Genomic DNA, 115,343 nt, shown 5'->3' with positions numbered 1-115,343 from the left:
TCTCCTTATAGGTGACCTAAAGTTCCTAAACCACCAAGGAATCATAAATAAAAGTAATGCTTCCCACAGATTTTTAGAAAAACCGAGCAATGAAATAATTATTATGAGGCCATTTCCTAAAACTGCCATCTTTTTTCTGCCAAATTTATCTCCCATTATTCCTCCAATTAATCCCATTAAACTTCCTATACCATAATTTAATGCTTCTGCAATTCCATAAAGCCATATAGGGGCTTTTAATATTATAACAAATATTAAAGGAAACATAACTACAGCCGTTTGATAGCCCAAATCTGCAAAAAACGCTGAAAAAGATAATTTATAAACCTCCTTTTTTATCATTTTCTTCTCCTTCTAACTTCATCTTCATCCTAAATTAAAAATATTCCTTTAATAATTTTATGTTTACATTTATCAAATGAAAGAAGTCTTAAGGGATTCTTAATAAGGTTCACAATTACATAATAGATCATTATCATAAGCACATGTTATATGTATGGGCAAACTGGGGGAATTACTTCGTTTCTTTTCCATACTTAACTAGTAAATAGAAGTATAGCTAATGAACAAATTTTGTTAAGACAATATCTTTATCCTCTTTTGCTTGAATTCTATCCTATTTTGAATAATATCATATTATACATAATAATACTGACCTAAATACATTTTCATATTAAATACCAAAATAAAAAGCTTAACATGTTTATTTTCACTGCTAGATATTTTTGATTTTAAATTACTTATTAATACATTTCATATATAATGAATAAAGAAAACCCAAACATTATGCTCATCTCAAATAGAAGGAATTTCATTACTGTAAAAATTCATATATTAAAGTAATTTGCAATATATAAAAATTTAAGTTTGAGATATTATTAAATTATTAGGGTATTAATGTCACAAACAAATAATTTTACATTTGGCATAGAAGAGCTTGATAACTTATTAAACAATATAGAACAAGGAAATGTTATACTTATTGCTGGAAATCCAGGTGCAGGAAAAACTACATTTGCATCTAAGATAGCATATGAAAATATGAAAAAATATAATTCAAAAACAATATATATAAGTTTTATTGAAGGGAAGAATGAATTTTTTAGAAACATGAAAAGTTTAGGTCTTGATTTTAATGAGTTTGAGAATAAAGGGTTGTTTAATTTTTTAGAAGAAATAACGTTTACAAACAAAGAAATGATTCCAGATCTCTTAAATCAATTTATTGATATTATTGATAAAATAAATGCAAAAATATTAATTATTGATAGCATTACATCTCTAATTCAATTAAGTCATAGTATCATACATTTAAGAGAGATCTTGCATAATTTTCTCTACAGAATTTCTAAAACAAAAGGTATTACTTCGATTCTCATTGAAGAAATTCCATATGGAAGTGAAAAAATAGGTATTGGAATAGAAGAATTTTTGGTTGATACAATAATATTACTGAAAGCTATAAATTTAAAAGGAAAGATTGTTAGAGTTGCAGAAATAAGGAAAGCTAGAAGATCAAATATTTCATTAACTACAATTCCATTTATAATAAAATATGATAAGGCAATTTCATTATTGTATCCTAAAAAGTTTAATAGAGTAGCAAAACATAAAATAATAAAAATTGTATTAGATAATAATGATTTTTATATTGATACTGGAAGCCAAAATCTAATCATAGTACATCCAAAGATAAACCCATTTTCATTAGCTTCACTAATCATACTTGGTACATTAATAGGAACTCCTTCCTTATTAGAAAATATTAGAAGAAAACTATCATAAGGTTAAGAAGTTGTGTTGCTAACAAATTTTATTCGCAGTTAAAACATTGCATAACAAATACTGGAATAAAAAACAATAAAATTGAAGAATTATTAAAATACTATGTAATTGATGGCATAGATCCGACCAAGTATAATCTAATTGATTACTTTGATCATGTTAAAGAAATTGAAGAAAAAGAAAAGCCTGCGTTTGTTTTAAATATTGGATTAGATGAATTAATTAGTTTAATTGCAGATGATAAAATATATCCAATATTACAATTAGAAGCATTTGCTAGGAGAATAAACAATAATATAACTACTCTGTATACATTTAATGGGACTATAAAAGACTATTATAAAATACCGTTAAGTGAATTATATGATAATATTTGGTATTATTATCCATCAAAAGACAATAAACTTATATTAAGACCATTTAGGATTAAAATGAAAATATTTTCAAATGTAACATATGCGATAAATATAAAGAATACACCTTGCACCTTCTAAGCGATAAAAGAAATATCCAGCTTCTACTTTTAGGGCATAGATTGAATTAAATTTACATTCTTTATTATATCAATTCTTGCATAATATTACTAGTAGTTTTAATTTATACAATAAAAGAATCTAAGTATGTAAACTTTGTATTGAATTTGATTAATGCTGATTGTTATCGGTGCAAAAGCAGTTCGGGTTTGTTTACGTTCAATTCTGACAAATATTCAAGATGATTTGAAATTTTAATAATTGTTTTATTACTTTTAATTTATTTACCTATTAGTTACCATAATAATTTATCTTTTTAATAAAAAAGTTTAATTAAAAATAACATGATAAATCTTTTTAACTAATATTAATTATTTTTAAATCTAAACCTATATAGACCTTTTATTACTCTTTGAAAATCTATCAATGAATACACTATATATTATTGCAAATATTATCAGAATAAAAATAAGTCTTCCTATTATTTGAGAAATAAAGCTAGCTGCAAAACTAATTAAAAACAAAAGACCCATAGAAGATCTTATATTGATTTGATGTCTTAATGAAACTAATGATTGTTGATCAATTGTATTAGCGTATTCTCTTATTATTCTTCTTAGCATTAGGGCCCAAAGAAATGCTAATGCTGCTAAAGTTCCAGTTAAATAAAATATATCTTGAGTCCTCAATATTTCTGGTAAAAGAGAAATAATAATTAATAAAAGAACATCATATAATGGAAAGTTATTTGTTTTTATAGGGTACTTAAATCTATCACTTATATACCTCCACCAAAACCATATTACTAATACATTAACTATAATATAATCTATAATTGCTGGAAGACTAATTGTATAATAATTTAATGATTGCGAATTAAAAGCTAACGCTATTGCGACTATCATAGTTGAAAGCTCTAATATTAATACATTTGTTGTAAGCTTTTCCTCACTCAATTATATTCCCAGTTATATTTTTATTAGCCTCATTAAAAAATCTATTTTGAATTCAAAACTAAAATTATCTTTGATTTATTCAAAGTTATTTTTATAGAGTATGTTTCCATCGATTATTGTCATTACAACGTTATTTAAATAACTATTTAAGGGATCTTTACTTAATATAACTATATCCCCCTTCTTTCCTAATTCAATACTTCCTAAATCTTGTCTATAAATAGCTGTTGCACTTTTTTGAGTATAAGAAGCATACGCCTCTTGAAGATTTAAAGATTCATGCATTGTATATTTGCTTAATTCTATGTTTTGATTTGATCCACGATTAACTGCTGCATCTATCGATAAGAAGGGATCAATGGGTTCAACAGGAGCATCTGTAGAAAATGCAATGTCTAATCCATGATTTATTAACGATTTAAATGGATAAACCCATTTTGCTCTATTTATACCCAATCTTTTTATGACCCAAAAGTCTGATATTATGAAATGGGGTTGAACAACTATTATAGGGTTTATTTTTGATAATTTCATAAATTGATCTTCTCTAACCAAAGAAGCATGTTCAATTCTATTCCTTTCCCCGCATTTTTCATAAACATCTAATACATTATCTAAAGCAGCATCACCAATAACGTGAGTTGCTGTCTTTAAATTCAATTCCTTTGCTTTTAAACAATTTTCTAAAAGCTGATCTTTTTCCATAGCTATAAATCCTTTATTTTCTGGATCATCTTCATAAGGATAGCTTAAATATGCAGTCCTTGATCCTAAGGAACCATCTGAAAATAATTTTATGCCTTTTATTTGAAATAAATCATCATTTTTAATTTGTTTTGATTTATACATAATATTACCATTCAAAAAAGCTGAAATCCTTATTTTAAGCTTATTTTCAGATCTCAATTCTAAAATTGCTGATAAGCTTTTTTCATCTACGCTCATGAATCCAACTGAAGTTATTCCTTTTGAAATCAATTCATTTTGAGCTAATTCTATTAATTCCTTTTGTTCCTCAATATCTCTGTTTTCCCTCATTAGTTTCCTAATTTCATCAAATGCAGTTTCTTTAATTATACCAGTAGGTTCATTATTAGGAAATTTATCAATGCCATAGACCTCTTTATCAAAGCTATAGAGAAATTTTATTGCTTTTTCGTTTATTAAAGCTGAATGTAAATCAATTCTAGAGAAAATTGCTGGTTTATTTTTAGTACAATTATCTATATCATAATGATTTGGCCACCTATTTTCTAAAAATTTTTCTTGGTCCCATCCATGCCCGTAGATCCAATTTTTAAATTTATCTTTTTTATTTTTTATAGATTCACATAAATCCTTAACTGATTTTACATCCCTTAAATCTATTCCATTGATATATTCGCCCAGTTCGTCAATATGTATATGAGCATCAATAAATCCTGGAATTGCATAATATTTATTTTTTAAATCTAAGATTTCTATTTTTTCTTTTTTTGCATAATCTAATATCTTATCTTTATTACCAATAATTTCGATCTTACCATCATTAATTAATAAGGAATTTATTATTTGCAAAGGATAAAACGATGCATATATAAATCCATTAATAATAGCTAGTGATCCCATGGATTTCACCAAAACTTAATTCAAATTTATATACTAATTCTACCATTATTAAGCTTTATCAATAATAAATAATCTAAAAATACCAATAATAACTTAGCATATTATAGGTTCTTAGTTTAAATATAAATTCAGAATAATTTTTCTTTATAATTTTGAGTTAAACCTTTTTTAAATATTTATCATATTAACTATGAAACATTTGTTAGAAATTTGCCAAAATTATGGCAACCTTCCCCCTTTTATTTTTTTCTCCTCTCAAAATGTTAGGTTTGTTGTCTCCTTTATCATAGTACTCTATATAAGATACCAGTAGTTCATTCCTAGTTTTAATTGAGATGCCTTGTTTCCCTAAACAATTAATGTTCTATAAGTTCATAATTATTTTATAACAATTTCATCAAAAACTTTTTAAAACAATACCCATGTTATAAATTTTATCTTAGACTTTTATTAGTTAAGTCAAATAGATTTATTTTTGGTACATCATTTGAATTTTACTTAGTCGAGTAAAAATTTCAAAAGACATACCGTTATGCTTAAAAGATATTCAACTTTAAATAGAAATTGTGATCAACATGGCTAACCTAGTTAAATTATTGGCAATAATATTTTTGGTTTTAGCCTTGATAGGCTTTGGATTATTTGCTTACGAATATAATATTAAGAATACCCCTCAAACAAATAAATCAAATAATTCATTCTTATTTAATACTCCCATGATAGGTATAGTAACTCCAATGGCAATGGAACAAGCACCAATTTTAGCTCAAATGAAAAACGTCACTGAAATAAATATTAGCGGTTATACATTTTACGTTGGAAAAATAGGCAATCAATGGGTAGTTAATGTAAGAAGCGGAGAAAAGGAATATGCAGCAGAAATGGCAACTTACATCATGGATACTCATTTTCATATAATAGCTAATATTTTAAGTGGTACTGCTGGATCAAGGAATCCCTATATTTTACCAGGAGATGTAGTTATAGGAGCTTATGTAGTTGATAAATCTTCAATTCATTATCATAACAGAGGTTTCCAAAGTGACTATACTGGGGTAGAAATGGTTGTAAACAATAAAAGCCTGATTCAAAATGCTGTAATAGGTGGTTATGGAGAAATAGGACCAACATTGCAAAATGCTTCCTATTATGGTTATGGGCCTGGAACTAATGATTTGAGCTATGTTTATGTTGCTGCTCTTCCAGCATCACTAGGATTAGTTCAAATTGCCGAAAATGCCCCAATAGGTTATATATCTATTGCAAATGCTACTGGTAATAGTTCTTTATCTGGTATTGTAAAGTCGCAAATTATTGTTGGTGTTATAGGATCAGCAAACCAATGGACAGAACCATTAACATGGATGGAGGATCAAAATGCCTTATATCAATCTGATGCAGGTGAAAATGAAGGAATGGGATTTGCTTATGTAAATGCCGAGTTAGGCATACCTTGGATAATTGTTAGAGGGATTTCTGATTCTCCTTGGTTCCCTAATGCATATATAGGAGTAATAGCAGCACAAAGAGCTGCTAATGTTACTATATTTATTGTTGAACATTTCTCTCAAAACAATTTATATAAAACAGTAAACATGAGCGTACTATCAAACATATCCAATGCGGTGCTAAATGGTTATTTGATAGCTTTAAGGGCCTACTATTCTGTTGGAAATGTAACTATGATAAAATATCAATTACAAAATGGAACAATAATTACAGTTGTTAATCCCAATGAGGTAGAATATACTTATGGATTTGGTTATAAAATATTAGAAGCAAGAAATCAATCTTGATTTTTTTTTTTTTAAAAATGATTTTTTTATAGTAAAAGGTAATGGATAAATTTATCATTAGTTTTATATTATTTTAGTATCTATTAAACCTATAAATTATGATAATATTAAAACAAGTTTATAACTTTTTAAAACACAACAAATTTTTAAAATATAGATATATCTAAAATTCTTATGAATCTAGTTATGATTATAGATACAATTATTATAATAAGAATTAAAATCCTAGCACTAAATGGTCCAGCCCATAATTGTCTAAGCTCATCCCATTTTTTATTCACGTCTTCAATTTTGAGCAAAGGACGCGTCAGTTTTAATGTATTTGGAATGAATATTAAAGAAATTAAGGCAATCAAAGGTATGAAATCAAACAATGAAGATAGAATTATGGAAAGATACAATAAACCTATTGCAGAATAAACTACATATCTTATTTTATTTCCCATTACTATTATAATGTTTTTCTTATTCAACTTTTTATAGGTCTCAGCCTTTAATGAGCTAGACCCTAATAATATTAAAAAAGTAAAGGAACCGTTTATAATACCAACTAACAATGGATATAATGTCGATAGATTTCCAGTTTGTACAATATATGAACCCCATACAACTAAAGGACCCATAACTATTGCTGCAATTATCTCTCCATATCCCCTATATTTAAGATTAAAAGGTGGTTCACTATATATAACCCCTAAAAATAATCCAATTATACCTATAACAATTACTGGTATTCCGACTCTTAGCGCTAAATAAATGCCTGATAACAAAGCTATGAAGATCATGGAATAGCCGACTGATCTAACAATTTTAGGGTTTAAATTCAAATCAACAATAGCATTATTTCTATGGAATAATCCAGTTTTTCTATATAATAAATCTATATTTGTTTTATAATCAATATAATCGTTAATTAAATTTACTCCAGCTTGGGCTAAAATTAAGGCAATAAGAGTTATAAAATAAAAAGCCCAAATAATCTTACCAGTTTTGTACCAAGCAATAGCTGTACCTAAGGTAACTGAAGAAAATGCACTCAATAATGTTACAGGGCTTAATGCTTTAAACCATTTTTTAATCAATTTTATCCCCTTTAATAGAAAATCTGGGGATTAAAAAAGAAATCAATGCCCCATATATAGGGGGAAATGCTAATGCTAGTATTGAATATCTAAAACTTATCAGTGATCCTATTGTTAAAACTATTAAAGCACCCCATATATGAAAGCTTGATCCTATAAATGCAAATTCCCAAGTTCCTTTCGCTACCATATTTTCTTTATATATTTCTCTAGGAATTGAATAAATAAATGGTACAGCTATTGCTTCAATCATAATTAAGATAATTGTTAGAGCCAAATATATTCCAACTGGTTCAAATAAATATAAAATTAAAAATCCTATAAAAGAAATTATGTATGAAATTCCTATAACAATTGAAGTTATTTTTAATGATTTAGTTAGATATGCTATAAAACCTCCAGCTATAGTTAAAATTGCTCCAGAATAACCAAACGTTTCCATAGCTATTGGGACGTCTTTTACCGAATATGAGGATACAAATGGCTGTAATAATATAGCTAAAACTAAATTAAACCCAGCTATTGTAGCCCAATAAAAACCCATTATCCAAGTTATCTTTAATTTATATGTAGTGCCCTTATACTCATTTTTTAATTCTTTTATAGTATTTTCAAAATTTAATGTTGAAAAAGCAAATATTAATCCAACTATAAAAGATATTATTGAAAATATGGAATAAACCAAGATTGGACTTTGAGTTTCTAGAATGTATGCTGATGTTCCGATAGCAACTCCACCTGGAATTCCTGATATTGAAATTGCAGATGCTAAATTTCTTGACTTAAAATCGCTAAACAAAAAAGAATACACATTTGAAAATATTTCCATATAAAATGTTACTGTTCCTTGAATAATTCTCAAAATAATTAATTCAGAAAATGAAGAAATAAAAGGCATTAATGCTATAGAAATTGATATTAAACCGGTTAATCCAATAATAGATTTTGTTAATCTTTTATAAAATTTTAAAAACCTTCCAATAATTTTACCTATCGGCATTCCAATAAAATAAGCTAGGTTGCCCCATAATATTAATTCTTGTATGTTTACTCCTATTTTCTCTGAAAAATAAGGCATAAAAAGAACATAAATTGATAATGCTGATGTTAATAATGATGCTATAACAAAACCTAATAATGAGTAAGCCCATTTTCTTGTTTTATTCATTGTAACCACTCACAGGTGATTAATAATTATTAAACTATTATTAAAGTTTTTATTGATGAATTATATAGAATTTTTATTAAATAATTTTATATACCAGTAATATATTAAATAAAAATAATACGTATTAATTTATCTTTTTAACTTTTGTATTTCTATTTTATATAGGTGATAAAAATTGAATAGTTTAAATATTAATAAAGAGAAAAACAGAATTAATAGAGAGATAGTTCCTTTGAATGAAACAGATATAATAATGTATGCTCATAAGAGTTGTGGATTTATATGATGCAATGACCCATTTTATTAATTCTTAATAATTTTTAACTTTTTTAAGGTAAATAAACTATATAACACAATTTTAATTATTATACATAACCTACTCATTTTTAACTTATCTATATCATTATTACTAAATTTTTATTATTTCTAAATTAGCAATATTAAGCCGGTGCACGAGTGAATATTCTCTTAATTTTGGCCTTTCTCTATTTATTATGATTGACAAATTAGTATTGATAAGTAAAACACAATTATTAATAATAAAATAACTAATAATGAAAAATCCCCTCTCTTTTATTTTACATCTAATATGTTTTATTCCTAAAATTATTTGTGAAATTATTTTTAAATATTTATGTAATATTAAAGCAAGATTTTAAGCATTTTGTTATGTTTAAATTTATAGTTAAAATTTATAGGATATTTTTAATTCAATAAAAACAAAAGTAGATATAGGTGGAAATTTTGGATCCATTAAAAGATATGAGAGAATACATTCAATGGCTAGAAAAAAATAATATACTAATTAAAGTTAATGATGAACTTTCACCAATATTAGAAATACCAGCATTTTTAAGGAAAGTTATGTATTCAAAAGGTCCTGCTGTATTGTTTGAGAAAATAAAAGGGTTTGAGAACTGGAAAATAGCGGGTAACTTATTTCCAAACTTAGATTTAATTAAATCTACTTTATCAGTAAATAATCTTGAAGAAATAGGAAATAGGATGATAGAACCAATAACTTCTCCAATTCCATTTGGTTTACTTGACAAAGTTAAAGCGTTAGGGGAAGTATCTAAATTATCATCATATTTTCCTAAGAAAACAAGTAAAGCAGCTTTCACAGAAAACATAATAGATGGTAAGGATAATCCATTAGAAAAAATACCTTTTTTCAAAACATGGCCTAATGATGGAGGAAGATACGCAACATATCCTATGGTAATTACAATGGATCAAGATAAGAAAATAATTAATATGGGAGTATATAGGATGATGATAATTGATGGAAATAAAGCAGTTATCCATTGGCAAATTCATAAAAGAGGAGCATTAATGCATATGAAGGCAATTGAATCTTCTAAAGAGGAAATTCCAATAGCAGTTGCTATAGGAAGCGATCCTGGAACAATGCTTGCCTCAGTTTCACCAGTCCCTTATCCTATAGATAAATCCTTATTTGCCGGTATCATTAGGGGTAAAGGCATAGAGCTATATGAGCTTGATAATGGTATTATGGTTCCATCAAATGCTGAAATAATATTAGAAGGGAGGGTTTTAACTAATAAGCTGGTTGAAGAAGGACCATTTGGTGATCATTGGGGGTATTATGATAAGCCTATAGAAAAATATCCTCTATTCATAGTTGATAAGGCCTATATTAGAAATGATCCAATTTACTTTGGTAGTGTAGTTGGATTACCTCCTTTAGAAGATGCTGTTCTAGGAAAAGCAATAGAGAGAATGTTTAAACCAATTATGCAAGTTCTTTTACCTGAAATTATTGAAATTAATTATCCAGTAGAGGGAGTATTTCAAGGAATGCTAATTGTGTCAATAAAGAAAAGATATCCTGGACAAGCAAAAAAGGTTATGAGTGCTCTATGGGGTATTGGGCAATCATCTCTAACAAAGATTATAATAGTTGTTGATAACGATGTCGACCCCCATGATTTAGGAAAGGTTATATGGTCTATTTCCTGCAATGTTAATCCAGAAAGAGATGTTTTAATTTTAAGTAATTCTCATAGTGATGCATTAGATCCATCCAATTTATATCCATCGTTTGGGAGTAAGCTTGGAATTGATGCAACAAGAAAAATGCCAGAGGAAAATTGGGGAAAACCCTGGCCAAAAATTGTAGAAGAAGATGAAGAAATTCTAAGAAAAATAGAACCTTTGGTTAATAACTATTTAAAAAAAGTTCAAAATAATCCTAATTACTATTAATTATTGTTTCTATTATTTTTATATTTAAAAATACTATATAGCAGAGAAGTAAACACTCCCTCCCTTAAAAAAGGGACTCTCTTTCTTATCCCCCAACAAGTTAAAGGATATAATTTCATAGAAACAAAAACAAGGAAGCTGCAACAGACCTTGATATTGCAGTGTATAAAAACAAACTTCTTAATATATGATATCCATACTTTTGATCTAAATAATCATAGGTAAATCCACCTATTTCTCCACCAGCAAGAGCTGATATTCCCATTATAACACTATAAGTACCTATTGCTGCTCTTTTATCTTTTGAGTTATCAACTAAATATGCAAAGTACCCTACATTATTTATTGAATTAGAAACTCCACCTAATATATTAGCTAAATAAATTCCATTAACATTTGGAGAAATTGCATAGGCAAGGGCAAAAAACGTGTTTGTTAGCCTTCCAATAAATAAGGAAAGCTTTGTATGCTTTGCTATGAAATATCCAAAAAATCTTTGCAAAAGTATAGTAGAAGATGTTGCTATAATATTAATTATTCCTACTTGAAAGGTTGTCATATGAAAAACATACAATTGGGCTAATGGGAAAAGCGGCCATGCAAATGACCAAGTTATCATATATATTAAATTAAAAATGAAAAACTTCTTAAGTTTATTAAAGTCTTCATTATTTATCCAGGCACTGTTTTTACTTCTATAATCTTCTTTATAATCTAATCCTATTACTATAAAAGTTGAAATTGATGTAACAATTGATGCGATTAGAAAAACATATTTGACCAAAATTGTATTTACTTCTAGATATAAGCCTCCTAATGCTATAACGGGCAATGAGCCTAGAGATGAGTAAAAATAAATTCTAGAGAGAGTAACGCTTCTACTAGCTCTGCTGTAAAACTCGGTTAATAATGAAAAGCCAAAGCTAGAAATTCCTGAACCAATCATTATTATGGAAATAAGTATTGTATATAAAGGTCCTTGCGAAGTTAAAAAGAACAAAGCAAATAATGAGAGGCTTTTTATTAAATTCCCATAAAATATTAAGCTTTTAGGTGATTTTTTTGTTAAAGAAGAGAAATATTGAGATAAATTTGTGAAAAAAGTTCCTGATGTAGAAACCAAACCTAGCAAATAACCAGGTAATCCTAATGTTGCCCCGATAAATGATAAAAAAGGAGAATATGCATTAGATGTCATGCTATTTATAAGATTGTAAATTGATATTTTAGATATTGCTTTTTTGTTATTTATTTCCAATTTTATTATTTCACCGCAAAATTAAATGTAAGATATAAGTTTAAAAAAATTAAATGGAAGTGTAACTAATATACTTTTTATTTTATTATATTATAATTAATTTATTTTCATCTAAATGTTATATTTAAAATGAATCATATTTCCAAAAATGTTTATATTAATTTCATTTTTTCTTTTGCGCCTTTCAAATTTTCTATTCATACTATGATTTATTAAAAAGTAAAAATTTTTTACTATTGATTGAGAAGAATTTTTAATTATGAATTTTTAAATTGTTTAACTTATAATGGATTAGGAAAAAATTTTGCTTGGTTTATATTATCCTTATAATATAATATTATGTTGTAGAAAACTTAATAGGACATATTTTTAATGACATCCCATTTATATATGTTTAGGTAGTTAATTAACTTTTCTAGAAAATTTCCTGAGATCATAAAAACCTTGCCATCTTTTAGCTCAAATATTAATATATTATTAACTTTGCCTGATATCAAGAGAAAGGCTTTTTTCCCATTCGTCAATCTAAACCATCCAAATTGAGTTCCTGGGAAATTATAGCCAGTTATTCTAAAAGAAACTAAATACCCTGGGTCCAAATTATTTGTAAATACTATTTTTTCAATATCATCTCTATTTATTTTTTCATGATATATATAAGAATGGATTTCTATTTTATCATTAGAAATTGTAAAATACGAATTAAACAAAGTTAAAAATGCTAATAAAAGGATAACGAAAGGTATTAATAAAATAAAGACTAGATATTCTTCACCTCTTTGAATTAAATTATGGTATTTAGCTAAAACAAGATAAGAATCCAAGGCTATAATAAAGGCTATTAAAAATGCAAATATTGCTATTGTATTTCTTTGAAATGATACTCTTATTTTCTGACTCAATTTTCTTCCTATTAAAATTTGTTTTATTAAGGTTTTAATTTTAATTGTTAACCCCCCGGTTAACAATTACATTATAGCTATTGTTTTTTATAATAAAACGTTTTATATGATTTCATAAAAATATTAATATCATATATTTGATTTACATCAACCTTAAAAGTTAAGGCTTTCATTTGATCTAATTATTTATCGATTTAATAAATTTAATTCTTCTCATATAAGAATCCGCTCTAACAGGAAGGAGGTTTATCTCGTAAAAATCAATTCAAATAATAAATTCATTATTTTGGACTACCCTTCAAAATTAAATCTCTCAACCTTTTTCCAATTTTTTCTTCTAGGCTATTATCTACTTCATTAAGATTGCTCTTAACCGTTTTCATACCTCTTTGATATTCCTCAATCCATTCATTAGCGAATTCTCCATTTTGGATTCTAGTTAATGCTTTTTCCATTCTCTTTCTTACTTCTTCATCTATAATATCTTTTCCAACAGTAATTCCTCCATATTTAGCAGTATCTGAAACAGCCCTTAGCATACCGCTTAAACCTTTTTCATAGATCAAATCAACTATCATTTTCATTTCATTGATTGTCTCAAAATATGCCACTTCAGGTTGATATCCTTTTGATACAAGAGTTGCAAAGGAGTTTTTCATTAATTCTGAGATACCGCCAACTAAAATAACCTGTTCTCCAAACAGATCTGTTTCTGTCTCTTCTTTGAATGTTGTCTCAATAACACCAGGTCTAGTTGCTCCGATACCTTTTGCTATGGCTAATGCTTTATTTAATGCATTACCGCTTATGTCTTGGTGAACAGCAATTAAAGCAGGTACCCCACCACCCTTTTCAAAATACTCTCTTACCTTATTTCCAGGACCTTTAGGTGCAATCATATATACGTCTGAAGTTTTAGGAGGTAAAATTAATTTGTAATGTATATTAAATCCATGAGCAAATACCATATCAGCACCTTCTTTCATATTTTTCATAATGCTCTTTTCCCAAACTTCTCTTTGTACCATATCTGGCAAAAGAAAGATTAATATATCTGCATCCTTAACTGCATCATTTATATACTTTGGTTCAAATCCGTCTTTTTCAGCTAATATCCATGAATTACCCTTCCTCTCTAATCCAACAATAACATTTAAACCAGAATCTCTTAGATTGAGAGCCCAAGCTCTTCCCTGGTTGCCATAACCTAACACAACTATCTTTTTACCTTTAACAAAATCTAAAGAAGATTCCTCATCATTATATATCTTACCCATCTAATTCACCTCTATAAATTAAATTTAAAAAATTTTTATTAAAATTATTTTCTAAAAAGTATTTAAAATAAGAATCATTATTTAAATCAAATTTAATTTCCCCCAATACATCAACATATTCGATCCCAACAGATTCCTTTAAATTGATTATAGCTCTATTCAGATTTTGATTTTCATTTACTATCAAATAAATCTCATAAAGGCCTTTATCGTTAGTGAGCATTCCATTTATGTAATATACGTCTATTAATAATTTTCTAAAATTAGACAAAACTCTTTCTATTAAGCTTGTATCTCTATAATAACCTGTTACCTTAATAAGCCTTCCTTGGATCACTTAATATCACCTCACTTAATTTTCCTCCAGGAGGTAATGTTGGTAATGCAAGTTCCTCCCTATTTATTGGTACTCTAATAACTGATGGAACTTCTAATCTCATGGCTTCTCTTAAATAATGAGAAAGATCTTGATATGAATTTGCCTCAAATCCTTCTGCTCCAAATGATTTTGCATATTTTACAAAATCTGGAGATGCTTTGAAATCGACTCCTACTATTCTTTTGTTGAAAAATAAATCTTGAACTTGTCTTACTAATCCAAGTGTACTATTATCAAAAATTATAGAAATAATGGGTATTTTTTCCTCTACAGCTGTTGCTAAATTATTTCCAGTCATTAAAAAAGAACCATCACCATCCAAATCTACTACGACTCTATCTGGCATTGCAACCTTTGCTCCAATGGCAGCTGGCAGACCAAATCCCATAGTTCCCATACCGCCAGATGTGAAAAATGTATTAGGCTCTAATGATTCCCAAAAAACTTCAGCAAACATCTGATGTTCTCCAACACCGGTTGTAATTATTGAATTTCTTGGTATTTCATTTCTTATTGTTTTAAGTATTTTCCATGGCTTCATATAGTTTCTTTCCTCAATATAATAAAACTTTGAATAATATTCTGCATATTCCTTTACCTTATTTAACCATGAACTGTTTTTCTTAGGCAATTTAACAAAGTTTTTAATTATATGCGTTAAAATGATCTTAGCATCACCATTTAAAGAAACGCTGTTTAATCCTGACCTCATTGATTCGCCTGGATCTAGATTTATTATAATCAAGTTCTTATCCCTAATTTCATCTAATGAAGTAAATGTCCTATCACTGAGCCTAGACCCTATTATTATCAATAAATCTGACTCCAAAACTGCTCTATTAGCTTCTGTTTTTCCATAATAACCCATTACTCCAATATACAATGGATTATCGTTAGGCACTGCTGACTTGGCTGGAAGAGTTGAAACTATTGGAGACATTAATAATTCTGCAAGATCTAAAACTTCTTTTGTTGCCTTGGAATGTAAAACACCAGTACCAACAACTATTACAGGTCTTTCGGATCTTATCATGAGTTCAATTGCTCTTTTAATTTTTTCAAGATTTATTTCTGTTTTAAATTCTTTATATCCTAAGACAAATGGTTTATCAGGAAACTCGATTTCATTAACATTCTCATTTAAAATATCCCTAGGTATATCAACAACAACAGGTCCTTTCCTTCCTGTGTTTGATATGTAAAAAGCGTTTTTTATCCAAAGAGGTATTTCATTTATCGAATTTATTCTGACTGCAAACTTTGTAATGTTTTCCATAACGCCTAATGTATCTGCTTCCTGAAATGCTAATTTACCCATAGAATTTCTTGGGACCTGACCAGTTATTGCTACTACTGGACTGGAATCCCAGAAGGCTGTTATTAAACCCGTTACTAGATTCATAGCCCCTGGGCCTGAGGTTGCTGTACAAACACCAGGTACTCCTAATGCTCTTGCATATCCATCTGCTGCATGGGCTGCTGCCTGCTCATGCTTCATCAAAATGTGCCTTATTTCTCCAGAATTAACTTCATCATAGAATTCATTATAGATAGACATATTTGATAAACCTGGTATTCCAAATATTACTTTAACGCCTTCTCTTTTTAGAGATTCAACTACCAATCTTGATCCATTAACCATTGTTGATCACCTTTGAACAAGAACTAGCAATTTCTGAACAGGAACTAACAATTTCCAAAGAAGAAATTTGTTTTAATATCAAATTTGGCTTCGCATTCCACCCACCTATGTTACACTTAAGTTAAGAAATTTCTTTTTAAGCTTTTCTACTTGAGATACCATATAAAATTTAATAATAAATCATTAATAATAACTAAACAAAAATTTTTAGGGCTATATTAAATTTGATATATTTAAATTATACATTATCAGAAAATAAGCTTTTTTTTCTTGATATTAAAATTATAAAGTATTTATTAAATATTCAATTCAAACACTATAAATCCTTCAGAATTTTCTTTTCTAATATTTGAATTATGCTTAAATTCTACATTTCCGTTATAAATCAAAAATGGAGGGCTCGTTTCAAGCAATATCATGTCATTATTTACATAAAATTCTCCATTGTATTTTTCAAATGGAAACCAGACCCATTCGTGAATAAACCCTTTTATTTTTATATCAATTTTATCTACCTGTTTTAATTGATATTTTTTAATGATTTCATTTATTTCCATTGTTTTTCCATCATTAAAATAAACTCTATCAATCTCTTTAAAATTCATTGATTTTACTAAAGATAAAGAAGCATCATTTTTTTCATTAACTATTAACCTAAATGTCTTCTTGTTACTTAATTCAATTGCTTTTTCTGTTAATTTTCTCCCAATTCCTTTTCTTCTTAAATCTTTGCTAACTCTTATGCCCTCTAACCAAGCAAAATCGTCAAATAACTTGACATGAATTATTCCTAATAAATTGTTATTTTCATCTATTGCTTTAATAAAAATACCTTCTTTTACCCATGTGTCAAAAACATTTGAAATATAATCTCCCCAATCCCAAGTATTCCTTGTAGTTGTTCAACAGAAGATTTATCAGAAGGTGAAATTAATGCAAATTTTATTTCTTGACTCATTCTCTCTACCAAGTTGTTTTTGAATTTACATGCTTAAAATTTTAATGAGTTTTTATAATATGATTAATTCTAATTTTAAAAAATTATGAAGTGTTTCAAAGGAATGCATTTATTAATTTATTCTAGTTACAATATTTATAGTGGGGATGTAAATGCCCATTAGGTTAGCGAGCTCAACTAGATATAAAGGTATATATAATTCACCTCATAGGGCTTTTTTAAGATCGATTGGTTTAAATGATGAAGACATAAATAAACCACTTGTTGCAATAGCAACTGCATGGAGCGAAGCCGGTCCTTGTAATTATCATACATTAGCTTTAGCTGGGGTTGCAAAAGAAGGTGCAAGAGATTCAGATTTAACACCATTAGCATTTCCAACTATGGTAGTTAATGATAATATAGGGATGGGTTCTGAAGGAATGAAATATAGTTTGATAAGTAGAGAATTAATAGCAGATATGATTGAGGCTCAATTTAATGCCCATGCATTTGATGGTTTAATAGGTATAGGAGGTTGTGATAAAACTACCCCAGGAATATTAATGGCAATGAGCAGGCTTAATGTACCATCAATATATGTTTATGGTGGTTCATCGGAGCCCGGTTATTACAATGGGAAAAAATTAACCATTGAAGATGTCCATGAAGCTATAGGATCTTATTTAGCGAATAAAATAAGTGAATCTGAATTATATGAAATTGAAAGGAGAGCTCATCCAACAATAGGCACATGTGCAGGCTTATTTACAGCTAATACAATGGCTTCATTGAGCGAAGCATTAGGTATTTCATTGCCTGGTAGTGCTTCTCCAACAGCAACCTCATCCAGAAGGATCATGTATGTAAGAGAAACAGGTAAGGCTTTGAAAAAACTAATTGAAAATGATATAAAAGCTAGAGATATATTAACATTTGAAGCATTTGAAAATGCAATCGTAACATTAATGGCAATGGGCGGTTCAACTAATGCTGTATTGCATCTATTAGCAATAGCATATGAATCAGGAGTTAAATTAACGTTAGATGATTTCAACAGAATATCTAAAAGAACGCCTTACATTGCAAGTATGAGACCAGGAGGAGATTATGTTATGGCTGATTTAGACGAAATAGGAGGTGTTCCTATTATTTTGAAGAAATTATTAGATGCAGGCCTATTGCATGGTGAAGCATTAACTGTTACTGGAAAGACGTTAAAAGAAAACTTAGATGAATATAAATACCCTAATGTATCTAGTCATATTATTAGGGATGTTAAAAATCCCATTAAGCCTAGAGGAGGGATAATAGTTTTAAAGGGATCATTGGCGCCAGATGGTGCAGTTATAAAAGTTGCTGCAACAAATCTAACAAGATTTGAAGGTAAGGCTATAGTTTATAATTCAGAAAATGAAGCATTTAATGGAATTCAAAATAACGAAGTAAAAGAAGGTAGTGTTGTTATTATAAGATATGAAGGACCTAAGGGTTCGCCTGGTATGCCTGAAATGCTTAGAGTAACTGCTGCAATCATGGGAGCTGGATTGAGCAATGTTGCTTTAGTAACTGATGGTAGATTTTCAGGAGCAACGAGGGGTCCAATGATAGGTCATGTATCTCCAGAAGCAATGGTAGGGGGTCCAATAGCAGTTGTAGAAGATGGAGATCATGTAATTATAGATGTAGAAAAAGAAAGATTGGATTTAGATTTAACGGAAGAAGAAATCAAAAATAGATTAAAGAAATGGAGTCCTCCAGAACCAAGATATAAATCAGGTTTATTAGCAAAATATGCATCATTGGTTTCACAGGCCTCCATGGGTGCTGTAACAAGACCTTTATTAGGATAACTATTAATATTTCATTTCATCATTATATATAAACAATGGATCTTCCTAAAATTGAATTAATGCCATAATAAGATAATAAAAATGGATAATCATTATTAATAAGAGATGTTATGAGAAACTATTGATAAAATTATTAAGATAGTAATATTATGTATATAAAATTATGGAATTATTATATACCTATTTAATTAAAATGATTAATATCAAAAAGTAATATATAATTAATAATTAAAAATTTATTTAACATTAAACTGATTGATATATTTTCATAATCCCAAATTCTTGATGACCTAATATTTCTGACTTTGTTAACTTTCCATTTAATACATCAACTAATAATGAAAAGAGCTTTTCTCCCAAATTTTCTATTGTATCTTCCCCTTTTATTATAGGAGAAGCATCAAAATCTATGTTATCCCCCATTTTTTTAAATGTTTCAGGGTTTGCAGTAATTTTTATAACAGGTGATATCGGATTTCCTGTTGGAGTTCCTCTTCCTGTTGTAAATAAAACTGCTTGAGATCCCCCTGCAACCATACCTACAACAGATTGAACATCATATCCTGGTGTATCCATAAAAATTAAGCCATTCTTTTTTGGTATCAGATCTGCATATTCTATGGCATCAACTAGCTTAGACTTTCTACCCCCTTTTTCAATAGCACCTAATGATTTTTCTTCCAATGTGGTAATACCACCTTTGATGTTTCCAGGTGAAGGATTTGAACCTCTTATATCTTCTCCAGTGCTTAATGAAAGGTTTTCAACCCTTTTCACTATTTTTAAAAACTTTTCTCTAACTTCATCATTTATTGCTCTCCTTGCTAAAATATGTTCTGCACCAATTGCTTCTGTAGTTTCTGATATAACCGTTGTTCCACCAAGCTCAACAACTTTATCCATAACATATCCAACAACAGGATTCGAAGCTATACCAGATGTAAAATCTGACCCTCCACATTCAGCAGATAATATTAATGAGTTCCAATCAACCCTCTCTCTGTTTTTATTATTTTTCTCAACCATTTCCTTAGCTATCCTAACCCCTTTTTCAATTGCATCTATTGTACTACCAACTTCTTGTATGACTAATAATTCAACCCATTTGTTGGTTTCTGCAATTTTGTCAGCAATTTTTTCATAATCTGCGCTTTCGCATCCCAAACTAACTAATAAAACTGAAGAAACGTTAGGGTTTTTGGCAAAATTTATTAAGGTTTTTTCGGTTAATTCTAAATCTGGTTTTAATTGACCACAGCCATATTGATTATCAACATAAGCGGTACCGTTAACTAGTTGATGTATTCTAAATGCAGCTAAAGAAGAACATGAAACTGTAGGCATTATTAGGACTTTATTTCTGAATCCAACATCACCATTTTCCCTTACATAGCCAAATAGTTCTTTCATCATTTTTCACCTGCTCTTAATCCTTTAACATTATGTACATGTACATGAGCTCCCTTTGGTATATCAGATGTTGCAATGCCTATTATTTCACCATATTTTATGATATAATCACCCTTTTTTATATTAAATAAAGAAAATTTGTGGCCATACGGTATTTTATCAATAATTTCAACTTCGATTTTTTCATTTCCCCTAATAACTAAAGCCTTTTCATTTTTGTTTAATTCTCTAAGAGAAACTGCAACATTATCATTTTCATTTAAAGCAAGAGCATCTGCTTTTCTTAACATAAGACCACCATTTAAATATTGCTAAAAAGATATTAAAATTCTTATTCAGTCAAAAAATGAAAATGATTAGATTTTTAATCACTTAATAATTCATATTAATATGTTATATACGTAAAAAATAGTAAACATATCAAAGCTAATAGGTTATTCTTCTCCTTACATTAAATGGAATCTTATATCTATTACAGTAAAATTTAATTCAATTTTTGTACCTTATAATCTTATAAATTCAGAAAATATTTTAGTAATAAGGTTTAAGAAAATTTTGTTATTAATATAAACTTTTAAATATAAATTAAAAATAATAATTCGGGTTAAGAATGAAATTTTTGCTTGTAAGTGATATACATAAATCAAATAAAATGTTTAAAGGAATAAATGAATATTTTGCAATAGAATGGTTATTAAATTTAATTGATGATATAAAACCTGATGTATTGATATCAGCAGGAGATTGGGATGAAGGTATGTCAGAAAATGATTTTATAGAAATTGAAAGAAAGGTTACATTAATAACTATATATGGCAATCATGAAAATTTTCCTTTAATTATTCCTCGTTCTATTCAAAATGGAAAAATTTATGATTTTGAAGGTTTAAAGATTTCTGGTTTAAATGGGTTGATTGAAGTAGGAAGAACAAAGAAAAATAATGAATCGCATTATTTAACAACAGATGATGCTATAAATATAGCAAGAAAAATAAATAGAAAATTAAAAGGCTCAAAGCTAAACATATTTATTTCACATCAACCACCTTATTTACCAGATCTATATCCAAATATGAGAAAAAGTGAATCTAGCATTGTTATGCTTAAACTCGTTGAAATGTTAAGGCCTTCATTATTTTTTAATGGACATATGACAGGTGGTTGCTATTCATATTACGAATTTCCCAATGGAACTAAGTATTTGAGGGTAGACTCGTCTCAACAATTTAAATGTTATGCAATATTAACAGATTTAACAATAGATGTATATGAAGAAAAAAGAAAAATATTTTCTTTTAACATATCTTAACTTATTTATTTAAGACTTTATATGAAATATAATTATGCTTGTTTTGTTATACTAGAAAAGAGCGATTGATTATTAGTTTTCAAATTGTTATTAATTTTTTTAAAAATTATTAATCCTAATTAGTTTAAAAAATAATGAGCATTATCATAAAATATTTAGAATAAAAGATCCTTTGGGAAAAATAAAAATGTTAAGTCTTAACTATTAACATAGTTAAAGACGCTTAGTTATAATAGAAGGTAAAGTATTAATTTAATAAAGTTGAATGCTTAAATCTTATCTTTATATAATTTTTAATGGGGAGGTATTTGAAAAAAAGTTTAATAATATTCATAACCTCATCATCATTCTTTTTGAGCTATTTCTCAAGAATAGCTTGGAGTATAGTTTCTTCTTATTCCTCATTAAAGCCAAATACAATACAAGATAGCCTTATTTATTCTCTTTTCTTTATTGGCTATGTTATAGTTCAAATACCTGCCGGATTAGTTTCTGATCAAATAAAACCTAGCAACATAGCTTTAATATCATTAATTGGCTTATCCATAACTTCTTTCATTTCTGGTTTTTCAAATTCAATATTTATAGAATATATAGCAAGCTTTGCAATGGGCTTATCTGCAGGATGGATTTATCCTGTTACAATAAAGATCTTAACATTAAAATTTAATGATAAAGAAAGAGCAGTAGCAATAGGTTATTATAGTTTAGCTTGGCCTTTATCAATAGTATTAGCTGGATTGATTCTTCCCTTTATAAGCATTAGGTTTGGATGGAGATATTCTTATTATATGATCTCCTTGTTATCATTTATATTTTCTTTATCTTATTTATTTTTAGATGTTAAACAGGGTGGTAATAAAGCAAAATTTGAAATTATAAAAGATAAGAATGTATTGATTATAAGCTTATCAGGCTTTTTGTTTTTCTTAGCTTATTGGAACATAACACTTTATGCATATAAATACTTTTTATACATAGGTATCAATAGCTATTTATCTGGATTGCTTTACTCACTTTTGGCATTAGCCGGAATACCAGCTACTATTATAGCAGGATATATTATAAGGAACATTGGTGTGAAAAGCTCATTAGTTATATTTGAATTATTATATGGTGTTTTAACTCTCATGCTTAGTATATTTTTTAGGCCTGATCTATTAGCATTAATTTCATCGTTGATGGGCTTTGTTAGATTTATTATTACACCTGCTAATTCGACTGCTGTCTCATTTATTGGAAAAGAAAAAGCAGGCAGCGTTACAGGGTTTGCAAACTTCTTTTGGCAAAGTAGTGGCATAGTTTCCCCATTGGTTTCATCAACTATAATATTGAGGATTAATTATTATTCTCTTTGGTTAATTTCAGGTTTAATGATTATTGTTTCCTCATTAATTTATTATATGTTTCTAAAAATTTAAAACATGATATTAAAGAAAATCTTAAATTAAATAAAGCAAATAATAATAGTATAGTTTAATACTCCAAAATTTTAAAAATTTAATATATTTTAGTAAAAGTAATTTTTACGAAATATTTCATTTCAAATATAAATATAAGACCTCAACTATATTAAAATAAAAAGATGATATAATGGAAAACAAGTTTATTAAAACAAAAATTGCTGAAAATTTATACTTGCTTAGAGTTTCAGATAATGATACAAAATATTTTGAAGCATTATGGGAAATACCAGAAGGTATAATGTATAACGCATATCTTATAAAAACAAAAGAAGGCAATGTGCTTATTGATGGATGGAAGAAACCCTATTCAGAAAAACTTTTAGAATTATTAAAGGAAGATCTTAAAGACTTAAAGATAATTATTGTTAATCATACAGAACCTGATCATAGCGGTTCAATAAAGGATATATTAGAATATACAAAAAATAAACCTCTTGTGTTAGGTACTAAAATGGCTGGAGATTTACTTAAAAGTTTTTATAAAATTGATATAAATTTTAAACAAGTCGAAGATGGAGAAGAAATAAAAGTTGGAGAATATACATTAAAGTTTTTTACAACTCCATGGCTTCATTGGCCTGATACCATGGTTACATATGTTAAAGAATTGAAATTTATGTTCACATGTGATATATTTGGTTCATATGGTATTTTTGATTCCGTATATGCTGATGAGATCAATTTTGATAATTATGAGCCATTTATAAGAAAATATACATCAACTGTAATAGGGGCATATAAGAATTACATTGTAAAAAATATTGATAAAATAAAGAATTTAGGTTTAGAAATAAAAATGATCCTTCCAGGTCATGGATTATTATGGAGAGATCCTGAAAAAATTATTGACTATTTTTATAAAATTGGTAATGAATCGATAAGAAGCAAGAAGGTAACAATAATTTATAATAGCATGTATGGTTTAATAGATCCTGCTATATTATTTACTAAAGAGTTTATTGAGAAAAATGGTTATGAAACAAGAGTATTTAAATGCACAGATAAAGAAAGGCCTTATATATCAGATATTATATCAGAAACAACAGATTCTTCATTAATAATATATGGTATCTCTACCTATGAAAATGATGTTTTTCCAATAGCAAAATATATATTAAGTATGCTCTCAAATAAGGTTAATAATAAGATACCAATTATAATAATAACATCATATGGTTGGGGACCTGTTGTTAAGCAAAAGGTAGCAAACATTATTAAAGGGACAAAATTCATAATAGTTGATAGCATTGAATTTAGGGGAACTAATAGTAAAGATGATGAAAAAAAGATAGAAGAAGCTCTTGCTAAATTATTATAATTAGATTATGTTTATGTATACGTTATTAATACTTTTTATAATCAAAAACATTAATAAAATTTTATTATAAACTTTATGTTTATTTCTGTTTTTAATTTTTAAAATTTTTTGATTTTATTTATTATCTTTTACATTTAAAAACATTTATCCTTGAGTTGAAACTCTTACTCCCTAAATTTATTTAAACATAATTAAGTTTCTCCTGCTAAGCGAATTATATACATTATTCAATAGTTTAAACAATATGAATAGTTAATTCTAATCTATCAAAATAATATAAAAATTTCAATATAATTAATTTTCTTATTAATTTAAAATTGATATTCAGAGTTTTACTAATTATAATGAAAGATTTTTATTTTTTGATTAATAAAATAAACTTTAAGGAAAAACTTAAATAAATAAAATATCAAATTACTATTAGGTAAAATTATGATTCAATTTGAAATAGGCAAATATTTAGAACAACATAAAGTAAAATATAATTTATCTAATAGTGGGATGTCAGATGTAATTGATATTTCAAAATATTTTAAAGGAGTTAGTATAATCTCTGAAGAAGACTTGAAAAAAGAAATAGCTGAGGTAAATGGTGACAAGGCTGAAAATGTGGTAATAACTCATGGTGCCACAGAAGCTTTCTTTTTAACAGCTTATTACTTATATAACAAAGGTCTTAAGAAAGCCAAATTCCCATTACCAGAATATGAGTTAATAAGAAAAATACCTGAAGCTCTTGGTATGGAAATTGGAGAAGGTGATATCTATATGCTAAGCAATCCTAATAATCCAACAGGTCAGATTATGGAATTAGAGCCTGATTATAAGGCCTATATTGTCGATGAAACTTTTATGGAATTTTACAGGAATTTGGACAAATCTTCATATCCAGAAAATACATTCAGGATAAATACCTTTACAAAATTTTATGGTGGTGATGAGCTAAGAGTTGGGTATATAATTACCCCTAGTAAAGAGGATGCAGAAAAAATTGATAATTTTAGAGGTATATTAACTGATAGGGTTTCCAGATATAATATGTCTGTAGCATATAAAATTTTAAAAGACAGAGAAAATATTAGAAAAACTGTAAGAGAAATACAAAAAATAAAACTTGATATATTATTAAATAAAAGAGATAAATTGGAGTTTTTTAAAGGAAGAATACCAGTATTGGGGACCATATCATTTATGGATTATTCAAATTACACTAAAATTGACTCAAAAGAGCTTACAGAAAAACTAATAGATAAATCAATACTTGTTGTTCCATCAAGCTATTTTGGGATTAATGGACCATATATGAGGGTTTGTTATTCATCAAAAAACTTTGAAGAAGGCTATGGAAAGCTTAAAGAAGCATTAAATGAATTTATTTATTAAAAATATTTTGTTGGATAAATAAAAACATATAGAAATAAAGAACGACATTAACTTGAATTATATATTAAAAGGAATTTATCATGAGATTCAAATTTATTGAAGCAAATAAATCTAAAATATTTTATTAATTCTATTAATCTTTATCTATTCTTTTTCTGTAAGATTTACATTTCTAATATTCAATCTTAAATGCTAAAATTATATCAATAAAATTATATTACCATATGTAGAAAAATTATGAATTAATTAATTAGAGAAAATTGATTTAAAAGAAAAAGAATCCTATTATAGAGGCAAATTTAATTGCTGTATTATGCCGTTATGTAAGTGGCAAAGCTAATATGAGAACCATAAGAAAAAATTATAGTTATTTGGCTTCCCGTCTATGCTACTTTATTCAAGATTTATAATCATTATTGTTTCCAACTTTATTTTTTCTGTTAAGGAATTGATTGACTAGGTTTAAATCAATGCCTTTGTTATCAATTGATTTCTTGCCCATTAAGGCCTCAATCATAAGTTTATCTTCAAGTTTGTTCCCTATGCCCATATAAACTGCTTTACGGTCATTTCTTAAAGTTTCTTGAGGAAATGACGATATAGTTTCGGCAAGTTCAAGCGCTTTTTCAAGACTTTTTCCTCTTGGCACGATATAGTTTACTATTCCTATTTTATATGCTTCTTCGGCATCTATTGTTTTTCCAGTAAGTATAAGATCAAGGGCTCGTCCAAGACCAACTATTAATGGTAATCTTTGAGTACCTCCATCTATTAATGGAACTCCAAATCGTCTTTCAAGAAAACCAAATATAGCATTTTCTTCAGCAATCCTTATATCAGTCCAAAGAGCTAATTCAAAACCTCCTGCTACACAATACCCAGAAATAGCAGAAATAGTTGGTTTTGAAAGGTTAATTCTCGTAATTCCAAGGGGACCATTTTCTGAAAGGACTCTTTTTGATAACCTTTTAATATCTGATAAATCAGCCCCTGAACTAAAAGCGTCAAATCCTCCTGTTAAAATTAGCACATAAGCGTCTTTATCATTTTCCAATTATAATACAGCTTTTTCGAGCTCCATGGCTGTATCATAATCAATTGCATTTCTTTTCTCAGGCCTGTTTAAGTATATTATAGTAATTTTTCCTTTCTTTTCTACATTTATATTTTTCATGTTTATCACGCTAAATATAATCTTTTTTCATTTTAAAACCTATTCTTTAAATCCTTTCTTACTATGCAACTTTTTTTGATGTAATCATGCATATCCTTTGTTCCAGGAGGCAGTACATTAACTCTTAATTTATACTTTTCTGTTCTTCCTAGTGGCGTCTTAGGTAGACTTTGAACAAATATAATATATGATGGAATCCAGAATGATGGCATCCTTTCTATACAGTAATCAATTATGCTCTCTGCAGTTACGTTATCAGAATTTGGGACTATATATGCCATGACTTCTTCATCTCCAGATTCATGTCTGAAGGGAATTACGCAGCATCTTTAACATCAGGATCTGATAGGAGAATTTGTTCAACCTCATAGGATAATATTTAAAAATGAAAATTATTTATTTAATTTAGATCTAATAAATGATGAAATTGTTTGTAAAGTAACTTCAGCCGATGGAACAATTCCTAATAAGTTGATGAAACCATGCGTAACTCCTCCAAATCTTATTTGAATTGTTTCAACGCCAGATCTATTTAATATAGATGCATATGTTTCTCCTTGATCTCTTAAAGGATCATATTCGGCTGTTATAATTAATGTAGGTGGTAAATTTTTATGGGATTCCGCTAATATTGGTGAAAATCTTATATCATAGATATCAGTAGGCGATTTTAAATACATTAATCCAAAAAAGTTCATAGCCTCTCTAGTTAGAAATATGTTAGAATATTCTCTCATCGATTTTGATGTAGCATCATAACCCACGGTAGGATATATCAAGACTGAAGCCTTTAATTTAATTCCTTCATCCCTTGCTAATATACTAGAAACTGCTGATAAGTTTCCACCAGCGCTATCCCCTGCTATAGCAACGCTCTTTTCTTTTTCATAAAAATACTTAACTGAATCAAATGAATCAATAACTGCAGCTGGAAACTTATGTTCAGGTGCTAATCTATAATCAATTGATGCTACCTTGCATTTACATTCATTTGCTAAATATCTCAATACATGATCATAGGAATCGGAAGATCCCCAAACAAAGCCTCCACCATGTAAATAAATTAGAATTCCTTGTGTTTCAACAATTTTTGGAATATAAATGCGAACAGGTATTTTAGATTCTCTACCATTTATGAACTCATTTCTTATTTCCTTCATTTCTATTTTAGGAGCAAACTGCTTTATTATATTTGATCCCTCATCCATATATTTTCTAAATTCTTCAACGTTTCTTGGTGTAAATACTTCCTTAGGAAGCTGACTAAGCCATTTCTCTAAATTTATATCTATGGGCATAATCTCTACCAAATTAATATATAACGAGTATGTATAAAAAATTTTATATACATTTATATAAAGAAACAATGAGATATAATTTAACATGGGATATAATCATTACCTACTTTGATATCTGATATTCAGATAAGGGATACCGTGTTAAATTTAATGAAATTTAATGTGTAACTTTTTGAACTTAACCAAAAATCATTCTTTCATACTACTTTAGGCTTCTCCACAATTCTTAAATATTTTCCTTAATAAATCTTATATCGGAGAATATCTATGGAATACATAAACCTTGGGTGGTCAGGTACTAAAGTATCTAAGATATGTCTTGGTACAATGTCCTTCGGAGATCCAAGCCTCCAACTCTATGGAAAAGGTGGATGGATTGTTGGTAGAGAACAGGCATTGAAAATACTTGAAAAAGCATGGGATCTTGGCATAAATTTCTTCGACACAGCTAACGTGTACTCAAAGGGAAGTTCTGAGAAGATCCTAGGCGAGTTCTTGTTTGGTAGGAGGGATGATGCAGTAATAGCAACAAAAGTGTATTTTCCAATGAGCGATAAGCCTAATGATAGAGGGCTTTCGAGGAAACATGTAATGAAGCAAGTAAAAGATTCCCTCTTAAGGCTTAAGACTGATTACATAGATCTTTACCAGATGCATAGGTGGGACTATGAGACGCCGATAGAGGAAACTCTTTCTACTTTTAATAACCTTGTTAGTGAAGGGTTTATCAGATACTATGGTTTATCTGCAGTCTTTGGATGGCAATTGGCCATGGTCTACTACTTAGCCATGGCTAAGGGATGGGAAAGACCCGTAAGCATCCAAAGTCTGTATAACTTACTCTACCGTGAGGATGAAAGAGAAGTATTACCATTTGCAAAGATGCATAGGCTAACATATTTAGCTTATAGCCCAACAGCTGTAGGTATCCTAACTGGAAAGTATTTCATAGGTGGGAAAATAGTTATTCCAGAAGATAAAGAGTCAACGCCGGAGAGATTATGGTCTAATAGTAACTATTATGCTAAATCTATTTATGTTGGTCCTCCCGATAACGATGAAATAATGAAAAGACTGATAGAGCTGGCTCAAGAAAAGGGAGTTAAGCCTTCGCAGATCGCTATAGCATGGCTATTGCACAAAGGGGTTATACCAATTATTGGGACAAGTAAGGTTGAGCATCTAGAGGAATTAGTTGAAGCCATTATGATAAAGTTGACAGACAAAGAAATAGATGACCTTGAGAAACCATATAAGCCGAAGCCGTTTGTGCATGCAATACCGCCACCTATGTAAAGATCTCGAGAGAATTTCTTTTTAACCATAGTTCTAGTCCTATGTGTTGATGCAAATGTCAATTTTAATATCTAATTATTAGTAGTAGTATTTAGATGCTGGATTTTTGACGATATCTTGTTTGTTATTGAAAAAATGTTCATAATATGCTTTAAAAATATTTTTATCAACAGTTATTACAATAGGTTCTGTTCTTCTTTTAACAAGTCAATATTTTAAACATTATAAAATGTTTTACATTTTAATCAACCAAAGATGACATAATTCTATTAGGTCTGCAGATAAGAAATATATTCACTATTTAGATAAAATAGGTTTATGAGATGTTAATATTAATAGGAGAGAATCTTAAAAATTGGAAAAACGATTGGAGCTTCAAAAACACTTTATGAATAGTATGATAAAACAGAGAATGAAAACATTCTACTCTAGCTAATTGGGCACTATACGGTATTTTAACTAAAAATCTTTAAAAACACATGGTATTTCAAAGAATTCTGTTTATTTATTAAACAAATTAAAAAGTAATCCAAATGCTGAAAATTTTGTTTTAGAAAGGATAAATGCAGCAGAACAAAATGACTATGATACTGTTGGTTCGATTACAATTGATAAGTATGGTTTCCTTTCGTGGGGAATTATACCAGAGGGGATAACTTTAATTTCAATATTTTAATTAATTAAAAAATAAATACATAATAATATAAAATGAAATATTGATAAATTAACAAATTAGTTTCTGTATGTGTTTTTTACCTCTCATTAATTTATATAAGTGTGTTTTTAGTACAAATTAATTAGTGGGGTGGGAGAATATTGAGTAGGAAAGATAGATCCTTGTCTAAAGGCGCATTATATGGAATAATAATCGTAATTATCGTGGTAATTATTGTTGGAGGAGTAGCAGCATATTATGCAACTAAAAAGCCTATAACAACCACAACTACAACAACCTCAACAACTACTAGTACCCCAGTAATCACAACATCAACCACAACTACAACAACGCTTTCAACATTAAAACCAGTTGCAACATCAACATATGCATCAGTAGCAGGAACACCAATTAACTTTGTATTATCATCATTTACCCCATCAAGCAATAGATATGCATTATTCTATGCAGGTAATGGGAAAATAATAAACACAACATCACAATACGTTAATGTAACCTATAATTATCCAGGTCATTATTTAGTTTATTATAATGTATATCAAAGCGGTTCATTAATAGGATCTTCTCAATCAAACATGATTGAAATAACAGTAGCACCAAATGTACCATCAAGTCTATCAGATTTAGTTACAGTTCCAACAATTACATTTAACATAACAAGAAATCCAACAGCACCAATTTTCTCAACAGGTGAAACAGTTTATTTATCAGGAGGATTTTTGCAACCACCATCTGGTCAAAACATGACTATATATGAATATGTATGGAACTTTGGTAATGGTCAAACTATGACTGTTATGGCAAACCAAACAACATTATTACCTGAAGAAAACCCAGTTAATGTAACTTATTCTTCACCAGGATTATATGCTGTATCATTAACAATAATAACTAAAAACGTTTCATCTGGGAAAACATATAACTATACAACATATCAAAGCGTTGCAGTATCATCATCTACTTCACCATTTGCAATATATTCATCAAACCTGCAAGTACCTAACCCAGGTACTATAATTGTTGCAGAAAATGTTCCAGGAGGTCCATATAGCTTTGATCCAGATATAGACTGGGAAACTGTTGGTTGGGAGGTAATTGCAAACATATTTTCCACATTAGTTATATTTAATGGTTCATCAACAACATCTTTCTTACCAATGGCAGCCCAATATATACCAACTGTTGGTAATTGGTCTCAAAGAAATCTTTATGGGGGTATTGCACCAAATTACTCTGTTTATACCTTTAAGATAAGACCAAATCTAAAGTTTAGTAATGGTGATAATTTAACAGCATATGATGTATGGTATAGTGTAATAAGAGGTATGCTTTGTGCTGGTGGAGTACCATCAACTGGAGGATGGTTGATAACACAATATTTAATACCAAACTATACCCCATATACATCTGTTGTAACTTCAAATAATGAGCAACAAGCTTTTAATGAAATAATGAATGCAGTAACCTATGACAATCAAACAAATACTGTTACATTTCATCTAATAGAACCTGTTGCTCCACAACTATTCTTTGCAGCTTTGGCTCACACATTAGGAGGAACTGCAATATTAGATGCTAAATGGCTTAATCAAGTTGGTGCTGGAATTAATTTCACTCCAGAAGGGTTTTATTCATATGAAAGCGAATGTAATTTAGGTAATTATAATACACAAGTTCAATGGAATCCGGTTTCATCTGGGCCTTACATGATTAAATCATATACAAGTGGACAAAGTGTTGTTTTATCACCAAATCCATATTGGCCCACAAATATACCAAACATACCTAAGCCAAATGATACTGTTATAATATATTGGGTTAAAGATCCAAACACTGCATATGAAATGTTTGCCTCTGGTCAAGCTGATATTGTAGTTGGACTACCTAGCAATTATATTCCATCAATAGAATCATTAGAATCTCAAGGACAAGCTTTATTATATGAATTTCCAACAAACGTAGAAATGTTCTTTGTATTTAATGCAAATATAAGCGAAAGCATGCTTAAGCAAATGAATCCATCATATAGTATACCTTCTTATTACTTTGCAAATCCATTAGTAAGAAAGGCATTTGCATATGCGTTTAATTATACTGAATACATAAATGATATCTTGGGAAATAAAAAATATCACTTCACTTTTGCAGAACCCTATTGCGGAGCTATCATACCAGGCTTACCTTATTATATACCACCATCAGAGTTAACTGGTTGTCCAACACTCAATTTAACATATGCAAAGCAATTAATGGAAGAATCTGGATTTTATAACATATCCGTGTACTTCCCAATAATTGTTACTGCTGGAGACACTGTTGATTTTACAGCAGCAGAGATGTGGGCGTCATTATTGCATGAAATGGATCCAAATATTAATGCACAGCCTTTATATTTACCATTCTCAACGGAAATAGCTGATATGATTCCGGGAGCAAATCCAATGCCAATATATTATCTTGGTTGGATTTCTGGTTATCCAGTAACTTCATTTGCAGTTGATTCAATCTATGGTGCATCTGGAGCATATCCATCTCCAGATGGTATATCCTCAGAATATTTCGAGAACTTAAGTAAATATTTTGCTTCACATAATAATACCTATTTAGCACAATTATTCGAAAACGAATCTAATGAATATCTAGAGCTTAACAATCTGATAACACTAGCAGATAAAGCTGCATTAGAAAACAATGTTACAGCTGCAAAAATGTATTATAAACAAATGGAACAATTAGCTATAAACCTGTATCTTTATGTTTACACTGAAAATACATATGAGTATTGGGTCATAAAGCCATATATGCATGCATATAATAATCAAATAACCTATCAAGAAAATCCATCATTTAGCGGTTCAGGTGATTCATGGTATTTCTGGTGGATAAAGGGATGAAAAAGGTACTCCTAACAGGATTTGAACCTTTTTTAGAATTCAATTATAATCCAAGCGGTGAAATTGCGAAAAAACTAAATAATTATGAAAATGAAAAATATAAAATCTATGGTTTAGAATTACCTGTTGTTCATAAAGAAGCTATAAAAATTTTGGAGAATAATTTTTATAAAATAGACCCTGATTTATTGTTAGGAATGGGCTTAGCCCCAGGTGCTACTGGAATAAGAATAGAAAGAATTGCAATAAATTCCTATTATTTCAATGATGGTAATGAAATCGAAGATAATATTGAAAATGGCCCAGAAGCATTATACACAAATTTACCTGTGGATAGTATTAGGAAAAAGCTTTGGTCTAAAGGGATACCAGCTTACTATTCTTTTCATGCTGGAACATATCTATGTAATGAAGTTTTTTACAAGATTATGAGACTTGCATATAATAAAGGTATAAAAGGTGGTTTCATACATATACCTCTTACACATAAACAAGTAATAGCTATGAAAAAATTCAACTATCCCTCGATGGATGAAAATATTTTAATAGATGCAATTAAATTAATAATAGAGGAAAGTATTTAATTTTAATTTTTTAATTACTTCTTTCAATTCCATTTTATTGATACCAATCCTTTTTATTATTGTTACATATCACATCCATATGAAGATTCTTAAGTATACCTAATTACATCAAATTTACTCTATATTAGATTTATATTCCTCGTGTAAAATATAATAAACAATAGCTTATATACTTATTACGAAATTTTATATATTCCCATCTAGCCAAGGGGAATTTCAATTCAGGAATTTTTATTTATTCCCACTAAAAATTTTTCATGTCATTCTTTTAAATCACTTTACTTTTATACATTCTATCATCTTGACTTTTTGGAAAAAGAGAATCCATTATATTAACTTTTATAAATAATGTTTCCATAGCTCTTATAATAGATCCAGAATCTTACTACTAAAAACAAATCTATATAACTTACAATTGATTTTATCTTTAATTTAATAGTCTTTCATGTTAAATGACTCTTTGTTAACCAGATAGTTGTCTAAGCAAAAAACTTAACTTCTTTTTCATCTTTTCTTTTTTTTCTTTTTTTTTTTTATATAAACTAATAATCTGAACTCCACTTTTTTTTCTTTTTTATATCTCTTATTATTGTATTTATCCCTTCATATTCCTCTTAAATTTTTATATCATCAACAATCGAGATTATATATTTGAATTTTTATATGAAGTTTATTGCACCAATATTGCATTAAAAAAAGTAAAAGTTTTAATGCCTGAACATTTATATAATATATTTGATCCTAATGGGATTTGTAATTCTTATGTTATATCATCCCACCAATACGATAAGTTCATAAATACGCTAATTCTCATATCTTCATTATGTATTAAGAAAATAAGCTATCACATATCTAGTTATTATGTTAAATCTTTTTATTAGTTTAATTAAATTTTCTTCACTAATCCAGAAAAAATCCGTTAGTTCTTTACTATTTTTCAACTATAATAATATCTATTCATAAATGTATTCTAAATATAAAAGTTCATATAAAATGTTAATTTTATAAATAATAAATTGAAAATTTATTTATGTTAAATTTTTATATCTATTCATCAAATTTTCAAGAGGCAATAATTGAAATGGGAGCAGCAATGAATACAATGATATTAACTTGGATATTTTGGATAATAGGCGATGCAATAAGTACTATATTTGGTGCTTATATTGTAAAGAAATATAGAAATAACTATGGATTGCCTACATTAATTGTTTTATATTCTATTTATTCTGTAGGAGCAAATATTTTAGCATCGAGGATTACAATATATAATATAGTAATTCCATTCGTTGTCTCAGGTGGTACATTAATTTTTCCATTTGTAAGCCAGCTTGATGATATGATAAATGAAGTATATGGTAGAAAAAGAGCTTATGCAACTATAGCAGTTGCCTTAATTGCAAATATACTAATGGCCACATTTATTTTGGCAGATGCTGTGTTACCAGTCCCTTCATGGGAAGAAAACGCAAATAAATATTGGCTACAATTCATGGTTGCAGCACCTAGAATTATGCTTGCCTCATACCTTGCTTTCATAGTAGATGAACTTTGGAATGCAACAATATTTGCTAAACTTAAATCCAGAGCATATAAAGATGAAGAGGCCTGGAAATCAAATAGAAAGATTGTTTATCTTGTATTAACAAGAGTATTTACATCAGATATATCTACTATGATAATTGATAGCGTTGTTTTTTATCCCATTGCATTCTTAGGCACATTACCAGCAAATGTGGTATTAAATATGATTTGGATGGGAGCACTTATGAAAGTAATTCTTGCAATATTTAATGGACCATGGTATATTTTGTATAGAATATTAATTAAAGATGTTAAGAGAGAATTCTAATAAGAAATTATTTAAATTACTAAAAAATAAAACTTATCCATTTAAATTTAATTAATATAACAGGAACTTAAGAAAATAAAACATCTAAATACTCTTTTTATAATTGCTCCTTCTCAAAAGGCTTACCTATAAGATATATGGTTAAGACATGAATATTTAGGATGCTCATTTTTAAAATACAAAAATCAAATGATGATAGAAAGAAGTATATATTTTTAATAAAATTTCAAATTATGGATTTGATTTTGCTAATTCTTTAACTTTTTCTCTTAAAACATTTTTCATTACTTTTCCAACTGGGTTTCTTGGTATTTGTTCAACAATTAATAATCTTTCAGGCCATTTATATTTGGCAACTTGTTGCTCATCCATGAACTTTTTTATCTCATCTAAACTAATCGTTTCACCTTGTTTAACTACAACAAATGCAGCAACTACTTCTCCAAGTCTTTGATCGGGCCATCCAACAACTGCTGCATCTAATATCTTAGGATGCTTTTTAAGTAAATCTTCAACTTCAGCTGTTGGTATTTTAAATCCACCTCTGTTTACTATATCTTTTTTCCTATCAAAGAATGCTATAGTTTTTTCATCAACTACCTGAAAATAATCTCCTGTGCAGAAAAATCCATTTTCATCAAAAGATCTTTTAGTAAATTGGGGTTGATTATAGTATCCTGCCATTGTAAAAGGACTCTTATAGCACAGTTCTCCAACTTGACCTGGTTCATTTATTTCATTTCCCGCTGGATCTACAATTTTTGTTTCAATAGCATTATAAAAAATTTGTTTCCATTTAAGGTTTCTATGAGGCCATGGAAATGCTCTTGCTCTTTTTTCAAGATCCTCAATATTTTCATTTGTAGAAAAAAGACCTGTGCCTTCATTTTGCCCCCATATATTTATTGGTTGTATCCCTTTGTTATTTAATTCTATAAATGTCCAAGGTGGTGGTGGAGCAGCTCCTACTGCTAAGTATTTTAACTTCAATTTTTCGTTTATTAACCCTTGTTTTAGCAAAGAAACTACAACTGCTGGTACCATTAGAGTGAATGTAACACCTTCATTTATTAATTGTTTATAAAATAATTCTGGATCGAAAGGATGATGCAATACCAATGTTCCAGAAACAATTATCCAGGGTATTAATCCAACGCCTATCGCTGCCATATTAATTAATGGAGAGGAAACTGCTATTACTTCACCATCGTTTAATATTCCGCCTTGATATTTTTCACCATCATATAAAAATCTTAAAAAACCCCAGTTGTTATGTGTTAAAGGTGCTGCCTTTGGATCCGCTTCTGTTCCAGAAGTCCATGCAATAGTTGCTATATCATTCCCATTTAAATAATTTTCATTTACATCTTCTCTTATCTTATAATTAATAGTTATATCATGCCATTCTTTTAATGTTATTATATTTTTAATACCTAGACATTCATTGTTTGCTAAATCCTTAGCCATTGAAATATAATCTGTCTCCTTATATTTATCTATTAGCATGTAAATATCAGGTCTAATCGTGTTACACACATGTCTTATTTCATGGGATCTCCACTGAAGAGGTATGGGTGAAATAATAGATGATGCAAGCCATGAGGATAAATAAGCTATAACAAGTTCAATAGTGTTGGGAAATTGAACTAAAACTATTTTGTCTTTAAATATTCCTTTATCTAGTAAAAATGATGCTCCTCTCAATACTCTTTCATACAATTCTTCATATGTGATTCTTTCCGGATTTAAATCTGCTAAATCTTTTTTATTTGCTGGATCAATAATTGCTAACCTCCTAGGATTCTTTAATACATTTCTTTTAAATCTTTCAATTAATGTTATGTTATCCCACCAACCTTCACTAACATATTTATTTATTACATCTTTGCTATGTATAACAACCATTTTCCCACCAATGTATAAATAGTATATTGGATTTAATAAATATTAGTATACATAATATTATCCTATTTTATTATAATTTTTAATTTATTTATAAAAATATATTAACCACTTAATTTCCTTATTTTTTGGTGTATAAACATGGAAACAAAATCTGATATAGATCTTTTAAGAAGTTCAGTTAGGGAATTTTCTGAAAAAGTATTGATGCCAGTTGCTAAAAAAATTGATGCTGAAAACTTTATTAGTGAAGATATTTTGAATCAAGTAGCAAACATGGGTTATTTTGCATTAAGGGTTCCTGATAAATATGGTGGGCCTAATTTGTCAACTCTTGAATCAGCAATAGTTGTTGAAGAACTAGCAAGAGCCTCTGGCGCTGTTGCAGTTATTTCTGGTATTTCTGGTACAATGGTAGCATATCCTTTAGTTCATTATGCAAGCGAAGAATTAAAAGAAGAATACTTAGGAAGATTAAGCAAAGGGAAAATTGGCGCGTTTGCATTAAGTGAGCCATGTTGTGGAAGTGATGCAGCTAATATAACTACAAAGGCAGAAATTGATGGTAATGATTATGTTATAAATGGAAGGAAAACATGGATTACAAACTCTACATATGCAGATTTCTTTTTGGTTGCTGCTAGAACAGGTAAGCAAGAGGATAGACATAAAGGGATAACAATATTTGTTGTTGATAATAAGGATTGCATTGAGAAAAGCAAACTAGATATGATGGGAGTTCGTGGTTCAGGAACAAGTGAATTGCTATTTAAAGATTGCAGAGTCCCAAAAGAAAACATTGTTGGTGAAGTAAATAATGGATTTAAGATAATTATTGATGGAATAAATGAAGGGAGAGTAGTAACTGCTGCCATTGGTTTAGGTATAATGCAGGCTGCATTTGATGAATCTCTAAATTATGCTAAGATAAGGGAAACTATGGGAAAACCAATTATTGAACATGAAATGGTTCAAAGCATGATTGCAGATATGAAAGTTAAATTGGAAGCATCTAGATTGTTAATTTATAATGCAGCACAAAAGATTGATAATAATGAAATTGATTACCCAATGTGGTCTTCTATTGCAAAATATGCAACTGCTAAATGGGGTGTTGATGTAGTTAGATTAGCAATGCAAGTTGAAGGAGGTTTTGGTTATAGCAAAGAAAGCAATGTAGAAAGATATTATAGAGATATTAAGGGAATTGAAATTGGAGATGGAACTAATGAAATCCAAAAGCTCGTTATATCTAGATCTTTAGCTGGTAAAATAACTTCTGTAAGAAAATAATCATTTAAACATTTTTATATAGCATTATCCAATTTTTTAATAGGTGAAAAGTTTGCCTAAAATAGAAAGAATTGGAATTTTAGGTTCTGGGACAATGGGGCATGGTATTGCAGAGGTCTCAGCATTATATGGATATGATGTTGTTATGATAGATGTATCTCAGGAAATATTAGATAATGCAATTAAAAACATTAGAAATAGTCTATTAAAGCTAATGGATAAAAACAAGGTTGAAGAAGTTTTAAATAAAATTAAGGTATCAACTGAATATAAAGATTTGAAAGATGTAGATCTCGTTATTGAGGCTGTTCCTGAAAAATTTGAAATAAAAGTAAAGGTGTTAAATGAAGTAGAAAAATACTTAAAAAGTGAAACGATAATAGGGACTAATACATCAACAATTCCTATTAATGATTTGGCAAATTCAACAAATAGGATGGATAAATTCATTGGAATACATTTTATGAATCCCCCAGTGCTCATGCCATTAGTTGAAATCATTTTAGGTAATGAAACTTCTCAAGAAACACTAAATAAAGTAATTGAATACGTAAAATCAATTAAAAAAGATTATGTTTTAGTGAAAAAAGATGTTCCAGGATTTTTAATAAATAGGATTAATATGAAAACATTTCTTGAATCAATAATAATGTATGAAGAGGGATTTACAAAAGAAGACATCGATACTATGACAAGGTTTAGACTTAATTTCCCGATGGGATTTATGGAATTATCAGATTTCGTTGGTATTGATACCTTATACAATGCAATTAATGAAATGATAAAAAGAGGGGAGAAAATATTCATACCAAAGACGCTAAATGAATTAATTAAAAATGGAAAATTTGGAGTTAAAACTGGTTCAGGATTTTATGAATATCCTAATAAATTATTTAAAAAACATAACTTAATACCTAAGGATTCCATGTTTAAATTAAACCCTGGAAGAATTATTGCAGTTGCAGCAAATGAAGCTGCTTATTTAATAAGAAATGATATAGCAACTAAGGAAGACATAGAAAAAGCAATGACTTTAGGAATGAATTGGCCCCATGGTCCACTTTATTTTGCAGATCATTATGGAATTGATAACATAATAAAAATCTTAGAAGATAGATACAATAAAACAGGTTTTGAATTTTATTTAATTGACCCATATCTTAAACAAATTTCATCAACAAATCTAGGAACAAAAAATGGTAAAGGATTCTTTGAATATATCTATTTAAGAGAAGATTTAGGACCTGTATCATATGAAAAAATAGAAGATCATGCAGTTATAACAATTAGGAGACCTAATAAGCTAAATGCACTAAATGAAGATGTATGGAGAAACATTAGAATTTTTCTAGAAAAGGCTGAAGATGATAAAAGTGTTAAATCTGTTGTCTTAACTGGTGAAGGAAACTCTTTTTGCTCAGGGGATGATATAGAAATGATGAAGAATTGGAAAAATTCTTCAATAGCTAAAAAATGGCTTGATGAATTGGCTTGGCCCTTAATAAACAAAATGTTAAATTATACAAAACCATTAATTGCAGCAATCAAAGGTTATGCCTTTGGAGGGGGGATGGAATTAACTCTTTTGGCTGATATTGTTATATCAGCAGAAAATTCAATATTTTCAATACCTGAGGTCTTAATTGCAGCATTTCCACCAATAGCATCTCCAATGGGAACATATTTAACAAGTAGAAGGATTTCAAGATATGCTTTAACTGGTGATTGGTTAGGAGCTGAAGAAGCGAAAGAAATTGGTATTGTAGACATAATAGTTCCTGAAGATCAATTAGATATTGCAGTTTTTGAAGTTACAAATAAAATATCAAAGATCTCACCATTATCATTAAAGGCTGTCAAAAATGCATTAAATAATTCTAAAACTATTTTTGTTAACTCATTAAAGAATTCACTAAATGAACTTGTAATTTTAGCTGATAGCGAAGATTTCAAAGAAGGTATGAATGCATTTATAGAAAAAAGGAAGCCTGTTTATAAAGGAGAATAATAGGGATCTAGCGAAGATTTTTATACTTTTTTGAATACAATATAAGTGGTATAATGGTGGTATATATGATAAAGGGATTTCCTTCAACTATGAATGATGATTATCAGCTTAATTTGTGGAAAATTATGGATTATGCAGCAAAAGTTCATTACGATACAGAAATTGTTTCATATAGAAATTTACAAGGAGGGAAAATTCATAATCTTAGCTATAAAGAGGTATATGATAGAATAAAAAGAATTTCTAATGCATTAGAATCTCTTGGTATAAAAGCTGGCGATAGAATAGCAGTTCTTGGATGGAACGATCACAGATATTTTGAATCTTATTTTTCAATAACTGGTTTAGGGGCTGTTATGTTACAATTAAACCAAAGGCTTCATTTAAATGATCTTGATTATATATTAAAACATTCAGAAGCAAAAGCGCTCTTGTTCGATGAATCTCTTGCTGATATAGCTAAACCACTTATAAAAAACAATAAACTAGAGTTCTCAATATTAATGAGCGATGATCCATCAAAAGTTGATGTAGATATAAAGGGAAAATTATACAATTATGAAGATTTAATAAAAAGTTTTTCTCCAAAGAAAAATTATGAAGAGATTGATGAAAAATCTGCTGCAACAGCTTGTTATACATCAGGAACAACTGGAAAACCAAAGGGAGTATATTATTCTCATAGAAGTTTAATTTTACATGGATGGTCAATAAATACTGTAATGAATATAAAACCTGATGATACTTTTGCAGCAATTGTCCCTCTATTTCATGCAAATGGATGGGGAGCGCATATTGCAGCAACAATGATGGGAGCTAAGCTAGTTTTTCCTGGAAGATATACGCCAGAAAGCTTAGCAAACATTTTATTAAAAGAAGAGGTAAGCGTTGCCGCTGGCGCACCTGCAATATTAATTCCCTTGCTTGAAGTACTTAGAAAGTTTGATCCTAAACCTAAGTTTAATAATTTAAGATTTGTTTCTGGAGCAACAGAGCCCCCATTAGCATTAATGCTTCAATTAAAGGAATTCGGAATTAATATTACACATGCTTATGGAGCAACAGAAACAACCCCTTTGGTTACAGCTAATTTACCAAAGAAAAAGATTAAGTTATTAAAGGAAGAAGAACAAATAGAAAATGCAAGAAAACAAGGTCTTCCGGTATTTGGAGTTGAAGTTAAGATAACTGACCCAGCTGGCAATGAGTTACCGTGGGATGGAAAAAGTATAGGAGAGCTTTTAATTAAAGGTCCTTGGGTTGCTAAACAATATTATAATGATGAGAGATCTAAAGAACAGTTCATTGATAATTGGTGGAAATCTGGCGATGCTGCTACAATAGATCCTAATGGTTATGTAAAAATTGTAGATCGTATAAAAGATTTAATAAAAAGTGGAGGAGAATGGATCTCTAGTATTGATTTAGAAAACTACTTAATGGCACATCCTGCAGTTTTAGAGGCTTCTGTTGTAGGAGTTCCACATCCTAAATGGGAAGAGAGGCCAATAGCATTAGTTGTTCTTAGGGAAGAATACAAAAATAAAGATTTTAAAGAACTAGAAAATTTATTAAAAGATCATTTATCAAAGAGGTTTGCTAAATGGCAGATACCTGATAAAATATTTTTTGTTAATGAAATACCAAAATCTTCAACCGGAAAATTTGATAAGAAAACAATTAGAAACTTATATAAAGATGCTTTATCTAAATAAATATATTGATTTTTATGCAAAATTATGTATAAAATTTTCTAATTTATTCTCTTATTTATAAATTTAAAAATAAAAATAATTTAAAAAATAATTATGCTAATTCAAAATACATTATATCATTTATTATTCCTTTTCTCTCATTTTCTGGTCTAAATACTGGTTTCACCTTTATACCTATATCTAATTTATCCAAAGGTATATTAAGTAAGTGAATTAATCCGCTCTCAGCATTTTTAGGCTTAATTACCCCAATAACTTTAGGATTATCCAATTTATTTCTATACATGTCTTGATATACTATTGTATATGAAACCAAAATCCATTCGTCTTTTATTTCTATTATTTCTCCTTGAGTGAAATCAGGGCAAAATGTTTTTGGCGGAACATATATTTTTCCATCTTTGCATTTCATACCCAATATTTTGCCTTCCTTAAGTCCCTTTGCGAAATCATAGCCATGAATTCCTGGGGTATATACGTATTTTTCTACTTCTTGCTCACCGGGGAATATAACTAAATCATCTAACCTTCCTTTTTTATCATAACTCATACTTCTCACCTCATAAAGGCTCAAAACATTCAATATCTAATATACTTCCAGTCCTTTCTTCCTTTGGCTTCCATTTTACCTTAACTTTCATTCCAATGGCTTTTCCACTTATTACATCTTGAGGATCAATGCATATTTTGTGGAATAGCCCTGCAAACTCATATTCTCCTTCTCTATATCCAGGTACATCAAGCTTTATTGTTCCAACAACCTCTGGCTTTTCAATTTTTTCTCTTTTAGTTGATATATATGTTATAACAGCAGTATGGATTTCTCCTGTTTGAGGTACCTCAATCCATTCATTTGTTGCAACATGACACCATTCGCAATAGGATCTTGGAGGTACATAAATTCTTCCGCATTTAGGGCATTTTCTTCCCAATATTTTACCTTCTTTTAGTCCATGTAAAAATGTTGATATTGTTGTACCAGCAGCAAAGTCATATTTAGCTTTTGGCATATCTTCAACTAAGCCAATTAAAGAATACATTTCATTTTCTTTTAATTTTATACCAGGTAATTTATTTATCTTTGTGCTCATGAGATCACCCCTAATTACTTAAAACAATAACAGTTCCAGCCTGCATTAAATCACCCCATGCATTTGCAACCGCTTTGTGAACAGGTTTCTTTACTTGTCTTTTTCCAGCTTCATACCTTAATTGCCAGAAAAGTTCTGCAACCTTCATAGTTCCAGCAGCAGCTATTGGATTTCCAACACCTAATAATCCTCCGCTAGGACTTGTAGGTAATTCTCCATCCCTATCAAAATACCCCTCTCTTACTAACTTATATGCTTCACAAGGCCTCGCTAACATTAAACCTTCTATATGGTGCAATTCTTTGTAATCAAACGGATCATAAGGCTCGGCAACATCTATTTCCTTCCATGGTCTTTCAATACCTGCCATTTTATATGCCATTCTTGCTGCATAATTTAAATATCTTGGAAATGCTAATTCCCTATTATACCAATGTTGATTTTCTAAAGTAAATCCAACCCCTTCAACCCATACTGGGGTATCTGTAATTTCTCTAGCAACATTTTCTGAAGTCATAACTAATGCAGCTGCTCCATCAGTAACTGGGGAAACATCCAACAAATTAACAGGCCAAACCAACGTTTCACTCTTCAACACATCATCAACAGTTATGTTTGCTGCAGTTAAAGCTGCAGGATGATCTAATGCATTTCTTTTATTTTTAACACTAACTAATGCAATATCTTCTTTCTTAGCACCACATTTTGCCATATATCTTCTCATTTCCATAGCAAATATCCAAATTAAATTAGGTCCTAATGGTCTTTCTAATATTGGATCCCAAATATATTTGAAAACATATTGTGGATGTGGATGGGCCGGACTCATTTTTTCTTCTGCAACAACTAATACTTTTTTGCATAAACCGCTAGCAATATGCCAATAAGCTGCTTCTGGAACAAAAACTCCTGTTCCTCCACCAACATAAACTCTAGTCATTGGTTTATTTATTGCACCAGAGCCATCAGCTAAATATTCTCCTTTAAAGTGCATACCATCAAATGTATCAGGGGCAGATCCTATTACAACACAATCTATATCCTTTAATGTTAATCCAGCAGAATCTAAGGCCATTTTTGCTGCTTCCCAAGCTAATTCTCTCGGAGTTTCTTGAGCTCTTCTCATAAATTTTGTTAATCCAGCACTTACAATTGCTACCCTATCCTTCATGAATATATTCGATCTCATGCAAATCACCTCAAACAGAAAGAAGAGCTACCATACTCGTATATGTAGGAACACCCCTCCAAGAAACAACCAATGATCTCCTAACATTTTTGAGTTGATGAGAACCTGCTTTACCTGTTAGCTGAAGATATGATTCTAATAATCTTGAAAGGCCAGTTGCTTCTAATTGAACTCCCATTGATAGACTTCCACCACTTGGATTTACTGGTAATGAACCATTAAAGTTAAATTCCCCATTTTCTAGTAATTCATGGGCTTCTCCTTCTTTAACAATCAATGATTCCTCTAATGATAATAGCTCCATATAGCTAAACCTATCTTCAACTTCTGCAAAGTCTACTTGAGGATTACCATTTAAGTTAGCTAATTTATATGCCATTAAAGCTGCCTCTCTAATAGATCTCATTTTCCCCCATTCATGCCATTCTGTTGCTCCTGTACCTGTTTCAGTTGAATAGCCTATTCCCTCTATATAAACAGGGGTATCAGTAAACTTTTTAGCATATTCTTCACTAGCTAAAACAAATGTAATGCTTGCATCACTAAATGGAGCAATTTCATAATTAGATAGTGGATAAATGCTATAACTAGATGATAAAACATTATCTAAATCAATCTTTGTTGAAAATGAAGCCCTTTCATTTCTTAATCCATTATTTTTATTCTTAACAGCAACCATTGCTAAGTGTTCTCTTTTTGTATTAGTTCTCTTCATGTAAGCAACAGCATCTAAACCTGCATAAAATAATGGATTACCTGTATCTAAAGGTCTTACATGCAATGGATCTAATGCAAATCTATATATATCTTGCAAAGTTTTTATTTCGCTTGGCTTTCCATGAGATTCTACAGAAACTACATTAAAATGACCAGTTTTTATTAGCATATATGCATGTGCAATACCTTCTAAACCATCACCAGCAACTGTGAATGTGGGCCTTAATGCTCCTCCTATTGGTTCTGGAGCAAATTCATCAGCTATAGCTATACCTTCCCACATATCTTCTTGGCAATCAACAAATGCATCAATATCATATCTAGGATCTATGTTAGCGCTTGCATATGCTCTTGAAGAGGATTCAAACATCATGTCTTGAAATGATACATCAATTGTTGTTGGTTTAAAACCATACCAACCCGCTCCAACTATAGCTACACGGGACATTTACACACCCATACATATTTAAGATATTACTTGTATAAATACTCTGAGTATATTAATATATATAATAGTGTACACTGCAGAAGAGGTGGAAAAAATGGTTTATATATGGTCCCCTCCAAAGGATTTAATTAATAGTGCTAATGTTACAGAATTTATGGAAAAAAATAAAATTGAAAATTATAATAGTTTAGTTAAAAAAAGCCAAGATGATTTGAAATGGTTTTGGGGTAATTTACCAGATTGGCTTGGACTAGAATGGTTTAGAAAATTTGATGAAGTTTATGATACAACCCAGGGAATAGAATGGACAAAATGGTACTTAAATGGTAAAATAAATATATCATATAATGCGTTAGATAGGATAATAAAAAATGGATTCGGAAATAAAACTGCTATGATATGGTATGGAGAAGATGGAAAAGTTGTTAAATTAAGTTATATAGAAATGCTAGAAAAAGTGAACAAATTATCAAACTATTTAACAGAAATAGGAGTAAAGAAAGGAGACGTGATTTCCATATATGCCCCTTTGATGCCTGAAACAGTTATTTCAATGTATGCTGCATTTAGATTAGGTGCTATAGCAAATCCGATTTTTAGTGGTTTTGCACCAGATGCGGTTGCAGAAAGATTAAAGGCAGCTAATTCAAAGGTTCTCATAACATCTGATGGTTATTATAGAAAAGGTAAAATAATAGAATTAAAGAAAAGTGCAGATGAGGCTGTTGAAAGATCTAATGTTAGTCTTAAGGTAATAGTTGCAAGAAGGTTTGAAAAATCAAATATACCATGGAATGATAATAGAGATATATGGTTTGATGATGCAATTAATGGTAAAAGACCAGAATTTGAAGCGATAGAAACCGATGCTGAAGATCCTGCTTTATTAATGTTTACAAGCGGTACAACAGGAAATCCTAAAGGTGCAGTGATAAGTCAAATAGGTACAATATTACAGCCAGCAAAAGAACATTACTTTAATCTAGATATAAAAACTGGTTTTAGCAAGGAAAATGATATTTTATGGTGGATAACTGACATTGGTTGGATGATGGGACCATGGCAAGTTATTGGTACACAAATCTTGGGAGCCTCACACTTTTCTTTAGAAGGTGCATTGGATTACCCGAATAAGGATAAGGTATGGAAATTAATAGAAGATTTTAAAATAACACATTTAGGATTTGCAGCAACTGCAGCTAGATTGTTGAAAGCATTGGGTAATGAAGGAATTGAAAAACATGATTTGTCTAGTTTAAGGGCATTTGGAAATACAGGGGAGCCAATAGATGAAGATACTTGGTTTTGGGTAATGAGAGATGTGGGAAAAGAACAAAGGCCATTAATTAATTTAAGTGGAGGAACTGAAATATTGGGTTGTTTCCTATTGCCAAGCGTTGTTGTAAGTCTAAAGCCATCAACGTTATGGGGTCCTGGTTTAGGAATGAGTGTTGAAGTATATGATGATTATGGTAATCCTGTTAGAAATAAGCCTGGTTATCTTGTCGCAACTAAGCCTTCACCAAGTATGACAAGAGGTCTTTGGAAAGATCCTAAAAGGTATATAGAAACATATTGGAATACTTTTAAAGGTGTATGGTTCCATGGAGATTATGCATTAATAGATGAAGATGGTTATTGGTATATTTTAGGTAGGGCTGATGATGTAATAAAGGTTGCAGGAAAAAGAATTGGACCTGCAGAATTAGAAACAATAATTAATGCTCATAATAGTGTGGCAGAAAGCGCTTGCATAGGCTATCCTGATCCAATTAAAGGAGAAGTAATTGTATGTTTTGCTATACCAAAGCCAGGGAAGAAGTTAAATGATAAAGAAATTAATGAGATTAAGAACATGGTTTCAACAAAATTAGGTAAACCCTTTGAGCCTGAAAAAATAATTGAAGTTAAAGATTTGCCTAGAACAAGAAGCGGAAAAATAATGAGAAGGATAATAAGGGATATAGCTAAGGAAGGAAAAGCAACCATCTCTCCTGTAGTTGAAAATCCAGATTCTGTAGAAGAAATAAAGAGAGCAGTTTCTGAATTAAAGAAATTAATGAAATAATTTATAAATTTTTTTATTTTTTAATTTCATTTAGCAAAATGTATAGTAGGATTTATGTGGGAAAATTTAAATATCTAAATCAAAATACTATAATGTGTACAGGTGAGTATAGATGGAAGGTGAATTGTTTTCCTATAAGAAAATTAAAAAGATGAATGAAGAAGGGTTACAAAATCCAGAAAAATTTTGGAGAGATAGAATGAATTTAATTACATGGTTTAAAGAACCGGTTAAAATCCTAGAAGGTACACCACCATATGAAAAGTGGTTTGTTGGTGGAATATCGAATCTAGCATATAACGCAGTTGATAGGCATTTGCCAAATGAAGCAAATAAGGTAATTTTTTATTGGGAAGATGAGAAAGGTAATACAAAATCGGTAACATATCAAGATTTGTATTATGAGGTCAATAGAGCTGCATATGTTTTAAAGGAAATGGGAGTAAAGCATGGAGATACTGTATCAATGCTGATGGCAAGCTCTCCAGAGGCTGTTGCATTTGGTTTAGCAGTTCATAGACTGGGAGCAATAGCTGTTATTCATTATGTTGGTTTAACAGATGAAATAATAGCAACAAGATTTGTAGATACAGGCTCAAAGTATGCTGTTGTATTTGCTAACACAATAAATAACGGAACAGAAATAAATATAAAGAAATATTTTGATAATGTTGCAAGTAAATTCAATTTACCAGTAGAAAAAGTTTTAGTTGTAAGCAGAGGTTCTTCTAACTTTGAATTAAAACAAGGAAGAGATTTGGTTTATGAGGATATCATGCCTAAAGGAAAAGTATATGTTCCCCCAGAACCTGTTGAAGCTAATGAAGTAGGAACAATTTATTATACAAGCGGTACAACAGGAAAGCCTAAAGGAATAACTCAAACTCAAATTGGGTATCCTCTATCTTTAAATTGGACCTTTAGAGGGCTTTATGATTTAAGGCCTAATGATGTATGGTGGACAGTATCAGCATTGGGTTGGCCTGTATGGCCTATGGCTAATTTATATACAGCCCCAGTTTCAGGAATAACATCGGTTCTTTTTGAAGGATATATTGGATATAAACCAGATCTTTGGTCTAGAATAATTGAAAGATTTAATGTTTCTTTAATATGGAGCTCTACAACTTCATTATATACATTAAAATCATTAGGTGAAGAATCAGTTAAAGCTGGAGATACTTCATCATTAAGGATTGTATTGAATACTGGAGAAACACTTAATCCTGGTTTCTTCAATTGGTTTAGAGAACAATTACCTGATGTATATATTGCAGATGCCTATTGGTTTACCGAGCATTTATCCCCAGCAGCTGCAACTCCCTATGGTATAGGAGAAATACCATTTAAACCAGGATCTGCCGGTATTGAGTTCCCACTAAGTAAGGTAGTTATAGTAGATGATGATGGTAATCCATTACCTCCAGGAAAGAAAGGATATATCGTTTTAAAGCCATATTCTCCGGCATTAGGAAAGATGTGGAATGATCCCAACTTAGAAAGATATAGCAAAGTTTATACCTCTAGATTCCCTGGTTATGTGTTCTTTGGAGATTATGGATACATGGATTCTGATGGATATCTCTTCGTCTTAGGGAGAGCAGATGATGTATTAAGGCCTGGAGGAGAAAGAGTCGGAACTATGGAAGTTGAAAGTTTGATTGGGAATCATGAGGCAGTAGCTGAGGTTGCTGCAACAAGCATGCCATCACCTGATAACAAGGGGGAGAAGCTTTTAATATTTGTTGTACCTAGAATAGGTTATACACCAGATGAAAATCTATCAAATAAATTAAAAGAATATGCTAGAAACTCTGGTTTCATAATTGATTATGTAATATTTGTTAATAAGTTACCAAAGACTAAGAGCGGAAAGATTATGAGGAGACTATTAAGGGCAGCCGTTAGAAACGAACCACTAGGAGATACTTCAACACTTGATGATCCTGCTGCATTTGAAGATTTAAGGAGGAGATATGAAGAATTTAAGAAATCCATGATAGCTTAATGCGGTGTTTATTAGATGTCTCAAATTATTTTTTTAGATAAACCGATTTTTTCGTTTCTCGATTCTATATCAAATGAAAAACCTAATGAATGTGCATTAATTCAAATGGAAAATAACCATTGCATAACATGGAATTATTTAAAAGAGGCAAGTAATAAAATAGCAAATTGGATCAATTCAACTAATAAAAACAACCAGGTATTGTTTGCATGTCATAATACAATAGATTCAGTTGTAGGATTAATAGGAATTATGAAGAGTGGTAGTCCTGCAGCGTTAGTAGATCCTTTGACAATATCAGAAGATTTAAAACAAGAAATTGAAGGTAAAAACATTAAAACAGCTGTTGTTTCATGGCAATTTTTTGAAAGAGAAAAAGAAACATTAAAACAAGAAGGCATTGATAATGTTTTAATTGTTGATGGTCAGGTTAAAGAGGAAGGAAATCTAAATGTAAACTATATAAAAGATGTTTTATCAACTAATGAAACATATGAAAATAAAGAATTAAACTTAGATGATATTTCAATAATAATGTATTATGCTGGTGTTGCAGGTAGAACAATGCAAACATATCATACTCATAGAGGTTTAAGTTATGCTGTTCAAGCACTATCAAAAACAATAAACTTTGATTTTGTTCCTAATTCATTAGTAATTTCACCCATAACCCATGTGTTGGGTCTTCAAGTAAGCCTCCTAACACCTTTATATAATAAAGGTAAGGCAATAATGATATCTAGGTGGGATGCAAATTTAGCAATGAAAACAATAAAATATTATAATATAAACTTCATGTCCGGTGCACCATTAGTATTTGATTCTTTAATTGATGCAATAGAAAAAAGTAATGAAGATTTTAAAAACACATTGAAATTAGGTATATCTGCTGGAGCTCCTTTAAAGCCTGAAACTCAAGATAAGTTTTACAAGGTGTTTGCAAGTCCTTTAGTTCAGGCCTATGGTATGACAGAAACATGGGTAGTTTCCTATCAACCAAAAGAATTTTTTGAAATAAAAAATACCTTAGGTCTTCCATTATATGGTGTTGAAATAAAAGTTGTTTCTCCCGATGATCCAAGCGAAGAATTAGGAAAAAATCAGGCTGGAGAATTGTTAGTTAAAGCTAGCTGGGTTATGAAAGGATACGAAGATGATAACGAAACAAAAAAGGCATTTTATAATGGTTATTTAAAAACTGGCGATTTAGTTTTGATTGATGATAAAGGTTTTCTCTACTTTAAAGGAGTAAAGAAAAGAATGCTAAAATATAAAGCATATCCAATATTTCCAAAAGATTTGGAAACAATTTTACTTAAACATTACGCAGTAAAGAATGCATTTGTTTTTGGTGAAAAAGATCCAGATGTAGGTGATTTACCAGTTGCAAAAGTAGTGTTAAAAGATGAATATAAGGGAAAAATTAAAGAAGAAGAATTGATAAATTATGTTAATTCTAGAGTTGCCTTTTACAAAAAAATAAGAAAGATTTATTTTGTTGATTCACTTTGAAAAACTTAACTTATTTTTAGATTTTATCTCTAATGCCATATAATCATTACTTGGATTAACTGGTCTATGTGCAATTCCTCTAGGAATGATTAGCATTTCTCCTTCCTTTAATTCAAATTCTCCTGTTTCTGTTTGCCAAGTTGCGCTACCCTTTAAGCATATTATTAATTCATCATAATCCATATTCCTATGGAAAAAGGGTAAAGAAAATCTCCTCTTGGAAAATTCAATAGATAAATTATCGCTAGAAACTAATCTCAATGGAGGTATTGCTAGAGGATCAGTCATATCAGGAGTTATTATATCCTTAAATGATAGTTTCTCTGCTTTTCTTGTTAACTTTTTTACATTAAATTCCTCTCTCTCAATTTCTATATCAATTTCGTCAGAAGTAACTTTTTCTTTTATAGTCATTTATATCACAATTAGTTAATAAAATTTAAAGCTTAAAAATTTTATTAATAAAACATCCTCTAAATTTTAACTAATTTTTTACTACATAAGTATTTATATATATTTACCAGCTAGAATCATGGGAAGTAACATGGAAAAAGAAATATTTAATGAAATTGATAATTATAGAAATGAAGCAATAAAAAATTTTATTGAATTGTTAAGGATTCCGGCTATTAGTCCAGATTATGGTGGAGAAGGAGAGATCGATAAAGCAAATAAGCTTTTGGAAATTTTAAAAGAATATTTTAACTTTGATACTATAGAAAAATATTATTCTACTGATAATAGGGCTAAGGAAAAGGTTAGGCCTAATATAATAGCTACATATAAAGGAAATGAGAAAAAAGCCTTATGGATTATTACTCATATAGATGTTGTACCTCCTGGAGATTTAAATGCATGGAAAATAACTAAACCTTTTGAGCCAAAGATTGTTGATGGTAAATTATATGCAAGAGGATCAGAGGATAATGGACAATCCCTAGTTGCATCATTATATGCAGTAAAGTCATTAATGGCTAAAAAAATAATTCCAAATATAACAATCAAGCTAGCATTTGTAAGCGATGAAGAGGCTGGCTCGGAATATGGAATGAAATATCTTTTAAAAAATCATCCTGAAATTTTTAACAAAGATGATTATTATTTGATACCAGATGCTGGAAATAGTGATGGTTCTCTTATTGAAATAGCTGAAAAATCTATATTACAATTTAGATTAATTATAAGAGGAAAACAGGTACATGCATCAACACCTCATTTGGGGTTAAATTCTCATAGAATATCTATTCAATTATCTAATCAAATTGATTATATTTTGCATGAGAGATTCAAAGATTTAGATGAATTGTTTGATCCCCCTTACTCAACGTTTGAGCCAACAATGGTTAAAAATAGTGCTTCTTCTCCCAATATTATCCCCGGTCTTCATGAGATAACATTTGACTCTAGGGTTATACCAAAATACAAGTTAGATGATGTATTAAATGAAGTGAAAAACGTTATTAAAAATGTTGAAGACAAAAATAAAAAGATAATTGAAGGTATAGAATATCCACAAATAGAATTGGAATTAATTGATAAGATGCAATCTCCAAGACCAACAAATCCTAATAATAAATTAGTTCTCGAAATAAAAAAGGCAATAAAAGAACTAAGAAATGTAGAAGCAAAAATTGGGGGTATAGGAGGCATTACATTTGCATCTATGTTAAGATCTTATGATTACGACGCAGTAGTTTGGTCTACAACAGATGATGTGGCACATCAACCAAATGAATACTCTGTATTAGAAAACTTGTTCAATGATGCAAAAGTTTTTGCATTATTGATGAATAGACTAAGATGAGATAATGATACGCTATGAGAAAGATGAATACTTAGAAAAAATTGTGAAATGTATTATTGATAGCCTAGAAATGAATTATATAGAAAAGTCTAATGTTTATGTTGTAAAAAGTCATAATTCTAAAACCAAAGCTATCGCTAGAATATACTCTGTACCATCAGCAATTAGATTTGCCTTAGGAATGGAACCAATTTATGTAATTGAATTCATAAGCGAAAAATTTGATAGACTATCATTTGAAGATAAAATTAAGGTTATAATCCACGAATTATTGCATATACCATCAAGCTTTACAGGAGGATTGAGACCTCATGGTAAAATTGTAAATAATAGAGCTGTAAATAACTTATTTAAAAAAATAGATTTGAAAAAATGTACATAATAAAAATGATTTATTTTATATTCTTTTTAAAAATACCTATAATACTAGAAATAAGAATTAGAAATGTTAGAATCAATAAAAACGAAAAGGAAAATGATATAGGAAACGTTGAAACTGAATTTGCACCAAAACCAAAGAAATAGTTCATACTAAAAGAAGATCCTGCATCACCAATAGAACTTAATGGCATGCCTAAAAGAGAATCCAATAACATACCTATAAAAAATATGGCTGATATTATTGCTTGAATAGGATATATTATATTCAATCTTTTTCCATAAATTAAGGGATTAATTAATATTAATATAATTGTATAAATTATTAATAAATAATAATGAATACTTGCAAATGATCTTAATGTTGAATCAAAAAAGATAAGGTATAATGAAATTAAAATGCTCAATATTGAAAAACTTGAAACTGCATACTTAACAGAATTTGCACTTTTGCTATAATATAACACTCCCCCTATTATAATAGCTAGAATTACCAAAACTGCAATAACATATACAAAATAATTTCCTTGCTTTGTTGTTGATGTAGTTGTTGTTGTAGTAACTGGGGTTGGTGTTGAGGTTGTAGTAGTAGTTGTTGAAGATGTTGAGGTTGTAGTAGTAGTTGTAGTAGTTGATATAGCAGGAGAAGAAACATATACTATTATACTTGTTGGTGAAGTTGTTGGATCATCACCAGTTGCAGAAACATTAAAAACATATTTGCCAGGTTTTGCATTATTTGATACTGATATAGTAAATGAGCCTGAAAAAGTTGGGTCCCCGCTTGAAGGATTAAATGTTATTGATATACCTGATACACTTGGAGATACCGCTATATCTGTCCCCCAAGTTGTACCACTACTTAAAACGAGTTGGAATTTTTCACTTACACTTTTACCAGGAGTAATATTAAATGTTGTTTGATTTATAATAAATTTCGATGTTCCACTAGCAGAAAAAGCGATTGGTATAGCCAATAATATTAGTGAGCAGCATATAAAAGCTATATAAAAATATTTATATTTTGACATTAAATCCCACCCTGATTTTTTAAGTTAACAAAAAATTATTTTTGTTTGTATATATATTTCATGAGAAAATTATTTTATTTATGTATAAAAAGCTAAATAGGGTTTAATATTAATATTTTTGTTTAAAGAAACCCAATATAATTTTTAAGTATAAATAATAAAAATTTATTAATATTATTTTATCATAATACTGTGTTTCTAATTTTTATGAAATTTTTAATTTATTTTTGTATATTTCTCCTTCTTTTATAACTAATAATATATTATCCTTATTTGTTATAACATTAATATCATCTAATGGATTACCATTAATTGCTATTATGTCAGCTATCTTCCCCTTCTCCAATGTACCAATACTTTTTTCCATTCCTGCCGCTATCGATGATATTTTAGTTGCAGAGATCAATGCCTCATCATTTTTCATACCAATTTTATCAACAAACAATTTTACTTCAATTGCATTATCTCCATGTTTCCCTAATCCTCCCGAAAAATCTGTTCCAGTTGCTAACTTAATTCCCATTTTATATGCCAATCTCGCATTATCAATATGAATTTCATATAACTCTTTAATTTTCTTCATTGCCCATTCCGGTACTCCCATTTCACTACCTTTATCTAATAAAGCATAATCTATGGCAAAAGTAGGAACCACTATGCTTCCAGCTTTTAAAACTTCATTAGCTGCTTCTTCATCCATCATATCACCATGAGCTATAACTTTGATTCCTGCTTTTGCAGAATTTATTATACCAATTTTACCCTCAGCATGTGCATGGACCCATTTGTTAACAGCATTTGCTTCATCAACTATTGCTTTTAATTCATTTAATGTAAATTGCCTATATTCGGGCCTATCTTTTTGTGATAAAACCCCTCCTGATGCCATTACCTTAATAAAATCAGCCCCTTCTCTAAATGCATATCTAGCAGCTTTTCTACACTCATCTTCTCCATCACAAATCAATGACATAAATGGGGTTAATTTCTTTGATGTCCTATAATCTACATATTCAACAGGGAAGTAATGAGTATCACCATGACCAAAAGTTTGAGATAAAACAGGTCCAGCACCTACAATTCTTGGTCCAACGATTGTTTTTTCATTAACTGCTTCTTTTAATTGAATTGCTAATATGCTACCTGCATCAACAATTGTTGTAAAACCAGCATTTAATAGTGATTCAAGATCTTTTATAGCTCTTGCAAAGAAAACACCAATAGGGGTAATCAAGTCTTCTTCTATTTTTCCACTTCTACTTCCTGTTAAATGCATATGAGCATCTATTAATCCTGGCATTACAAATTTTCCATTTAAATCAATTACATCATAATCATCAGGAAATTTAACTTCATTTGCTTTTCCTATATCTTCTATTATTCCATTATTTATTAATATATTTCCCTTATAAGGAGGCTTACCTGTTGAATCAAAAACCAGACAATTAGTTAAGGCTATCTTTCCCATTCTTATCCCTCCCATTGATATTGATATATACTTCTTTATATTCTTATCTACTATTAATCAATAAATCAATTTTAACAATTTTTTATTTTAATTCACAAGATGTTCTCTAAAAATAATAAGCCTTAAGTTTCTTAATATATTATTTCCTCTCATTTTTTCTTAATACTTTCATTATGTTATAAAGACTAATAAGACTATAAAAATCCAAAAGCCTAGAAAATTTAGCAATATTATAATTTAATAATTTCTTAATTTAATATAATTTCTTAATTTACCCACCTTTTTATATAGAAATAGCTTATTATTACAAATATAGCAGTTAAAACGACAGCAATTAGATAATATAAATTTACTATTGAATAGTAAAATGTAATTGCTAGAATAACTAAACCTATGATGCTTATTATTTTTCCTTTTACATTGGTTAGGGAAAAAGCAGAAATGGATAAAAATGCTAATGAAATTACATAATAAAGGGAATCAATTGCATAAGCATTTTCCATAGCATTATATGTTTGTTCAACTAAACTTCCTGAATTAAAAGACAACAAATAAAATAATATGATAATAATTGAGGAGAGTAATGTGCTTATAATTAATGCATTCTTAGGACTCTTGTATTTGTTTACTTCTTCAAATTTCTTTGGTAAAAGGTTTTCTTTACTCATTCCATAAATCATTCTTGCTGTTGCATTTAATGTTGCTAAATAACATCCAAAAACGCTAAACATTGTTAAAATAGAAAATATTATTAACCCAGGATTTCCTAAATATTTTTTCATTAAAATATAAACAGGATTTAATCCTGCTCCTTGGGCCTGAGCAATAAATGAACTAATAGAATTATAATTAAAACCAACATTTAATATAATGGCATAGGTAACTATGATATAAAGAAATCCCATAATAATTGTAGAAAACAAAGTACTAGTAGGAATAGCCTTATTTGGATCTTTTGATTCTTCTCCTAATTGTGTTGATACTTCAAAACCCATAAAATATGTTATTCCAAAAATCAATCCACCAGAAATAGCAGCCAATTCTCCTTTTAACGAATTGGTAAAAGTACCTTTTAACGTAAATGGGTATAAAGTTAAATTATGGATATTATAAAAAAAGGAAAATCCAACAAATAATAGCAAAATACCTATTTCAATTGTAGCGATAACAACTTCAGATTTAATGCTAGGCTTTATTCCGAAATATGCAATTATAAATGAGATAATTATAGGTATAGCTATAAGAACTAATGGATTCACTTTAATTCCTGTTGATGCTAATATCCCTTCATATCCTAAATAAGCAAATGCTATTGCTACTGATCCAACTCCTATTATACTGTAAAATATTGTATATATAATGCCATTAAAATAACCAGTAGGAGTACCCAAAACCTTAGATACATAATAGTAAAAACTTGCTGAATGTGAATACCTTTTCGATAATATAAATACTGAATAAACAATTGCTAAAACTCCTATTAATGTAATTAGCATTGCTAATGGTGATGAAGCATAAGATGTGCTTAATATGAGTGCTGTTCCACCAGCAATACTATACGTGGGTGCTTGACCACCTAGTGAATTAAAGAAATCTCCTATAATGCTTACTGCATCTTTTTGCAATTTATTTTCTTTTTTCATTATCCCCCCAAATTTTTCATAATTTTTTTAAGAAAAAATCTTTTGTTAAACGTTCAACAAAGTTCTTATCAATTTTTTAAGCTAAAACTTAAATATTAAAAAATTGATTTAAAAACTGGTGATTAAATGAAAATTTTAACTTGGAATGTTAACGGCTTGAGAAGTGTTTTATCAAAAGGCTTACCTAAGGAATTACTTAATTTTGATATAATAATGTTTCAAGAAATAAAAACAGATACAATACCAGATGAATTGCAAAATCTAGGGTATGAAATTTATATATATCCAGCAAAAAGAAAAGGTTATGCTGGAACATTAACAATGACAAAAATAAAGCCAAAAAATGTTTTATTTGGAATAGGGAATGAAGAATTCGATTCTGAAGGAAGAAATATAACATTAGAATTTGATGAATTTTACGTTATTAATTCATATTTTCCCAATGCTCAGCATGGTTTAACTAGATTAGATTACAAGCTTAGTTTTAACAGTCAAATGGAAAAATTCTTAAGTAGTCTAAAAAAACCTAAAATCATTTGCGGAGATTTTAATGTTGCCCATAAAGAAATTGATATAGCAAGACCAAAAGATAATGTTAACAATCCAGGCTTTACTCAACAGGAAAGGGATTGGATGACGCACTTTTTAGAATTAGGTTATATAGATGCGTTTAGAATATTTCATAAAGAACCCAATAGATATTCATGGTGGAGTTATAGATTCCATGCTAGAGAAAAGAACATAGGGTGGAGAATAGATTATTGTGTTGTTTCAAGTGATATTGTTAAAAGGGTTAAGGATTGCGATATCATGGATAAAATTATGGGTTCAGATCATGCTCCAGTATATTTAATTATTGAATAATATCATTGTAATTTTTTGCAACAAGTTCTCCTATTAAAACTCCATTACCAGCTGCTCCTCTTATTGTATTATGACCTAAAACATTAAATTTGATCCAATTTCTATTATCCTTCCTAATTCTTCCTACTACTATACTCATTCCATTTCCTTCATTTCTATCCAATCTTGGTTGTGGTCTATCTATTTCATTTCTAACAATTATAGGTTGAGATGGTTTAGTTGGCAAATTTAAATTCTTTATTTTATTTTCTTTAAATTCAATTAAACTCTTCTTAATCTCTTCAACACTAACATCATTATCAGTCTTTAAGAAAACGCTTTCTAAATGTCCTTCTAGTACATTAACTCTATGGACTGAAGCTGATACATAAAAACTTTCATTTGGTTTTATACTTTCATTTGATAATTCTCCAAGTATTTTTAAACTTTCATTCTCAATTTTTTCTTCTTCATGTTCAATATAAGGTATAATGTTATCTAGGATGGCCATTGATGAAACACCATTAATTCCAGCCCCAGATAAAGCCTGCATTGTTGATACAAAAACATGGCGCAAACCAAAGTTATCATAAATGGGTTTTAATGCCAAAGTTAAAATAGAAGTTGCACAATTAGGTACCTTAATTAATCTTCCCTTCCATCTATTAGCTTGTAATTTTAAGACATTTATGTGATCTGCATTAACTTCAGGATTTAAAAGAGGTACATCTTTATCCATCCTATTATTGCTCGCATGAGATATAACAACGTAACCTTGCTTTACTAGTTGAATATCGAAATCCTTTGAGATATCAGTAGGAAGTGATGTAAATACAATATCTGGTTTTAAGTTATTTATATTTTCAATATTTGTATCGTATACTATCATTTCTTCAACGTTTTCTGGCATTTTATTTTCTAGGCTCCATTTTACTACATCTTTATATTTCTTATTTGCCTTATCCTTTGATGCAGTAATGCCTATTAAATTAAACCATTGATGTTTTGATAGCATAGAGACAAGCCTTTGTCCCACTAATCCAGTTGACCCAACTACAACAACATTAAACTTCATAAATTATCACCTATCAATTCATCATGTAATAAATTAACAAAATTATGGAAATCATCAGTCTTAACATTTATATGCATTGAGGGTTTTTCTCCATTTTTATTTATCATAATGTCATTATGATTTCCATCAAATAAGTTATAAATCCTTTTTATTATAAAATCTTTATTCATTCCATAACCTATCAATCCTATTGATTTAATTTCATTTGCATGCTTTAATCCAAATAACTTCACATGCTCATTGTATAGTGGTTTGCTGTTTATTATAGTATTAAAATTGTCAAAAGTACCAATGTAAACATTAATTTTGCTATTAATTAAAGGATAAAATGTTTTATAATTAATACCCTTTACATTATATGTTGAAGCTTCTATTGCCTCTTCAAAATTCAATCTTTTTACTATTTTTACATTCTTAACTATCCTAGGATCGCTTGAATATATACCAGGCACGTCTGTTATTAAATAAAGGTTGTCTGCATTTATTAAATAAGATAGCACAGATGCAGTATAATCTGAACCTCCTCTACCCAATGTAGTTATGTAATTTTCATATGATCTACCTATAAATCCTTCTATTAAATAAATGTCTTCGTTTAAATGTAAATTGTTAGATGTTTTATCTAAATCAATAAATGCATCTCCATATCTATTATCTGTAATTATTATATCATCAGCATTCAAAGGAGTTGCATTTAAATCATTAATCTTGAGTGCATAAAATAAAATTAACTTGCTAATTTTTTCTCCATAAGATAATATTTTGTCTCTAATTTTTAAATCATGGTTTCTCCCATTCTTTGCTATATTTAATAATTCATTAATTAAACTATTAAATTTATATTTTAGTTCCTGATTGTCAAAATAAAATACCACATCTTGATATTTTTCAATAAATTTGTCTAAGGCATTTTTATTATTATTATCATAAAAATCTATTAAAAGATCAGTCATTCCTTTAAGGGCAGAAACAACTATAATTAATCTTTTGTTTTTTTCAACGAATTTCTTTATATACATAGAAACATCTATATAAGATTTAGGTGTTGACAAAATAGATCCTCCAATTTTTAAAACATCGTATTTCATAAGGGACACCTCAAAATTAAAGAACTAATCTTATCTAATTTCGAAAAAACTAAATCATAATCAAATAAAAGAACTACTATACGCCTATAATTTTTGTTTGGCGTTTCATCATCCCCACCTCTTATTTCCCACTAGTTTAACTAACGAGTATTTAAATTTTATTATATAAAATGTTAATGCTACTGTCAAATACAGTATTGATTTGAATTTAAAATTCTGAATAAATTAAATTAATTTGGGGATATAATGGAACTAGATTTAGAATATCCAGATTATGATAATAATATGACAATTTATGGACTTTCTTGCGGATTAGCAAAATTTTTTGATGTAAAAAGAAATTGTATGGTAAATCCTATTGCTTTTCAAGGAAATAAGCTTGTTTTTATATTTATTGATGGCTTAGGATGGGAATTATTTAATAGATTAAATATTGAAATAAAAGGAGAAGTTAATAAGATAAAAACTGTTTTTCCTTCAACGACATCCACTGTTACAACAACATTATTTACTGGACAAACGCCTGGGGAACATGGAGTATTAGGATATATAATGTTTAATAAAAAGCTAGGAGGGATAATAAATACTTTAAGATATAATTATGTTGGTGAACCAATTAATGATAGTATAAAACAATATATGGGATTTATTAAGGCATTCCCTGTTAAACCATGGATTCATGAAACAAATAAAAAGATATTAACTATTATACAAAATAGCATATCAAATACAGAATTTACAAATACTCTCCATAGAGATTTAAATAGGCCTGATATTTCATATTTAGTGGGTTATTTTAACTCAACTGATATGATAATAAATTTGATAAAATCTTTATCTAGCAATCAATATGATGGAATATTTGTGTATTATGATGCAGTTGACCATTTAGGCCATTCCTATGGTTATAACAACGAATTCCATGATTTTATATTATATGATGCAAAATATGTCTTGGAAAATTTAATTAATGTGGCTTATAAATTTAGAGATAAATATACATTTGTCTTATTTGCAGATCATGGGCAAATTACAGTTAAAAAAACAGTTGTATGGAATAATGATAAAGAATTACTAGATATGCTTGAAGTACCGCCTTATGGGGATTCGAGAGCTATATGGTTTAGATCAAGGTATAATATAAAGAAGTATCTGGAAGATAAATACAACTTGCTTGTTTTTGACAAAAATGAAATAATTGATTCAAAGCTTTTAGGAAAGGTTGAGAATGAAGTAATGAATAACTATATGGGTGACTATTTGGGTATATCAAAGGATAATGAAACCAAATATCTATATACATATAGAGAAAATGATCCGGGTTTAAATTTAAAGGGAAACCATAGTGGTTTAACTAAAGAAGAGATGTATGTTCCATTAATTATTATATAGTTTTTCCTTCTATATAACCATAAACTTCTATTATTAATATTATAAAGGAAAAGATAGCTAAGATTATCCAAGGGAAAATATATCCTAATTTTGTGGGAATTCCAGCAATTAGAGGACCTATTACATAACCTATTCCTATAGATGACTCAAAAATACCTGTTTTTGAAGTAAGATCTCTATGGAAGGTTCTAAATATATTAATTAAGGTTGCATAATAAACGAATCCCATCCCTAAACCTAAGATCGAGAATAATATAGAATTAAATATGTAACTATGATCAAAATATAAAATGAATAATGGAACACTCATTATTGTCCCACCTATTATTAATTTATTTGATGAAATTTTTTTAGCAAACAACCAGCTCAAAATAAAAGCTAATGTTTGCAAAATACCATATAATGTTCCTAATAATCCAGTATCTTCTTTATTGAAACCAAAGACTGGACCATAAACGCTATAAAAACTATAAAATATCGATGAATCAAATCCATATAATAACATTGGTAGAAATATGTTAAATAAAATTGAAAAATTACCCTCATATTTATTTATTTCTATTTCAATGCCTTGTTTAGATGAAATAATAAGCAAAGCACTTATCAAGCTAATTATTGATGAAAAAATTAATGGGTAAATATAATTATAAGATAGCAAATAGGCCACAGCATATGGAGCAATTGATGCCCCAACACTCCAGCCAAAGGTATACATAAGCAATGCTTCTTCTTTGCTTTTTCCACCCAGCTTTGATGATAAACTCTCAACAGCAGGCCAAACCATTGACATTGAAACTGCCTCAAAAGCTCTTCCTATAAGGAATTCGTAAGGTCTATCATAAAATTTATAGCTAATTATTACTAAAATGTACAAAATCATGCCTATTGAGGCCATCTTTTTTATTCCAAACTTATCAGATAATTTACCAAAAATTGAAGCTAAAATAAAGTATATTAAGCCGTAAATTGTCCCTAATAGGCCAATTATAAAAATTGAAGCTCCATAACTATGTGCTAAATATGGTACAACATATCTCATTGAAGTAAGGGGAATTTGAGCTGTTAATGATATCAAAAATATTATTAAATATGACAAGTAATTTTTTGATTTCATTAAATTCCCCATTTGAATAATTAGAAAACCAATTAAAATCTTTACTGTTTAAAAATATTTTTCATGATATTCATGGCATCTTCTAGCTTTGGCTGACCCTCTCCTGTTTGTATTTTATCATATACATATAGCAACTTAGACCCTAGCAAAGAAAATGCAACCCTCTCATACCAATTTGCTCCTAAAGGAATTGCTGTTGCATTTTCTATTACTTCTAAAAATTTAATTAAAATTGATTTATATCCTTTTATATTTCTTACAGCAAGTTTTGCAGTAAACAAATCATTATATTTTTTAAATTTCTCTAGAATTTCATTAAAAGATGGTAAGTTATTTAAATAATGAACTGATACGATCTTATTTTCATATGGCAAATCATATTTTTCCAAAAATCTTTGTTCTAAATCATAAATTATACCATAATCATATAATTTTTTATAGATCCTTATTTTAGTTTCTTCTTTAATTGGAAAAATACCTCCTTCATTAATATCTCTTATTGTTATAATTATTTTATCCTTAAATTTTAAGAAATTATCTATGTCATCAACGCTTAAATTTTTCTTATAATCTAATCTAATTTCAATTAAATCAGTTTTATTAACATATTCATCAATATTTCCATAAGGTAATGATAATACAATTAATGGCCTATTCAACTTTTATCTTACCCCCTAATTTTTCATATCTATCCCAATGTTTAGGATCACTTTTTCCTATGCATTCCGCGTTGTTTATTATTCCACCACTTAAGAATGAAATTGAAGCTGCCATCATTGCAACCCTGTGATCATTATTACAATCTATTTCAGCTTTATTTATTTTATTTGGTTTTATGTTTATTGTATTATCTTTTATTGAAACAATGCTTCCAAACTTTTCCATGACATCTTTAATTGATTTAATCCTATCGCTTTCCTTTATTTTAAGTCTATTAATTCCATCTAAAGTTACTTCAACCTTTACTCCTAAAGGCGCTAATGACATTGCCATATCTGGGGAATCATCCACATTTACTCTTAAATTTTCTAAGTTTTCGCTTTTTATAATCCAATTTCCATTATCTAATTTTGATTTAACTCCTATGTCAGATAAGATATCAACTATCTTATGGTCTCCAAAATAATTTGATGCTTTGTAAAGGTTATGGATAATTGTTAACCCCCCGGTTAACAATGAGGAAACTGCATAAAATGAAGAAAGTAAATAATCTCCAGGAAAAGAAGTTTCATAATCTTTCTTCAAGCATTTTTCAACAACAATTTCATTATCCTCATATTTAATTTTACAACCAATATCATTCAACAAATCCATGGTTAACATGATATAAGAAAATGATGGTACCCTACTTTTAAGCTTTATAACACCATAACCTTTATATGCAAATCCATACATTAATCCAGTAATATATTGAGAACTTTCCAATTCTGGAATTTCAATATAATCTTTAATTCCTTTGCTTGATAATTTTATGGGTAAAGAATTTCCATTTACCTCAGAATTTGTTATTTTTGCTAATTTAATAAGACCATCAAATGGCCTTTTCCTTAAAGTTTCATCTCCATCAATTATTGCATTACCTCCTAATGTTAATATTAATGAAGATAAAATTCTTGCAACTGTTGCTGAACCCCCAGCAAAAAATTTTTTATTTAGGTTTATAGAATATGGTTTCTTTAACTTATTTCCTTCATGATATACTCCCATTTCAATTATTGAATTATACGCAGCCTTTACATCATTTGATCCAGGAACCTCTTCTCTTAATGTTATATTATTCAATAAAGATCCAAAGAGAATTCTTATTGCAATGCTTTTTGATTTTGGAGCATCAATTTCACCGCTTATTTTTGAAGGTAAAATTATAACCTTCATTTTAACACCTCAGAAACAATAATCTTACCTTTATTACTTAGATAATCTAATATAGGCCCCTCTTCTCCTTCTTTAACTAAAGAAAAATATGCTGGTCCATTACCAGAAATTCCCGCTGTTAATGCCCCCTTTTCCATCATTAAATCTAAAATTTTTTTATCATATCCATTTATTTCTGACATAAGGTAACCATTTATTTTAATTCCTTCATATATGTTCCCATTAAACGCCTTTTCAAAAGCAATTTTAAATGATTTGCAATTTTCCCTCATTAAACTCAAGTTTAGGTCATGCCTTTTATCATTTATAAATATTATTACTTTTAAGTCATGACTTGGTTTTTCCAGTTTAAGTATCTTAAGATTTATATTATCAGTAAAGCTTATTTTTCCCTCATAACTTGCAACTGCATCATCAAATGCTCCAGTTATAGATAAGTTATAATTTTTTGTTATTATAGCTGATAATTTAGGAGGATAAACATCTCCAAGTTTATGACTTATTGACGAAATGATTGCAACAGAAACAGCGCTACTACTTTTCAATCCAACACCTTCAGGTATTTCAGAATATACCTCAAAGCTTGTTTTTATTTTATAATTTTTTATTAAATAATCTTCAATTGCATTGATTAAAGGCGAATTCCTGTTTCTTTTTCCTTCTTTCGCAAATGCTTTCAAGTTAATTGGCAATACTGCTCCTATGCCGCATGGAATTGCATTAACTATAGATACTCCTGCATATGCTATATGCATTTTTGCTTGTATTCTGACCACCTCTTTTCAATTATATCAGCCTGTTCTTTGCTCAATTTCCTTGGAATAATTCCTGAAAGCATATAATGGTCAATTAATGTTATTGCAACCATTGATTCTACTACAGAAACTCCTCTTATTGCAATACAAGGATCATGCCTTCCTATTATTGATAAGTTTGTTGGTTTAAGATCCCTTAAATCAATTGTTTTTTGTTCCTTTGCAATTGAACTAGTTGGCTTAAATGCCACCCTTAATATTATATCTTCACCGGTTGATATTCCACCTAATATTCCTCCTGATATGTTTTTTCTTAATCTAAATTTTTCATCATAATAAATTTCATCCATAACTTCGCTTCCTTTAAATTTATATGAATCGAAACCAATACCATATTCAAATCCAACAACGCCAGGAATAGATAATATCGATTTAGCAAGATCAGCTTTTAACTTATCAAAAACTGGTTCACCAAGAGATTTTGGGGGATTTTTTACAACTACTTCAACAATACCCCCTATACTATCTCCTTCTTTTCTTAATGTTTCAATTAACTTCATAAGTTCCCCTTCTTTATTCCTTATAGTTCTAACAGGACTATCTCTTGAGCATAGGATCTCATTAAACTCTGGAGTATTGTCTACATTAAAAGTTCCTGCCTTTTTTATATATCCTGCAACAATTGTGTCTGTTAATAATAATAATTTCTTAGCAATTGCTCCAGCAGCAACTCTAGAAACTGTCTCTCTCCCACTACTCCTACCCCCTCCTCTATAATCCCAATTTTCATATCCATACTTTTCTATATAGGTAATATCTGCATGTCCAGGTCTTGGTTTATATTTTATTTCTTCATAATGAATTGATTTTGGATCTTTATTCTCTATAATAATAGAAATTGGCATCCCAGTAGTTTTACCATTAAATATACCGCTTAAAATTATTGGATAATCTTCTTCTTTTCTTGTTGAAGTATAAATACCTCCAGGTCTTCTATATTTGAGCTCAAAGAATATATCATCTTCACTTATAATCAAACCAGATGGCAAGCCATCAATAACTACTCCTAATGCTTTACCATGACTTTCACCAAACGTTGTTATTTTAAAAATTCTTCCCAATGAGTTTCCTGAGATCTTTTTTCACCTCTTCATCGAATTTTATATTAAACCAAATTTCATCTGAAAGCAAGGCTTGTTCTATTAAAAAATTATAGCCATCAATAATTATTGGCGCTATTTCTTTTGGCTTCCTTAAATAAACTAAATCAATATAAATTTTAGTAGTATTTAAGTTTAAATCAATTGGTACTGTATTTACTATTAAATCAGATTTTACACTGCTTATATCTTTTATTAATTTAACATTAATATTACTTATTTTATTAAGTTCTCTTATTATATTTAATGCCCTTTCCTGAGTTCTATTAAATATGTATAGATTTTCAACATTTAATTCAATAATTGCATGTATTGCTGCTCTAGCAGCCCCTCCTGCTCCTAATACTAAGGCATTTTTAATCTCATAATTTGATAAAATGTTTTTAAAAGCCAAATAATCTGTATTATATCCAATATTTTCTTTTATTGTATTAACTGCCTTAATTTTTTCTACCTTATCTGATAATCCCCTTAGAAATTTTATTACATTTTCTTTATATGGCATTGTTATATTTAAACCATAATTTTGATTAATTATATCATTAATTTTTTTATCAAATTCTTCCCTTTTTATTTCATATAAGTTATATGAAGCGTCGATATCGTAATTTTTATAGATGTAGTTATGAATTAAAGGTGATGGGCTTTTACTTATGTTTTCTCCGACTAATCCCAATTTTAGCTTAGACATTTGACTATCGCCTTCTCTATTTTTTCGATTTCTATGGGGAAAAGTTGGTATTTACCAATATCAACAGGTAATGGTATTATAATCTTATTTCCAGTTCTCTTTTTGTCACTTTTTAATGAATTTAACGCATTGTTTAAATCAACTTCATTTTTATTAATTTTTATATCATATAAATTTATTATATTTTCAACATTTTCATAAATTTCATCACTTATTAATTTTAAGTCAACTCCTAATTTGGTTTCACAAATCATACCATATGAAATTGCAAATCCATGCATAATTTTTAATTTGCTACCAGATTCTATAGCATGACCTATTGTATGGCCAAAATTTAAAACGGTTCTCAAACCACTTGTTTCTTTTTCATCCCTTATCACAATTTTCATTTTGTCATCAATTGATTTTCTTATTATATATGATATAGATTCATCATCTAATTTTAAGATCTTTTCCTTATTATTTAATAAATAATAATAAAGATCCTTATCCATTATTATGGAATATTTTATAACTTCACCTAAACCATTTAATATTTCATCATATGGTAATGAATCCAAAAGAGATGTATCAATAATTATCATAGAAGGTTGATAAAATGTTCCTATAACATTTTTTATATTATGAAAATTTACGCCATTTTTACCTCCTATTGAGGCATCTACCATAGATAATAAAGTAGTTGGTATATTTATTAAATCGATTCCTCTCATGAAAATTGAGGCAACAAAACCTGATAAATCAGAAACAGTTCCTCCTCCAAATGAAATTATTGCATCTTTTCTTGTGAACTCTTTGCTCACCATTTGTTTTATTATATCTAGAGCAACTTCAATATCCTTTGCCTTTTCTCTATCTGGTACTTTATAAATTTCAAAATGTGTAATGTTTGATATAAGTGATTTAATTTTATCATTTATAGTATCTTGATAAATTATAAAGTATTTTTTATTATTATCTATCTTAAGACTATTTAATAAATTTTTACCTACTATTATATTAACTTCCTTATCATTTAATTTATAAATCATTGAATCACCGCAATTTTTCTAAGGTCTTCCATTAATTGCTTAAACATTTCAAATGTTAGTTGTTGAGGTCCATCCGATAATGCTTTATCAGGTTCAGGATGGACTTCAATCATAAGGCCATCTGATCCAACGGCTATACCAGCTTTTGCTAATGGAGGAACATAAATTCTTTTACCAGCTGCATGACTTGGATCAACTATTACTGGTAAATGAGTTAAATTCTTTAAAACTGGTACTGCTGCTATATCTAAAGTAAATCTTGTTGAGGATTCAAAAGTCCTAATTCCCCTTTCTACCAATACTACCTGATCATTTCCTCCTGCTAATATATACTCAGCCGATTGCAACAGCTCGTCTATTGTATTACCAAAACCTCTCTTTAAAAACACAGGCTTATCTATTTTACCTAATTCTTTTAATAATGGAAAGTTTTGCATATTTCTTGCTCCAACTTGCAGGGCATCAGCATATGCTGCAACAAGTCTTACTGTATTTACATCCATAACTTCTGTAACAAAGGGAATCTTTGCTTCTTCAGAAGCTTCTCTCAATAGTTTTAATCCTTCTTCACCTAAACCTTGAAAGCTATAAGGAGACGTTCTAGGTTTAAAAGCTCCCCCTCTTAAAATTTTCGCACCATTTTCTTTTACAAATAATGCAGTCTTAATTATTTGTTCTCTATTCTCTACTGCGCAAGGACCAGCAATTATAACTGGCTTATCTCCTATAATTACATTACCTACTTTAACTAAGGTTTTTTCCTTATAATTTTTGCTAACTAATTTATAACTCATCATAAATCACCTTCAATCTTTCCTCAATATTTTTAGGTGTTAATTTAAAAAACTCAATTAATTCCAAATAATTTCTTGCTGAGGTTCCAAACGAATCCTCTATTCCTATTTTAACAACTTTTCTAGGAAGTCTAGAAGATAAAAATGATGAAATCATATCCCCCACTCCTCCATTTACATTGTGCTCTTCAATAATTGCTATTAAATTAGATTTGTAAGCCAATTTTATCACGTTTTGTTCATCAAAGGGCTTTATTGAATATAAATCAATTAATGATGAACTAAATCCTTTTTTCCTTAATAAATTTACCACTTCTCTTGATATTTCTACCATTGGACCATAGGATATTATTAAAATATCATCCCCCTCAATTAATGTTTTAGATTTCCCAATCTTGAATTCTTCTTGATCATCATATATTTTGGGGGAATTATCCCTACCAATTCTCATGTAAACAGGACCTATATGATCAACCATTTCATAAACAAGTTTTTCTGTAGAAACAATATCTGAAGGTGCTACAACAGTGAAATTAGGTAAAATCCTGATCAAAGATATATCTTCCAATGCTTGATGTGATGATCCGTCTAAAAAGTCTGATAAGCCAGAATGAGTGCCAATTATTTTCACGTTTAATTTATCTCTTGCTATTGTATTTCTTATTTGCTCCCATGCTCTCATTAAAAACATTGAAAATGCAACCGCAATAGGTATTTTTCCTCCTAAGGCTAAACCAGCTGAAAATCCTATCAAATCTTGTTCGCTTATGCCAACAGAAACAAATCTATTGGGAAATTTTTCTGCAAAATATTTTGTATACGTTGATTTAGATACATCAGAATCAACTACAACAACTTCCTTTTTCTTTTCCCCAATTTTGACTAATGCTTTACCTAATGATTCTCTATAGCTATAATTCAAGTTCATTTTAACCACTTTTCACAATTAAAGCCCTTGGCAATCCTTTTATTTCAGAAACGAGATCTAATGCTATCATTAATTCTTTTATATCGTTCTTAACTTCTACAGTATACCAACCAAATGCTTCAAATTTTTTCTTAATGGATTCTTTTATTTTTATTTCTTCAGTGGGTCCGGATAGTTGAAATCCGTTCCTATCAACTATTGCTAAAATATTGTCTATTTTTAAGGAATAAGATGTTGATATTGATTCCCATATTTGTCCCTCATCTAATTCTCCATCTCCTAATATAACAGCAATTTCCTTATTTTCATTGTTTAATTTTGCAGCATATGCGATTCCATTTGCTATAGACAAACCTTGGCCTAATGAACCCGTTGAAAACAATATACCAGGTATCTTTCCACCTTCAGGATGAGATTGCAAACGGGAATTTGGCGTTGCGAATGTATCTAGTTCATCATAGTCTATTTCTTTATTTAAAGCTAGCAATGTATATAATGCAGGTGATGCATGTCCCTTGCTTAGTATTATAGATCTTGAAATGCCTAGACCAATACCTTTTGGAATCCAATAATCATATAATGTAATCAATATATTTAATACTGATCTTGAAGAGTCTCCATGATAATTATTGATTTTTTTGAGGAAATCATTCAAGAACTCATTAGCCAAAGTTTTTTTCTCAACAATTTTTTCATATACATTCTCAGGATTTAACACAAAGGAAGGAACCTTATTTAATATTGGCTGGGCATCATGCCCTCGCCCCATTGGAACCCCATCAACTCCACCTCAACATTTCTTTGTATATTCCCACTATTTAAATTTTACTATATTTATTATTATATATTATTAAAACAATAAAATATTAAGAAAAATTTAAATATTAGTCTTTAATCTAAAAAAGTTCAGGTGGTCTTTGTGCGCCAATGGTAGGTAATGAGGAATCCCTTCCTGAGTTTTGGTATAATATTATACCTGATCTTCCTGTACCCTTGTCTCCTCCTAGGGATCCCCCTGATGGAGAATTCTCAAGGATAGATCTGTTAAATGAAATATTACCAAAAGAAATACTTAGACAACAGTTTACAATAGAAAGATACATAAAAATTCCAGATGAACTTAGAGAAAAATACATTCTAATAGGGAGACCCACTCCATTAATTAGAGCAAAAGGATTAGAAAATGCATTGAATACTCCAGCAAAGATTTATTTTAAATACGAAGGTGCAACACCAACAGGATCTCATAAAATAAACACAGCATTAGCTCAATCTTATTTTGCCTTAAACGAAGGAATTGATCATGTGGTAACTGAAACAGGTGCTGGACAATGGGGAACAGCGGTATCTTTTTCTGCATCTTTATTTAACATGAAATCAACAATATTTATGGTAAAGGTTAGCTATGAGCAAAAGCCAATGAGAAAGATTTTGATGAATCTTTATGGAGGAAATGTATATGCAAGCCCTTCAAATTTAACTGAATACGGATTAAACATATTGAAAGAAAATCCAAATCATCCAGGGTCTTTAGGAATTGCTATGAGTGAAGCCATTGAATATGCCTTAAAAAATAAACTAAGATATCTTGTTGGAAGCGTATTAGATGTTGCAATATTACATCAAAGCATTATAGGATTAGAAACAATGAAACAATTGGAAATGATTGGGGAAAATGCTGACATATTAATTGGTTGCGTAGGTGGTGGAAGCAATTTTGGAGGTTTTTCATACCCATTTATTGGTAACAAAATAGGAGAAGAATACATAGCAGTTGGTAGTGAAGAAATACCAAAGTTCAGTAAAGGAGAATACAAATATGATTTTGCTGATTCAGCAGGACTACTTCCCTTGGTTAAGATGATAACGTTAGGCCATAATTACGTGCCTCCGCCAATTTATTCGGGAGGACTAAGATATCATGGTGTTGCACCAACATTAAGTATATTAATTAAGGAAAATTTAGTTAAGTGGAAGGAATATAACGAAAAAGAGATTTTTGATGCTGCTAAACTTTTCATAAAAGCCCAAGGAATCGTTCCAGCACCTGAATCTGCACATGCAATTAGGGCAGTTATTGAGAAAGCATTAGAATTAAAGAAAAACAATGAAAAGAAAACAATAGTATTTAATTTAAGTGGTCATGGTCTATTGGATCTAACAAACTATGATTCTATGTCAAAGAGGCTGATATAATGAAATACCTAGTTTGCTACATGACTTTAGGATATCCAAATTCAGATACTTTTCTAGAATTTATTGATAAATCCCAAAATTTGGGTTGCGACATATTAGAAATAGGTATACCCACAAACAACGCTAAATATGATGGCCCAACAATAAAATCAAGCTATAAAAAAGTTAATAAAATAAACATAGAAAATGAATTTAAAAATTTAAGCCATATTATAAGAAAACCAACACTTGCCTTAACATATTTGGAAGACCACGAAAATGATTTAGAAAATTTCTTAAAAATGATGAAGAAATATAATTTTGCAGGAGTATTAATGCCTGATTTAATAATAGATTACATAGGGGAATACAAAAAATACCATGAATTCGTTAAAAGAAATGAATTAAACGATGTAATATTTGTTTCCCCAACAGTACCAGATAAGATTTTAAAAGAAGTTTCTGAATATAGTGACCTTTTCCTATATTATGGAATAAGACCTACAACAGGTATTCCAATACCAATATCTCCAGACATTTTAGTAAAAAGAGTAAGACCTTTGGTTAGCAACAAACTAATTGTTGGCTTTGGTTTATCTAATGAAGATATAAATAGCGTCATTAAAGCTGGAGCTGATGGAATCGCGATTGGAACAGCTTTTATAAAGAAAATTGATTCAGAAGGATTAGATTCTTCATTAAACCTTGTTAAAGAGTTAAGGGGGATCCTTGATGAAACCTAATGAATACTTAAAGCTAATTGCTGAGAGAAAAAATTTAACACAAGAAGAAGCGGAAGAATTAGCAAATATGTTATTAGATAAAAACATTGATGAGTCATTAGCTTCAGCAATACTAATTTCATTAAAAATGAAAGGTGAAACTTCTGATGAAATCGTTGGTTTTGTTAGATCATTAAGGAAGCATGCTTTAGGCTTTGATTATAGAGATGCTATTGATATTGTAGGAACTGGGGGAGATGGATTAAATACAATAAATGTAAGCACAATTTCATCAATTTTAATTAGTAATAAATACAAGGTTGCAAAACATGGCAATAGAGCTTCATCAAGTTTAAGCGGTAGTGCTGATTTCTTAGAAACAGTAGGTTACAATATTAATATTGATGTAAACAAAGCTAAGGAATTGCTTGAGAAGACAAATTTCGTCTTCTTATTTGCTCAAGCATATCATTTAAGCATGAAAAATGTAGCTGGAATAAGAAAGAAACTAGGAATTAGGACAATATTTAATTTAATAGGACCATTATCTAATCCTTTTAATGTTGATACTATTTTAATAGGAGTTTATCCCTATAATTATATAGATGTTTTAGCAGATGCTGTTAAGGAGTTAAAGTATAAGAGAGCAATATTAGTTTCAGGCGAACCAGGATTAGATGAAGTTTCTCCTATGGGAAAAACTACAGTTATTGAGATTAAAAATGATAAAGAAGATAGATACCAATTATCACCAGAAGATTTTAAAATAGAAAGGTTTAACATAAATAAGGTTTCAGTTAATAATCCAGAAGAATCAGCAATTAGGGCTATAAGAGCATCTATAGGAAAAGATGAATTTGCAGAAAAGTTCATTAGAATAAATACTTCTATGGGATTATACTTAATAAATGAAGTAGACTCCTTATATGAAGGCTATGAAGTTTCTGGAGAACTATTGAGTAAATTACCACAAAGACTTATTGATTTAGTTTCAATTAATGGAAATCAAGACAAATTGAAAAATATTTTGGTGAGAGCCTATGACTAAATTAAAGATCTGTGGAGTGAAATATTTAGAAGACGTTGAATTTCTCAATGAATTAAAAGTTGACTATATAGGAATGATCAATGAGCCAAATACTCCTAGGTATGTTGATTTAGAAAAGATCAGAAAAGCTATTAATATATCAAAAATACCAATAGTATTAGTAAAATCGAGTATTAATATTGATGAAATAGAAAAAATTCCTAATGAATACATTCAAATACATAGAGTATTAAAAGATGAGGAACTTGAGATGCTATCAACAATAGAAAACAAAAAAGTTATTTTATATGTACCCGCGAGGCTAGACTACATAAATTATCTTAAAAAGGCTATTAAATATACAAAGTTCGTATTAATTGACTCCTTTGATAAGACAATTTCCAACATTAATATCTTGAAAACAATGTTAGAAGAATATAAAGAAGCAGGAATTGCTGGAGGAATTAACATAAACAACATTTATGATTATGTTAAACTAGAACCTGGATTTATTGATATATCAAGAGGAGTTGAAGAGACAACTGGTAAAAAAAGTAAAGAAAAGGTTGAATTTGTTTTAAAGGTGATAAAAAATGAATTATAAAAGCTTAGAAAATATGATGAGATTTATTAATAACGAAAATGATTTCTTTGCAATTTTAGAGGATTCAAATAAAAGAGAAATAAGGATCTATTATGGTAAAAAATCTTATTTTATAGGAAACGATAAAAACTTCTTAAATAATTTAGAAGAATTTAATAGAGGAAATGAATATGCAATAGGATATATTTCTTATGATTCTGTGAAATTATGGGAAAAAGTAAAAGATATTAATGAAGAAGCAGAAAAATGGCCCTATGCAGAATTTTTTATACCTGAAAACCAAATAATCATTAATGATATTAATAATGAATTTAGGAAAGAAATTAATTCAGAAAATGTTTCAACAAAATTTTACGATCAATCACTTGATAAGGAATTATATGAGCAAGGGGTAAGGAAAATATTAGATTATATACATAAAGGTTATGCATTTCAAGTTGTACTATCAAGGTTTTATAGGTATTTATTACATGGTGATCCTATCGAAATTTACATAAAGTTAAGAAAAATAAGTCCTTCACCATATAATTTTTACATAAAGTTTCACGATAGGATTCTAATCGGATCAAGCCCTGAGCTCTTGTTTAAATATGACAATAATGTAAAAACATATCCTATAGCAGGAACAAGACCAAGAGGTAAAAGTGAAGAAGAGGATAAAAAATTAGAATTTGAGTTATTAAATTCTGAAAAAGATAGAGCTGAACATTTAATGCTGCTGGATTTAGCAAGAAATGATTTAGGTAAAATATCAATACCAGGATCTGTTGAAGTTTTAAAATCATTCTATATAGAAAAATATAGCCACGTACAACATATTGTTTCAGAAGTTGTAGGCAAATTAGATAAAAGAAAGGGATTAAAAGATATAATTAAGGCAATGTTTCCTGCAGGTACAGTTTCTGGGGCACCAAAGGTTTTTGCAATGAATTTGATAGAAGATTTAGAAAGATATAAAAGAGGGCCTTATGCTGGTATTGTTGGATATTATAATAAAAATGAAGGAGAATTTGCTATTACCATTAGGACTGCTCTAATAAATAAAGAGATTATGAGAATTCAAGCAGGTGCTGGAATAGTTTATGATTCTATACCAGAAAACGAATTTTTTGAAACAGAGTACAAATTAATGGCATTAAAAGAAGCAATAGGTGATAAATAATGGATCTAACGCTTATTATTGATAATTATGATAGCTTTGTTTATAATATTTACCAATATGTTGCAGAATTGGGGAGCAGACCAATAGTTTTAAGGAATGATGAAATAAAATTAGAAAGCATAGAAAAAATTAATCCAGATAGAATAATTATATCCCCAGGCCCAGGTAGTCCTTTAATAAAGGAAGACATTGGTATATCTGATGATATAATTAGAGAATTCGGAAATAAAATACCAATTTTGGGTGTTTGTTTAGGCCACCAAATTATTGGCTATGTTTTTAATTCTATAATAAGAAATGCGAGGAAAATTTATCATGGAAAGATAAGCAAAATAAATATAATAAACAATGATTCCCAAATATTTAAAGGAATTCCTAAAGAAATATATGGAACAAGATATCATAGCTTGGTAATAGATGAAGTTAAGAAACCATTAATAATTGATGCGATTTCTGATGAAGATAAGGAGATAATGGCAATACATCATGAAAAGTACCCAATATTTGGGGTTCAATTCCATCCAGAAAGCATTGGAACAGCTTATGGGAAACAAATAATAAAGAACTTCTTGGAGGTGAAATAATGAATTGGCTAGAAGAAGTAATTGAAAATTCAAAGAATAGAATAAAAGTTAAAAATGAAAGGAAGAAGAAAATAAATTCTTTGAAAGAATCGCTTATAAATTTACAACAAAAAGGGGTAACACCAATAATAGCTGAATATAAAAGAAAATCTCCTTCGGGATTTATTTCTGATAAAGATTATCATAATTACATAAATTTTTTAGAAAATTACGTTGCAGGCTTTAGTGTTTTAACGGAAGAAAAATATTTTGGAGGCTCTTATGAAATTTTGGAATCTATTTCAGAGATTACAAACAAGCCCATATTAATGAAGGATTTTATTGTAACAAAAGACCAAATAGATAATGCTTTTAGAATTGGGGCTGATGCAATTTTATTAATTGCTTCGATTTTAAATGAAGATCTATTAGATCAATTAATTAACTATGCAAGATCTTATAGACTAGAAACATTAGTTGAAATACATACATATGAAGAATTTGAAAAAATAAAGAGCTTTAAGTTTGATCTATTGGGAATAAATTCTAGAAACTTATTTACCTTAAATGTCAGTTTAGATAATACAATAAAGTTGCTGAGAAACATAAAGGGAGATTATATAAAAATAGCAGAAAGTGGAATTAAAAGTAAAGAAGATATTTTGAAATTAAAAGACAATGGAGCTAATGGATTTTTAATTGGAACTACTTTAATGAAAAATCCTCTTATTATAAGAGAATTATTATGATTCATTAAACAAGTTTACATTTTAAAATCTATCAATACCTTTATAATTATAAAAATAAAATTGATCTATAGGCTTAAAATTTATGAGATAATATATAATTCAAGCCCAATAATGCTTATTAAGAAATAATAAAATAAAAGTTAAAATTGTTTTTATTGTTTTTCATAGTATTTATTATCTAATTAAGTTATAATTCATATAAACCATGTATTGAGATTATTTCATCGTATTTGTTAATTAAATCAAGCTCTTTTCTTTCCACATACAGTTTATAATATTGTTTAGAAACAACATCATAAATTTCATCTCCTGTATGATATGCTAGGCTGTTTAGCAAAATACTTGCTAATATATGTCCTTGCTGTCTTAAGAAATCCTTTGAATTGAATTCAGCTTCTGTTGGAGATAATGAGGAAAACCATTTCATTATCTCATTAGTTTTATCATATAATTTTTTGCTAAATTCTTTATCGTATGTCTCATTTACAAGGCTCTTTAGATCTTCTAAATAAACTTCATGTGCTCTTTTCTTTACCATACTTTCTAGCATATCTAATGCCTGTATATTACTAGTCCCTTCCCAAATAGGTGTAATTAACGCCTCTCTATGCCACCTTTCTATTGGATATTCAGTTAAGAAACCAATTCCTCCAAATGCTTCCATAGCTAATTGTGTTACCTTAGCTGATAATTCTGCAGTTACATTCTTAGCAATATGTGTTAAAAATCTAGCGTAGTGATATTCCTTTGTATAAGGAGGTCTTGAATTTATTGAATTTTGGAACTCATTTATTGCTTTATAAGCTAAGGCTAAGCCTCCTTCTATTGATACTTCCATATCAATTAGATCTCTAATCATCAATGGATGCTCAATTATTTTCTTTCCAAAAGCTTTTCTATCTTTTGAAAATCCTAGAGCCTCAAAATATGCCTTCCTAGCTGTTCCCATTGCACCAATTGCATTAGCTAACCTTGATACTGTTAAATCCTCCATTATGTAATAAATTCCTTCATTCTCTTTTCCCACTAATTCCGCTTCAGAATTTATTAATTCAACCTCCCCAGTAGGAACAGAATTTGTCCCACTCTTGTATTTTAGTCTTCTAATATAATAATTCAGTTCTCCTTTGGTATTATATCTTGGCAATAAATATAATGCTAATCCTTTAGCACCTTCTTTTCCATTTTCAGGCCTTGCAGAAACTAAAGATACATCAGCAATACCAGCACCACTTGAGAAATACTTATAACCATTTAGCAGATATGTATTTTCTTTAATCTTTTTTGCTACAGTCGTGTTTGCTCCTAAATCACTTCCTCCTTGCGTTTCAGTAAACCATGTAGCACCTAATTCCAAATCTTTATCTAAACCAACTAATTTTTTATATCTATTCCTTAATTCTCCATCGGCATATTTATTTAATGCATAAGCTGTTTGTATTGTTATTGTTAATATACATGATAATCCAGGATCACCAATCAAATAAATGCCTGCATAATGATCATGCCAAGTCCCATTATCAAATGGATATCTGTTTACACCATATTTCATAATTAGTTCATTAACAATAAACCTTTCATAGGGATCAATCCATGTATAATCAACCCTTTCTCCATTTGTCCCCCAATAAATTAATCTTGGCAGACTTTCCAAGTCAACTCTATATGTGGATTCATAAACTTCTTTTCCAACAAATTTTCCTAATTCAGTAAAATCATTTCTTGATTTAGTATAAATTTTAAGCAAATCCTTCAAAGGTTTATCTAGAGTATAATGATTTAAACCATAAGCATAAGATATATTTTCTAAACCCCTTAATGGCATATTCCCACACCATTTTTACTATTATATTTCTGGCTTAATTATCTTTTCAATGAATCATTTATTATAATTTTTTAGGATTTCCTTTAAATTCTTCTTATCTATTTTACCTGTTCCAGTTAATGGTATATCATTTACTATAATAATATCATCTGGCAACCAGAATTTGCTCAATTTACCTTCATTTACATATTTTCTTAAATGTTCATATATTAACTCTTTTGCATTTTGAGTTTCTTTAGATAATTTTACAACAGCTATTGGCCTTTCTCCCCACTTTTCATCCTTTTTCGCAATGACAGCAACTAAAGAAATAAATGGTAATTCCGAAATAGATGCTTCCAAAACGCTTGATGGTATCCATTCTCCTCCGCTCTTTATTATATCCTTTACCCTATCTAATACAATTAACCCTCCATCTTCTGCTATATATCCAATATCCCCTGTTTTAAACCAGCCATCAGGCGTAAAAGATTCCATAGTTTTTTCTTTGTCATTGTAATATCCATTAGGCATCCATGGAGCTCTAAACCATATTTCTCCCGGTTGATTTTGTGATTTAGAATCTATATAAAATTCGGCCATAGGAACGGGATGAGTGACTTTATGATAATCTAATATACCATTCTTTACATGTTTTGTTTCTATTGTTATTGAGGCAGCTAACATATCAGTTCCTCCATAGATTGCAGAAAAATGAATATCAAGGTCTTTCATTTTCTTTACTAATCCATCTGGTATTGGACTACCACCTATCAAAACCTTTAGTCCTCTTTTACTTAATCCGGTATCTAAAAGCATTTGCATCATTGTTGGAACAACGCTTATCCAGGTTACATTTTCTTTCTCAATAATTTCTATTGCGATTTTGGGATCGAATTTTCCTCCATATATCAATTTAGCTCCAATCAATGGAGCTATAATTAAAGATCCCCAAGATAATATATGATAAATTGGTATCTGTGGAAACATAACATCGTTTTGGCTTAGTTTGGCTGGCGCATTATAATACGTTAATTGATTTAATATAGATAATGCACCGTTTATCATTTTTTCTTGATTATATAGAACAGCTTTTGGTAATCCAGTAGTACCGCTTGTAAATAAAATTATTGCATCATCATTTTTATTGCTTACCGGTTTCCCCTCTCCAAGATTAAACTTTAATTCATTAAAAGATACTGTCTCAATATTTATTTTTGATTTAACCAAATCAGCTAATTCTTTAAATATATTTTCATATATGAAATACCTAGAACTTGATTTATTTAAAGTATATATCAATTGATCTGGGGGCAATCTAATATTTATTGGATAAGCGATACCCCCTATTGTAGTTATCGCATAAATTAACTCAAAAAATTTTATGTTGTTTAAGCCAATAATAGATACAACGTCTCCTCTTTTTATTCCTAATGACTTTAAATATGTTATTAAATTCAAAGTTTCTTTATATGTTTCTTTATATGTTTTCCTTCCATTAACATCTATAATTTCTTGATCAGGAAATAATTGGGATGCTCTTCTCAATATATACTCAAAGGTGTACAACAATCCCACCTTAAAATATTATTGTATCCAAAGAAATAAATACTTTACTCAATATTACATATTTATATATCAAATGATTATGATTAAATATTATGTGATAAACATCATAAAATTATTTTAAAAATTTTCTTTTTTTTTAAAAAATTCATTTTTATAATTAATTACTTTATGTTCCCGCAAGATCTAAAAAAGAAATAAAAGAGTTTGTTATAAGCTATTTACAATTTCTACAACCTTATCATAATCTGGCTCTTTACCTGGATGATCTGAAACCCATTTATATGCAAGTTTTCCTTTTTTATCGAAAATAAATACAGCCCTTTTTGATGCTTCCTTTAATTTAGGTAATCCTATCATACTTAAATCCTCATGATAAACATTGTATAATTTTATGACTTCCCTATTATAATCGCTTAACAAATCGAAGTTTAATTTATTCTCAGCCTTAAATTTAGCTAAAGAGAAAGGACTATCAACACTGATTCCAAATACAACAGCATTTGCCTTATTTAACAATGACATTTTATCCCTAAATGTACATAACTCTTTTGTACAAACACTTGTAAAAGCTCCTGGGAAAAATAATAAAACAACAGGCTTTCCTTGATTTATGTAATCGCTTAGTTTTACTTCTTTTAAATCTGTATTATACAGAGAGAAATCAAGAAAATTTTCTCCCAAATTCAATTCTGCCATTATTATCACCAATTTATTTAATCTATGGAAAATAATAAGAAAAAATATATATTTTTATATTTTATTTTAAAATTAATTTAATCCATAATGTTGATATATACAATAACACAGAAATTTCTATAGCCAAGATACCATATAGTTCGGTTTCAGCAGTAGAGGAGAATGGAATAAAATATGAAAATATCCATGCCAATATGGGAAATATTGTCAAAAATAGACCCCTATTTCTATAAATTTTAATAAGAGAAATTCCTAGGATAAAGATGGAAATAGATGCTAAAATAAAAAACCATAATGAAACGAAAATATGAGGATATGTGCCTTCATGATAAATTCCTATTAAAATGAGAAATATTCCAGATAAAGAAAAATATGAACCGCCTATTGCCTCTATCACGTTTCTTGAATAAAAAGCTATAAAAATGCTAAAAATGAATATTAGTGAACCTGTTATAATCATACCAACATTATAAATAAAAGGAAACATTGGAGGTGGGTGACCATTTATATAAGAACCACCTCCTAGATCGCTAAATGCATTTTTATTAATCTTAAACCATGGGTTAAATGAAATAGAAGTAAAAATAGTAACCCATGAAGATAGGATGGCCAATATTGAAAATAAAATAATTAATTTTTTTATTGTTCTTTTATTCATATTATCCCCAATAATATTAATTATTTTTTATCCTTTTATATTTATTCTAATAAAAATTTTATTTAATTTTTAATGTAAATACTAGTATTTAAAAATTTTGTATCCATAGCTTTATTGGGATAAGCATGCCTATATGCCCAATTTGTAGGATCGAAAGCCGTTCGTGGGATGAAATATCTGATCATATTTATTTTATGGCAAATGAAAAGAGTGATCCAGATCACATAATGTGGTTAAATAGATTTGTAAGCAAAAATAAATTAAGCAAGGAAGAATTATCCAATAGGTTAAGGAATTATTTTGATGAACCAAAATCACTTCCTGAATGGATTAGATATAGGTTTATAGAAAAATTTTATGGAAAAAATCCTCACCTTTTTATGATATTAATGCAAAATCCTACTAGAGGATTACTATTAGGATATGTAATTGAACACAGACATTTCTTGCAAAATTGGGTTAAGGTTTTATCTAAGATAATTTATAATACAGATAAAGAAGATGTGATTAGATATGAACTAGAAAACATAGCAACAGAATACATAGGATATAATGGAAAGCCTTCCCATTATGAATTACTAATAAAAATGGGTGAAAGCCTAGGACTTTCGAGGGAGAAGATACTTTCATATGAACCATTGCCTTCAACAAAAGAAGCGATATCGACGTGGAGAAATATAGCAGAAACAAGACCATGGGTAGAAACAATGGCTGCAATGCATAGCTTGGAACTAGCTGCTGATAAAACAAATTTGAAATATGGGGCAAAAATACATTATTTTAACCCAAATATCTTATCATCAAATCAATATAATGAACATGTAAAGAACTTTTTAAGAGAAGGTTATGAAGCTGATGAAGGCCATGCTGGAGAAGCTTTAAGACTTATTGATAATTATTCTCAGGATTATTTAACAAAGATTAACATAAAAGTAACATTATTAAAATCTTGGGATGCCTTAGACAAATATTTGTATGCAAGAATTCAAAGGGCCATGGAATTTGAACCTGAATTATTTGAGGTGATAAGAAGTGAAAGTTATAGTTAATGGTAAAGAAGCTGGTACAAAAGAAACAGGTTGTGCATTATGTGGAGGTACATGGGGAGACTATTATGAAACAGTTGAAGGAGAAAAATTATTTTTCTGTTGTAATATTTGTGCAAAGGCATTTATAAACATAATAAATGAGGCGAAAAAGAGGTTTAATTTAAACAAAATAGACTACATTGAGTTAAGAGGAAATTTTTATAGAGGTAGAAATATTGAGGTAAAAAATGGGGAAAATTCTCATAAGTTTTATATTAAGTTATCAGATGATGGAGATATAACTGAATTTAAAGAAATTGATTAAGAACATTATCATTGTTAACCGGGGAGTTAACAATTAAAAATTAATTTGACAAAATAATGCAAGCAAGAACTCTTTAATTTATTTTGAAATAATAGCATACCTGTTAAACAAACCTTCTCTTTCTTCTATTATATTAAACTTATTTATAAGATCCCTCCATTCATTTTTTGGAATAGCTGTTGGACCTTTAGATATTTTCTCTACAGAAATAAATGCAATACCTTTCTCTTTTAATATTCTATTAATTTCTTCAATGGCCCCCTTATGATTTACCATACAACATAAAACCCCATTAGAAAAAGCAAAGTCGATCGTATTAGATTCTATAAATTTTATATTATCTGCTGATGCTAATTCAACAATAACGTTTTTTAAATTCAATTTATTTATTTTTTTCTTTAAAACTTGAACCATTTTGGGATCGGAATCACTTGCATATACCTTACCTTTTTCTCCAACTAACTTAGCTAATTCTATAGTATAAACTCCTGGACCTGCTCCAATATCTGCAACATAATCGCCTTCCTTAATATACCTCTTTATAATTTTTCTTGGATTATCTATAATTTTTCTAATAGGATTATCTAATATAAATGGTGAGAAATGTCTATCCTCAGGATCTCCTAACATAACGGTCACCTCATAAAATGATAAATTTTATATAAAGTAAATTATTGATAAATTTATTAGTCAAAGATAATAATTCCTTGTTAAGTTTTTCTTTAATTTCCGCTGAATTAATTTTATGATATATCATTTTTCCACCAACTTAATAAATTTTCCAAAACTTAAATTAATATTTATATATTAATTATATAGAATTCTTTATAAATAATTTACCAGTTTATCTTATAATAAATAATTTTTATTTTCATTCGTAATAAGTCCATACAATTATGAGAATTATATAGAATATTTTATACAAATCAACAAACAGATTTATATAAAACCTGCATAACTAATATTATTACCGATTTAAGAATTTTCTGATTAATAAACTAGTAAATAATACCTATTGGTTCTAATGTAGCATCGACTTAATGATAAAAAGAACAACAAACCTCGCCTTTTCAAGGAGGGGTAAAGTTTTTTTAAGTTTCTTTTCAAAATTTATTTGTGGTATTCATGTCTGGTCAATCTACTAAGATGTGGAGTGAGAGATGAAATACTCTCACAATACTAGATGTGGGTATTACACGTACTGTATCAGTTCGTCTTCTACCAAATGGTTCACAAGAAAGGAATGAGAAGGTGTGCAGATGCATCTTCCTCTTTATTTAATGAGATCAATTATGAGAGGAGGCAACAATTCTTGGTAAGGTAGACTTCAAAGGAACATGGAATAAATACTATAAAAAATATAAAAGGATACTTAAAACGAACGCGCAAGCAGTTATACAAAAGAATAACGAAGCATGGTCATCATTCTTTTCCCTCCTGAAAGATAGTGCGAAACCACCTGGATACTGGAAAAGAGAAGGAAAGAGAAAATTAATCCTAGTAGTTAGACAAGATTGATACATCGTAGATATAGAAAATTACAAGCTAGTGTTAAAGGACTTTAATTTAGAGATTCAGTTTGCTGGTAAAGTGAGATGGTTTGGAAAACAAGGTAGGCTGGAGATTCATTATGACGAAAATAGATTATTCAGCAAATTATACAGAAGACTTATTCATTTATATAGGAATTTAGCATCTCATCTAATGAAGACTTCGTATGAGATAGGAGTATTAACAATCATCGTGGGTTATCCGTATGACATTGCACAAGATAAGGGTAACAAGTTCACATCAAATATGTGGTCTTATTCTAAACTTTTCAAAGCCTTACTGTTGAAAGCTCAAGATTATGGCATTAAGGTTGTAAAGGTCATTGAATACAATACTTCTAGAGTATGTGCTTTTCATAATGTTGAAGTTGAGAGAAAGCCCCAAGGAATAATAACATGCAAGATGGGACATAAACTACATTCAGACTTGAATGGTGCAATAAACATTATGAAAAAAGCAATAGGAAAAATGGTAAAAGAAGTGAAAAAGCCTTTATCTTTCTTTGTTGATCATAATAGAGTAGCTCCCATAAAGGAGAGTAACACCCAAGACCTCAATGGAATCCTCACCCTTTAGGGCGGGGAGGAGGTTAGATGTGATGATTAAGCTATTATCTAATTATTAATAGAAGATAAAATTAGTTTGGATCAGGTTATGTTAATAATCAGGTTTATTGTATCATAAGATTTAATTCTTTTATAATTAGAAAATATTACCTTGTTATATATATGACGAATCATCAAACAATTTTTATTGAAATAAGATTTAAATACTTGTGTAAAATTTTACATATAGTAGTGTACAATAAGAGGGTATACAAATGTCGTCTAGATCTAGTACGATTGTGGGCTTGGTGGCATTTGTTACTCTATTAATTTTTTTGGTTTATGCCTGGCCTTGGTATAATTTTGTTAAACCTGAATTAGCAGGGCTTCCATTCTTTTATTGGTGGATAATAATATGGTATCTTATTTCATCAATTCTTCTTTATGCAATAGTTAAATTAAGAATAAAGGGTGAAGCTTTATGATAACAGCATCTGGTCTTCAAATGCTTATAACATTTATTGTTTTATTTATAGCCTTTGCAATTGTAGGCTTTTTAGGCAGCAGATTTAGAAGGGCAGATTTGACCCAACTTCATGAATGGGGGCTTGGGGGAAGAAGATTAGGGACCGCATTTCAATTCTTCCTTCAGGGTGCAGACTGGTTTACTGCATATTCTATATTAGCAATACCATCAGCTGTATTTGCATTGGGAGCATATGGGTTTTTTGGGGTAGCATATCAGGCAATGGTATTTACATGGGCAAGCGTATTCATGCCCAGACTTTGGCGTTTATCTAAGAATAAAGGATATATAACAATAGCTGATTATGCAAGAGGGGAATTTAACAGTATTTTGCTATCACTCTCTGTCGTAGTTTTAGGTATATTTGCAACTCTATTCTATATAGCATTACAAGTAGATGGTCTATATGCCATATTAGGAACAATGTTCTTAGAATCCTTCGGTATCTCACCAGTATCTGCAGCATTTAAGGAATATAGTGTTTTGATTTTATTTATTGCATTCGTTGTAATAGCAGCATTTTCATTTACAAGCGGAGTTAGAGGAGTTTCTTTAGGAGCTGTATTTAAAGATATTTTAGTATGGCTAGGGTTATTAACGGTTATAGTAGCAACCCTATATTATACTCATGGATTTAATAATATATTTTCTGGAATGCCATCAAAATATGTAGCATTACCAAGTGTACAAGCTTTAGCATTCAGTACGAGCATGCTTGGGGTGGTATTTTCTGCATATTTGTGGCCACACAATGTTACAGGTTCATGGGCAGCACAAAATGAAGAAAGATTGTTAAAGGGTTACTCATTAACAATTCTTTATGCAATTCCTCTAGCTCTAGCTGATATTATGGCTATAGCTGTCTATAAAATACCTTCAGTTCATAGCTTTGTTTTTCAATTCCCTGCCTCATCAAGAGGGTTATATGTAATACCTGGTCTCTTAGTATCTTTAGTTCCTTCATGGTTGACAGGTATAGCATTATTAGGCATATTTGTAGGCGGTTTAGTTCCGGCTGCATTAATGGCCGTAACTGTTGGAAACATGGTGGGAAGAGACTTATCAAGGATGATTAAGCCCAATATCTCTGGCAAAGGACAAACACAAATAGCAAAATGGTCTGCAGTTGGCTTTACTCTATTATCATTAGCTTTACTCCAAGTTATTCCTATGACCTATGCATTTCAGTTCTATCTGATAGGTGCTGAAATAATATTGCAGTTCTTGCCAATAGCAGTTATTCATCCATTTATCAAATTCATAAGAAAAGAATTTGCTATAGCTGGTATATGGATTGGTACAATTGTTTCCATTTATACAACACTATATGCTAATCACTTTAAAGTGATATCAACAACCCTTTATCATGATATTTATATAGGTTTCATAGGATTGTTTATAAACATAATAATAGTTCTCTTCAGCCTAGCTTTTCCCAAAAAATGATTTTCATTAATATTCCTTATCATAAATGTTTTTTTACTTTTTTGCATACTTAATTTAAAGGTGAAATATGATGTATATTAAAACAGTAGATGAAGATGTTTTGTCATGGATTATAATCGATAGAGAAAATAAAGCTAATTCTTTAAATTATGATACTTTAAAAGAACTTAAAGAAGCAATATGTAAGCAGTGTGAGAGAAATGATATATCTGCTATAGCAATTATTGGTGCAGGTGAAAAATTCTTCTCAGGAGGAACTGATTTAAATGATGTATTAGATGCGACATCTGATATTAACAAAGCATGGAAATTAATGTATGAAGGTTTGGGAGGTGTTATCAGGGGGGCTTTGAATTGTAAACTACCTGTGATAGCAGCTATAAACGGATATGCACTAGGAGCTGGATTTGAATTAATACATACATCAGATATTGCATATGCAGTTAAAACAGCAAAAATTGGGTTACCTGCAGTAAAATGGGGTATGATACCTCCATATTCTTCAACTCTTGGGCATTTATTTGTGAACTCAAAGCTTTTATCATATCTAGCCTTAACTGGAGATATGATAACTGCAGAAGAAGCATTTAAATATGGTTTAATAAATGGAGTTGTAGATGATATTAACTCTCTTAAAGCCAAAGTAATAGAGGTCGCAAGAAAAATTTCTTCTAACGATAAAATAGCGGTTAGACAAATTAAGCAACTTATGGCAAGAAAAAAGGTTGATGATCTTTTAGATCTAGGCTTTTCCGTAATGTCTTCAATAATTCCTAGGGAAGAAGTAAAAAAGAAAGTTGAAGAATTCGTAAAGAAATAAATTTTTTTATTTTTGCAATAATTTTGATACTTCTAGCAATTTATCGTCTTCATATGGTTTCCCAATTAATTGAACTCCAGCAGGATATCCATTAATATTAAGTAGAGGTAATGATATTGAAGGGAATCCTACTAAAGATGATAACCATGTATTACTTGTTAATATGCTTCTTATTTCACCATCTTCTTTACCAATAACATCTTCTATTTTTGGAGCAATAATGGGAGTAGTTGGCAATATTATGAAGTCATATTTTTTTAATATCATTAATAGCCTTCTTCTTACAATTTTTGCAGTTTTTAACGAGTTAAGGTATTCAAATGCATAATAATTAAATCCCTTTTCAATCAACCTTCTCACATCAGGGAAATATTGATCAAATTTATCTCTCATTTTTTCGTGTATCCATGATGCTTCTGAATATCTTATTGTAACAAAAGCGTTTATTGCACTCTTTAAATTATTAATATCAATAATTTCATATTCTAAATTTGATATAAAATCTTTGAATTTATTTTCTATTGATTCATTTGCAGAATAAAAACCTTCAGGTAAAGCAAATTTAACTTTTTTTAAATTATTTATGTCATATTTCTTAATTTTCTTTTCACTTAATATATAAAATACTTCTTTCAATTTTTCAACATTATTTGACATTATTCCAACGTCATCAAATGTGGGTGCTAATGGGAAAACACCTTTAACGCTTATCAATCCATGTGTTGGTCTAAAACCTATAACACCGCATAAAGATGCAGGAATCCTTATTGATCCAGCAGTATCCGTACCCAAAGCGACATCTGTGATCTTTAATTTTACTGCTGCAGCACTTCCTCCACTGCTTCCTCCTGTTATAAGTTCTTTATTTATTGGATTTCTTGATGGCCCAAAAACTGATGATGTATTTGTTACTCCTGATGCAAATTCATGAGTATTTGTTTTTCCAACTATTGTATATCCATTTCTTTTTAATAAAGTAATAACCCTAGCGTCTTCCCTTGGTATATAATTAAAAAATACCTTCGAACCCATTGTTGTTTTAATCCCTTTTGTATATATTATGTCCTTTATTAATATTGGTTTCTTATCCTTTTCCTTTTCAGCATCTTCATTTATTGTCACAACTGCATTATAATCTGAAAATTTATATGACTTTTCTAACGCCTCATTAACGCTGATTTCTTCCATATTGGAATCACTTATTTTCATATATTACTTTATTTTTGAGTAGATCATTTATTTCTCCATCAGAAAATCCGAATTCTTTTAATATTTCAGTTGTATTTTCTCCAAGCAATGGCGGGGGGTATCTTATTTTTCCTGGAGTAATAGTAAACTTAAATGGTGTACCTGGTACCTTTATTTTTCCTATCTTTTTATGTTCTACCTCCACAACCATTTCTCTAGACTTAGTTTGTTCATTATTAAGTGCCTCTGCAACCGAATTAACAGGCGCTACTGGTACTCCAACTGATTCTAGTTTATCAATAATTTCCTTAACGCTAATGTTTTCTAATACCTTTTCCATCTCTAAAACTAGCGCATCTCTATTTCTAACTCTATCAGGATTTGTTTTAAATCTTGGATCATTTAGAAGATAATTCATATTTAATACTTCGCACATCCTTTTCCATTGATTATCATTACCTACTGCAATCACAACATAGCCATCTTTTGCCTTGAATACTTGATAAGGTGCTATGTTAGGATGAGCTGATCCCAACCTTTCAGGATTCTTTCCTGTTGTTAAGTAACTAAGTGCCTGGTGGGATAATATTTGCAATTGCGCATCATACATCGATAAGTCTATATATTGTCCAATTCCAGTTTTCTCTCTATAATAAAGAGCTGAAAGTATTGAAATGACAGCATATAATCCTGATGTGATATCAACTATAGGTACACCATATTTAACAGGTGGCCTATCTTTTTCTCCATTAAGACTTAAGAGTCCACTAGTAGCCATGACGGTTAGATCATATCCTGGTTTATCCTTCCAAGGACCAGTTTGTCCATAAGCTGATAAGCTTACATAAATAATTGATGGATTAATTGAGCTAATTGTTTTATAATCAATACCTAATTTGTTCGCAGTTCCAGGCTTAAAGTTTTCGATAACTACATCAACTTTTTTGGCTATTTTATGTATAATCTCTTTCCCTTTTTCATTTTTGAGATCTACTACAATGCTTCTTTTGTTTCTGTTTATACTTATAAAATAGCTTGATAATCCATTAATATCCGGTGGCTTCCAAGACCTAGATTCATCACCTTCAGGTGGTTCAACCTTAATAATATCGGCACCCAAATCTCCTAATACCATTGTTGCAAAAGGACCTGACATTGCTCTTGTGAAATCTAAAACTTTTATGCCACTTAAAATTAAAGAATTGCTATTCATTTTTGTTCCTATTTCAGTTAGCAGGTCTGAAATTTATAAATTTTTTATTTGTTTAGTTTATTATAGCTTTATAACAACCTTATAACAAAGCCTTTTCTCTAAAAATTCTCTACCTAAGTGCATTATGTGGAGGTACATGGGGAGACTATTATGAAACAGTTGAAGGAGAAAAATTATTTTTCTGTTGTAATAATTGTGCAAAGGCATTTATAAACATAATAAATGAGGCGAAAAAGAGGTTTAATTTAAATAAAATAGACTACATTGAGTTAAGAGGAAATTTTTATAGAGGTAGAAATATTGAGGTAAAAAATGGGGAAAATTCTCATAAGTTTTATATTAAGTTATCAGATGATGGAGATATAACTGAATTTAAAGAAATTGATTAAAAACATTATCATTGTTAACCGGGGAGTTAACAAAAATGCTTAATTTGATAATCAATAATTTGATTTAATGTAAAAATATATATTTTTGCAATTTTAAGATTCTCTGGGAAGGGCAATGATTAAAAGAACGGTAAACGTAGGTTTATATTACAAAGTTAAAGAAGATCATGAAAAAGAATTTGAAAGCATATTTTTTGAAATGGTTAAAAAATTAAAAGAAATGAGGATAGGGTTCATTGATGCAAAATTATATAAAAGAGTCGATGAACCTAGAGAATATTTAATATATTCGGAGTGGGAAAGTTTAGATTCATTTAGAAAATTCGTTTCTAGCAATGAATTTAGAGATACAACTGGGTATGGGGCATCAATTTTAGAAGGTAGACCATTTCATAGAATATTCCAAGAACTTACCTAGATATAGAAGCATGCTTTAAGGAATTCATCTTAATCCATCAATGTATTGATTATAGGAATTCTTTGGCTTTGTTTCAATGAAAAAATCTAGATAAATTTAGAATTTCCTTATCTCAAGAATCTTTCCTAGGCTTATACATGAAATCACTTCTTTAGTTACACGCTTGAAAATAGAGAGATTAACAGGTATCATTATAGTAAAAGCTAATCCTTTTACTAAGGGTGCACTTAGCTATCACAGTTTATAGATTCAATTCAATGCAACAAAGAAAACCATGACCATATTTAACCCAACGGTACTTTATTTCTTAGAAAGACATATCAATCCATATTTGTCTCGACTTGCCAATCTTAACAATATAACTTCTTGTCAAATACCAAGAGTTATCAGCTTTGGTTATTAGGATAAAATCTAAGACAATGAGACTTCATTTTTACATAATTATATTTTACTTCTATTGAAAGCCTATTTAAGTATAAATTTTGTATCATATAAAGTTTTTAAAAAAAAGATCCATTAACATTTAATGAATCGATCTATCAACTCTTTTGTTGCTGCTTTAGATAAATTTTATTTCCTATTATCAAGTTATTAGGTACTAAGACTTTTGTACCATCAGCTTTAACTACCGTAGTAAATAGTGTAGCGACATCCTCCACAATACCATCTTCGCCAACGATATTAACATTGTCATTTATTTTAAAAGGCCTAGCTATTAGTAGGAAAAGACCTGAAACTGCTTGGCCTAGAACCTGTTGCGTTGCAAAGCCTATTACTATGCCAATAAATCCTCCTAAAGCAACACCTGCAGCGCCACCAGCTACAGCCCCTGCTATACTAGCTGCTAATGCCCCAATTCCAATAATTCTTACAACGTTTCTTATTGCGGCGGCTGTTGGATGACCATATTTCGACAGTAGTGAATAATAGAATATTGAGGAAAATCCGTTAACGATTAGATATCCAAATGCCAACGCTAGTAGTATTTGTACATATACTTCATATTTCACAGCGAATATGTGAAATGATGGTAGTAAGGATTCTATTATATACTTAGTTATTGCACTTACTATAACATAAATGACTATGTAAACTATCGTTAACGCTATCGCTCTTCCTGCTCCTACTGTTCTGCCTTTAGTATTTGTACTCGTAGATGTAGAGCTCACCATATTTTCACCATATTTATTATAAATATTTGTATTTAAAAATTTTATAAGAAATTTTATTTATATTTAAAAACCAAGATTACATAATTGTCTTTGATTTTTCACGTTTCTAAAGGAAGCCTAAGTAGGGATTTCATTACAAATAGGTTTTGTTTGATTTTAATTGCTTATACAACTTCCACATTATTTTTATTAAATGACTTTCGTATTAAATTAATAAAAGAATTTATGTAACAAAATTTATTAATTATACGATACATTTTTTAATTGGGATTATTATGATAAAGCTTAAGAGAGTTTATGATAAAGTTGATGAAGAGGATGGTCTCAGAATATTGGTTGAAAGATTATGGCCTAGAGGTATTAAAAAAGAAGAAAAAAAGATTGATCTTTGGCTTAAAGAAATTGCACCCAGTAATGAGCTAAGGAAATGGTTTCATCATGATCCAAACAAATGGGAAGAATTTAAAAATAGATATTATCAAGAACTCAATAATAAAAAAGATATTGTAAATAAATTATTAGAAATAATAAAGAATAACAAAAATGTAACATTTTTATATTCAACTAAGGAAAAAAATTACAATAATGCGGTTGCATTAAAGGAATACATAGAAAATTATCAAATTTAATATATGTTTAATATAAATTTTTTATATATTTTTACTAAATTAACTTATGATTAACTAACCTCCTCTACAAAGATAAGGGTTTCTTTTGTTGAGAAACTATTAGAACTTATCAGTGATCTAAGCTTTTTAATAGTTGATATAGGTTGATAAACGCAATATATGTTTTAGTTAATCCATTTAAATATATTTAAAAAGTTTTAATAAGATTAAAAATATCAAGTTTTATTATTAAAATTTTTAATAACAATAAAAACAGATTCATTAATCATAATACAAATAATTTAATCATGATTGATATCTTAAAATTAAATTGTAATTTTTAATAAGTTGTAACGAAGGACAAAAGAATCAATATAAGTATTTAAATTAGTAAGAATATATAATAAAAAATGCCATAAAACTTAATGACTATTTGCTTAATAAAATTTCTATTGATTATTCTAAAAATATGAGAATTTAATAATTTCTTTTTATAAATAAATATTACAAAATAAAATTTATAAACCTGTAAGTATATGTATTTTTGGTGGTCACATGGGCTTTAGGAAGGAGTTGGGATTTTGGCATGTATTATTCTTGACTTTAGGAGCCATTATTGGAGATGCAGTTGCATTTATCCCTGTTTATGTTTTAGGTTATGACGGCCCTGCGGGAATACTATCTTGGATTGTTGCTTTTTTATTAATTGTACCAGTTGCATTAGTTGTTATAGAATTAGGAACGATGTGGCCAAGAGCTGGAGGCATCGCTTACTATCCTGCTAAGAGCAATGGACCAATAGCAGGATCAATAAACGGGTGGTCAGCATTTTTAGGGTATGCATTAGTTACCCCCAGTTCTATAATAGCCTTCGTTGAATATTTAGCATATTATTTCCCATCATTGTATAAATCAGGTTTTTTAACGATTTTAGGTATAATAGTAAGCGCGGTAATAGCCTTAATAACTTATTTAATAAACAACAAACATGTTGGTTTAATAGGAAATATAAACAATTATTTAACAGTTTTAAAAATAATTATGGTTATGATACCTGTTTTAGCTTTATTTGCATTCTTTAATGCTAAAAACTTCAACTCACCGTCTTTAGGAGGTTTTATGCCTGTTAATCTGGGGGCTATTGGTTTCTTTACTGCGGTAACATCTACAATTTTAGCATATGCAGGTTTTAAACAGCCAGTAAATTATTCAGAAGAGGTAAAAGATCCAGGGAAGTTCATACCTAAAGCTGTTATAGCATCTTTAATAATAACAATGATAATTTATTTGGTAGAAAGTATTGCATTTCTCGGGGTTACTGATAAAGTAATAAGTAATCCCTCTCAATGGTCTTCATTAATAAGCCTGCCTTATCCTTATATAACTGCTTTAACATCAGTTAGGATTCCATCAAATTTGCTTCTTATATTTATATTTTTAATGATTGCAGGAACAATTATTGCCTCATATACAGATGCATTAATTTATTTCGGGGGTGCATCTAGGGTTGGCTATTCTTTATCAGTTTACGATAGATACTTCCCTAAGATCTTTTCAAAATTAAATAAAGAAGGTGTACCATACATATCTAACATATTAATATTTGTATTATCAATAATTTATTTACTTCTTTTACCATCTTTTGAAACAATATTTACAGTCCTGATAGATGCCTTCATTTTCTCATATGCACCCTTAGCTATTAGTGTTGCTGTATTTAGATCTAGGTATCCTAATGAGAATAGACCATTCAGAATACCTGCATTCAAGGTACTTTCTCCAATAGCTTTTGTTATAGGAGGTCTATTAATTTATTGGTCAGGGTGGAGTGCAGTATTTATTGCTGGAATATCTGTTCTCATAGGTTTGCTGTTCATCATTTATTATCATAAAAGTGTAGGAATTAAAAGGGGAGATTTCATTGCCGGAGGTTGGCTACCATTATATTTAATTTCAACAATGATAATTTCATATTTCGGAAGCAGCAATTTAAACAAAATACCATTCCCATATGATAATATACTATTTATCATAGTTTCCTTGATGTTCTATTACTGGGGATATGAAGCTGGAAAGAAATATGAATATTAAATTAAAAAATATACAATTATTTTAATTTTTATTTTCATTATTTAAAATGTACTTCTTTACCCTTTCTGATAAAATATCACTTAGCGAAATAGGATTTCCTGATTACTAGATCAACCTAGACTTCTCATCATCAAAAGCAAAAATCCTATCAATAGAACGTTATATTATGCCCTATATGAAATAGGGGGTAAGAAGAAATTGTTTACAGAGGTTTGATATCCCTGCTTGAAACCTCTAATCCCTATGTTCTAGCTCTTTTCATTATAATAAAAAAGATCTCTTAATTTTTATGATAATTATTTCAATATATTAAAATGCATTACACTCGATAATTTATATGCTAGCTATGAGATTGTTTTGGTAAAATCTTTAAAAAGGCTATTCCATATTTTTCCTAAGTTATAAATTATAAATCTTATATTTATTTATTATACTATCCAAGTCATCTCTTTCTTTTATTCCAATAATTTTGCCATTTTTCAATATAACCTCAGCAGGTATTGGTCTCAAATTGTAATTTGAAGCCATTGAGACCCCATAAGCACCTACATCATGTATTATTAAATAGTCTCCTATCTTAGGTCTCTTAAGTCTAACATTTAATGCTATGTAATCGTCTGATTCACAAATGGGGCCAACTACATCAAATACTTCTTTTTCATCATTACTATCTCCATTTATTAATTCAACGCGATGATATGCATTATATAAAGCTGGTCTAATTAATGAATTCATACCAGCATCTATTTGTATGTATTTTTTATTTCCCATTTCTTTAACCCCATTTATTTTTGATAACAAAACTGTTGCATTTACAACTAAATATCTACCAGGTTCTAACCTTAATTCATTAAATTCCATTGGAAAATTTTCTGAAATGGCTTTTGAAATTTTACTGATATCATAATGTTTTCCATTATAATAATCATACCCAAAACCTCCACCCATATCTATAAAATTCTTTTTCATTAGAAATTTAGACAATTCTTTAAATCTTTCCATAAGCAATTTATATGGTTCATAGTCCAATATATTAGAACCTATATGAGCATGAAACCCATTTATTTCAATTTTTATTTCATTTGCCTTATCTATTGCATCCCTTATATGAGATATATCAATTCCAAATTTTGAGTATGCCTTACCAGTCATTACCTTTTCATTAAAACCTGCCTCTATACCTGGATTAATTCTAATACCATAGTTATCAAAATGAATCCCCTTTGCCGTATTTATCATATCTAATGAATCAAATATCAATGTGCCTATACCATTTTCGCTAGCAAGAGCTATTTCTTCTCTTGATGCGTTTGGAGGGGCAAAAGAAATTTCTTTATCTCTAAAGCCAACTTTTTTAGCAAGCAAAAATTCATATGGAGATGCAGCATCTACCCCAGAGCCTAATTCTTTTAGCGTTTCCAAAATAAATGGATTAAAGTTTGCTTTCATTGCATAATAAATTTTGAAATTCTTACCAAAATTTTCTTTAAATGATTTATAAACATTTTCATAGTTCTGTTTTACTATGTCCACATCTGTTATATAAAGTGGAGTTCCAAATTTTTTCACTAAATCCATTATTAAATTTTTATCAATACTCAAAGTGATCCCTGTTATAAAAAAATCGTTTAAGATTAAATTTTTATTATAACCCAATTAAAAGAAATAATTCAAAAATTCTGAAAAATTTTTTAAATTATAATTGTTAATGATTTCACTAAATGATTCCTCTAAGAGTATTCTGGGATCTGGTAAATCCTTGGAATTGTAATATTTATATAAAGCTAATTCTACAGCTATGATTTTTAGAAATAAACTGTTCATTTTTAATAACTCAATGGAGGAATTTGGAGCCATAGATACAATGTCTTCTTGAGTACCACTTGTTGGCACGGAATGAGATGACATTGATATGCTTGATCCTCTTGAATACGCATTTAACGCAGCAGAAGTGTATTGCATTATCATTGCACCTACAACACTATTTTCCTTAAGTAAAAAGTCGTTTACTCTATTTATCTTTCCATCTAAGATTTGCGATATTCTCCTTTCTATAGAATTCATTACCGGAATAATTGCTATTTTCAAAAAATCTGATATTAATGCTGAATATATCGCATGAAATTGACAAGCATGATAAACTTTATTTTCATAGATAATTGGATTATCTGATGATGAATTCATCTCGTTCTTCAAAATGCTTTTACTGAATTCTAGTGTATCAAATAGAGCTCCATATATTTGAGGCAGACATCTAATACTATATGGATCTTGTAACCTGGGAGTTTCTTCACATGAATTATTTAACATATCAATAACCTTTTTTACTCCCATTTGTTTCTTTGTTTCATAAACTGCATCTGAAAAATGCTCATTATTACAGCCAGTTATCTTTAAGGATTTTTTTGCAATATCTAATGATGCATAAGCAAGTCTTTCAGTTATATAAGCATTGATAATGCTAAACGCAGTGCTAAAGGCATTACTATTGATTAAAGCCAAGGCCTCTCCAGGAATTAAATTCATAACATTAAGTCCTTTTTCTTTAAGAGCATCAACGCAATTAACTACTTTCCCTTTATAATAGGCGCTTCCTTCTCCATAAATTATACATCTAAATATCCTAGCTAAAGGGGCTAAATCACCGCTAGCCCCAACACTTCCTAATATTGATACAGTTGGTATAATATCATAATTGATTGCATCTATTAATCTATTCACTACTTCTTGTCTTATAGGCGAATTACCATTACTTAGCTGTATTAGCCTAACAAGCATTGCCGCCTTAACTAACAAATAAGGCACATTTTTTCCTATACCTGTATCATGTTCTTTCAATATAATTTTTTCTCTCTCTTCTGTATAAGCATTTTCTTTATTTAATAAAGCTCCCAAACTTGTTGAATATCCATATACTTTACCTTTTTTCCCCTCAGTTTCATAGACTTCTCTAGATCTCTTAATTTTGTTTAATCTTTCTTCGCAAATAGATATTTTTTCATTAGAAAATAGAATTTTGAAAAAATCATCAAGGCTTATTTCGTTTTTGCATAACAATATTAACACCTTAGCATTTAATTGAGGGGGACTTTATACCTTTTTTGCACAACGTTTCTCTTGCTCTCTCATATCCTGCATCAGCATGCCTAACAACTCCTATGCCTGGATCTACAGTTAATACCCTTTCAGCCCTTTCATAACTTTCTTGGCTCCCATCTAAAACCAACCCAAAACCTGCATGTATTGAATATCCTATACCAACTCCTCCACCATGATGAAATGCGACCCATGTTGCCCCTGCTGATGCATTTAATAATGCATTTAATATTGGCCAATCTCCAATTGCATCACTACCATCTTTCATCGCTTCAGTTTCTCTATAAGGACTTGCAACAGCTCCTGTATCATGATGGTCTCTTCCTATCCACATAGGTCCAATTTCTCCTATTCTAACGAGTTCATTCATTAATTTTCCAAACTTATCTCTTTCACCGTAACCTAAGTAAATCACTCTAGCAGGCAAACCTTGGAATTGTATGTATTTATGTGCCTTTTCAATCCAATTTACTAAGAATTTATTTTCACTAAACATTGCTAATAATTCATCATCAAGTCTATAAATGTCTTTGGGATTACCTGTTAAGCTTGTGTATCTAAATGGTCCTCTACCCTCTTCAAATAATGGTCTTATAAATAATGGCACATATCCAGGAATTTGGAATGCATCCTTAAAACCTGCATCATATGCCATCCTTCTTATATTGTTTCCATAATCAAATGCTATTGCCCCTCTCCTCTGAAATTCTACCATTGTTTCCACAGTTTTCTTCATGCTTTTCATTGATAATTCAATGTATTTTTGCGGATTGTTTTGTCTTAGCTTATCAGCTTCTTCTAAGCTTAATCCTTCAGGTATATAAATTAGAGGATCATGTGCAGGAGTCTGATCGGTAACAATATCTGGTATAAAGCCTCTCCTTAATAATTCTGGATATATTTCAGCTGCATTGCCTAGTAATCCAATGCTAATTGGCTGTTTCTTTTGTTTATATGTTAACGCTAAATCTAATGCCTTATCTATGCTATCAGTCCACGTATCTAAATACTTAAATCTTAATCTCCTATCTATCATTTTTTTATCTACTTCAACTATTATTCCTATACCCCCATTCATTGTAATAGCTAATGGTTGGGCTCCTCCCATTTCTCCAAGGCCTGAACTTAAAACAATTTTGCCTTCTAATGAACCATTAAAATAAAGCTTTGCAGCTGCTGCAATTGTTTCATAGGTTCCTTGAATTATACCTTGTGAACCTATATAATTCCATGAACCTGCAGTCATTTGACCAAACATAGTTAATCCTCTTTCTTCTAACTCCTTGAAATAATTGAAATCAGCCCACTTTGGGACTAGCATCGCATTGCTAATTAATACTCTTGGTGCATATTTACTTGTCTTGAAAATTGCAACAGGCTTACCGCTTTGTACAACTAAGGTTTCATCTTCTTTTAATTCCATTAACGAATCTGAAATTAATTCAAAAGAATTCCAATCCCTAGCCGCTTTACCTGTTCCTCCATAAACAATTAAATGTTCAGGGTCCTTTGCTACATCAGGATCTAACACATGGAATAGCATTCTTAAAATTCCTTCTGTTTGCCAACCTATTTTTGTATGTATTTCCCATCCTTCAATATGCCTAACCTTAAGTCTCTCTTCAGGATTATAATATCCCTCCTGTATCAATTTCAAAATAGGTCTATTTTCATATTTCTTTAATGTTTCACTGCTAACCATATCAAGCACCAATTTATCTACTCATTTCTAAAAATAAACGTATTTCTTTTTAAATCAAAAATATTAAATTCATTAACTATATAAAAATGATTTATAATTATAACTTTCTTCCAAAAGGTTGGTTTCCTTCTTTTAATTTTTATATTATAATTAATCAAATTTTCTTTATATTATAAAAACATTTTAATCTAAATATAAATAAAATTATTGGTGAAAATATGAATTACCTCGAAGAACCAAGTAATAGCTTTATTAGAGATGAAAAAGATAAAAAAATCAAAGATTTTGAAAAGTCTATTCCTTTAATAGGAATTCCATGGGATTGGTCAACAGCAGGAAAGCCTGGAGCAAGGTTTGCTCCGCAATCTATTAGAAATGAATTATATAGTCTAAGAACTGATGTCTATGAATTAAATGAAATTAAATTCGGATTTAACGATTTAGGTAACGTAAGGATTTCTCCAGGAGATTTAAATGAAACTTCGAGAAGAATTATTAGTGTTTGCGATGATGTTTTCAAAAAAATTAAGGAAAAAAATCCAGTTATATTTTTAGGTGGTGATCATTCGATAACAAAAAGTATATTATTAAGCCTATCAAAATTTTATAATAAAATAGGATTAATTATATTTGATGCACATTATGATTTAAGGGAGGTAAAGGAAGGATTAACAAGTGGATCATGGTTAAATGAATTATTAAAAGATAATAAAGAAAAATTTAATGTTATTGAAATAGGAATATCAAATTATTCTAATCCCAGCTATATGAAAGAAATCGCTAAAAAATATGGAATAAAAGTATTTTATAGAGATCAAATAATTGATGATCTTAAAGATGTATTTTATGAAATAAATAAAGTTAAAGAAAATACTGATGGAATTTACATAAGCATTGATATGGATCACTTAGATCAATCATTTGCTCCAGGAGTTAATAGCCCAACAGCATTAGGTATGTACCCACATGAGACTATTAAAATAATAAATGAAATAACAAGGAATTCTAAAATTTTAGGTATTGATACAACTGAAGTTTCTCCACCATATGATATTAATAATAATACTAGCAGATTAGCAGCTAAATTACTCTTGTATTCAATAAATAGCTATTTGGGGAACAAAAATGGTTAAGGCTGATCTAATAATTTATAATATAGGTGAATTAGTTTATTTTAGAGAGCTACTTCTGGATATGTTTAAACACTCTTATTTAATCTAGCCACCTTTATTTCCCAATTCTTATAGAAATCTTGTTTCTATGATATACTTTGATTGATATTTTGGAATATCTCTTAATATTTTGATGAATTTGCAAAGAAAATATAAACATGAGTTATTAATGAGATAAGAGATTAAAAGCTAATATGTTATTTTTTAAAAGATTAAAAACATGATTTTCTATACAAGAATCTTTTAGAGCTTCTTTATTATCCTAATAGCGATTTAATTAGAATAATCGGGAATCATCTTTTTTATAATAAGTAAAGAAATCAATTCAATTCTGAGCTATAGAGAGCTCAGCAAGATTGAAGAGGATTGAATGAACAAAATAAATAATACATTTTAGGATGATTTTTCTAGTATAAATATATAAGAATTGGTACAACTAAGTTATACTGAGGGTGAACCTAGTTTGACTCTTAAGCTAAGGATTGGGAGAAAGGGTTATATAATATTGCCTAAAGCAGTCCGCGAGGCAGTAGGCATAGATGAAGGAGATGAAGTTATAGTTGAGATCAATGATGGAATAGTGATTAAGCCCGCCAAAAAACCTGTTGATAAAAATACTCTGAAGGAGGCAATGAGAAGGCATATAGAAAAGCTTGCCGAAGTGCCTGACCACAAAGAACCAAGGCCAGGTGATATGGAAGGGATATCACTTGAGGAGGAATTTGAGGAGTGAAGGTTTTCATAGATACCCCCCTCCTTGTTTATCTCAACGCTCTCTCTGAGCCAAACAATAGGGTTCCTTATGAGAACTTATATTTCGACATCTTGACCAATTACAAGTGCTACACAGACGTTCTTGTCCTTGACGAGCTTATTTACGTTTCTAAGAGAAAGTACAACGTACCTTATGACCTCACTATAGATTTCATAGAATCAGAGATCTTACCATATCTGACTATTCTTGAACTGGGCGAAGAAGATTACGTTAAGGCAGCAAATTTAATGGTAAAATATAACATTAAGCCTTCGGATGCCCTTCATCTAGGGGTCATGCTAAGCAACGGAATTACTCTAATTGTTAGTGAGGATAAGGAGCTAAGCAAAGTGAACGAAATAGAAAGGAAGTGGATATAAGAGAATACAAGTTTTAATAACTTATGCCGATTTTTGCTTTATAACATAATTTATTCAATATAAATATTTAATACTTGAGATTTTTGTAATTGATTTTCTTGATAACATTGTTTAGAAATTACCCTTTTTACTAAAGGATTTTTAACTCATCTATTAAAATAATAAATGAAATAAAATGAAATAACAAGGAATTCTAAAATTTTAGGTATTGATACAACTGAAGTTTCTCCACCATATGATATTAATAATAATACTAGCAGATTAGCAGCTAAATTACTCTTGTATTCAATAAATAGCTATTTGGGGAACAAAAATGGTTAAGGCTGATCTAATAATTTATAATATAGGTGAATTAGTTTATTTTACTGAGCCTGTTAGAAAAATTAATGATGGAAATACAAAGATTTTACATGATTATGGGATTGCAATAAAAGATGGAAAAATTTTAGAAATTGGAAATTCAGAGTATATAAAAACAAAATATGAGAGTCAGAATATCATAAATGCAGAAGGAAATTTAGTAACAAGCGGATTAATAGATATGCACACACATGCATTATTCGCTGGAAGTAGAGAAGATGAATTATATAAAAAATTGTTAGGAATTAGTTATGCTCAAATTTTAAAAGAAGGTGGAGGTATTTATAAAACTGTTAAATCTACAAGAGATGCATCTTTTGAATCCTTAAAGAATAGGCTCGATAAGGTTTTAATGAATTCATTATCAAATGGTACAACAACAATAGAAATAAAATCAGGTTATGGTTTAGATCTTGAGAATGAAATTAAGATGCTAAAGGTAATTAATAACCTTAAAGATAAATATGATATAGTTCCAACACTTCTAGCTCATGTAATTCCTAAGGAATTCAATGAAGAAGAATACATTGATTATTTTATAAATAAGATCATTCCTGAAGTTTCAAGATTGAATTTAGCTAAGTATGTTGATGTGTTTTGCGATGAAAATGTATTTAATATGCAGCAAACTAGAAAAATTTTCAACCAATCTATAAAATATGGCTTTAGGTTGAGATTGCATGCAGATCAATTAAAATATATTGGATGTTCTAAATTAATCAACGAGTTCTTAATAGATTCAATAGATCACTTGGAAAATTGTCCAGAAGAAAATTTAGAAGAAATTTCAAAAACAAATACAGTAATTGGATTATTGCCTGCTAGCACAATTAGCATGCTTAGTGATAATAAACCAAGAATAAAGCCAATAAAGGGAAAAGCATTATTTGCATTGGGAAGCGATTTTAGTGCAAATAGTCCAATGATATCGATGCAAACTGCAATTGATTTAGCTATTTATTATCTTAATTTTACACCTATTGAAGCGCTTGCATTTTCCACAATTAATTCTGCATATAGCTTAAGGCTTGAAAATAAAGGAACAATAAGAGAAGGTTATGATGCTAATTTGCTAATATGGGATTTAGAAAATATAAATCAATTAGGATATTATTGGGGATATAATAGAATTAAAAAAATAGTCTATAGAGGAAATGTTATAAATGGCTCATTATAATACATTAAAATGTTATAAGTTTTTTATATTGGTAATGTAATACTTTTTCCATTATTAATAAATTTATTTATAATGTTAAATTTATTATATTCGATTAATATTAATAAAGATAAAAATTTATTTAAATTTCCAATTCATTATTTGTTTTCTTGAAAAAATATAAGAATTCAATACAGTTAATATTATGGGGAAAAAATGAAAAAATATTTAATAATATTCATAATAATTATGTTTTCATTTTTAACTTTAAATATAGCAAAATCTACGAGTGTTGGAATTAACGATAATGGGACTATTATTACAAATAATGGCACATTTCAGTATGGCTATTCAACAAATGGCTTGCTAGGTATATTCAATTTTTATAATGGATCATTCTATTCTGCAAATCCTAATTTTATAAATGGCTATAGCTTACAATTAAATGCAAATGTTAATATTTCATTAAATACTACATTATGGGTTCAATCAATTTCTAGAGTTATCAAGGAAAATAACACATATAAAATAAATTTTCTTGATAATGTGTGGAACGTAACAACTTCAAATTCATCTATTTCCCTTATTAACGGAAAAGGTTCCATTTATAATAACTATTATGCATATGAATTTCCAATAACATTTACATCAATAACTCCGTTTTCAATAAAGATTTACGATTATATTATAGGCAACTCAACATATCCAAGATTTTTAGTTTATTTCATTTTCGAAAACTCAACATATAAAACAAACAAAATATTGCTAGATAATATTACTGTAAATATTAAATCAAGGAATCCTCGATTTTTAATAGGGAATATGGGAGGTTTTGCGCCTGAAACTGTTAATAGCTTATATTATCCATTTGTTTTACAATTTGTTATATGCGGTTTTTCTAGAGGATCGCAGCTTTTTGTTTATAAATGGAATTCAACAATGCAATTATTTTATCTTTATAACAATTCATGGTATTTTATTCCATCAGCTTTCCAAGATAGCCCAAACTATTATGCTGGTAGCGTTACTTTAGAAAGCGTAAACCAATTAGATGGAATTAACGAGCATTATAATAATGATGTTATATATCAAACTCAAGGTATGTTAAATCAAACTTCACTTTGGATTCCAGGAATTAAAATAATAAACAATTCTAACAATTATATATTAATTTTCATTCCACAAACGTTATGGAATGTAACTATTAAAAATAACCATATAGAAAACTTTAGAGGTAATGAATCTAATATTACACTATCTCATGGATATTATCTTATAAAAGCGATTTTAGTTGTTGACAACAAACCCATTTTAACCTATATGTTTAATTTAACTCAAATTAATAAAAGTTCAAGTTCTTACAGCTTTCCATCAGAAATTCAAAGTCTTTTGTATTTAGCTATCTTTGTAGTTATTTTAATGATATTCGCTTCTATTATAAAAAGAATTAAGAAATACTTATAAAATTTAGCTTATAAATATTCAAAATCAAAGATTCCATATAGAGAAAATATAAAATTATATAAACTTCTCAATATATAGAATATTGGGGAGAGAAAATGACAGAGAAAGTATCTATATTTATGATATCCCCCACGTTGGAAAAACTTTTATCATTGGCAGTTATCGTTTCAGGAGCTGTTGCAGAAAATATGGAAGTCTATGTTTTCCTAAGCTTTGCTCAAGTAGCTTTTAAGAAAGGAATGCCTGAAAAATATGATAAAATCGGCAAAGACTATGAAGAATATAAACAAACTGCAGCAAATTATATGATGGAAAAGAAAGTAACTTGGTATGGAATGCTTAAAGATGCAAAGTCATCAGGTAAGGTTAGAATAGATGCCTGCTCATTAGTTGCTGACATGTTAAAACTGAAAAAAGAAGATTTTGACCCATTAGTTGATAATATCTCAGGTGTCTCAACATTTTTAAACGAAGCAGCTAAATCAAACGTAGTATTATACATATAAACTTAAAATTAAATTAATTTTTTATTAATATTTAATATTATTTTTTATTCAAAAAAAAAAAGATGAAATAAAAATTATAAGCTAAACCTATATTGATTTTTTAATTAATAGGAAATTTTTTGAAATATATTTCATAGCTGTACTAATTTTTAGATTAGAGGTAGAAGTTAAAGTATTCATAGTTTTAGAAACATTAGTAAAGTTAATTGGAGTATAGCTTAATAAATATTTAACAAGGTAGCCTGCTAGGTTTGTTGTACTGTTTTGAACTCCTTCTTCAAAGAAGTTTTCAACAAATCCTATACCATTTACTAAATACGTTGCTGTTAATGATTTGGTTGTTATTGCATTGTTATTTGTTAGTCCAATTAAAACTGCTCCTCCATATTGATTTATTACTTCCATAATTCCTCCTAATCCACCAATTGCTTTTAGGTTATAATTCAATGATTCGCTTAAATTATAATTTCCTGTTATAAGACTTAATGAATAAGATGGGTTCAAGCTTAAAGTACCGTTTTGTAAGAATGAAACATTATATGGAATTACATTTGGATTAGTTATTGGTGTTTCAAAAAAGTCAAAAAACATTGATACCGGGTAATTTCCTGATATACTTAATGAAGAGTTATAGAATCCTGATTCATAAGATCTCTCAGCAAACATTTCATCTAAATATGCGTATTGCGTAAAGCTGGTTAATGTTTGTAGAGCAGATGTCTTTCCATATTGGACATCTGAGGCATACTCTGTTCCATACTTGAATTTTAGTATTGATGTATAATTGATATAATAGCTTGATGCTTCTTGATAATAGATTCCAGTATAGCCAGGTATAAAGAAAGGCGAAGTATCCATTAATTTACTTTTTGCATTTATTAATTGACCTGAAATCATAGGATTGGATGTATTTACCCATAACATTAATACCCCAGCAATATCCCAGCCAAAGAATGGTGACCCAGTTAACTGCTCTGCTTCATTTAAATTACTTACAGATACAGCTATTGATGCTTGATTTCCCATAGCTAAGAGTGGAGTTAAGTCTATATAATAGGGCGTGTGGAATGATAAAGTATTTATGGACGTAACTGGTCTCCAATAGGATGAATCTATTCCTCCAGTATACAATGTTTGAAATGGATTTAATACACCAGCAAGCATATCATTATAATAAACTTCAATATTCCTTATAGCAGGTTCATTGGTGTACCAAAATTCATCATTATAGCCCCCTTCTTCATATAATAAAAGCATTGCTTTTTGCGTCCCATTAGGTAAATTAAGGCTTTGCATAGCAAGGTCGTTTTGTGGGTTTAATGTTACGTAAGAATAACCCAATTTGTTTACGAATAAAGGTATGAAATAATTTGGTAAATCACTTAATGATTTGCCTGGATATAGATATAATGTCGCATTTAATAGATAATAACCTGTTACCCCTATTTTAGGTACTATGTAATTTGGTAATACTATTTGAAACTCCACTGGCCCTTTTAATAGGTTTTCAAATAATGTCAAATCTGCTTCTGCAGTCGAGTTCAAAATTTCTTGTGTTGAACCCCAAAAAATTGGGGTGCTATTAGCATAAACATAAAGGGCTCTGTCATATTGTGTTCCACCTAATTCTTTTATAGAAATATTTAATAAAATTAAATCATAATTCCCAGGCGGTATATAAACAGGCACTGTATATGGAATCATACCAGAATTGCTAAAGTTTACGTTTGTTGCCATGGTAACTTTTATTGGTGTTACATTTGCCGGTGGCATTATTTGGAATGCCTCAGAAGAATAATATCCATCATTACCATCTAATTTATTAAATAAATTAGAGGATATAGTTAGATTTGTGATCATTCTAGGGGTTTTATTATTAAGATATGTATTGTTTTATATAGCAAAAGTTAGAGGCATTAAAGTTACTAAAATTACAATAGAAATTACCATTGCGCCCAAAGTCAATTTTTTCATTTTACCACCCTCCTCATAGCTAAAGCTATTCCACCTAATAGTATACCCACAATTCCTACTGCAACTCCAGATGTGCCAATAACATAAGATGTTGAGCCCGTCTTGCTAGCTGAAGTTGCTGTTGAATTGATTGATGATATTGTTCTTTCTAAATAGCTTACTTGAGATGCTATTGTTGTATTTAATGAAGACGCTACATTATTTAATCTGTTATTTAATGATGATACTTGCGATTCTAATGTGGAGTTAACGTTTGATAAAGAAATCTTTAATGAAGAGAATTCTGATGACAAATTACTGTACTCTTTTGTCATGGTTGATGAAAGAGATGATAATTCGGAAGAAGTCATATTCTTTAGATATTGAATCAGCGAATTTTGTGAAAGCAGATGATAATTATTGTATATCTTGCTGCTCACATTATAAAGTAATCCATTGTTCAACACAACTGTTATTGTGTATGTACCATCGGGTAACTCTGTAGAATTGAATGGTATCATAATTTCTAATAAGCCACTAATATTTTTATAAGAAAAGTTAACTGGGATCCCATTTAATAATACCTCTGTGGGAACGATATTAACACCTGTTACGTTCACGATTACATTGCTTATAGGAGTTGTAATGTTTTCAGGATATGTGCTTACAATTGATGGCTTTGGTAATTTAGATAAGCTTGTAACATTGTATTCATTAAATCCGCTTAAATACACTGTACTATTTTCTTGATAAAATGCGTATTGCAAGTTTTCAAACAAGCTGTTGATTATGTTTGCATTGCTATTAGTCAAAGTAACCCCAATAGATCCTGGGCCTATATCATCATCAATCAATACTAATTTCGAATTCTTTGATGAAATTGTCTCGACCTTTGAATTTATTACTTTGACCTTTGAATTAATTATTGTTAAATTGTTAATTAAACTATTTTCAATAGTAACAGAAGCATTTTCTATGATTAATTCTGATGAATAAATTCCAGTTATAGAGTTTCCAAATTGCGTTCCCATTGGCAATGATGTTAAATTATTTTCCGTTAATAACATAGATCCTACATAGGTATAAGGTTCCAAATAAATATTATATGGAGTTGATACTATATCGTGGCCAAATGCTGATTCTCCAGAAATGGTTAGAGACCAAGGTCCTGATAATTCGAGTGAACTTAAACCTGTAAATATACCTGGGTTGCTCAATGAAGGTAATGATAATATTCCAACCCATTCATTTAGTGTTGAATTGTACTGCAAGGGTATTCCTACAGTAAAACTGTATGTTAATAATGACGAATAATATTGATCAGGTATTAGAGTTGCTGTAAATGTTCCAAATTTAACCTCTGTCCCATTAGGGTATGTTATATTTGCATATATATCTATAGATTGCCCTTCATAAGCAATGCTTACAGCATTTATTGTTGTTTGCAGACCTGATGGAGCAACCAAGAAAGATTGATTTGCATAACCAAATAATGGACTTATTGATGTATTTTCACTTGAAACGAACACAACATTATAGAAACCTGGAGATAAATTAGCTGGTATTGTGTAAGATCCAACTTGTAATCCAGAAGCAGTTGGAGTTAAGGGGATTTGAGCAACTAAATAGCCAGATAAATTATATATATTAGCAAAAACATTACTTGTATACATTCCCAAACCAATTGGATTAAATACAAGGGCAGCTAATGTTACAGTTTCTCCTGGTGAAGTGCTTGGTAAACCATCATTTACCGGAGTTATAACAAAGCTTTCATAAATCGCTTCTCCAAAATATTCATATGTATAAACGCTACCTAAAGATGAATTAACAAGCAATGTATAAACACCTTGTGGATCTGGATAAGGTAAAAAGATATTTCCGACATAAGTTCCATCTCCTTCATTTACTAACTCTGTGCTATAATAAGTGACACCATTCTTTATTAAATAAGCGTTTAATGTTAAATTAGTATCAGGCATACCATTAGGTAATGTAGCATATACTTCAATAGGATATGGAGTATTTGGGAATAAGGGCGGACCAAATGGATAAAGCATTGCAGTGAATGGAGAAATTATTGCCAATCCTACACCAACATCTATATCTGTTGCTCCTAACCCACTTAAATCATTTGACGTACCATTTACCACTATAGTCCATGTATTAGGTGGGTTACCTGGCTCAATAGTAACATTTGCAACCCAATATTGTCCATTATATGTTAATGGAACCTTTTCTAATAATCCATTAACTGTATAAATATAAGCGTTGAAGCTGCCTGTTGTTACTGAAGTTCCGTTCTGGAAAGTTATATATGAAACTACTTCAAATGATGTATTATAATTATACCATGGATAAGTAGAACCAGGCTGCATTGTAGTCACAGAAACTTCTAGATGGGGTTCACTAATAATATCTTTTATTGCTTCAGCCAATATACCTGCATTTGGACTGCCTAATCCTGTTACCAAATTATAACCGCTTGTTGCTGAATAATAACCATTATATCCAAAAGTTATTTGATGGAATGCCATATCATAAAGCGTTTTGTTTTGATATATATCATATAATAAAGGATTAAGTAATCCTAGGCTCGTATTTAAATATCCATCAATATCCGCTGCAATACCTGCCCATAAAGGTGATGCAAGGCTAGTTCCCCCTATTACAGTTAAACTTCCCATGACAATTTCAACAAATCCAGTATATGGGTTTGCATCAGCTGCAACATCTGGAACAGCCCTAAATGTTCCATTGACTACACCTATTTGATACCATGGTTTAGGTATTAATGAAGAATAACCCCCTGTTGAGCCAACTTCGCTTGTCCCATAAAGAGGGCTGACAGACCATGCATTTTCATATCCAAATGTACCAGTAGAATTCAAGGATGACAAATATCCTGAGGTTACATTAACAAAAAGTGAAGTTCCTCCAACAGCTGTAACAAATGGTGAAGTTGATGGGAACAAAACTGCCCCATATAATGTAGGAGTTGCATCATATGCTCCGTTATCACCACTAGATGCAAAGAATGAAATACCTTCTGCACTTCCTAAGGCAAAATAGTAATCAGCATATGCATAGCCTAAATTTAATTGTTCTTCTGTATAAAGAGGATTTGAAGTATAGAAGCCTGTTAAAGCAATAGTATTTTCTGTTGAACCCCAACTCATTGAAACTGTGTTAGCTAAGTTTTCACTAACAACATAATCTATTGCTTCAAATAGTGCATTCATTGGATTAGATGCTACAACTAAATAAATATGAGCATAAGGTGCCATAGATTGAGCTGCCTCAACATCTAATGCGGTCTCAATATCCCATCCAGGTAAAATTCCTAAGCTGGGGTGATACGGTCCTATTGGTATTACTGTTAAATTTGCAGGAGGTAAATTAAACATAGAATCAAATTCTTGTATATCTTGGTATATTAATGGATCTCCATAAGCATCTATTATTGCAATTGAAGATTTATTACTATATTTCATTATGTTTGTTACATTATAAGCTCCTTCGAAGTCTCCTGGTGTATAATATGTAAATGCGCCTGCTAATTGGTTTTTCTTAACATATAATGCATATAATTTATTTGATGCATTTGGCACGAAATATTTGTTAACAATTTTTCCTGCAATTATATGAGGTGCAACAAAACTTGTGTAGTTATTTAAACCAAATATCAACGTATTTGATAAGAAAGATGGTATCTTTGGAGTATTAACAGGTGCATAATATATTTCTCCATTATAGCTCTTATATAACCCAAGTTTAATATTAAATAATTTTTCAACTAAATAAGCAGGTGCTTCTACCATTATAGAAAATCTATCTGGGCTTTGATATGTTATAATAAATCCATCAGATTTTAATGTATTAAGAATTTCATTAAATTCTTGAGATGAAGGAGCAAACATGTTTAAAACATCATTTCTCGATAAAGGTTTCATTTGTTTATTAGAAACTTGTTGTGCAATAAAAATCAAATAATTATAATTTCTTGGAGGTAAAAATATTGAAAAACTTATCATTGTATTAGATGGTAAATCACTTATAAATGTTCCATTTAAAGATGAACCGTAATAGTATGTATTATTGTTAGCATTATTCGTTAAAGCAAATGTTAAAGGACTAATTGCAGAAATAATGAAGACCATTATAAGCCCAATAGAAGATAGTTTCAAAAATGATTTTAATATATTTCCCACTACAAATCACCTAGCCATGTCTATTATTTGTTAAATAAAGCTTTATAAATTTATCTACTAAAAATTTCAAAATAAAATAACTATATAACTAAGAAATCGTTTTTAAGTTAAAAAGTATATTAGACTAATGGTGAATAACTTGGTAATGAGCTTGGTAGAGAGAGTAGAAAAATGTAATAAATTATTGCAAATTGCTCTTGATTTTATAGATATAAATCCTGCTATATCAATTGCATCTAGTGTTGAGAGAAAGGAAAACTTAATCTTAGAAGCGGGTACCCCCTTAATAAAATCATATGGAATTAATTCTGTTAAAATATTGCGTTCATTTAATGGCAATCATTTAGTTTTTGCGGATTTGAAAATAATGGATGTAGGTGCATTAGAAGCAAACTTAGCTTTTTCTAATGGAGCAGATGCTGTCTCAGTTTCTGCTTTAACAAATTTGGAAACAATAAAGGAAACAGTTGAAGAAGCAAACAAATGGGGAGGAGCCGTTTATGGAGATCTTATAGGTGTTGATAATATTGAGCAGGGAATAAAGAAATTAAAAGATGCTAAGGTTCATGTTGCCTTGTTGCATATAGGTATTGATGTGCAAGTAAAGCTAGGATTAACTGCAGGAAAGGCCTTAGATCTTATAAAGAAAATGAAAGAGAGTTTTGGTGGAATCATCGCTGTTGCAGGAGGAATAAAACCTGAAGAGGTTTCTTCCATAGCATCTGCTGGGGCTGATATCATTATAATCGGAGGAGGGATAACTAAGGCAAAGGATCCAAGCTATGCAACGAATTTAGCTATTAAAAATTTGAACTCAAAATGCTAAACTACACGTTAAGGGATCAAAATGAAAAAAGCAATTTTAATTGGTTTTGGTAATGTAGGAAGAACACTTGCAGAAGAATTGATTAAACTAGACATGGTAGAAATAATTGGTGTAATAACTACAAAAGGATTTTTTAAAAATAATTCAAATTGGAAATCATGGCTAAAAGAATTAATTAAATCATACCCAAATTATAAACATGAAGAAAGTTTATTAGAAGATGTGTTAAAAGAATTAGATATCGATATAGCTTTTGTAACAATTCCCCCCTCTTATTATAATGGGGAGCCAAATTTAACAATTTACAATAAACTACTAAGCAATAGAATAAATATCATTACTGCAGATAAAACAGGATTATCATTAAACTATGAAAATTTGATAAATGAGGCAAACAAAAATAGGTTATTCTTTGGTTATAGAGCTACTGTAATGGCAGGCACTCCTGCTACTGATGTCGCAAAAGGACTAAAAGGTAGAAACATAAAAGAAATAAAAGCTGTATTAAATGCAACAACAAATTATATTTTAAGTTTAATTGAAAAAGGTTACACATTTGAAAAGGCATTGGAAGAAGTTAAAAGATTAGGTTTAGTTGAACCAGATCCTAAAATAGATATTGAGGGTTTTGATGCTGCAGCAAAGATTGTTATTATATTAAATACATTGGGCATAAAATCAACGATAAATGATGTTAAAAGGGAATCATTATTAAGCATTGATGAGAAAGACATTAGAAATGCTATAGAGAAAGGCAGGAAAATAAAATATATAGCATCTTATAACAAAAATAAAACAAAGGTTGGTTTAGAAGAAGTAGATTATGAATCACCTTTAGCAAAGGTTTCTGGTAATTATAATTGCATAAGTTTTGTCATAGATGAAGATAATATCATCACATTAACTGGTCCTGCTGGACCAGCTTTAAATACTGCAAGAGCTATGATAACTGATTTATATGAATTCCATGAAAAAAATTATTAATCTATGTGAAAATTTAATAGTCACCTGAATATATTATTAATAGGTGAAAAATTGGAAACATATAAAATATTAGGAATTATAGGATTGATAATAGTAGGTATTTTAACAATAATAATTTCATTGTTTGCATTAGTAACTCCATATTATTTTCCATATGGCATGATGGGATACTATGGTAATCATTATATGATGTTTGGTTATTCATTCATGATGTTTCCTTTAGTATTCTTTATTATAACAGCTGTATTAGCCTTGATAGGTTTAGCAATTAATGATAAAATAGCTGCTGGAATTTTGCTAATATTAGCTTCATTCTTCTCTTTGCCTCTCTTCTTTGGAGGATTTGGGATAGGATTTATCTTATTGCTATTAGCTGGAATATTTGCTCTCATCAATAAATAAAATTTTAATATATAATATAATTCAATATTTTTATCTAATTTTTACATACGCTTTTTAACTTGATGGAGCTTAAGGGGATAAAGGTGCATTTCTGTCATAGTTAATTTATCAGTTGCAATAAAATGAGAATCCTCTATTAACATATTTATAGTTAACATGCCTTGAAGCTTCATTTCTAGCAATATGCCATCCTAGTGGGGATTGTTTAATAATTTTTATAGGAAGCCTAGATGATAGATCTCCATTTTTGCTGTTTCTTCATTAAATTAATCAATTAGTGTATATTCGCTAGCTAAATTGAA

General features: G+C 29.3%; 99 protein-coding genes (1 of these 99 only partly in view). 49 read left to right on the top strand and 50 right to left on the bottom strand.

Translation table 11 applies throughout. The features are described 5' to 3' along the window. Window positions 1-342: the 5' end (the start) of an MFS transporter gene (locus tag CALAG_RS00790; protein WP_015231849.1), read on the bottom strand. Its footprint begins 795 nt before the window's first position; only the first 342 of its 1,137 coding nucleotides appear in the window; the start codon lies at window positions 340-342; its stop codon lies off the left edge, out of view. 555 nt (window positions 343-897) lie between these two features. Here CALAG_RS00790 and CALAG_RS00785 point away from each other — a divergent pair. Next, window positions 898-1,785, top strand: a complete 888-nt coding sequence (locus CALAG_RS00785; protein WP_015231848.1) for an RAD55 family ATPase — start codon at window positions 898-900, stop codon at window positions 1,783-1,785. Between the two features lie 862 nt (window positions 1,786-2,647). Here CALAG_RS00785 and CALAG_RS00780 read toward each other — a convergent pair. After that, window positions 2,648-3,214, bottom strand: a complete 567-nt coding sequence (locus CALAG_RS00780) for a hypothetical protein (RefSeq protein WP_015231847.1) — start codon at window positions 3,212-3,214, stop codon at window positions 2,648-2,650. A gap of 75 nt (window positions 3,215-3,289) precedes the next feature. Then, on the bottom strand, window positions 3,290-4,822 hold the full coding sequence (locus tag CALAG_RS00775; RefSeq protein WP_048816641.1) for an amidohydrolase: 1,533 nt from the start codon (window positions 4,820-4,822) through the stop codon (window positions 3,290-3,292). 575 nt (window positions 4,823-5,397) lie between these two features. Between CALAG_RS00775 and CALAG_RS00770 the strand changes: the two genes are divergently transcribed. Next, window positions 5,398-6,618 carry a 5'-methylthioadenosine/S-adenosylhomocysteine nucleosidase family protein gene (locus tag CALAG_RS00770; RefSeq protein WP_157463135.1) on the top strand — a complete coding sequence of 407 codons (1,221 nt, stop codon included), beginning with the start codon at window positions 5,398-5,400 and terminating at the stop codon, window positions 6,616-6,618. Window positions 6,619-6,764: 146 nt separating this feature from the next. Here the strand turns inward: CALAG_RS00770 and CALAG_RS00765 are convergent, their stop codons facing one another. Together CALAG_RS00765 and CALAG_RS00760 are read right to left on the bottom strand one after the other, a co-directional pair. Beyond that, a complete protein-coding gene (locus tag CALAG_RS00765; RefSeq protein ID WP_015231844.1) occupies window positions 6,765-7,700 on the bottom strand; it encodes a prenyltransferase in 936 nt (311 codons plus the stop codon). Then, window positions 7,693-8,868 (bottom strand): MFS transporter, encoded by a 1,176-nt coding sequence (locus CALAG_RS00760; RefSeq protein ID WP_015231843.1) that lies wholly within the window; start codon window positions 8,866-8,868, stop codon window positions 7,693-7,695. Before CALAG_RS00760 ends, CALAG_RS00765 begins: the two co-directional genes overlap by 8 nt. A gap of 735 nt (window positions 8,869-9,603) precedes the next feature. On the opposite strand from CALAG_RS00760, the gene CALAG_RS00755 reads away from it, so the two are divergent. Beyond that, the gene (locus tag CALAG_RS00755) at window positions 9,604-11,097 is read left to right on the top strand and encodes a UbiD family decarboxylase (RefSeq protein ID WP_342662583.1); all 1,494 of its coding nucleotides are present in this window, start codon (window positions 9,604-9,606) and stop codon (window positions 11,095-11,097) included. A 115-nt stretch (window positions 11,098-11,212) separates the two neighbouring features. Here the strand turns inward: CALAG_RS00755 and CALAG_RS00750 are convergent, their stop codons facing one another. From CALAG_RS00750 to CALAG_RS08060, 6 genes are all read right to left on the bottom strand, one after another. Next, window positions 11,213-12,355 (bottom strand): MFS transporter, encoded by a 1,143-nt coding sequence (locus CALAG_RS00750; protein WP_015231841.1) that lies wholly within the window; start codon window positions 12,353-12,355, stop codon window positions 11,213-11,215. A 353-nt stretch (window positions 12,356-12,708) separates the two neighbouring features. Further along, window positions 12,709-13,257 carry a PH domain-containing protein gene (locus CALAG_RS00745; protein WP_172633873.1) on the bottom strand — a complete coding sequence of 183 codons (549 nt, stop codon included), beginning with the start codon at window positions 13,255-13,257 and terminating at the stop codon, window positions 12,709-12,711. Window positions 13,258-13,538: 281 nt separating this feature from the next. Beyond that, window positions 13,539-14,534 (bottom strand): ketol-acid reductoisomerase, encoded by a 996-nt coding sequence (ilvC, locus tag CALAG_RS00740; RefSeq protein WP_015231839.1) that lies wholly within the window; start codon window positions 14,532-14,534, stop codon window positions 13,539-13,541. Then, entirely contained in the window at window positions 14,527-14,871 is a 345-nt protein-coding gene (locus CALAG_RS00735) for an ACT domain-containing protein (RefSeq protein WP_015231838.1), read from the bottom strand. The genes ilvC and CALAG_RS00735 overlap by 8 nt, the downstream gene beginning before the upstream one ends. After that, the gene (locus CALAG_RS00730; RefSeq protein ID WP_015231837.1) at window positions 14,849-16,555 is read right to left on the bottom strand and encodes an acetolactate synthase large subunit; all 1,707 of its coding nucleotides are present in this window, start codon (window positions 16,553-16,555) and stop codon (window positions 14,849-14,851) included. Before CALAG_RS00730 ends, CALAG_RS00735 begins: the two co-directional genes overlap by 23 nt. A gap of 296 nt (window positions 16,556-16,851) precedes the next feature. Beyond that, complete coding sequence (locus CALAG_RS08060) at window positions 16,852-17,385, bottom strand: GNAT family N-acetyltransferase (protein ID WP_281086584.1); 534 nt, start codon at window positions 17,383-17,385, stop codon at window positions 16,852-16,854. A 280-nt stretch (window positions 17,386-17,665) separates the two neighbouring features. Here CALAG_RS08060 and ilvD point away from each other — a divergent pair, with 280 nt between their 5' ends. Next, window positions 17,666-19,345: a dihydroxy-acid dehydratase gene (ilvD, locus tag CALAG_RS00720; protein WP_015231835.1), complete on the top strand. Its 1,680-nt coding sequence runs from the start codon at window positions 17,666-17,668 to the stop codon at window positions 19,343-19,345. Window positions 19,346-19,591: 246 nt separating this feature from the next. Here the strand turns inward: ilvD and CALAG_RS00715 are convergent, their stop codons facing one another. Continuing rightward, on the bottom strand, window positions 19,592-20,758 hold the full coding sequence (locus tag CALAG_RS00715; RefSeq protein ID WP_015231834.1) for a UxaA family hydrolase: 1,167 nt from the start codon (window positions 20,756-20,758) through the stop codon (window positions 19,592-19,594). After that, window positions 20,755-21,045: a UxaA family hydrolase gene (locus tag CALAG_RS00710; RefSeq protein ID WP_015231833.1), complete on the bottom strand. Its 291-nt coding sequence runs from the start codon at window positions 21,043-21,045 to the stop codon at window positions 20,755-20,757. The genes CALAG_RS00715 and CALAG_RS00710 overlap by 4 nt, the downstream gene beginning before the upstream one ends. Window positions 21,046-21,365: 320 nt before the next feature. On the opposite strand from CALAG_RS00710, the gene CALAG_RS00705 reads away from it, so the two are divergent. From CALAG_RS00705 to CALAG_RS00690, 4 genes are all read left to right on the top strand, one after another. After that, a complete protein-coding gene (locus CALAG_RS00705) occupies window positions 21,366-22,064 on the top strand; it encodes a metallophosphoesterase family protein (protein WP_015231832.1) in 699 nt (232 codons plus the stop codon). A 308-nt stretch (window positions 22,065-22,372) separates the two neighbouring features. Next, window positions 22,373-23,485: an MFS transporter gene (locus tag CALAG_RS00700; RefSeq protein ID WP_015231831.1), complete on the top strand. Its 1,113-nt coding sequence runs from the start codon at window positions 22,373-22,375 to the stop codon at window positions 23,483-23,485. 172 nt (window positions 23,486-23,657) lie between these two features. Next, window positions 23,658-24,848 (top strand): FprA family A-type flavoprotein, encoded by a 1,191-nt coding sequence (locus CALAG_RS00695; RefSeq protein ID WP_015231830.1) that lies wholly within the window; start codon window positions 23,658-23,660, stop codon window positions 24,846-24,848. A 432-nt stretch (window positions 24,849-25,280) separates the two neighbouring features. Continuing rightward, window positions 25,281-26,231 carry a pyridoxal phosphate-dependent aminotransferase gene (locus CALAG_RS00690; RefSeq protein ID WP_015231829.1) on the top strand — a complete coding sequence of 317 codons (951 nt, stop codon included), beginning with the start codon at window positions 25,281-25,283 and terminating at the stop codon, window positions 26,229-26,231. A gap of 397 nt (window positions 26,232-26,628) precedes the next feature. On the opposite strand, the gene CALAG_RS00685 is transcribed toward CALAG_RS00690, so the two are convergent. The 3 genes from CALAG_RS00685 to CALAG_RS00675 all read right to left on the bottom strand — a co-directional run bounded on the left by CALAG_RS00685 (window position 26,629) and on the right by CALAG_RS00675 (window position 28,703). Next, window positions 26,629-27,285, bottom strand: coding sequence for an enoyl-CoA hydratase-related protein (locus CALAG_RS00685; RefSeq protein ID WP_216475971.1), 657 nt, complete (start codon window positions 27,283-27,285; stop codon window positions 26,629-26,631). Between the two features lie 152 nt (window positions 27,286-27,437). Further along, on the bottom strand, window positions 27,438-27,722 hold the full coding sequence (locus CALAG_RS00680; RefSeq protein WP_281086583.1) for an AMP-binding enzyme: 285 nt from the start codon (window positions 27,720-27,722) through the stop codon (window positions 27,438-27,440). Between the two features lie 75 nt (window positions 27,723-27,797). Then, window positions 27,798-28,703, bottom strand: coding sequence for an alpha/beta hydrolase (locus CALAG_RS00675; protein ID WP_048816640.1), 906 nt, complete (start codon window positions 28,701-28,703; stop codon window positions 27,798-27,800). 267 nt (window positions 28,704-28,970) lie between these two features. Between CALAG_RS00675 and CALAG_RS00670 the strand changes: the two genes are divergently transcribed. The 4 genes from CALAG_RS00670 to CALAG_RS00655 all read left to right on the top strand — a co-directional run bounded on the left by CALAG_RS00670 (window position 28,971) and on the right by CALAG_RS00655 (window position 36,005). Next, entirely contained in the window at window positions 28,971-29,999 is a 1,029-nt protein-coding gene (locus CALAG_RS00670; protein ID WP_015231826.1) for an aldo/keto reductase, read from the top strand. Between the two features lie 816 nt (window positions 30,000-30,815). After that, complete coding sequence (locus tag CALAG_RS00665) at window positions 30,816-33,569, top strand: ABC transporter substrate-binding protein (RefSeq protein WP_015231825.1); 2,754 nt, start codon at window positions 30,816-30,818, stop codon at window positions 33,567-33,569. Next, entirely contained in the window at window positions 33,566-34,153 is a 588-nt protein-coding gene (locus CALAG_RS00660; RefSeq protein WP_015231824.1) for a pyroglutamyl-peptidase I, read from the top strand. Before CALAG_RS00665 ends, CALAG_RS00660 begins: the two co-directional genes overlap by 4 nt. Before the next feature lie 1,030 nt (window positions 34,154-35,183). Next, window positions 35,184-36,005, top strand: coding sequence for a queuosine precursor transporter (locus CALAG_RS00655; RefSeq protein WP_015231823.1), 822 nt, complete (start codon window positions 35,184-35,186; stop codon window positions 36,003-36,005). 231 nt (window positions 36,006-36,236) lie between these two features. Here the strand turns inward: CALAG_RS00655 and CALAG_RS00650 are convergent, their stop codons facing one another. Continuing rightward, a complete protein-coding gene (locus tag CALAG_RS00650; protein ID WP_015231822.1) occupies window positions 36,237-37,910 on the bottom strand; it encodes a class I adenylate-forming enzyme family protein in 1,674 nt (557 codons plus the stop codon). Between the two features lie 138 nt (window positions 37,911-38,048). Here CALAG_RS00650 and CALAG_RS00645 point away from each other — a divergent pair, with 138 nt between their 5' ends. The 3 genes from CALAG_RS00645 (at window position 38,049) to CALAG_RS00635 (ending at window position 42,923) form a co-directional block, all read left to right on the top strand. Further along, the gene (locus CALAG_RS00645; RefSeq protein ID WP_015231821.1) at window positions 38,049-39,200 is read left to right on the top strand and encodes an acyl-CoA dehydrogenase family protein; all 1,152 of its coding nucleotides are present in this window, start codon (window positions 38,049-38,051) and stop codon (window positions 39,198-39,200) included. 52 nt (window positions 39,201-39,252) lie between these two features. Beyond that, window positions 39,253-41,208, top strand: coding sequence for a 3-hydroxyacyl-CoA dehydrogenase/enoyl-CoA hydratase family protein (locus tag CALAG_RS00640; RefSeq protein WP_015231820.1), 1,956 nt, complete (start codon window positions 39,253-39,255; stop codon window positions 41,206-41,208). 65 nt (window positions 41,209-41,273) lie between these two features. Next, window positions 41,274-42,923: a long-chain-fatty-acid--CoA ligase gene (locus CALAG_RS00635; protein WP_015231819.1), complete on the top strand. Its 1,650-nt coding sequence runs from the start codon at window positions 41,274-41,276 to the stop codon at window positions 42,921-42,923. A 91-nt stretch (window positions 42,924-43,014) separates the two neighbouring features. Here CALAG_RS00635 and CALAG_RS00630 read toward each other — a convergent pair whose 3' ends face one another. The 4 genes from CALAG_RS00630 to CALAG_RS00615 are packed head-to-tail and all read right to left on the bottom strand — an operon-like array spanning window position 43,015 to window position 46,368. Next, window positions 43,015-43,473, bottom strand: coding sequence for a Zn-ribbon domain-containing OB-fold protein (locus tag CALAG_RS00630; RefSeq protein WP_015231818.1), 459 nt, complete (start codon window positions 43,471-43,473; stop codon window positions 43,015-43,017). Window positions 43,474-43,483: 10 nt separating this feature from the next. Further along, complete coding sequence (locus CALAG_RS00625) at window positions 43,484-44,014, bottom strand: Zn-ribbon domain-containing OB-fold protein (protein WP_015231817.1); 531 nt, start codon at window positions 44,012-44,014, stop codon at window positions 43,484-43,486. A gap of 10 nt (window positions 44,015-44,024) precedes the next feature. Further along, window positions 44,025-45,203 (bottom strand): thiolase domain-containing protein, encoded by a 1,179-nt coding sequence (locus CALAG_RS00620; RefSeq protein ID WP_015231816.1) that lies wholly within the window; start codon window positions 45,201-45,203, stop codon window positions 44,025-44,027. A 10-nt stretch (window positions 45,204-45,213) separates the two neighbouring features. Continuing rightward, entirely contained in the window at window positions 45,214-46,368 is a 1,155-nt protein-coding gene (locus CALAG_RS00615; RefSeq protein ID WP_015231815.1) for a thiolase domain-containing protein, read from the bottom strand. Window positions 46,369-46,462: 94 nt separating this feature from the next. Between CALAG_RS00615 and CALAG_RS00610 the strand changes: the two genes are divergently transcribed. The 3 genes from CALAG_RS00610 to CALAG_RS00600 all read left to right on the top strand — a co-directional run bounded on the left by CALAG_RS00610 (window position 46,463) and on the right by CALAG_RS00600 (window position 51,956). Then, the gene (locus CALAG_RS00610; protein WP_015231814.1) at window positions 46,463-48,436 is read left to right on the top strand and encodes an AMP-binding protein; all 1,974 of its coding nucleotides are present in this window, start codon (window positions 46,463-46,465) and stop codon (window positions 48,434-48,436) included. 112 nt (window positions 48,437-48,548) lie between these two features. Beyond that, entirely contained in the window at window positions 48,549-50,444 is a 1,896-nt protein-coding gene (locus CALAG_RS00605; protein ID WP_015231813.1) for an AMP-binding protein, read from the top strand. A 15-nt stretch (window positions 50,445-50,459) separates the two neighbouring features. Then, window positions 50,460-51,956, top strand: coding sequence for a class I adenylate-forming enzyme family protein (locus CALAG_RS00600; RefSeq protein WP_015231812.1), 1,497 nt, complete (start codon window positions 50,460-50,462; stop codon window positions 51,954-51,956). Here CALAG_RS00600 and CALAG_RS00595 read toward each other — a convergent pair. After that, window positions 51,948-52,370 (bottom strand): cupin domain-containing protein, encoded by a 423-nt coding sequence (locus tag CALAG_RS00595; protein ID WP_015231811.1) that lies wholly within the window; start codon window positions 52,368-52,370, stop codon window positions 51,948-51,950. The genes CALAG_RS00600 and CALAG_RS00595 overlap by 9 nt on opposite strands. A 130-nt stretch (window positions 52,371-52,500) precedes the next feature. Here CALAG_RS00595 and CALAG_RS00590 point away from each other — a divergent pair, with 130 nt between their 5' ends. After that, complete coding sequence (locus tag CALAG_RS00590) at window positions 52,501-53,760, top strand: M20 family metallo-hydrolase (protein ID WP_015231810.1); 1,260 nt, start codon at window positions 52,501-52,503, stop codon at window positions 53,758-53,760. Between the two features lie 4 nt (window positions 53,761-53,764). Further along, window positions 53,765-54,142, top strand: a complete 378-nt coding sequence (locus CALAG_RS00585) for a putative metallopeptidase (protein ID WP_015231809.1) — start codon at window positions 53,765-53,767, stop codon at window positions 54,140-54,142. A 10-nt stretch (window positions 54,143-54,152) separates the two neighbouring features. Here the strand turns inward: CALAG_RS00585 and CALAG_RS00580 are convergent, their stop codons facing one another. The 3 genes from CALAG_RS00580 to CALAG_RS00570 all read right to left on the bottom strand — a co-directional run bounded on the left by CALAG_RS00580 (window position 54,153) and on the right by CALAG_RS00570 (window position 58,280). Then, entirely contained in the window at window positions 54,153-55,169 is a 1,017-nt protein-coding gene (locus CALAG_RS00580; protein ID WP_015231808.1) for a COG1470 family protein, read from the bottom strand. Between the two features lie 205 nt (window positions 55,170-55,374). Next, window positions 55,375-56,637: a metal-dependent hydrolase family protein gene (locus CALAG_RS00575; protein WP_015231807.1), complete on the bottom strand. Its 1,263-nt coding sequence runs from the start codon at window positions 56,635-56,637 to the stop codon at window positions 55,375-55,377. A 266-nt stretch (window positions 56,638-56,903) separates the two neighbouring features. Then, a complete protein-coding gene (locus CALAG_RS00570; RefSeq protein ID WP_015231806.1) occupies window positions 56,904-58,280 on the bottom strand; it encodes an APC family permease in 1,377 nt (458 codons plus the stop codon). A gap of 126 nt (window positions 58,281-58,406) precedes the next feature. On the opposite strand from CALAG_RS00570, the gene CALAG_RS00565 reads away from it, so the two are divergent. Beyond that, a complete protein-coding gene (locus CALAG_RS00565; protein ID WP_015231805.1) occupies window positions 58,407-59,144 on the top strand; it encodes an exodeoxyribonuclease III in 738 nt (245 codons plus the stop codon). Here the strand turns inward: CALAG_RS00565 and asd are convergent. Continuing rightward, window positions 59,134-60,198, bottom strand: coding sequence for an aspartate-semialdehyde dehydrogenase (asd, locus tag CALAG_RS00560; RefSeq protein ID WP_015231804.1), 1,065 nt, complete (start codon window positions 60,196-60,198; stop codon window positions 59,134-59,136). The genes CALAG_RS00565 and asd overlap by 11 nt on opposite strands. Further along, window positions 60,195-61,286, bottom strand: coding sequence for an amino acid kinase family protein (locus tag CALAG_RS00555; protein WP_015231803.1), 1,092 nt, complete (start codon window positions 61,284-61,286; stop codon window positions 60,195-60,197). Before CALAG_RS00555 ends, asd begins: the two co-directional genes overlap by 4 nt. A 246-nt stretch (window positions 61,287-61,532) precedes the next feature. Here CALAG_RS00555 and CALAG_RS00550 point away from each other — a divergent pair, with 246 nt between their 5' ends. After that, window positions 61,533-62,678, top strand: coding sequence for an alkaline phosphatase family protein (locus CALAG_RS00550; protein WP_015231802.1), 1,146 nt, complete (start codon window positions 61,533-61,535; stop codon window positions 62,676-62,678). Here CALAG_RS00550 and CALAG_RS00545 read toward each other — a convergent pair. From CALAG_RS00545 to CALAG_RS00500, 10 genes are read right to left on the bottom strand one after another with little or no spacing between them, the layout of a single operon-like run. After that, window positions 62,671-63,792 (bottom strand): MFS transporter, encoded by a 1,122-nt coding sequence (locus CALAG_RS00545; RefSeq protein ID WP_015231801.1) that lies wholly within the window; start codon window positions 63,790-63,792, stop codon window positions 62,671-62,673. The genes CALAG_RS00550 and CALAG_RS00545 overlap by 8 nt on opposite strands. Window positions 63,793-63,833: 41 nt before the next feature. Continuing rightward, window positions 63,834-64,451 (bottom strand): type I 3-dehydroquinate dehydratase, encoded by a 618-nt coding sequence (locus CALAG_RS00540; RefSeq protein WP_015231800.1) that lies wholly within the window; start codon window positions 64,449-64,451, stop codon window positions 63,834-63,836. Next, the gene (locus CALAG_RS00535) at window positions 64,444-65,667 is read right to left on the bottom strand and encodes a 3-phosphoshikimate 1-carboxyvinyltransferase (protein WP_015231799.1); all 1,224 of its coding nucleotides are present in this window, start codon (window positions 65,665-65,667) and stop codon (window positions 64,444-64,446) included. The genes CALAG_RS00540 and CALAG_RS00535 overlap by 8 nt, the downstream gene beginning before the upstream one ends. Beyond that, on the bottom strand, window positions 65,664-66,443 hold the full coding sequence (locus CALAG_RS00530; RefSeq protein ID WP_015231798.1) for a shikimate kinase: 780 nt from the start codon (window positions 66,441-66,443) through the stop codon (window positions 65,664-65,666). The genes CALAG_RS00535 and CALAG_RS00530 overlap by 4 nt, the downstream gene beginning before the upstream one ends. Then, the gene (gene aroC, locus CALAG_RS00525; RefSeq protein WP_048816637.1) at window positions 66,413-67,558 is read right to left on the bottom strand and encodes a chorismate synthase; all 1,146 of its coding nucleotides are present in this window, start codon (window positions 67,556-67,558) and stop codon (window positions 66,413-66,415) included. Before aroC ends, CALAG_RS00530 begins: the two co-directional genes overlap by 31 nt. Continuing rightward, window positions 67,527-68,273: a shikimate dehydrogenase family protein gene (locus CALAG_RS00520; RefSeq protein ID WP_015231796.1), complete on the bottom strand. Its 747-nt coding sequence runs from the start codon at window positions 68,271-68,273 to the stop codon at window positions 67,527-67,529. Before CALAG_RS00520 ends, aroC begins: the two co-directional genes overlap by 32 nt. Continuing rightward, window positions 68,261-69,304, bottom strand: a complete 1,044-nt coding sequence (aroB, locus tag CALAG_RS00515) for a 3-dehydroquinate synthase (protein WP_015231795.1) — start codon at window positions 69,302-69,304, stop codon at window positions 68,261-68,263. Before aroB ends, CALAG_RS00520 begins: the two co-directional genes overlap by 13 nt. Next, entirely contained in the window at window positions 69,301-70,101 is an 801-nt protein-coding gene (aroF, locus tag CALAG_RS00510) for a 3-deoxy-7-phosphoheptulonate synthase (RefSeq protein ID WP_015231794.1), read from the bottom strand. Before aroF ends, aroB begins: the two co-directional genes overlap by 4 nt. After that, window positions 70,088-71,026, bottom strand: a complete 939-nt coding sequence (locus CALAG_RS00505; protein WP_048816636.1) for a transketolase family protein — start codon at window positions 71,024-71,026, stop codon at window positions 70,088-70,090. Before CALAG_RS00505 ends, aroF begins: the two co-directional genes overlap by 14 nt. Window position 71,027: 1 nt before the next feature. Continuing rightward, on the bottom strand, window positions 71,028-71,795 hold the full coding sequence (locus CALAG_RS00500) for a phosphoketolase family protein (protein ID WP_015231792.1): 768 nt from the start codon (window positions 71,793-71,795) through the stop codon (window positions 71,028-71,030). A gap of 158 nt (window positions 71,796-71,953) precedes the next feature. Here CALAG_RS00500 and CALAG_RS00495 point away from each other — a divergent pair, with 158 nt between their 5' ends. Genes CALAG_RS00495 through trpC form a run of 7 tightly spaced genes read left to right on the top strand, consistent with a single transcriptional unit; the run spans window position 71,954 to window position 78,028 of the window. Beyond that, window positions 71,954-73,222 carry a TrpB-like pyridoxal phosphate-dependent enzyme gene (locus CALAG_RS00495; protein WP_015231791.1) on the top strand — a complete coding sequence of 423 codons (1,269 nt, stop codon included), beginning with the start codon at window positions 71,954-71,956 and terminating at the stop codon, window positions 73,220-73,222. After that, complete coding sequence (gene trpA / locus CALAG_RS00490) at window positions 73,222-73,944, top strand: tryptophan synthase subunit alpha (RefSeq protein ID WP_015231790.1); 723 nt, start codon at window positions 73,222-73,224, stop codon at window positions 73,942-73,944. Before CALAG_RS00495 ends, trpA begins: the two co-directional genes overlap by 1 nt. Next, on the top strand, window positions 73,934-74,971 hold the full coding sequence (gene trpD, locus CALAG_RS00485) for an anthranilate phosphoribosyltransferase (RefSeq protein WP_015231789.1): 1,038 nt from the start codon (window positions 73,934-73,936) through the stop codon (window positions 74,969-74,971). Before trpA ends, trpD begins: the two co-directional genes overlap by 11 nt. Then, window positions 74,964-75,554: a phosphoribosylanthranilate isomerase gene (gene trpF, locus CALAG_RS00480; protein ID WP_015231788.1), complete on the top strand. Its 591-nt coding sequence runs from the start codon at window positions 74,964-74,966 to the stop codon at window positions 75,552-75,554. The genes trpD and trpF overlap by 8 nt, the downstream gene beginning before the upstream one ends. Beyond that, window positions 75,544-76,716 (top strand): anthranilate synthase component I, encoded by a 1,173-nt coding sequence (locus CALAG_RS00475; protein WP_015231787.1) that lies wholly within the window; start codon window positions 75,544-75,546, stop codon window positions 76,714-76,716. The genes trpF and CALAG_RS00475 overlap by 11 nt, the downstream gene beginning before the upstream one ends. Continuing rightward, complete coding sequence (locus CALAG_RS00470; RefSeq protein ID WP_015231786.1) at window positions 76,716-77,300, top strand: anthranilate synthase component II; 585 nt, start codon at window positions 76,716-76,718, stop codon at window positions 77,298-77,300. The genes CALAG_RS00475 and CALAG_RS00470 overlap by 1 nt, the downstream gene beginning before the upstream one ends. Next, entirely contained in the window at window positions 77,300-78,028 is a 729-nt protein-coding gene (gene trpC, locus CALAG_RS00465; protein WP_015231785.1) for an indole-3-glycerol phosphate synthase TrpC, read from the top strand. Before CALAG_RS00470 ends, trpC begins: the two co-directional genes overlap by 1 nt. A gap of 187 nt (window positions 78,029-78,215) precedes the next feature. Here trpC and CALAG_RS00460 read toward each other — a convergent pair whose 3' ends face one another. The 4 genes from CALAG_RS00460 to CALAG_RS00445 all read right to left on the bottom strand — a co-directional run bounded on the left by CALAG_RS00460 (window position 78,216) and on the right by CALAG_RS00445 (window position 82,755). After that, on the bottom strand, window positions 78,216-79,853 hold the full coding sequence (locus CALAG_RS00460; RefSeq protein WP_015231784.1) for an acyl-CoA dehydrogenase family protein: 1,638 nt from the start codon (window positions 79,851-79,853) through the stop codon (window positions 78,216-78,218). A gap of 54 nt (window positions 79,854-79,907) precedes the next feature. Next, a complete protein-coding gene (locus tag CALAG_RS00455) occupies window positions 79,908-81,410 on the bottom strand; it encodes an AMP-binding protein (protein ID WP_342662582.1) in 1,503 nt (500 codons plus the stop codon). Window positions 81,411-81,608: 198 nt separating this feature from the next. Beyond that, on the bottom strand, window positions 81,609-82,097 hold the full coding sequence (locus CALAG_RS00450) for a peroxiredoxin (protein WP_048816635.1): 489 nt from the start codon (window positions 82,095-82,097) through the stop codon (window positions 81,609-81,611). A 61-nt stretch (window positions 82,098-82,158) separates the two neighbouring features. Further along, complete coding sequence (locus CALAG_RS00445) at window positions 82,159-82,755, bottom strand: DUF998 domain-containing protein (RefSeq protein ID WP_015231781.1); 597 nt, start codon at window positions 82,753-82,755, stop codon at window positions 82,159-82,161. Window positions 82,756-82,880: 125 nt separating this feature from the next. On the opposite strand from CALAG_RS00445, the gene CALAG_RS00440 reads away from it, so the two are divergent. Both CALAG_RS00440 and CALAG_RS00435 read left to right on the top strand, forming a co-directional pair. Continuing rightward, window positions 82,881-83,804, top strand: coding sequence for a thiaminase II/PqqC family protein (locus tag CALAG_RS00440; RefSeq protein WP_015231780.1), 924 nt, complete (start codon window positions 82,881-82,883; stop codon window positions 83,802-83,804). Continuing rightward, entirely contained in the window at window positions 83,788-84,108 is a 321-nt protein-coding gene (locus CALAG_RS00435; protein ID WP_015231779.1) for a TA0938 family protein, read from the top strand. The genes CALAG_RS00440 and CALAG_RS00435 overlap by 17 nt, the downstream gene beginning before the upstream one ends. A 78-nt stretch (window positions 84,109-84,186) precedes the next feature. Here CALAG_RS00435 and CALAG_RS07720 read toward each other — a convergent pair whose 3' ends face one another. Further along, the gene (locus CALAG_RS07720) at window positions 84,187-84,738 is read right to left on the bottom strand and encodes a class I SAM-dependent methyltransferase (RefSeq protein WP_015231778.1); all 552 of its coding nucleotides are present in this window, start codon (window positions 84,736-84,738) and stop codon (window positions 84,187-84,189) included. A gap of 960 nt (window positions 84,739-85,698) precedes the next feature. Between CALAG_RS07720 and CALAG_RS07980 the strand changes: the two genes are divergently transcribed. From CALAG_RS07980 to CALAG_RS00415, 4 genes are all read left to right on the top strand, one after another. Continuing rightward, window positions 85,699-86,235, top strand: coding sequence for a zinc ribbon domain-containing protein (locus CALAG_RS07980; RefSeq protein ID WP_048816634.1), 537 nt, complete (start codon window positions 85,699-85,701; stop codon window positions 86,233-86,235). A 244-nt stretch (window positions 86,236-86,479) separates the two neighbouring features. Continuing rightward, complete coding sequence (locus tag CALAG_RS07765) at window positions 86,480-86,689, top strand: DUF3311 domain-containing protein (protein ID WP_015231776.1); 210 nt, start codon at window positions 86,480-86,482, stop codon at window positions 86,687-86,689. Then, on the top strand, window positions 86,686-88,176 hold the full coding sequence (locus tag CALAG_RS00420) for a sodium:solute symporter family protein (protein ID WP_015231775.1): 1,491 nt from the start codon (window positions 86,686-86,688) through the stop codon (window positions 88,174-88,176). The genes CALAG_RS07765 and CALAG_RS00420 overlap by 4 nt, the downstream gene beginning before the upstream one ends. Before the next feature lie 70 nt (window positions 88,177-88,246). After that, complete coding sequence (locus CALAG_RS00415) at window positions 88,247-88,996, top strand: enoyl-CoA hydratase/isomerase family protein (protein ID WP_048816633.1); 750 nt, start codon at window positions 88,247-88,249, stop codon at window positions 88,994-88,996. Between the two features lie 6 nt (window positions 88,997-89,002). On the opposite strand, the gene CALAG_RS00410 is transcribed toward CALAG_RS00415, so the two are convergent. Together CALAG_RS00410 and CALAG_RS00405 are read right to left on the bottom strand one after the other, a co-directional pair. Next, a complete protein-coding gene (locus tag CALAG_RS00410; RefSeq protein WP_015231773.1) occupies window positions 89,003-90,184 on the bottom strand; it encodes an amidase in 1,182 nt (393 codons plus the stop codon). A 7-nt stretch (window positions 90,185-90,191) separates the two neighbouring features. Further along, a complete protein-coding gene (locus CALAG_RS00405) occupies window positions 90,192-91,397 on the bottom strand; it encodes a CaiB/BaiF CoA transferase family protein (RefSeq protein ID WP_015231772.1) in 1,206 nt (401 codons plus the stop codon). 104 nt (window positions 91,398-91,501) lie between these two features. Between CALAG_RS00405 and CALAG_RS07760 the strand changes: the two genes are divergently transcribed. Together CALAG_RS07760 and CALAG_RS00400 are read left to right on the top strand one after the other, a co-directional pair. Continuing rightward, window positions 91,502-91,786: a TA0938 family protein gene (locus CALAG_RS07760; protein ID WP_083859977.1), complete on the top strand. Its 285-nt coding sequence runs from the start codon at window positions 91,502-91,504 to the stop codon at window positions 91,784-91,786. A 115-nt stretch (window positions 91,787-91,901) separates the two neighbouring features. After that, window positions 91,902-92,204 (top strand): antibiotic biosynthesis monooxygenase family protein, encoded by a 303-nt coding sequence (locus tag CALAG_RS00400; RefSeq protein WP_015231771.1) that lies wholly within the window; start codon window positions 91,902-91,904, stop codon window positions 92,202-92,204. Between the two features lie 539 nt (window positions 92,205-92,743). On the opposite strand, the gene CALAG_RS00395 is transcribed toward CALAG_RS00400, so the two are convergent. Further along, window positions 92,744-93,376: a mechanosensitive ion channel domain-containing protein gene (locus CALAG_RS00395; protein WP_048816632.1), complete on the bottom strand. Its 633-nt coding sequence runs from the start codon at window positions 93,374-93,376 to the stop codon at window positions 92,744-92,746. Between the two features lie 275 nt (window positions 93,377-93,651). Between CALAG_RS00395 and CALAG_RS00390 the strand changes: the two genes are divergently transcribed. Both CALAG_RS00390 and CALAG_RS00385 read left to right on the top strand, forming a co-directional pair. Next, a complete protein-coding gene (locus CALAG_RS00390; protein ID WP_015231769.1) occupies window positions 93,652-94,005 on the top strand; it encodes a DUF488 domain-containing protein in 354 nt (117 codons plus the stop codon). A 534-nt stretch (window positions 94,006-94,539) separates the two neighbouring features. Continuing rightward, complete coding sequence (locus CALAG_RS00385) at window positions 94,540-96,075, top strand: APC family permease (protein WP_015231768.1); 1,536 nt, start codon at window positions 94,540-94,542, stop codon at window positions 96,073-96,075. Window positions 96,076-96,474: 399 nt separating this feature from the next. Here CALAG_RS00385 and lysA read toward each other — a convergent pair whose 3' ends face one another. Genes lysA through hutU form a run of 3 tightly spaced genes read right to left on the bottom strand, consistent with a single transcriptional unit; the run spans window position 96,475 to window position 100,873 of the window. Next, window positions 96,475-97,677 (bottom strand): diaminopimelate decarboxylase, encoded by a 1,203-nt coding sequence (gene lysA, locus CALAG_RS00380; protein ID WP_048816631.1) that lies wholly within the window; start codon window positions 97,675-97,677, stop codon window positions 96,475-96,477. A gap of 54 nt (window positions 97,678-97,731) precedes the next feature. Then, window positions 97,732-99,132 carry an aromatic amino acid ammonia-lyase gene (locus CALAG_RS00375; RefSeq protein ID WP_015231766.1) on the bottom strand — a complete coding sequence of 467 codons (1,401 nt, stop codon included), beginning with the start codon at window positions 99,130-99,132 and terminating at the stop codon, window positions 97,732-97,734. Window positions 99,133-99,142: 10 nt separating this feature from the next. Then, the gene (gene hutU / locus CALAG_RS00370) at window positions 99,143-100,873 is read right to left on the bottom strand and encodes a urocanate hydratase (protein ID WP_048816630.1); all 1,731 of its coding nucleotides are present in this window, start codon (window positions 100,871-100,873) and stop codon (window positions 99,143-99,145) included. 218 nt (window positions 100,874-101,091) lie between these two features. Here hutU and CALAG_RS00365 point away from each other — a divergent pair, with 218 nt between their 5' ends. The 7 genes from CALAG_RS00365 to CALAG_RS00340 all read left to right on the top strand — a co-directional run bounded on the left by CALAG_RS00365 (window position 101,092) and on the right by CALAG_RS00340 (window position 106,665). Continuing rightward, on the top strand, window positions 101,092-102,006 hold the full coding sequence (locus CALAG_RS00365) for an arginase family protein (protein WP_015231764.1): 915 nt from the start codon (window positions 101,092-101,094) through the stop codon (window positions 102,004-102,006). 466 nt (window positions 102,007-102,472) lie between these two features. Then, window positions 102,473-102,778, top strand: coding sequence for an AbrB/MazE/SpoVT family DNA-binding domain-containing protein (locus tag CALAG_RS00360; protein WP_015231763.1), 306 nt, complete (start codon window positions 102,473-102,475; stop codon window positions 102,776-102,778). Next, window positions 102,775-103,179, top strand: a complete 405-nt coding sequence (locus tag CALAG_RS00355) for a type II toxin-antitoxin system VapC family toxin (protein WP_015231762.1) — start codon at window positions 102,775-102,777, stop codon at window positions 103,177-103,179. Before CALAG_RS00360 ends, CALAG_RS00355 begins: the two co-directional genes overlap by 4 nt. A gap of 180 nt (window positions 103,180-103,359) precedes the next feature. Continuing rightward, window positions 103,360-103,500: an arginase family protein gene (locus CALAG_RS08115; RefSeq protein WP_157463239.1), complete on the top strand. Its 141-nt coding sequence runs from the start codon at window positions 103,360-103,362 to the stop codon at window positions 103,498-103,500. Continuing rightward, window positions 103,493-104,716, top strand: coding sequence for an imidazolonepropionase (gene hutI / locus CALAG_RS00350; protein WP_015231761.1), 1,224 nt, complete (start codon window positions 103,493-103,495; stop codon window positions 104,714-104,716). The genes CALAG_RS08115 and hutI overlap by 8 nt, the downstream gene beginning before the upstream one ends. A gap of 195 nt (window positions 104,717-104,911) precedes the next feature. After that, window positions 104,912-106,159 carry a thermopsin family protease gene (locus CALAG_RS00345; RefSeq protein ID WP_015231760.1) on the top strand — a complete coding sequence of 416 codons (1,248 nt, stop codon included), beginning with the start codon at window positions 104,912-104,914 and terminating at the stop codon, window positions 106,157-106,159. Between the two features lie 95 nt (window positions 106,160-106,254). Beyond that, window positions 106,255-106,665 carry a DsrE/DsrF/DrsH-like family protein gene (locus CALAG_RS00340; protein ID WP_015231759.1) on the top strand — a complete coding sequence of 137 codons (411 nt, stop codon included), beginning with the start codon at window positions 106,255-106,257 and terminating at the stop codon, window positions 106,663-106,665. An 87-nt stretch (window positions 106,666-106,752) separates the two neighbouring features. On the opposite strand, the gene CALAG_RS00335 is transcribed toward CALAG_RS00340, so the two are convergent. Together CALAG_RS00335 and CALAG_RS00330 are read right to left on the bottom strand one after the other, a co-directional pair. Next, window positions 106,753-108,525 carry a peptide-N4-asparagine amidase gene (locus CALAG_RS00335; RefSeq protein WP_015231758.1) on the bottom strand — a complete coding sequence of 591 codons (1,773 nt, stop codon included), beginning with the start codon at window positions 108,523-108,525 and terminating at the stop codon, window positions 106,753-106,755. Window positions 108,526-108,635: 110 nt separating this feature from the next. Beyond that, window positions 108,636-112,829: a protease pro-enzyme activation domain-containing protein gene (locus CALAG_RS00330; RefSeq protein ID WP_015231757.1), complete on the bottom strand. Its 4,194-nt coding sequence runs from the start codon at window positions 112,827-112,829 to the stop codon at window positions 108,636-108,638. Between the two features lie 145 nt (window positions 112,830-112,974). Between CALAG_RS00330 and CALAG_RS00325 the strand changes: the two genes are divergently transcribed. Genes CALAG_RS00325 through CALAG_RS00315 form a run of 3 tightly spaced genes read left to right on the top strand, consistent with a single transcriptional unit; the run spans window position 112,975 to window position 115,041 of the window. Further along, window positions 112,975-113,655 carry an orotidine 5'-phosphate decarboxylase / HUMPS family protein gene (locus CALAG_RS00325; protein WP_245529265.1) on the top strand — a complete coding sequence of 227 codons (681 nt, stop codon included), beginning with the start codon at window positions 112,975-112,977 and terminating at the stop codon, window positions 113,653-113,655. Between the two features lie 21 nt (window positions 113,656-113,676). Next, on the top strand, window positions 113,677-114,639 hold the full coding sequence (locus tag CALAG_RS00320) for a homoserine dehydrogenase (RefSeq protein WP_015231755.1): 963 nt from the start codon (window positions 113,677-113,679) through the stop codon (window positions 114,637-114,639). 51 nt (window positions 114,640-114,690) lie between these two features. Next, window positions 114,691-115,041 (top strand): hypothetical protein, encoded by a 351-nt coding sequence (locus CALAG_RS00315; protein WP_015231754.1) that lies wholly within the window; start codon window positions 114,691-114,693, stop codon window positions 115,039-115,041. Window positions 115,042-115,343 lie beyond the last annotated feature (302 nt).

Origin of the sequence: Caldisphaera lagunensis DSM 15908, assembly GCF_000317795.1 — an archaeon.
GTDB lineage: Archaea > Thermoproteota > Thermoprotei_A > Sulfolobales > Acidilobaceae > Caldisphaera > Caldisphaera lagunensis.
Note: the sequence above shows the minus strand (reverse complement) of the source record. Positions and strands in the feature narration are given on the sequence as shown.

What these genes read in the sequence shown, in the direction of transcription:
- CALAG_RS00785 (WP_015231848.1), top strand. Translation starts at nt 898, where the DNA reads ATGTCACAAACAAATAATTTTACATTTGGCATAGAAGAGCTTGATAAC.
- CALAG_RS00775 (WP_048816641.1), bottom strand. Translation starts at nt 4,822, where the DNA reads ATGGGATCACTAGCTATTATTAATGGATTTATATATGCATCGTTTTAT.
- CALAG_RS00770 (WP_157463135.1), top strand. Translation starts at nt 5,398, where the DNA reads ATGGCTAACCTAGTTAAATTATTGGCAATAATATTTTTGGTTTTAGCC.
- CALAG_RS00760 (WP_015231843.1), bottom strand. Translation starts at nt 8,868, where the DNA reads ATGAATAAAACAAGAAAATGGGCTTACTCATTATTAGGTTTTGTTATA.
- ilvC (WP_015231839.1), bottom strand. Translation starts at nt 14,534, where the DNA reads ATGGGTAAGATATATAATGATGAGGAATCTTCTTTAGATTTTGTTAAA.
- CALAG_RS00730 (WP_015231837.1), bottom strand. Translation starts at nt 16,555, where the DNA reads ATGGTTAATGGATCAAGATTGGTAGTTGAATCTCTAAAAAGAGAAGGC.
- ilvD (WP_015231835.1), top strand. Translation starts at nt 17,666, where the DNA reads ATGCCCATTAGGTTAGCGAGCTCAACTAGATATAAAGGTATATATAAT.
- CALAG_RS00715 (WP_015231834.1), bottom strand. Translation starts at nt 20,758, where the DNA reads ATGATGAAAGAACTATTTGGCTATGTAAGGGAAAATGGTGATGTTGGA.
- CALAG_RS00710 (WP_015231833.1), bottom strand. Translation starts at nt 21,045, where the DNA reads ATGTTAAGAAAAGCAGATGCTCTTGCTTTAAATGAAAATGATAATGTT.
- CALAG_RS00705 (WP_015231832.1), top strand. Translation starts at nt 21,366, where the DNA reads ATGAAATTTTTGCTTGTAAGTGATATACATAAATCAAATAAAATGTTT.
- CALAG_RS00695 (WP_015231830.1), top strand. Translation starts at nt 23,658, where the DNA reads ATGGAAAACAAGTTTATTAAAACAAAAATTGCTGAAAATTTATACTTG.
- CALAG_RS00690 (WP_015231829.1), top strand. Translation starts at nt 25,281, where the DNA reads ATGATTCAATTTGAAATAGGCAAATATTTAGAACAACATAAAGTAAAA.
- CALAG_RS00675 (WP_048816640.1), bottom strand. Translation starts at nt 28,703, where the DNA reads ATGCCCATAGATATAAATTTAGAGAAATGGCTTAGTCAGCTTCCTAAG.
- CALAG_RS00670 (WP_015231826.1), top strand. Translation starts at nt 28,971, where the DNA reads ATGGAATACATAAACCTTGGGTGGTCAGGTACTAAAGTATCTAAGATA.
- CALAG_RS00660 (WP_015231824.1), top strand. Translation starts at nt 33,566, where the DNA reads ATGAAAAAGGTACTCCTAACAGGATTTGAACCTTTTTTAGAATTCAAT.
- CALAG_RS00655 (WP_015231823.1), top strand. Translation starts at nt 35,184, where the DNA reads ATGTTAAATTTTTATATCTATTCATCAAATTTTCAAGAGGCAATAATT.
- CALAG_RS00650 (WP_015231822.1), bottom strand. Translation starts at nt 37,910, where the DNA reads ATGGTTGTTATACATAGCAAAGATGTAATAAATAAATATGTTAGTGAA.
- CALAG_RS00645 (WP_015231821.1), top strand. Translation starts at nt 38,049, where the DNA reads ATGGAAACAAAATCTGATATAGATCTTTTAAGAAGTTCAGTTAGGGAA.
- CALAG_RS00635 (WP_015231819.1), top strand. Translation starts at nt 41,274, where the DNA reads ATGATAAAGGGATTTCCTTCAACTATGAATGATGATTATCAGCTTAAT.
- CALAG_RS00630 (WP_015231818.1), bottom strand. Translation starts at nt 43,473, where the DNA reads ATGAGTTATGATAAAAAAGGAAGGTTAGATGATTTAGTTATATTCCCC.
- CALAG_RS00625 (WP_015231817.1), bottom strand. Translation starts at nt 44,014, where the DNA reads ATGAGCACAAAGATAAATAAATTACCTGGTATAAAATTAAAAGAAAAT.
- CALAG_RS00620 (WP_015231816.1), bottom strand. Translation starts at nt 45,203, where the DNA reads ATGAGATCGAATATATTCATGAAGGATAGGGTAGCAATTGTAAGTGCT.
- CALAG_RS00615 (WP_015231815.1), bottom strand. Translation starts at nt 46,368, where the DNA reads ATGTCCCGTGTAGCTATAGTTGGAGCGGGTTGGTATGGTTTTAAACCA.
- CALAG_RS00610 (WP_015231814.1), top strand. Translation starts at nt 46,463, where the DNA reads ATGGTTTATATATGGTCCCCTCCAAAGGATTTAATTAATAGTGCTAAT.
- CALAG_RS00605 (WP_015231813.1), top strand. Translation starts at nt 48,549, where the DNA reads ATGGAAGGTGAATTGTTTTCCTATAAGAAAATTAAAAAGATGAATGAA.
- CALAG_RS00600 (WP_015231812.1), top strand. Translation starts at nt 50,460, where the DNA reads ATGTCTCAAATTATTTTTTTAGATAAACCGATTTTTTCGTTTCTCGAT.
- CALAG_RS00595 (WP_015231811.1), bottom strand. Translation starts at nt 52,370, where the DNA reads ATGACTATAAAAGAAAAAGTTACTTCTGACGAAATTGATATAGAAATT.
- CALAG_RS00590 (WP_015231810.1), top strand. Translation starts at nt 52,501, where the DNA reads ATGGAAAAAGAAATATTTAATGAAATTGATAATTATAGAAATGAAGCA.
- CALAG_RS00585 (WP_015231809.1), top strand. Translation starts at nt 53,765, where the DNA reads ATGATACGCTATGAGAAAGATGAATACTTAGAAAAAATTGTGAAATGT.
- CALAG_RS00580 (WP_015231808.1), bottom strand. Translation starts at nt 55,169, where the DNA reads ATGTCAAAATATAAATATTTTTATATAGCTTTTATATGCTGCTCACTA.
- CALAG_RS00575 (WP_015231807.1), bottom strand. Translation starts at nt 56,637, where the DNA reads ATGGGAAAGATAGCCTTAACTAATTGTCTGGTTTTTGATTCAACAGGT.
- CALAG_RS00570 (WP_015231806.1), bottom strand. Translation starts at nt 58,280, where the DNA reads ATGAAAAAAGAAAATAAATTGCAAAAAGATGCAGTAAGCATTATAGGA.
- CALAG_RS00565 (WP_015231805.1), top strand. Translation starts at nt 58,407, where the DNA reads ATGAAAATTTTAACTTGGAATGTTAACGGCTTGAGAAGTGTTTTATCA.
- asd (WP_015231804.1), bottom strand. Translation starts at nt 60,198, where the DNA reads ATGAAGTTTAATGTTGTTGTAGTTGGGTCAACTGGATTAGTGGGACAA.
- CALAG_RS00555 (WP_015231803.1), bottom strand. Translation starts at nt 61,286, where the DNA reads ATGAAATACGATGTTTTAAAAATTGGAGGATCTATTTTGTCAACACCT.
- CALAG_RS00550 (WP_015231802.1), top strand. Translation starts at nt 61,533, where the DNA reads ATGGAACTAGATTTAGAATATCCAGATTATGATAATAATATGACAATT.
- CALAG_RS00545 (WP_015231801.1), bottom strand. Translation starts at nt 63,792, where the DNA reads ATGAAATCAAAAAATTACTTGTCATATTTAATAATATTTTTGATATCA.
- CALAG_RS00535 (WP_015231799.1), bottom strand. Translation starts at nt 65,667, where the DNA reads ATGAAGGTTATAATTTTACCTTCAAAAATAAGCGGTGAAATTGATGCT.
- CALAG_RS00520 (WP_015231796.1), bottom strand. Translation starts at nt 68,273, where the DNA reads ATGTCTAAGCTAAAATTGGGATTAGTCGGAGAAAACATAAGTAAAAGC.
- aroB (WP_015231795.1), bottom strand. Translation starts at nt 69,304, where the DNA reads ATGATTTATAAATTAAATGATAAGGAAGTTAATATAATAGTAGGTAAA.
- aroF (WP_015231794.1), bottom strand. Translation starts at nt 70,101, where the DNA reads ATGATGAGTTATAAATTAGTTAGCAAAAATTATAAGGAAAAAACCTTA.
- CALAG_RS00505 (WP_048816636.1), bottom strand. Translation starts at nt 71,026, where the DNA reads ATGAACTTGAATTATAGCTATAGAGAATCATTAGGTAAAGCATTAGTC.
- CALAG_RS00500 (WP_015231792.1), bottom strand. Translation starts at nt 71,795, where the DNA reads ATGGGGCGAGGGCATGATGCCCAGCCAATATTAAATAAGGTTCCTTCC.
- CALAG_RS00495 (WP_015231791.1), top strand. Translation starts at nt 71,954, where the DNA reads ATGGTAGGTAATGAGGAATCCCTTCCTGAGTTTTGGTATAATATTATA.
- trpA (WP_015231790.1), top strand. Translation starts at nt 73,222, where the DNA reads ATGAAATACCTAGTTTGCTACATGACTTTAGGATATCCAAATTCAGAT.
- trpD (WP_015231789.1), top strand. Translation starts at nt 73,934, where the DNA reads ATGAAACCTAATGAATACTTAAAGCTAATTGCTGAGAGAAAAAATTTA.
- trpF (WP_015231788.1), top strand. Translation starts at nt 74,964, where the DNA reads ATGACTAAATTAAAGATCTGTGGAGTGAAATATTTAGAAGACGTTGAA.
- CALAG_RS00475 (WP_015231787.1), top strand. Translation starts at nt 75,544, where the DNA reads ATGAATTATAAAAGCTTAGAAAATATGATGAGATTTATTAATAACGAA.
- CALAG_RS00470 (WP_015231786.1), top strand. Translation starts at nt 76,716, where the DNA reads ATGGATCTAACGCTTATTATTGATAATTATGATAGCTTTGTTTATAAT.
- trpC (WP_015231785.1), top strand. Translation starts at nt 77,300, where the DNA reads ATGAATTGGCTAGAAGAAGTAATTGAAAATTCAAAGAATAGAATAAAA.
- CALAG_RS00460 (WP_015231784.1), bottom strand. Translation starts at nt 79,853, where the DNA reads ATGCCATTAAGGGGTTTAGAAAATATATCTTATGCTTATGGTTTAAAT.
- CALAG_RS00450 (WP_048816635.1), bottom strand. Translation starts at nt 82,097, where the DNA reads ATGGCAGAATTGAATTTGGGAGAAAATTTTCTTGATTTCTCTCTGTAT.
- CALAG_RS00445 (WP_015231781.1), bottom strand. Translation starts at nt 82,755, where the DNA reads ATGAATAAAAGAACAATAAAAAAATTAATTATTTTATTTTCAATATTG.
- CALAG_RS00440 (WP_015231780.1), top strand. Translation starts at nt 82,881, where the DNA reads ATGCCTATATGCCCAATTTGTAGGATCGAAAGCCGTTCGTGGGATGAA.
- CALAG_RS07720 (WP_015231778.1), bottom strand. Translation starts at nt 84,738, where the DNA reads ATGTTAGGAGATCCTGAGGATAGACATTTCTCACCATTTATATTAGAT.
- CALAG_RS07765 (WP_015231776.1), top strand. Translation starts at nt 86,480, where the DNA reads ATGTCGTCTAGATCTAGTACGATTGTGGGCTTGGTGGCATTTGTTACT.
- CALAG_RS00420 (WP_015231775.1), top strand. Translation starts at nt 86,686, where the DNA reads ATGATAACAGCATCTGGTCTTCAAATGCTTATAACATTTATTGTTTTA.
- CALAG_RS00415 (WP_048816633.1), top strand. Translation starts at nt 88,247, where the DNA reads ATGTATATTAAAACAGTAGATGAAGATGTTTTGTCATGGATTATAATC.
- CALAG_RS00410 (WP_015231773.1), bottom strand. Translation starts at nt 90,184, where the DNA reads ATGGAAGAAATCAGCGTTAATGAGGCGTTAGAAAAGTCATATAAATTT.
- CALAG_RS00405 (WP_015231772.1), bottom strand. Translation starts at nt 91,397, where the DNA reads ATGAATAGCAATTCTTTAATTTTAAGTGGCATAAAAGTTTTAGATTTC.
- CALAG_RS00400 (WP_015231771.1), top strand. Translation starts at nt 91,902, where the DNA reads ATGATTAAAAGAACGGTAAACGTAGGTTTATATTACAAAGTTAAAGAA.
- CALAG_RS00395 (WP_048816632.1), bottom strand. Translation starts at nt 93,376, where the DNA reads ATGGTGAGCTCTACATCTACGAGTACAAATACTAAAGGCAGAACAGTA.
- CALAG_RS00390 (WP_015231769.1), top strand. Translation starts at nt 93,652, where the DNA reads ATGATAAAGCTTAAGAGAGTTTATGATAAAGTTGATGAAGAGGATGGT.
- CALAG_RS00385 (WP_015231768.1), top strand. Translation starts at nt 94,540, where the DNA reads ATGGGCTTTAGGAAGGAGTTGGGATTTTGGCATGTATTATTCTTGACT.
- hutU (WP_048816630.1), bottom strand. Translation starts at nt 100,873, where the DNA reads ATGGTTAGCAGTGAAACATTAAAGAAATATGAAAATAGACCTATTTTG.
- CALAG_RS00365 (WP_015231764.1), top strand. Translation starts at nt 101,092, where the DNA reads ATGAATTACCTCGAAGAACCAAGTAATAGCTTTATTAGAGATGAAAAA.
- hutI (WP_015231761.1), top strand. Translation starts at nt 103,493, where the DNA reads ATGGTTAAGGCTGATCTAATAATTTATAATATAGGTGAATTAGTTTAT.
- CALAG_RS00345 (WP_015231760.1), top strand. Translation starts at nt 104,912, where the DNA reads ATGAAAAAATATTTAATAATATTCATAATAATTATGTTTTCATTTTTA.
- CALAG_RS00340 (WP_015231759.1), top strand. Translation starts at nt 106,255, where the DNA reads ATGACAGAGAAAGTATCTATATTTATGATATCCCCCACGTTGGAAAAA.
- CALAG_RS00335 (WP_015231758.1), bottom strand. Translation starts at nt 108,525, where the DNA reads ATGATCACAAATCTAACTATATCCTCTAATTTATTTAATAAATTAGAT.
- CALAG_RS00325 (WP_245529265.1), top strand. Translation starts at nt 112,975, where the DNA reads ATGAGCTTGGTAGAGAGAGTAGAAAAATGTAATAAATTATTGCAAATT.
- CALAG_RS00320 (WP_015231755.1), top strand. Translation starts at nt 113,677, where the DNA reads ATGAAAAAAGCAATTTTAATTGGTTTTGGTAATGTAGGAAGAACACTT.